Annotated in this window: 98 protein-coding genes, 1 tRNA gene, 1 pseudogene and 1 riboswitch (2 of these 101 cut by a window edge); of the genes and pseudogenes, 54 read left to right on the top strand and 46 right to left on the bottom strand. The window is 73.1% G+C overall.

Features of this window, described 5'->3' with window-relative positions; translation table 11 throughout:
• Nucleotides 1–991, bottom strand: the 5' portion of a protein-coding gene (locus AC6CKD_RS16345) for an esterase/lipase family protein (protein ID WP_498328054.1). Its footprint begins 602 nt before the window's first position; the window shows 991 of its 1593 coding nt (coding positions 1–991); the start codon lies at nt 989–991; its stop codon lies beyond the left edge, outside the window.
• 78 nt (nt 992–1069) lie between these two features.
• Nucleotides 1070–2026 (bottom strand): oxidoreductase, encoded by a 957-nt coding sequence (locus AC6CKD_RS16340; protein WP_498328053.1) that lies wholly within the window; start codon nt 2024–2026, stop codon nt 1070–1072.
• A gap of 345 nt (nt 2027–2371) precedes the next feature.
• Between AC6CKD_RS16340 and cbiE the strand changes: the two genes are divergently transcribed.
• The 4 genes from cbiE (at nt 2372) to AC6CKD_RS16320 (ending at nt 5713) form a co-directional block, all read left to right on the top strand.
• Nucleotides 2372–3679 carry a precorrin-6y C5,15-methyltransferase (decarboxylating) subunit CbiE gene (gene cbiE / locus AC6CKD_RS16335; RefSeq protein WP_498328052.1) on the top strand — a complete coding sequence of 436 codons (1308 nt, stop codon included), beginning with the start codon at nt 2372–2374 and terminating at the stop codon, nt 3677–3679.
• On the top strand, nt 3676–4425 hold the full coding sequence (cobM, locus tag AC6CKD_RS16330) for a precorrin-4 C(11)-methyltransferase (RefSeq protein WP_498328051.1): 750 nt from the start codon (nt 3676–3678) through the stop codon (nt 4423–4425). The genes cbiE and cobM overlap by 4 nt, the downstream gene beginning before the upstream one ends.
• Nucleotides 4415–5191, top strand: a complete 777-nt coding sequence (locus AC6CKD_RS16325; RefSeq protein WP_498328050.1) for a cobalt-precorrin-6A reductase — start codon at nt 4415–4417, stop codon at nt 5189–5191. Before cobM ends, AC6CKD_RS16325 begins: the two co-directional genes overlap by 11 nt.
• Before the next feature lie 165 nt (nt 5192–5356).
• Nucleotides 5357–5713: a hypothetical protein gene (locus tag AC6CKD_RS16320; RefSeq protein ID WP_498328049.1), complete on the top strand. Its 357-nt coding sequence runs from the start codon at nt 5357–5359 to the stop codon at nt 5711–5713.
• Between the two features lie 86 nt (nt 5714–5799).
• Here the strand turns inward: AC6CKD_RS16320 and AC6CKD_RS16315 are convergent, their stop codons facing one another.
• Genes AC6CKD_RS16315 through cobG form a run of 3 tightly spaced genes read right to left on the bottom strand, consistent with a single transcriptional unit; the run spans nt 5800 to nt 9289 of the window.
• Entirely contained in the window at nt 5800–7308 is a 1509-nt protein-coding gene (locus tag AC6CKD_RS16315) for a precorrin-2 C(20)-methyltransferase (protein ID WP_498328048.1), read from the bottom strand.
• Nucleotides 7305–7937, bottom strand: coding sequence for a precorrin-8X methylmutase (locus AC6CKD_RS16310; RefSeq protein WP_498328144.1), 633 nt, complete (start codon nt 7935–7937; stop codon nt 7305–7307). The genes AC6CKD_RS16315 and AC6CKD_RS16310 overlap by 4 nt, the downstream gene beginning before the upstream one ends.
• Nucleotides 7938–7948: 11 nt before the next feature.
• Nucleotides 7949–9289, bottom strand: coding sequence for a precorrin-3B synthase (gene cobG / locus AC6CKD_RS16305; RefSeq protein ID WP_498328047.1), 1341 nt, complete (start codon nt 9287–9289; stop codon nt 7949–7951).
• A 413-nt stretch (nt 9290–9702) separates the two neighbouring features.
• Nucleotides 9703–9805: riboswitch (cobalamin riboswitch) on the top strand.
• Between the two features lie 53 nt (nt 9806–9858).
• Here cobG and cobN point away from each other — a divergent pair.
• Nucleotides 9859–13485 carry a cobaltochelatase subunit CobN gene (gene cobN, locus AC6CKD_RS16300; RefSeq protein ID WP_498328046.1) on the top strand — a complete coding sequence of 1209 codons (3627 nt, stop codon included), beginning with the start codon at nt 9859–9861 and terminating at the stop codon, nt 13483–13485.
• A 30-nt stretch (nt 13486–13515) separates the two neighbouring features.
• Complete coding sequence (locus AC6CKD_RS16295; protein ID WP_498328045.1) at nt 13516–13989, top strand: hemerythrin domain-containing protein; 474 nt, start codon at nt 13516–13518, stop codon at nt 13987–13989.
• A 25-nt stretch (nt 13990–14014) separates the two neighbouring features.
• On the opposite strand, the gene AC6CKD_RS16290 is transcribed toward AC6CKD_RS16295, so the two are convergent.
• Complete coding sequence (locus AC6CKD_RS16290; protein WP_498328043.1) at nt 14015–14233, bottom strand: hypothetical protein; 219 nt, start codon at nt 14231–14233, stop codon at nt 14015–14017.
• 243 nt (nt 14234–14476) lie between these two features.
• Here AC6CKD_RS16290 and aroD point away from each other — a divergent pair, with 243 nt between their 5' ends.
• Together aroD and AC6CKD_RS16280 are read left to right on the top strand one after the other, a co-directional pair.
• Entirely contained in the window at nt 14477–15214 is a 738-nt protein-coding gene (gene aroD, locus AC6CKD_RS16285) for a type I 3-dehydroquinate dehydratase (protein WP_498328042.1), read from the top strand.
• A 252-nt stretch (nt 15215–15466) separates the two neighbouring features.
• A complete protein-coding gene (locus AC6CKD_RS16280) occupies nt 15467–17686 on the top strand; it encodes a terpene synthase family protein (protein WP_498328041.1) in 2220 nt (739 codons plus the stop codon).
• A 111-nt stretch (nt 17687–17797) separates the two neighbouring features.
• Here AC6CKD_RS16280 and AC6CKD_RS16275 read toward each other — a convergent pair whose 3' ends face one another.
• From AC6CKD_RS16275 to AC6CKD_RS16250, 6 genes are all read right to left on the bottom strand, one after another.
• Nucleotides 17798–19087, bottom strand: coding sequence for a YncE family protein (locus AC6CKD_RS16275; protein WP_498328040.1), 1290 nt, complete (start codon nt 19085–19087; stop codon nt 17798–17800).
• A gap of 120 nt (nt 19088–19207) precedes the next feature.
• Nucleotides 19208–20371 (bottom strand): XdhC family protein, encoded by a 1164-nt coding sequence (locus tag AC6CKD_RS16270; RefSeq protein WP_498328039.1) that lies wholly within the window; start codon nt 20369–20371, stop codon nt 19208–19210.
• Nucleotides 20372–20474: 103 nt separating this feature from the next.
• A complete protein-coding gene (locus AC6CKD_RS16265; RefSeq protein ID WP_498328038.1) occupies nt 20475–21938 on the bottom strand; it encodes an NCS2 family permease in 1464 nt (487 codons plus the stop codon).
• 369 nt (nt 21939–22307) lie between these two features.
• Nucleotides 22308–24713 carry a xanthine dehydrogenase family protein molybdopterin-binding subunit gene (locus tag AC6CKD_RS16260; protein ID WP_498328037.1) on the bottom strand — a complete coding sequence of 802 codons (2406 nt, stop codon included), beginning with the start codon at nt 24711–24713 and terminating at the stop codon, nt 22308–22310.
• 2 nt (nt 24714–24715) lie between these two features.
• On the bottom strand, nt 24716–25324 hold the full coding sequence (locus AC6CKD_RS16255) for a (2Fe-2S)-binding protein (RefSeq protein WP_385367681.1): 609 nt from the start codon (nt 25322–25324) through the stop codon (nt 24716–24718).
• Nucleotides 25325–25326: 2 nt separating this feature from the next.
• Nucleotides 25327–26223: an FAD binding domain-containing protein gene (locus AC6CKD_RS16250; protein WP_498328036.1), complete on the bottom strand. Its 897-nt coding sequence runs from the start codon at nt 26221–26223 to the stop codon at nt 25327–25329.
• A gap of 254 nt (nt 26224–26477) precedes the next feature.
• Between AC6CKD_RS16250 and AC6CKD_RS16245 the strand changes: the two genes are divergently transcribed.
• Both AC6CKD_RS16245 and AC6CKD_RS16240 read left to right on the top strand, forming a co-directional pair.
• Nucleotides 26478–28157: a PucR family transcriptional regulator gene (locus AC6CKD_RS16245; protein WP_498328034.1), complete on the top strand. Its 1680-nt coding sequence runs from the start codon at nt 26478–26480 to the stop codon at nt 28155–28157.
• A 166-nt stretch (nt 28158–28323) separates the two neighbouring features.
• A complete protein-coding gene (locus tag AC6CKD_RS16240) occupies nt 28324–29109 on the top strand; it encodes a hypothetical protein (RefSeq protein WP_498328033.1) in 786 nt (261 codons plus the stop codon).
• A gap of 802 nt (nt 29110–29911) precedes the next feature.
• Here the strand turns inward: AC6CKD_RS16240 and AC6CKD_RS16235 are convergent.
• Nucleotides 29912–30574, bottom strand: a complete 663-nt coding sequence (locus AC6CKD_RS16235; RefSeq protein ID WP_498328032.1) for a GntR family transcriptional regulator — start codon at nt 30572–30574, stop codon at nt 29912–29914.
• 117 nt (nt 30575–30691) lie between these two features.
• Here AC6CKD_RS16235 and AC6CKD_RS16230 point away from each other — a divergent pair, with 117 nt between their 5' ends.
• Entirely contained in the window at nt 30692–31594 is a 903-nt protein-coding gene (locus tag AC6CKD_RS16230) for a (2Fe-2S)-binding protein (RefSeq protein WP_498328031.1), read from the top strand.
• 18 nt (nt 31595–31612) lie between these two features.
• Here AC6CKD_RS16230 and AC6CKD_RS16225 read toward each other — a convergent pair whose 3' ends face one another.
• Complete coding sequence (locus tag AC6CKD_RS16225) at nt 31613–32002, bottom strand: VOC family protein (RefSeq protein WP_498328029.1); 390 nt, start codon at nt 32000–32002, stop codon at nt 31613–31615.
• Between the two features lie 333 nt (nt 32003–32335).
• On the opposite strand from AC6CKD_RS16225, the gene AC6CKD_RS16220 reads away from it, so the two are divergent.
• Nucleotides 32336–33403, top strand: coding sequence for a DUF2637 domain-containing protein (locus tag AC6CKD_RS16220; protein ID WP_498328027.1), 1068 nt, complete (start codon nt 32336–32338; stop codon nt 33401–33403).
• 56 nt (nt 33404–33459) lie between these two features.
• Here AC6CKD_RS16220 and AC6CKD_RS16215 read toward each other — a convergent pair whose 3' ends face one another.
• The 4 genes from AC6CKD_RS16215 to AC6CKD_RS16200 all read right to left on the bottom strand — a co-directional run bounded on the left by AC6CKD_RS16215 (nt 33460) and on the right by AC6CKD_RS16200 (nt 42954).
• Nucleotides 33460–33846 (bottom strand): ATP-binding protein, encoded by a 387-nt coding sequence (locus AC6CKD_RS16215; protein ID WP_498328142.1) that lies wholly within the window; start codon nt 33844–33846, stop codon nt 33460–33462.
• A gap of 211 nt (nt 33847–34057) precedes the next feature.
• Entirely contained in the window at nt 34058–35800 is a 1743-nt protein-coding gene (locus AC6CKD_RS16210) for a pyruvate dehydrogenase (protein ID WP_498328025.1), read from the bottom strand.
• Between the two features lie 66 nt (nt 35801–35866).
• A complete protein-coding gene (locus AC6CKD_RS16205; protein ID WP_498328023.1) occupies nt 35867–36739 on the bottom strand; it encodes a protein phosphatase 2C domain-containing protein in 873 nt (290 codons plus the stop codon).
• 2411 nt (nt 36740–39150) lie between these two features.
• Nucleotides 39151–42954 carry a S8 family peptidase gene (locus tag AC6CKD_RS16200; RefSeq protein ID WP_498328022.1) on the bottom strand — a complete coding sequence of 1268 codons (3804 nt, stop codon included), beginning with the start codon at nt 42952–42954 and terminating at the stop codon, nt 39151–39153.
• Nucleotides 42955–43155: 201 nt separating this feature from the next.
• Between AC6CKD_RS16200 and AC6CKD_RS16195 the strand changes: the two genes are divergently transcribed.
• Complete coding sequence (locus AC6CKD_RS16195; protein WP_498328140.1) at nt 43156–44133, top strand: helix-turn-helix domain-containing protein; 978 nt, start codon at nt 43156–43158, stop codon at nt 44131–44133.
• A 24-nt stretch (nt 44134–44157) separates the two neighbouring features.
• Nucleotides 44158–44649 (top strand): DUF456 domain-containing protein, encoded by a 492-nt coding sequence (locus AC6CKD_RS16190; RefSeq protein WP_498328021.1) that lies wholly within the window; start codon nt 44158–44160, stop codon nt 44647–44649.
• A 238-nt stretch (nt 44650–44887) separates the two neighbouring features.
• Here AC6CKD_RS16190 and rsgA read toward each other — a convergent pair whose 3' ends face one another.
• Nucleotides 44888–45979, bottom strand: a complete 1092-nt coding sequence (gene rsgA, locus AC6CKD_RS16185) for a ribosome small subunit-dependent GTPase A (RefSeq protein WP_498328020.1) — start codon at nt 45977–45979, stop codon at nt 44888–44890.
• Between the two features lie 390 nt (nt 45980–46369).
• Here rsgA and AC6CKD_RS16180 point away from each other — a divergent pair, with 390 nt between their 5' ends.
• Nucleotides 46370–47173 (top strand): TetR family transcriptional regulator, encoded by an 804-nt coding sequence (locus AC6CKD_RS16180; RefSeq protein ID WP_498328018.1) that lies wholly within the window; start codon nt 46370–46372, stop codon nt 47171–47173.
• 79 nt (nt 47174–47252) lie between these two features.
• Complete coding sequence (locus AC6CKD_RS16175) at nt 47253–47681, top strand: VOC family protein (RefSeq protein WP_498328017.1); 429 nt, start codon at nt 47253–47255, stop codon at nt 47679–47681.
• On the opposite strand, the gene AC6CKD_RS16170 is transcribed toward AC6CKD_RS16175, so the two are convergent.
• Together AC6CKD_RS16170 and AC6CKD_RS16165 are read right to left on the bottom strand one after the other, a co-directional pair.
• A complete protein-coding gene (locus AC6CKD_RS16170; protein WP_498328015.1) occupies nt 47585–48406 on the bottom strand; it encodes a helix-turn-helix domain-containing protein in 822 nt (273 codons plus the stop codon). The two genes, AC6CKD_RS16175 and AC6CKD_RS16170, sit on opposite strands and share 97 nt — an antisense overlap.
• A gap of 22 nt (nt 48407–48428) precedes the next feature.
• Nucleotides 48429–49553 (bottom strand): YihY/virulence factor BrkB family protein, encoded by a 1125-nt coding sequence (locus AC6CKD_RS16165; protein WP_498328014.1) that lies wholly within the window; start codon nt 49551–49553, stop codon nt 48429–48431.
• Between the two features lie 17 nt (nt 49554–49570).
• Here AC6CKD_RS16165 and AC6CKD_RS16160 point away from each other — a divergent pair, with 17 nt between their 5' ends.
• The 14 genes from AC6CKD_RS16160 (at nt 49571) to AC6CKD_RS16095 (ending at nt 63305) form a co-directional block, all read left to right on the top strand.
• A complete protein-coding gene (locus AC6CKD_RS16160) occupies nt 49571–51226 on the top strand; it encodes an acyl-CoA dehydrogenase family protein (protein ID WP_498328012.1) in 1656 nt (551 codons plus the stop codon).
• Nucleotides 51227–51620: 394 nt separating this feature from the next.
• Nucleotides 51621–52886 (top strand): GAF domain-containing protein, encoded by a 1266-nt coding sequence (locus AC6CKD_RS16155; RefSeq protein ID WP_498328138.1) that lies wholly within the window; start codon nt 51621–51623, stop codon nt 52884–52886.
• 5 nt (nt 52887–52891) lie between these two features.
• A complete protein-coding gene (locus AC6CKD_RS16150; RefSeq protein ID WP_498328010.1) occupies nt 52892–53455 on the top strand; it encodes a GNAT family N-acetyltransferase in 564 nt (187 codons plus the stop codon).
• 246 nt (nt 53456–53701) lie between these two features.
• A complete protein-coding gene (locus AC6CKD_RS16145) occupies nt 53702–53785 on the top strand; it encodes a putative leader peptide (protein WP_312847410.1) in 84 nt (27 codons plus the stop codon).
• Between the two features lie 208 nt (nt 53786–53993).
• Nucleotides 53994–55703 carry a nitrite/sulfite reductase gene (locus tag AC6CKD_RS16140; protein WP_498328009.1) on the top strand — a complete coding sequence of 570 codons (1710 nt, stop codon included), beginning with the start codon at nt 53994–53996 and terminating at the stop codon, nt 55701–55703.
• On the top strand, nt 55700–55879 hold the full coding sequence (locus AC6CKD_RS16135; RefSeq protein WP_214956597.1) for a DpnI domain-containing protein: 180 nt from the start codon (nt 55700–55702) through the stop codon (nt 55877–55879). The genes AC6CKD_RS16140 and AC6CKD_RS16135 overlap by 4 nt, the downstream gene beginning before the upstream one ends.
• Nucleotides 55876–56574, top strand: a complete 699-nt coding sequence (locus AC6CKD_RS16130) for a phosphoadenylyl-sulfate reductase (RefSeq protein ID WP_498328008.1) — start codon at nt 55876–55878, stop codon at nt 56572–56574. Before AC6CKD_RS16135 ends, AC6CKD_RS16130 begins: the two co-directional genes overlap by 4 nt.
• A gap of 65 nt (nt 56575–56639) precedes the next feature.
• The gene (cysC, locus tag AC6CKD_RS16125; protein WP_498328007.1) at nt 56640–57185 is read left to right on the top strand and encodes an adenylyl-sulfate kinase; all 546 of its coding nucleotides are present in this window, start codon (nt 56640–56642) and stop codon (nt 57183–57185) included.
• Nucleotides 57182–58120 carry a sulfate adenylyltransferase subunit CysD gene (gene cysD / locus AC6CKD_RS16120; RefSeq protein ID WP_243338715.1) on the top strand — a complete coding sequence of 313 codons (939 nt, stop codon included), beginning with the start codon at nt 57182–57184 and terminating at the stop codon, nt 58118–58120. The genes cysC and cysD overlap by 4 nt, the downstream gene beginning before the upstream one ends.
• A gap of 2 nt (nt 58121–58122) precedes the next feature.
• Nucleotides 58123–59463, top strand: a complete 1341-nt coding sequence (locus AC6CKD_RS16115) for a sulfate adenylyltransferase subunit 1 (protein WP_498328006.1) — start codon at nt 58123–58125, stop codon at nt 59461–59463.
• A gap of 214 nt (nt 59464–59677) precedes the next feature.
• Nucleotides 59678–60826, top strand: a complete 1149-nt coding sequence (locus AC6CKD_RS16110; RefSeq protein WP_498328005.1) for an aliphatic sulfonate ABC transporter substrate-binding protein — start codon at nt 59678–59680, stop codon at nt 60824–60826.
• Between the two features lie 34 nt (nt 60827–60860).
• On the top strand, nt 60861–61655 hold the full coding sequence (locus AC6CKD_RS16105; RefSeq protein ID WP_478687585.1) for an ABC transporter ATP-binding protein: 795 nt from the start codon (nt 60861–60863) through the stop codon (nt 61653–61655).
• Nucleotides 61642–62526: an ABC transporter permease gene (locus AC6CKD_RS16100; RefSeq protein ID WP_498328004.1), complete on the top strand. Its 885-nt coding sequence runs from the start codon at nt 61642–61644 to the stop codon at nt 62524–62526. Before AC6CKD_RS16105 ends, AC6CKD_RS16100 begins: the two co-directional genes overlap by 14 nt.
• Nucleotides 62527–62531: 5 nt before the next feature.
• Nucleotides 62532–63305, top strand: a complete 774-nt coding sequence (locus AC6CKD_RS16095; RefSeq protein ID WP_498328003.1) for a sirohydrochlorin chelatase — start codon at nt 62532–62534, stop codon at nt 63303–63305.
• A 132-nt stretch (nt 63306–63437) separates the two neighbouring features.
• Here AC6CKD_RS16095 and AC6CKD_RS16090 read toward each other — a convergent pair whose 3' ends face one another.
• Complete coding sequence (locus AC6CKD_RS16090) at nt 63438–64442, bottom strand: ketopantoate reductase family protein (RefSeq protein WP_498328002.1); 1005 nt, start codon at nt 64440–64442, stop codon at nt 63438–63440.
• 44 nt (nt 64443–64486) lie between these two features.
• Here AC6CKD_RS16090 and AC6CKD_RS16085 point away from each other — a divergent pair, with 44 nt between their 5' ends.
• The gene (locus AC6CKD_RS16085) at nt 64487–65344 is read left to right on the top strand and encodes an aldo/keto reductase (protein ID WP_498328001.1); all 858 of its coding nucleotides are present in this window, start codon (nt 64487–64489) and stop codon (nt 65342–65344) included.
• A gap of 82 nt (nt 65345–65426) precedes the next feature.
• On the opposite strand, the gene AC6CKD_RS16080 is transcribed toward AC6CKD_RS16085, so the two are convergent.
• Both AC6CKD_RS16080 and mgt read right to left on the bottom strand, forming a co-directional pair.
• Nucleotides 65427–65990: a DUF1697 domain-containing protein gene (locus AC6CKD_RS16080; protein ID WP_498328000.1), complete on the bottom strand. Its 564-nt coding sequence runs from the start codon at nt 65988–65990 to the stop codon at nt 65427–65429.
• Nucleotides 65991–66025: 35 nt separating this feature from the next.
• Nucleotides 66026–67284 (bottom strand): annotated as a pseudogene (gene mgt / locus AC6CKD_RS16075) (macrolide-inactivating glycosyltransferase).
• Between the two features lie 66 nt (nt 67285–67350).
• Here mgt and AC6CKD_RS16070 point away from each other — a divergent pair.
• A complete protein-coding gene (locus AC6CKD_RS16070) occupies nt 67351–68217 on the top strand; it encodes a phosphotransferase enzyme family protein (RefSeq protein ID WP_498327999.1) in 867 nt (288 codons plus the stop codon).
• A 23-nt stretch (nt 68218–68240) separates the two neighbouring features.
• Nucleotides 68241–68879 (top strand): hypothetical protein, encoded by a 639-nt coding sequence (locus tag AC6CKD_RS16065; protein ID WP_498327998.1) that lies wholly within the window; start codon nt 68241–68243, stop codon nt 68877–68879.
• A gap of 16 nt (nt 68880–68895) precedes the next feature.
• Here AC6CKD_RS16065 and AC6CKD_RS16060 read toward each other — a convergent pair whose 3' ends face one another.
• On the bottom strand, nt 68896–69486 hold the full coding sequence (locus tag AC6CKD_RS16060; RefSeq protein WP_498327996.1) for a DUF2867 domain-containing protein: 591 nt from the start codon (nt 69484–69486) through the stop codon (nt 68896–68898).
• Between the two features lie 95 nt (nt 69487–69581).
• Here AC6CKD_RS16060 and AC6CKD_RS16055 point away from each other — a divergent pair, with 95 nt between their 5' ends.
• The gene (locus tag AC6CKD_RS16055) at nt 69582–70139 is read left to right on the top strand and encodes a TetR/AcrR family transcriptional regulator (protein ID WP_498327994.1); all 558 of its coding nucleotides are present in this window, start codon (nt 69582–69584) and stop codon (nt 70137–70139) included.
• Between the two features lie 18 nt (nt 70140–70157).
• Here the strand turns inward: AC6CKD_RS16055 and AC6CKD_RS16050 are convergent, their stop codons facing one another.
• Entirely contained in the window at nt 70158–70901 is a 744-nt protein-coding gene (locus AC6CKD_RS16050) for an exonuclease domain-containing protein (RefSeq protein ID WP_498327993.1), read from the bottom strand.
• A 92-nt stretch (nt 70902–70993) separates the two neighbouring features.
• Entirely contained in the window at nt 70994–72274 is a 1281-nt protein-coding gene (locus AC6CKD_RS16045; protein WP_498327992.1) for a DUF5919 domain-containing protein, read from the bottom strand.
• Nucleotides 72275–72594: 320 nt separating this feature from the next.
• Between AC6CKD_RS16045 and glgX the strand changes: the two genes are divergently transcribed.
• A complete protein-coding gene (gene glgX, locus AC6CKD_RS16040; protein WP_498327991.1) occupies nt 72595–74709 on the top strand; it encodes a glycogen debranching protein GlgX in 2115 nt (704 codons plus the stop codon).
• Here the strand turns inward: glgX and AC6CKD_RS16035 are convergent.
• Nucleotides 74694–75980, bottom strand: a complete 1287-nt coding sequence (locus tag AC6CKD_RS16035) for an MFS transporter (protein WP_498327990.1) — start codon at nt 75978–75980, stop codon at nt 74694–74696. The two genes, glgX and AC6CKD_RS16035, sit on opposite strands and share 16 nt — an antisense overlap.
• Before the next feature lie 82 nt (nt 75981–76062).
• On the opposite strand from AC6CKD_RS16035, the gene treY reads away from it, so the two are divergent.
• Both treY and AC6CKD_RS16025 read left to right on the top strand, forming a co-directional pair.
• Nucleotides 76063–78426 carry a malto-oligosyltrehalose synthase gene (treY, locus tag AC6CKD_RS16030; RefSeq protein WP_498327988.1) on the top strand — a complete coding sequence of 788 codons (2364 nt, stop codon included), beginning with the start codon at nt 76063–76065 and terminating at the stop codon, nt 78424–78426.
• Nucleotides 78427–78670: 244 nt separating this feature from the next.
• Nucleotides 78671–79945 (top strand): M14 family zinc carboxypeptidase, encoded by a 1275-nt coding sequence (locus AC6CKD_RS16025; RefSeq protein WP_498327987.1) that lies wholly within the window; start codon nt 78671–78673, stop codon nt 79943–79945.
• Nucleotides 79946–79984: 39 nt separating this feature from the next.
• Here AC6CKD_RS16025 and AC6CKD_RS16020 read toward each other — a convergent pair whose 3' ends face one another.
• The gene (locus tag AC6CKD_RS16020) at nt 79985–80455 is read right to left on the bottom strand and encodes a GNAT family N-acetyltransferase (protein WP_498327986.1); all 471 of its coding nucleotides are present in this window, start codon (nt 80453–80455) and stop codon (nt 79985–79987) included.
• Between the two features lie 72 nt (nt 80456–80527).
• A complete protein-coding gene (locus AC6CKD_RS16015; RefSeq protein ID WP_498327985.1) occupies nt 80528–81091 on the bottom strand; it encodes an FHA domain-containing protein in 564 nt (187 codons plus the stop codon).
• 112 nt (nt 81092–81203) lie between these two features.
• Here AC6CKD_RS16015 and treZ point away from each other — a divergent pair, with 112 nt between their 5' ends.
• Nucleotides 81204–83060 carry a malto-oligosyltrehalose trehalohydrolase gene (treZ, locus tag AC6CKD_RS16010; protein WP_498327984.1) on the top strand — a complete coding sequence of 619 codons (1857 nt, stop codon included), beginning with the start codon at nt 81204–81206 and terminating at the stop codon, nt 83058–83060.
• A gap of 43 nt (nt 83061–83103) precedes the next feature.
• Nucleotides 83104–83889 (top strand): class I SAM-dependent methyltransferase, encoded by a 786-nt coding sequence (locus AC6CKD_RS16005; RefSeq protein ID WP_498327983.1) that lies wholly within the window; start codon nt 83104–83106, stop codon nt 83887–83889.
• A 32-nt stretch (nt 83890–83921) separates the two neighbouring features.
• On the opposite strand, the gene AC6CKD_RS16000 is transcribed toward AC6CKD_RS16005, so the two are convergent.
• Nucleotides 83922–85043, bottom strand: coding sequence for a M24 family metallopeptidase (locus AC6CKD_RS16000; RefSeq protein ID WP_498327982.1), 1122 nt, complete (start codon nt 85041–85043; stop codon nt 83922–83924).
• 117 nt (nt 85044–85160) lie between these two features.
• Nucleotides 85161–86312, bottom strand: a complete 1152-nt coding sequence (locus AC6CKD_RS15995) for a heparan-alpha-glucosaminide N-acetyltransferase domain-containing protein (protein ID WP_498327980.1) — start codon at nt 86310–86312, stop codon at nt 85161–85163.
• Nucleotides 86313–86479: 167 nt separating this feature from the next.
• Here AC6CKD_RS15995 and AC6CKD_RS15990 point away from each other — a divergent pair.
• Nucleotides 86480–86552 (top strand) — tRNA-His (locus AC6CKD_RS15990).
• 241 nt (nt 86553–86793) lie between these two features.
• Nucleotides 86794–87801 carry an alpha/beta hydrolase gene (locus tag AC6CKD_RS15985; protein ID WP_498327978.1) on the top strand — a complete coding sequence of 336 codons (1008 nt, stop codon included), beginning with the start codon at nt 86794–86796 and terminating at the stop codon, nt 87799–87801.
• A 176-nt stretch (nt 87802–87977) separates the two neighbouring features.
• Here the strand turns inward: AC6CKD_RS15985 and AC6CKD_RS15980 are convergent, their stop codons facing one another.
• Complete coding sequence (locus AC6CKD_RS15980) at nt 87978–88193, bottom strand: hypothetical protein (RefSeq protein ID WP_498327977.1); 216 nt, start codon at nt 88191–88193, stop codon at nt 87978–87980.
• On the opposite strand from AC6CKD_RS15980, the gene AC6CKD_RS15975 reads away from it, so the two are divergent.
• A complete protein-coding gene (locus tag AC6CKD_RS15975; protein ID WP_498327976.1) occupies nt 88186–89586 on the top strand; it encodes a hypothetical protein in 1401 nt (466 codons plus the stop codon). The genes AC6CKD_RS15980 and AC6CKD_RS15975 overlap by 8 nt on opposite strands.
• Before the next feature lie 25 nt (nt 89587–89611).
• Here AC6CKD_RS15975 and AC6CKD_RS15970 read toward each other — a convergent pair whose 3' ends face one another.
• The 3 genes from AC6CKD_RS15970 to AC6CKD_RS15960 form a co-directional block, all read right to left on the bottom strand.
• The gene (locus tag AC6CKD_RS15970) at nt 89612–90367 is read right to left on the bottom strand and encodes an alpha/beta fold hydrolase (RefSeq protein WP_498327974.1); all 756 of its coding nucleotides are present in this window, start codon (nt 90365–90367) and stop codon (nt 89612–89614) included.
• A gap of 103 nt (nt 90368–90470) precedes the next feature.
• Entirely contained in the window at nt 90471–90809 is a 339-nt protein-coding gene (locus AC6CKD_RS15965; RefSeq protein WP_498327973.1) for an XRE family transcriptional regulator, read from the bottom strand.
• 448 nt (nt 90810–91257) lie between these two features.
• Nucleotides 91258–93321: a phosphocholine-specific phospholipase C gene (locus AC6CKD_RS15960; protein WP_498327972.1), complete on the bottom strand. Its 2064-nt coding sequence runs from the start codon at nt 93319–93321 to the stop codon at nt 91258–91260.
• Nucleotides 93322–93602: 281 nt separating this feature from the next.
• Between AC6CKD_RS15960 and AC6CKD_RS15955 the strand changes: the two genes are divergently transcribed.
• Genes AC6CKD_RS15955 through AC6CKD_RS15925 form a run of 7 tightly spaced genes read left to right on the top strand, consistent with a single transcriptional unit; the run spans nt 93603 to nt 100714 of the window.
• The gene (locus AC6CKD_RS15955; RefSeq protein WP_498327971.1) at nt 93603–94631 is read left to right on the top strand and encodes a 3-oxoacyl-ACP synthase III family protein; all 1029 of its coding nucleotides are present in this window, start codon (nt 93603–93605) and stop codon (nt 94629–94631) included.
• Nucleotides 94628–95380 carry a glycosyltransferase family A protein gene (locus AC6CKD_RS15950; RefSeq protein WP_498327969.1) on the top strand — a complete coding sequence of 251 codons (753 nt, stop codon included), beginning with the start codon at nt 94628–94630 and terminating at the stop codon, nt 95378–95380. Before AC6CKD_RS15955 ends, AC6CKD_RS15950 begins: the two co-directional genes overlap by 4 nt.
• Nucleotides 95380–96945, top strand: coding sequence for an AMP-binding protein (locus AC6CKD_RS15945; RefSeq protein ID WP_498327968.1), 1566 nt, complete (start codon nt 95380–95382; stop codon nt 96943–96945). The genes AC6CKD_RS15950 and AC6CKD_RS15945 overlap by 1 nt, the downstream gene beginning before the upstream one ends.
• A 43-nt stretch (nt 96946–96988) precedes the next feature.
• Nucleotides 96989–97879 carry a YhjD/YihY/BrkB family envelope integrity protein gene (locus AC6CKD_RS15940; protein ID WP_498327967.1) on the top strand — a complete coding sequence of 297 codons (891 nt, stop codon included), beginning with the start codon at nt 96989–96991 and terminating at the stop codon, nt 97877–97879.
• Nucleotides 97876–98643, top strand: coding sequence for a glycosyltransferase family A protein (locus tag AC6CKD_RS15935; protein WP_498327966.1), 768 nt, complete (start codon nt 97876–97878; stop codon nt 98641–98643). Before AC6CKD_RS15940 ends, AC6CKD_RS15935 begins: the two co-directional genes overlap by 4 nt.
• Nucleotides 98640–99782 carry a cytochrome P450 gene (locus AC6CKD_RS15930; protein WP_498327965.1) on the top strand — a complete coding sequence of 381 codons (1143 nt, stop codon included), beginning with the start codon at nt 98640–98642 and terminating at the stop codon, nt 99780–99782. Before AC6CKD_RS15935 ends, AC6CKD_RS15930 begins: the two co-directional genes overlap by 4 nt.
• Nucleotides 99779–100714, top strand: a complete 936-nt coding sequence (locus tag AC6CKD_RS15925) for an NAD-dependent epimerase/dehydratase family protein (protein WP_498327964.1) — start codon at nt 99779–99781, stop codon at nt 100712–100714. Before AC6CKD_RS15930 ends, AC6CKD_RS15925 begins: the two co-directional genes overlap by 4 nt.
• On the opposite strand, the gene AC6CKD_RS15920 is transcribed toward AC6CKD_RS15925, so the two are convergent.
• The 8 genes from AC6CKD_RS15920 to AC6CKD_RS15885 form a co-directional block, all read right to left on the bottom strand.
• Nucleotides 100711–101304, bottom strand: coding sequence for a GTP-binding protein (locus AC6CKD_RS15920; protein WP_498327963.1), 594 nt, complete (start codon nt 101302–101304; stop codon nt 100711–100713). The genes AC6CKD_RS15925 and AC6CKD_RS15920 overlap by 4 nt on opposite strands.
• On the bottom strand, nt 101291–101659 hold the full coding sequence (locus tag AC6CKD_RS15915) for a DUF742 domain-containing protein (RefSeq protein ID WP_498327962.1): 369 nt from the start codon (nt 101657–101659) through the stop codon (nt 101291–101293). Before AC6CKD_RS15915 ends, AC6CKD_RS15920 begins: the two co-directional genes overlap by 14 nt.
• Nucleotides 101659–102075, bottom strand: a complete 417-nt coding sequence (locus tag AC6CKD_RS15910; RefSeq protein ID WP_498327961.1) for a roadblock/LC7 domain-containing protein — start codon at nt 102073–102075, stop codon at nt 101659–101661. The genes AC6CKD_RS15915 and AC6CKD_RS15910 overlap by 1 nt, the downstream gene beginning before the upstream one ends.
• Nucleotides 102072–104375 (bottom strand): sensor histidine kinase, encoded by a 2304-nt coding sequence (locus AC6CKD_RS15905; RefSeq protein WP_498327960.1) that lies wholly within the window; start codon nt 104373–104375, stop codon nt 102072–102074. Before AC6CKD_RS15905 ends, AC6CKD_RS15910 begins: the two co-directional genes overlap by 4 nt.
• 410 nt (nt 104376–104785) lie before the next feature.
• Entirely contained in the window at nt 104786–105202 is a 417-nt protein-coding gene (gene msrB, locus AC6CKD_RS15900) for a peptide-methionine (R)-S-oxide reductase MsrB (protein WP_498327958.1), read from the bottom strand.
• 36 nt (nt 105203–105238) lie between these two features.
• Nucleotides 105239–106633 carry a UDP-N-acetylmuramate--L-alanine ligase gene (gene murC / locus AC6CKD_RS15895; RefSeq protein WP_498327957.1) on the bottom strand — a complete coding sequence of 465 codons (1395 nt, stop codon included), beginning with the start codon at nt 106631–106633 and terminating at the stop codon, nt 105239–105241.
• Nucleotides 106634–106721: 88 nt separating this feature from the next.
• The gene (locus tag AC6CKD_RS15890) at nt 106722–107189 is read right to left on the bottom strand and encodes an indole-3-glycerol phosphate synthase (RefSeq protein ID WP_498327956.1); all 468 of its coding nucleotides are present in this window, start codon (nt 107187–107189) and stop codon (nt 106722–106724) included.
• Nucleotides 107190–107334: 145 nt separating this feature from the next.
• Nucleotides 107335–108108, bottom strand: a complete 774-nt coding sequence (locus AC6CKD_RS15885) for a pyrimidine reductase family protein (protein WP_498327954.1) — start codon at nt 108106–108108, stop codon at nt 107335–107337.
• Between the two features lie 36 nt (nt 108109–108144).
• Here AC6CKD_RS15885 and zapE point away from each other — a divergent pair, with 36 nt between their 5' ends.
• The 5 genes from zapE (at nt 108145) to AC6CKD_RS15860 (ending at nt 113842) form a co-directional block, all read left to right on the top strand.
• Nucleotides 108145–109254: a cell division protein ZapE gene (zapE, locus tag AC6CKD_RS15880; RefSeq protein WP_498327953.1), complete on the top strand. Its 1110-nt coding sequence runs from the start codon at nt 108145–108147 to the stop codon at nt 109252–109254.
• A 61-nt stretch (nt 109255–109315) separates the two neighbouring features.
• A complete protein-coding gene (locus tag AC6CKD_RS15875; protein ID WP_478687538.1) occupies nt 109316–109747 on the top strand; it encodes an OsmC family protein in 432 nt (143 codons plus the stop codon).
• A gap of 266 nt (nt 109748–110013) precedes the next feature.
• Nucleotides 110014–111354: an alkaline phosphatase PhoX gene (locus AC6CKD_RS15870; protein ID WP_498327952.1), complete on the top strand. Its 1341-nt coding sequence runs from the start codon at nt 110014–110016 to the stop codon at nt 111352–111354.
• A gap of 599 nt (nt 111355–111953) precedes the next feature.
• A complete protein-coding gene (locus AC6CKD_RS15865) occupies nt 111954–112886 on the top strand; it encodes a polyphosphate kinase 2 family protein (RefSeq protein WP_498328136.1) in 933 nt (310 codons plus the stop codon).
• Between the two features lie 17 nt (nt 112887–112903).
• A complete protein-coding gene (locus tag AC6CKD_RS15860; protein ID WP_498327951.1) occupies nt 112904–113842 on the top strand; it encodes a polysaccharide deacetylase family protein in 939 nt (312 codons plus the stop codon).
• Nucleotides 113843–113876: 34 nt separating this feature from the next.
• Here AC6CKD_RS15860 and AC6CKD_RS15855 read toward each other — a convergent pair whose 3' ends face one another.
• On the bottom strand, nt 113877–114077 hold the full coding sequence (locus tag AC6CKD_RS15855; protein ID WP_478687535.1) for a hypothetical protein: 201 nt from the start codon (nt 114075–114077) through the stop codon (nt 113877–113879).
• 52 nt (nt 114078–114129) lie between these two features.
• Nucleotides 114130–114507, bottom strand: partial view of an AIM24 family protein gene (locus tag AC6CKD_RS15850; RefSeq protein ID WP_498327949.1) — the 3' portion only. 297 nt of this gene lie beyond the right edge of the window; the window shows 378 of its 675 coding nt (coding positions 298–675); the start codon falls outside the window, past its right edge — the gene reads right to left on this strand; its stop codon occupies nt 114130–114132.

The raw sequence follows: 114507 nt of genomic DNA, 5'->3' as shown, positions 1-114507 counted from the left end.
AGACCTGACTCCTGCTGGAGTCGTCGAGCCCGAACCACGGGTCGTGGTCGGGGAAGGCGGTGGCGCCGGTCCGGTCTCGGTGCCAGAGGGAGCGGGCGGTCCCGTCGGTGGTCAGGACGAGCCCGTCGTAGAGCTCGGGCCCGCTCTCGCCGCTGGAGGTGAACCGCGCCGAGTCGACGGTGATCCGGAACGGCCCTGTCTTCAGCTCCACTTCACTGACGGGATCCTTGGAAAACTCGGCGATGATCTGCCACCGCACCCAGTCGTTTCCGAGCAGCCCGTAGTGCGAGGGGCAGCCGCTGTCGCCCACCGGCAGGACGTGGTTGACGGCGCCGGCCAGCTCGGTGGAGCGCGGGGCCCGGCTGTCGCCGGGCGGGATCTGCTGGTCGCAGGTGGAGCTGAAGGTGGTGTAGCGGGTGGCGCCCGGGGTTTCGTCGCCCGCGTTGAGGGAGTTCAGGAAGGCGCTGCCGGGGGACATGTCGGCGAGCGAGGCCGCGTGGATGTCGCAGAAGGTGGCGAAGGGTCCGCAGGGCGCGGCGTCCCCCGCGCCGTGGTTGGGCCCGCCGAGCGAGACCCAGGCACGCACCCGGGAACTCCCGCCGTCCTTGAGGTACTTGCGGGTCAGCAGCGAGCCCATGCTGTGGGCGATCACATTGACGGGGCGGCTGCCGAACCGTTCGGTGAGGAAGGCGCCGAAGCGGGCGGCGTTGGAGTCGTTGGTGGCGGCCCAGTCGTAGCCGAATTCGGCGAGGTCGCCGGCGAGCCACCCCTGAGCGTGCAGGTGGTCCTCCAGCCCGTCGAGGGAGGCCGCGGTGTCCCCGAACCCGTGAACGAGAACGACGGGCGTACGCCGCTCCGCGCGGTCGGCGCTCCCGGCGGCCCGTGCCGTCGGTGCGGCGAGCAGAGCGGCTACCAGCCCAGCGGCGAGGGCCGCGGCGAGGGCGACGAGCATCGGGAACAGCAGGGGCACGGGCAGGGCGGATCTGCGCATGGCTCTCCCAGGGGGATGCGGCGTGATGCGACGCGACAGCTGAAGTGACTGGCGAGTAGCAAGTTAGCCCTCGGGGATTCAGCGCGATAGAGACGCGTACGAGACTCCGGTGAGCTTTTCGGAGGCGCCCCAGAGCCGTTCGCCGGACTTGTCGTCCAGGGTCCATTTCGCCCGCCGGGAACGGACGGGCGCGCCGCGCCAGCCGAGCCGCGGCCCGATGAAATCGTCGGGCCGGACTCCAGGTGCGGTGGCCGCGTACAGGGTGGGCAGCGCGCCGGAGGCGGCGGACTGCGCGATGACGGTGGTGCCGATCGCATGTCCGACGGCGGTGGCGGCCGCGGTGAACCGCGAGGTGAAGGTGGCCCCCGCCTGCGGGGTCGCCCCCACGTGCAAATTGGTGGCGGCGTAGCCGGGGTGGGCGGCGGCCGCGACGACCCCGGATCCGGCGGCCGCAAGGCGGCGGGCGAGCTCGTGGGTGAAGAGCAGGTTCGCACTCTTGGAGCGGCCGTACGCGATCCAACGGCGGTAATCGCGCAGGCTGTTCAGGTCGTCGTGTACGACGTCCCCGAGGGCGTGGAAGCCACTGGAGAGGTTGACGATCCGGGCCCCGGGCGGGGCGTCGAGGAGCCGGGGCAGCAGGAGTCCGGTGAGGGCGAAGTGGCCGAGGTGGTTGACCCCGAACTGCGTCTCGAAGCCGTCGGCGGTCTGCCCGTACGGCAGCGCCATCACGCCGGCGTTGTTGACGAGGAGGTCGAGGGTGCCGCTCCGCCGCCCGTACGCCGCCGCGAACTCCCGTACGGAGGCCAGATCGGCGAGGTCCAGTGGCATGAACTCCACCTCCGCACCCGGCACTTCACCCCGCAACGCAACCTCGGCGGCTCGCCCCCGGGCTGCGCTCCGGCAGGCGAGCACCACCGAGGCGCCACGGCGCGCGAGCTCCCTGGCGGCGGCGTAGCCGATCCCGCTGTTGCCTCCGGTGACGATGGCCGCACGCCCGCTCTGATCCGGCATCCGGCTAGCCTTCCAGCCCGCCATGGCAGCTCCTCCCGTCCCGGCGGCCCCCACGGCCCACCGGCCCCCGCACCCTACTCCGGTACGGATATGCGCAACCGCTGCGCGAGGCGTGCCTCAAACGCCGACGGGACTGGACGTGGCCAACGTCGGCTCGCAGCTCACCTGGCGGGCCCGCCCGGCCCGGGCCGAACCCGGCCGATCCAGCCCCGCCGGCGTTTGAGGCGCGGGGGACCGGGGGCTGGCCCACGGCAACGGCGCGGGCGGCACAAGGGGCGGGCCCCGGCCCCGGGGCCCGCCCGCCAGGGCCCCGGGCAGGGCCCAGTAGGCTGCGGGTCCACCCGCTTCCCGTACCCCGAGGTCCACCCAGTGAGCTCCGCACCGCCCCCCCTGCCCGTATCGGTCGTCGGCCTCGGCGCCGACGGCTGGGACGGGCTGACCGCCCCCGCCCGGGCCGCGCTGGCCGGGGCCGAGGTGCTGATCGGCGGGCCCCGGCAGCTCGACCTGCTCCCGCTCGGCGAATGCGGCGGCGCCCGGGTCGCGTGGCCCAGCCCGCTGCGCCCCGCCGTGCCGAAGCTGATGGCGGAGCACGCGGGCCGCCGCATCGCGGTGCTGGCCAGCGGCGACCCGATGTTCTACGGGATCGGCCGCGCCCTGTCCGAGGAGCTCGGCCCCGGCGCCCTGCACGTCCTGCCGCACCCCTCCTCCGTCTCCTACGCCTGCGCCCGCCTCGGCTGGCCGGTGGAGGACACCGAGGTGGTCACCGTGGTCGGCCGCCCGGTGGCCCGGCTCGCGGCCGCGCTGTACGAGGGCCGGCGCGTACTGGTGCTGAGCGCCGGAGCACCGACCCCGAACGAGATCGCCGCTCTCCTTCGGGAGCGGGGCTTCGGCCCGAGCCGGATGCGGGTGCTGGAACAGCTCGGCTCCGAGCACGAGGACGCGTACGAGGGCCTCGCCCAGAGCTGGGAACACCCGCCCGGCGACCCCCTCAACGTGATCGCCGTCGACTGCCGCCGCGACCCCCGCGCCGAGGCCCCCCGGCTCGGCGCGACCCCCGGCCTGCCCGACACCGCCTACGAGCACGACGGCCAGCTCACCAAGCGCCACGTCCGCGCCGCCACCCTGTGCGCCCTCGCCCCCGCCCCCGGCGAACTGCTGTGGGACATCGGCGGCGGCTCCGGCTCCATCGGCATCGAGTGGATGCGCGCGCACCCCTCCTGCCGGGCGGTGACCGTGGAGCGGGTGACGGAGCGGGCCGCGCGGATCACCCGTAACGCGGCCGCGCTCGGCGTGCCCGGCCTGCGCGTGGTCACCGGCTCCGCGCCCGACGCGCTCGCCGGGCTGCCCGTCCCCGACGCGGTGTTCATCGGCGGCGGCCTGACCGCTCCGGGCCTGCTCGACGCGGCCTGGGAGGCGCTGGCCCCCGGCGGCCGGCTCGTGGTCAACACCGTCACCCTGGAGTCGGAGGCGGTCCTCACCGACCGCTACCGCCGCCACGGCGGGGAACTGGTCAAACTGGCCGTCGCGCACGCCGTACCGGTCGGCGGTTTCACGGGCTGGCGCCAGGCGATGCCCGTCACCCAGTGGACGGTCACCAAGCCGTACCCGTCCCACCCGCCCTACCAGCCCGACCAGACCGACCAGCCCGATCCCGAAATGGTGGACCAGACGATATGACCGTGTACTTCATCGGTGCGGGCCCCGGCGCCGCCGACCTGATCACGGTGCGCGGCGCCCGGACGCTGGCCGCCGCCCCCGTCTGCCTGTACGCGGGCAGCCTGGTCCCCCGCGAACTGCTCGCCGAATGCCCGGCGGACGCCCGCCTGATCGACACCGCACTGCTGAACCTGGACGAGATCGTCGAGGAGTGCGTACGCGCACACGCGGCGGGCCAGGACGTGGCCCGGCTCCACTCCGGCGACCCCTCCGTCTTCAGCGCCGTCGCGGAGCAGATGCGGCGGCTCGACGCGGCCGGCATCCCCTACGAAGTGGTCCCCGGCGTCCCCGCCTTCGCCGCGGCGGCCGCCGCGCTGAAGCGGGAGCTGACCGTCCCCACCGTCGGCCAGACCGTGATCCTGACCCGGATCTCCCAGCAGGCCACGCCGATGCCGCCCGGCGAGGACCTCGCCACGCTGGGCCGCAGCGGGGCACTGCTGGTGCTGCACCTGGCCACCCGCTACGTCGACCGGGTCGTGGACGAACTCCTGCCGCACTACGGGGCCGAGTGCCCGGCGGCGGTGGTCGCGATGGCCAGCCGCCCCGACGAGCTGATCCTGCGCGGGACGCTGGCCGACATCGCCGCCCAGGTGAAGGAGGCCGGGCTGGTCCGCACGGCCGTCATCCTGGTGGGCCGCACCCTGGGCGCCGAGCAGTTCCGCGACAGCCACCTGTACTCCGCCGAGCGCGACCGGCATGTCTGCTGATCCGGCCGGTCCGGGTCCGCACGTCCTGATCCTCGGCGGCACCACGGAGGCCCGCCGCCTCGCGGAGGCGCTGGCCGCCGCCCCGGGCTCCCCCCGGGTGACCACCTCGCTGGCCGGCCGGGTCGCGTCCCCGGTGCTCCCGCCCGGCGAGACCCGGATCGGCGGCTTCGGCGGTCCCGACGGGCTGGCGGCCTGGATGGCCGCCCACGGGGTCACTCACCTGGTCGACGCCACGCATCCCTTCGCGGAGCGGATGAGCTTCAACGCGGCCGGGGCCGCGGCCCGTTCGGGCGTACCCCTCCTCGCCCTGCGCCGCCCCGGCTGGACGCCGGGCGCCGGGGACGACTGGCACTTCGCGGACTCCCTCACCGAGGCGGCCACGCTGCTCCCCGGGCTCGGCACCCGCGCCTTCCTGACCACCGGCCGGATGGGCCTGCACAGCTTCGCGCACCTCACCGAGGCCTGGTTCCTGGTGCGTTCGGTGGACCCCCCGGCCGCCCCCGCGCCGCCGCGCCTCGAAGTGCTGCTCGCCCGCGGCCCGTTCACCCTCGCCGACGAGCGGGAGCTGCTCGCCCGCCATCGCATCGACGTACTGGTCACCAAGGACAGCGGCGGATCCGCCACCGCCCCCAAGCTCGCGGCCGCCCGCGAGGCCGGCATCCCGGTCCTGGTCGTCCGCCGCCCTCCGGTACCGGAGGGCGTCCCCCGGACCGGCTCGGTCGACGAGGTCCGGACCTGGCTGTCCGGCCGAGGGCTCGGAGCCTAGGGCTGAGGGCCGAGGCCTGAGGACCGAGGATCCCCGATCCCGACCCCGCCGCCGCCGAGCTCGCCACGCCGAGGGATCGCGGAGGATCGATTCGCCGCCCGGAGCCCTCCTAGGGTCGTGCCCGCACTGACCGACCCGCCCCCACGGAAGGGGATCCACTCCCTCATGAAGCTCCGCACCACCGCCGCCGCTGCCACGGCGGCCTTCGCCCTGGTCCTGTCGCTGCCCGGTTCGGCCCTCGCCGCCGAAGGCCACTTCCACTACAAGTACGTCGACGGATACGCGCAGGAGCAGCACGTCACCCTGCACGACCCGCACAGCGGCAAGTGCGTCAACCTCCACGCCGTCAGCGACGACGACGAGCAGCCCGGCTACGGCCCGCACAACGACACGGACTCCGCCGTGGTCGTCTACGCCGGAGCCAACTGCGAGGGCCCGGAGTGGAAGCTGCGCGCGCACGGCAACCCGGCGCGCGACGACCTCCTGGTCCGCTCCGTGCGCTTCGAGGTCAAGCCCGGCTAGCGGGCCGAACCCCCGGAAGCCGGAGAGGCCCGGGGCGGCCAACCGCCCCGGGCCTCACACCGGTTCACCAGAACCACCGGCAGGGGTCACCCGTACCGGCGCGGCGTCCAGGTCACCCGCGACCCGTCGGGGCGCTCGGTCACCTGCGTCTGCGAGGAGCCGATCAGCAGGATCGTCCGCATGTCCACCTCGGACGGCTCCAGTTCGGCCAGCGTGACGATCCGGACCGACTGCTCCGGCCCGCCCACGTCGCGCGCGACGACCACCGGTGTCTGCGGCGCGCGCAGCTCCAGGAGGAGTTCGCGGGCCTGCGCCACCTGCCAGGTCCGGCTGCGCGAGCCCGGGTTGTACAGCGCCAGTACGAGATCGGCCGCGGCGGCCGCGCGCAACCGCTCCGCGATGACCTCCCACGGCTTGAGCCGGTCGGAGAGGGAGATCGTGGCGTAGTCGTGGCCGAGCGGCGCACCGGCCGCGGCTGCCGCCGCGTTGGCGGCCGTCACCCCGGGCAGCACCCGTACGGGCACGTCCTCGTACTCGGGCTGCCCCGCGACCTCCAGGACGGCCGTGGCCATGGCGAAGACCCCGGGGTCGCCGCCGGAGACCACGGCCACCCGCTTGCCGCGCCGTGCGAGGTCGAGGGCGAACTCGGCGCGCTCCGACTCGACCTTGTTGTCCGAGCCGTGCCGGATCTGGCCCGGCTTGACCGGGACCCGGTCCAGGTAGGTCGTGTACCCGACCAGCACCTCGGCGTCGGCCAGCACCCGCCGCGTCTCGGCGGTGAGCCACAGCGGCCCGGCCGGTCCGGTGCCGACGACGGCGACCTCTCCGGGCCCGGACGGCACGCTGCCGGGGTTCCCGATCCGGCTGGGCACCACGGCGACGGCGAAGTAGGGGACGGAGTCGGGGTCGGTGTCGGCGAGGACGCCCGTCCGCTCTCCCGCCATCGTCGCGCGCTCCACGTAGCGCGCCTCGGCGAGCCGACCGCTGTTCTCCATGGCCCGCCGTATGGCGGGGAAGGTGCGGCCGAGCTTCATCACGACCGCCGAGTCGGTGGCGGCGAGGCGGGCCGTGAGCTCCTCCTCGGAGAGGGTGCCGGGCAGGATCGTCAGCACCTCCTCGCCCTCGACGAGCGGGGTGCCGAGCCGTGCGGCCGCGGCGCTCACCGAGGTCACGCCGGGGATCACCTCGGTTTCGTACCGGTCGGAGAGCCGCTTGTGCATGTGCATGTACGAGCTGTAGAAGAGCGGGTCGCCCTCCGCGAGGACGGCGACGGTGCGGCCGGCGTCCAGGTGGACGGCGAGCCGGGCGGCGGAGACCTCGTAGAACTCCTCCATCGCGCCCTGGTAGCCGCCGGGGTGGTCGGTGGTCTCGGTGGTGACCGGATAGACCAGCGGCTCCTCGATGTGGTCGGAGCGCAGGTGCTTCGCGGCGATGGAGCGGGCGATGGAGCGGCCGTGGCGGGCGGAGTGGTACGCGACCACGTCGGCCTCCGCGATCACCTCGACGGCGCGCAGCGTCATCAGCGAGGGGTCGCCGGGCCCGAGCCCCACTCCGTAAAGGCGTCCCGGAGCGGTGCGGTCGGCGGCGGCGCTCATTCGGCCACGCTCGCGATGGCGTTGACGGCGGCCGCGGCCATGGCACTGCCGCCGCGCCGGCCCCGGACGATCAAGTGGTCGAGCCCGGAGGCGTGTTCGGCGAGGGCGTCCTTGGACTCGGCCGCGCCGATGAATCCGACGGGGACCCCGATGACCGCGGCGGGGCGCGGGGCGCCCTCCTCGATCATCTCCAGCAGCCGGAAGAGCGCGGTCGGCGCGTTCCCGACGGCGATCACCGCTCCCTCCAACAGGCCGCGGTCCCGCCAGACTTCGAGGGCGGCGGCGCTGCGCGTCGTACCCATCTTGGCGGCGAGCTCCGGCACGGCAGGGTCGGAGAGGGTGCAGATCACCTGGTTGTCGGCGGGCAGCCGCTTGCGGGTGACCCCGCTGGCGACCATCTGCACGTCGCACAGGATCGGCGCGCCGGCCTCCAGGGCCGCGCGGGCCCGCAGGACGACCTCGGGCGTGTAGCCCAGGTCCCGCGTCAGGTCGGTCATCCCGCAGGCGTGAATCATGCGCACCGCGACCTGGGCGACCGAGGCGGGCAGCCCGGAAAGGTCCGCCTCGGCGCGGATCGTGGCAAAGGACTGGCGGTAGATCTCGGCGCCGTCCTTCTCGTACTCGAACACGGTGTACTCGCTCATTTCTTCACTGCGTCTTCGGACACTCGGGGTTGGCTGCGCGCGTCGGCGACGGCCTGGGCAAGTTCGTTGGGCGGCACGGGGCGTCCGTCGAGCCGGTACCCGTCGGGGGTGGCGACGAGGTCGACCCACGCGGCGCCGCGCGGATGCCCGCACCGGCGCTCGCACCCGGACCAGTGCACGGGCGCACCGGGAGGCCCGGCCGGCGCGTCGGCGGTCCTGTCCACGAGGGGCGCGGCCACGACGGCCCGCGCGTCGGCGCGTACGTCGGACAGCGCCTTGGCGCAACCCGGCCGCCCGGTACAGGCGGTGACGGACTCCCAGGGGCCGTCGGGCGCCACGGACAGGCCGGCGGCCACGAGCTGCGCGTAGCCGTCGACCGGCCGCCGGGTGCTCGCGCGGGGCAGGACGATGCTCCGCCACGGGGTGACGCGCAGTTCACCGTCACCCCCCTCGGCTCCCTCGGCGACGCTCACCAGCACCCGCCACTGGTCCGCGGTGAGCCGGCCGAGCGGGGGAAGCACGCACAGCGCCGTCTGGTCACCGGCGCCGGGGCCCCACGGTTTGGGCGGCGGCGCGTACGGCCAGGCCACCTCGGGAACACGGACCGCCGCGATGCCGGCCGCCCCGAGCCGCACCGCGAACTCCCCGGCGTCCAGGGCGTGTACGGCGGGCAGTTCGGACACCCGCCAGGCGCGGGTGCCGGCGGCGTCCGCGGAGTCGAGGAAGTACTCGGCCGCGAGCAGCGCGGCCCGGGGCGCATCTGGGGCGTCCACCTCCACGGCGTCGCGGGCCGCGCCGAGCCGGACCAGTGCCCGGCCCCGCGGTCCGCCGAACACGGTGACATCGGGGTCGAGCGCGGCGACGTCCCCGCGCCCGTCGTCGACGGCGAACAGGAACCGTCCGGACAGGGCCGCCGCCCGGGCGCTCGCGCACAGCAGCCGGTCCAATTCCCTTACCCAGGGGGTCACATGGGGCCGATCCGCGCCGAAGATCCCGGACAGCGGGGTCGCCACGATGTTCCGTACACGCTCGTGGCCGGGGGCGGGCAGCAGGCCGGCCCCGTCCAGCAGCTCGGCCAGCCCCGCACCGCAGCCTTCGGCGAGCCCGCGCAGCTGCACGTTCCCGCGCGAGGTGAGTTCCAGGTGCCCGTCCCCGAACCGGTCGGCGGCCAGCGCCAGTACCGAGGCCTGCGGGGCGGTCAGCAGGCCCCCCGGGATCCGGACCCGCGCCAGGTACCCGTCATCGGCGGCGTGCAGGCGCAGCGCGCCGGGGCAGGCGTCGCCGCGATCCCGTATGACGGGTTCGTCCCGCGCGGTGGCGGAGGGGGGCGTGGGCATGGCGGCGAGCATACCCACGATTCTGCGCCCACCCCCTGTGTCGATCACCACCCCGAACCAGCCACCCCCGACCGAACCCCACCGCCTCCCGCCCCACCGACACAAGCCGGAATCGCCCTACCGGCGCCCACTCCCCACCCCACCGGCGCGAGCCGAATCGCCCTACCCAGGCCCACCCCCCACCCCACCGGCGCGAGCCGAATCCAGCCCCGCCGGCGTTTGAGGCGCGGGGCCCGGGGCAGAGCCCCGGCAGCGGCGCCGCACCCGACCGCACCCCGGCCCCCGGCCCCCGGCCCCCGGCCCAGCCCACCGGCCCCCGCCCCGACCCCGGAGGGGACCCGCCCCGGACCCGCCCCAAGACCCCCGCACACCAGCCCCCTAAGATGAGTCCAAGGCGGCCAACAGGCCCGCCATCGCCGAGGACGGCGACATGGGAGGAAGCCCGGTGCGAATCCGGCGCGGTCCCGCCACTGTGAATCCGCGCGGCCCCGGCCGCACCGGATGAGTCAGGAACTCCCGCCGTCCTCACTGCCCGGGGCGCGGAAACCCCGAGGAAGGCCTGCCGCCGCATGATCCTGCTGCTGTCGACGTCCGACACCGATCTGCTCAGCGCCCGCGCAGCGAACGCCGGGGACGCTCCCGTCCCGTACCGGTTCGCGAACCCCTCCCGCCTTCCCCTCGACGACCTCCCCGGTCTCCTCGACGGCGTCACCCTGGTCGTCGTACGCCTCCTCGGCGGACTCCGCGCCTGGCAGGACGGCCTCGACCTGCTCCTGGCCCCCGGCCAGACCCGCCCCGTGGTCGTCCTGACCGGCGAACAGGCGCCCGACGCACAGCTGATGGAAGCCTCGACCGTCCCGATCGGCATCGCCGCCGAGGCGCACGGCTACCTCGCCCACGGCGGCCCGGCCAACCTGGACCAGCTCGCCCGCTTCCTCTCCGACACCGTGCTGCTGACCGGCCACGGTTTCGAGCCCCCGGCGGCATCCCCCACCTGGGGCCCGCTGGAGCGCACCCCGCAGCAGGCCCCTCGTCCGGGAGTGCCCCGGATCGCGGTGCTCTACTACCGCGCGCACCAGATGAGCGGCAACACCGCCTTCGTGCACACCCTCTCCGAGGCGATCGAGGCCCACGGCGCCGAGGCGCTCCCCCTCTACGTCTCCTCCCTCCGCTCCCCGGAGCCGGAGCTGATCGAGCGGCTCGCGTCCGCCGACGCGATCGTCACCACCGTCCTGGCGGCCGGCGGCACCAAGCCCGCCACCGCCTCCGCCGGCGGTGACGACGAGTCCTGGGACGCCGGCGCCCTGGCCGCCCTCGGCGTGCCGATCCTGCAGGCGCTGTGCCTGACCGGTTCCCGGTCCGCCTGGGAGGAGAGCGACGAGGGACTGTCCCCCCTCGACGCCGCCACCCAGGTCGCCGTCCCGGAGTTCGACGGCCGCCTGATCACCGTCCCGTTCTCCTTCAAGGAGCTGGACGAGGACGGGCTGCCCGCCTACGTCGCCGACCCCGAGCGGGCCGCCCGCGTGGCCGGAATCGCCGTGCGGCACGCGCGCCTGCGCCACATCGACCGCCGCGACAAGAAGATCGCCCTGGTCCTCTCCGCGTACCCCACCAAGCACTCCCGCATCGGCAACGCGGTCGGCCTCGACACCCCGGCCAGCGCCGTGGAGCTGCTGCGCACGCTCATCGCGGGCGGCTACGACTTCGGCCCCGTCGAGGACGTACCCGGCCTGGTCTCCGGCGACGGCGACGAGCTGATCCGGGCCCTGATCGAGGCCGGCGGCCACGACCAGGACTGGCTCACCGAGGAGCAGCTCGCCCGCAACCCGGTCCGGATCCCGGCGGCCGACTACAAGCGCTGGTTCGCCGAACTCCCGGCCGATCTGCGCGAAAGCGTCGAGCGGCACTGGGGCGAGGCCCCGGGCACCATGTTCGTGGACCGCTCGGCCAACCCCGAGGGCGACATCGTGCTGGCCGCCCTGCGCCGCGCCAACCTCCTCATCCTCATCCAGCCGCCGCGCGGCTTCGGCGAGAACCCGATCGCGATCTACCACGACCCGGACCTGCCGCCCTCGCACCACTACCTGGCCGCGTACCGCTGGATCCAGGCCCGCGCGGAGGACGGCGGTTTCGGCGCCGACGCGATGATCCACCTGGGCAAGCACGGCAACCTGGAGTGGCTGCCGGGCAAGAACGCCGGCCTGTCGGCGTCCTGCGCCCCCGACGCCGCGCTCGGCGACCTGCCCCTCATCTACCCGTTCCTGGTCAACGACCCGGGCGAGGGCACCCAGGCCAAGCGCCGGGTGCACGCCACCCTGGTCGACCACCTGGTGCCGCCGATGGCGCGCGCGGAGTCGTACGGCGACATCGCGCGCCTGGAGCAGCACCTCGACGAGTACGCCCAGATCTCCGCGATGGACCCGGCGAAGCTCCCGGCCATCCGCGCCCAGATCTGGACCCTGATCCAGGCCGCCAAGCTGGACCACGACCTGGGGCTGGAGCAGCGCCCCGACGACGACGGCTTCGACGACTTCCTCCTCCACGTCGACGGCTGGCTGTGCGAGATCAAGGACGCCCAGATCCGCGACGGCCTGCACGTCCTGGGCGGCGCCCCGACCGGCGACGCCCGGGTCAACCTGGTCCTCGCCATCCTGCGCGCCCGCCAGATCTGGGGCGGTACGACGGCCCTGCCCGGCCTGCGCGAGGCGCTCGGCCTCGACGAGTCCGCGGCCACCCGCACCACCGCCGACGAGGCGGAGGAGACGGCCCGCGCGCTGGTCCAGGCGATGGAGGACGCCGACTGGTCACCGGAGGCGGTGGCTTCCGTGGCCGCCGGACACTCGGCGGACGTGGCGGCCGTACTGGACTTCGCGGCCCGCGAGGTCGTCCCGCGGCTGGCCGGCACCACCGACGAGATCACCCACGTGGTCAGCGCCCTGGACGGCGCGTTCGTCCCGGCGGGCCCCTCCGGCTCGCCGCTGCGCGGTCTGGTCAACGTGCTGCCGACCGGCCGCAACTTCTACTCGGTGGACCCCAAGGCCGTCCCCTCCCGGCTCGCGTGGGAGACCGGCCAGGCCCTCGCCGACTCCCTCCTGACCCGCTACCGCACGGACAACGGCGAGTGGCCCGCCTCCGTCGGCCTGTCCCTGTGGGGCACGAGCGCGATGCGCACCTCGGGCGACGACGTGGCCGAGGCCATGGCGCTGCTCGGCGTCCGCCCGGTCTGGGACGAGGCCTCGCGCCGCGTCACCGGCCTGGAGCCGATCCCGCTCGCCGAGCTCGGCCGGCCTCGCATCGACGTGACCCTGCGCATCTCGGGCTTCTTCCGCGACGCGTTCCCGCACGTCATCGGCCTGCTGGACGACGCGGTACGGCTGGCCGCCTCGCTGGAGGAGCCGGCCGAGGACAACTTCGTACGGGCCCACGCGCAGGCCGACCTGGCCGTGCACGGGGACGAGCGGCGGGCCACCACCCGCATCTTCGGCTCGCGCCCGGGCACGTACGGCGCGGGCATCCTGCAGCTGATCGACTCCCGTGACTGGCGCACCGACGCCGACCTCGCGGAGGTCTACACGGTGTGGGGCGGGTACGCGTACGGCCGGGGCCTCGAAGGGCGGGCGGCGCGCGAGGAGATGGAGACCGCCTACAAGCGGATCACGGTCGCGGCGAAGAACACCGACACCCGTGAGCACGACATCGCCGACTCCGACGACTACTTCCAGTACCACGGCGGCATGGTCGCCACCGTCCGCGCCTTGCGCGGCACGGCACCCGAGGCGTACATCGGGGACTCGACCCGGCCCGAAACGGTCAAGACGCGCACGCTGGTCGAGGAGACGTCCCGCGTCTTCCGCGCCCGCGTCGTGAACCCGAAGTGGATCGAGGCGATGCGCCGCCACGGTTACAAGGGGGCCTTCGAGCTGGCGGCGACCGTCGACTACCTCTTCGGTTACGACGCCACGACCGGCGTGGTGGCCGACTGGATGTACGACAAGCTGACCGAGACGTACGTCCTGGACCCGGAGAACCGCGCCTTCCTGGAGGAGGCCAACCCCTGGGCCCTGCACGGGATCGCGGAGCGGCTGCTGGAGGCCGAGTCCCGCGGCATGTGGGAGAAGCCGGACCCGCAGGTCCTGGAGGCACTGCGCCAGGTGTACCTGGACACGGAGGGCAACCTCGAAGGCGAAAGCGACTAACCGGGCACCGGCTGGACCAGACTGAGCCGCATGTGCCATTACTGCGGCTGCCGCGAGATCCCCCTGATCAAGGAGTTCATCGCCGAGCACGAGGCGGTGACCAACGCGGCGGGCGACGCCCTGCGCGCCCTGGACGCGGGGGACCTCCCGAGGGCGCGCGCCCTCGTCGCGGAGATGACGGCCGTCCTGCTCGCCCACTGGAAGGGCGAGGAGGACGGCTTGTTCACCGTCATGCGGCAGGACCCGGAGTACGCCCCGTACATCGCGGACCTGGTCGGGGAACACCGCGAACTGGCGGCGTTCCTCGCCGGCGCCGACCTGGCGGACCCGGCGGACACGGCGGCGCTGCGCGGGGCGGTGGAGGAGCTCCACCGCCACATCGCGAAAGAGGAGGACGGCCTCTTCCCCGCTTCCCTCACCGCCCTGACGGGCGACGACTGGGACCTGTCCATCAAGGCCTGGCGCGCGGCCCATCCCGACGGCGACCTGAGGCCCGCCGGGTAGCGGCCGGGGCGCGCCCGGGGTCCCGCTACTTCGCGGTCTGGTCGAGCGCCACCAGCGCCTGCGCCCAGCGCACGAACTTCAGCCGGCCCAAATCGGCGACCGTCTTCACACCGAAGGCCTCCAGCAGCAGCTCGCCGTCCTTGTCGGTGACCCCCTTGAGCGCGGCCACCGGCGCCGCGAGCACCTCCGCGAGCGGCTTGTCGGCCCACGCCTTGTCCAGCACCTTGTCGAGGTCGATCGCCATGAGTCTCTCTCCCGGAACTCGAAAGTATGAACTGATGACACAAACTTAGAACAATCGGACAAACATCCCGAGGTGCGACACCCGCGCCTTCGCGCCCCGGACACCCACCCGCCCCGGGCCGGACCGGGTGGCGGACCAAGGGACGGGCGGCCCCGCTGACCCCGGGCGATTCCACGTATAATCCGCCCCGTTCACCCTGCACTTCGCGTCGGATATCGGAACCGAAAAGGCTGTGACCAAGAAATGAATTCACTGCGGGCGCTTCTCGACGGCGGGATTCCGCTGGTGGCCGTCAGCTTCGACGACAGCGAGACCGAGCCGCGCGCACACGCCGCGAAGAGCGCCGGCGTCGACGTGGCCGAACTGCGCGTCGACCGGTACGCGGCCACCGACACGGCCCATGTCCTGGCGCAGGTCGACGCGTTCAAGACGCTGCCGGTCCTGGCGACGATCCGGTCCGCCCGCGAAGGCGGCGACTGGAAGGGCACCGAGGCCGAGCGCCTCGAACTGTTCCGCGCGCTCGCCCCCCAGGTCCAGGCCGTGGACATCGAGCTCTCCTCCGGGGAAATCCTCGCCGCCGTGATCGAGGCCGCCCACCGGCACGACACGGTGGCGCTCGTCTCCTATCACAATTTCGAATTCACCCCGGACACCGGGGAACTCCAGACCGTCATCGACGACGCGAAGAGCGCCGGCGCGGATGTGGTCAAGGTGTCCACCATGGTCCGGTCCGAGGAGGACGTACGGCGACTGGCCTCGCTGCTGCTGCGCGCCGGAGCCGACGACACCCGACTGATCGTCATCGCCATGGGCGAGGCCGGAGCGGTCTCGCGCGTCTTCTTCCCCGCCCTCGGGTCGCGGATCACCTACTCCTTCTTCGGCGCCAGCTCCGCCCCGGGCCAGCTCGACTTCCCCGAGACCTTCGGCCTGCTCCGCAAGTTCTACCCGGCGTTCGACGAGCGGAAGTCCGCAGGGGCCTGAGCCACGCGCCGGCCCCGGGACGGGGGAAGCCGTGTGAGGACGGCCTGGCAGGGGGCGCGGGCGGGGGGCGGGGCCGGGAGGAATACACCGCCTCCCCCGCCCCTCTACCGGTCAGCAGTCCCACCCGCCACAGAACGGCTCACACGTCACCTGATGAAGTGAACTCCCCCTTATCCCACCGGCAACACGGGTAGTGCCCTGCTGATCTCGTGATGACCCAACGAGACAGTCAGATGAAAGGCCCACCCTGCCGTGACGCAGCCGTTTCAACTGCCGGATTTCTATGTGCCTTATCCGGCGCGACTGAACCCCCACCTGGAGGACGCCAGGGTCCACACCAAGAAGTGGGCCCGCGACTTCGGGATGCTGGAAGGTTCCGGCGTCTGGGAGGAGAGCGACCTCGACTCGCACGACTACGCCCTGCTCTGCTCGTACACCCACCCCGACTGCGGCAGCGAGGCACTGTCCCTGGTCACCGACTGGTACGTGTGGGTGTTCTTCTTCGACGACCACTTCCTGGAGATGTACAAGCGCTCCCAGGACCGCGCGGGCGCCAAGGCCTACCTCGACCGGCTCGGCGCCTTCATGCCCATGGACCTGGCCGACGGGTTTCCCGAGGCCACCAACCCCGTCGAGGCCGGACTCGCCGACCTGTGGGCCCGTACCGTCCCGGCCATGTCGATGGACTGGCGGGAACGGTTCTCCCTGTCCACCAAGAACCTGCTCGACGAGTCGATGTGGGAACTCGCCAACATCAACATCGGGCGGGTCTCCAACCCCCTCGAATACATCGAGATGCGCCGCAAGGTCGGCGGTGCGCCCTGGTCGGCCGGGCTCATCGAGTACGTCTCCGCGGAGGTCCCGGCCCGCGTCGCGCACTCCCGGCCCCTCGGCGTGCTGCGCGACTCCTTCTCCGACGCCGTGCACATCAGGAACGACATCTTCTCCTACCAGCGCGAGGTCTCCGAGGAGGGCGAACTCTCCAACGCCATCCTCGTGCTGGAGACCTTCCTCGGCTGCACCACCCAGGAGGCCGCCGACGCCTCCAACGACCTCCTCACCTCCCGGCTCCAGCAGTTCGAGCAGACCGCCCTCGCCGAACTCCCCCAGCTCTTCGCCGACCACGCCATGAACCCGGCCGAGATCGCCGCCGTCCTCGCCTACGCCAAGGGGCTCCAGGACTGGCAGTCCGGCGGCCACGAGTGGCACATGGTCTCCAGCCGCTACATGAACAAGGAGGCCCGGGCCACCGCGCCGCTCACCCTGCCGTTCATGCCCTCGGGCCTCGGCACCACCGCCCTCGACCTCCGCTCCATCCTCGCCCCCCGCTCCCTGGAACTGCGCCGGCGCTCCTTCACCCACCTCCCCTTCGAGCGGACCGGCCCGTCCGTCATCCCGGACATCTACATGCCGTTCCCGCTCACCCTCAGCCCGCACCACACCCGCGCGCGCGAGGAATCCGTGGCGTGGGCACGGGAGATGGGACTGCTCCACCCGCAGCCCGGCGACCCCGGCTCCGCGATCTGGAACGAGGAGAAGCTGCGCGGCTACGACTTCGCGCTCTGCTCGGCGGGCATCGACCCCGACGCCGCCCCCGAGTCCCTGACCCTCAACGCCTGCTGGCTGACCTGGGGCACCTACGGGGACGACTACTACCCGGTGGTCTTCGCCCAGTCCAGGAATCCGGCGGCCGCCAAGGCCACGCACGCCCGACTCGTCGCCATGATCCCGGTGGACCATGCCGAACAGGCCGTGCCCGCCACCGCGATGGAGCGCGCCCTCGGCGACCTCTGGGTGCGCACCAGCCTGGGCATGAGCCCCTCGGTGCGCACGGAGTTCCGGGCCACCCTCGTGGACATGCTGGAGAGCTGGCTGTGGGAGGTGGACAACCAGATCCTGAACCGCATCCCGGACCCGGTGGACTACGCCGAGATGCGCCGCCGCACCTTCGGCACCTACCTCACCATGTACCTGTGCCGGCTCGGCCAGGCGGGCCGGGGCATCCCCGAGGAGATCTACTCCTCCGGCACCATCCGCTCCCTGGAGAACGCCGCCGCCGACGCCGCGTGCCTGATGAACGACGTCTTCTCGTACCAGAAGGAGGTGGAGGTCGAGGGCGAGGTGCACAACTACGTGCTCGTCACCCGCAACTTCTTCGACATCGGCTACGAGGAGGCGCTGCACATCTGCCACTCGCTGATGACGCAGCGCACCGAGGAGTTCGAGCACGTCATCGCCACCCAGCTGCCCCTGCTCTACGAGGACTGGAAGCTGGACGCCGGAGCCCGAGCCGGACTCGACGCGTACGTCGGCGAGTTGAAGGACTGGCTGGCCGGAATCCTCAACTGGCACCAGAAGGTGAAGCGTTACCGCGAGGAGGACCTGCACCGGCTGGGCGACGGGATCTCCACCGGCGTTCTGGGCCCCTCCTTCGGCATGTCGGCGGCGCGCATCGGTCTGCCCACCGGCTGAGCACGGACCTCCCGGCCGGCCTGCCGGGGCGGTCCGCCCGCCCCGGACCACCGGAAGCGGACTTCCCGACAAGGGCAAGTAGGGGGCGGGAACCCGCCGGCCGGCCCGGGGTCAGCGCGCCGCGGGACCCGTCCAGTCCGCCGGTACGTGCCCGAGGCGGATCCGCTGCGGGTGGTCCCCGACGGGTACCGACACCCGCCTGGCGCCCGTGGCGAAGTCGATGGCCGTGACCCGGTCGGCGGCGCTCTCGGAGATCACGCAGCCGGAGCCGTCGCCGTCGACGGTGGCCCAGTAGGGCTTGGCGGCGGGCACGAGGGGCCCCTGCTCCAGGGTGGCCCGGTCGACGACGGTCACGTAGTCGTCCATGGTCCCCGCCACGCACAGTTTGGCGCCGTCGGGGCTCATGGACATGCCGTGGTGCCGGGAGTCGTTGACCCAGGTGGTGCGGTCGGTGCTGGTTGCGGGGTTCTCGGGGAGGGTCTTGATCCGGGTGATCCGGTCGGACGCCACGTCGTACTCGACGAAGCCGTTGAAGAACGACACCTGGAAGTACAGCTTCGACTCGTCCGGGGCGAAGGACATGGGCCGTACCGCGTCGGACAGGTCGGAGCGCCCGAAGGCGTCGAGGCGGGCCCGCATGTCGATGACCCGGACCGGGCGGAGGGTCTGCGCGTCGGAGACCGTGATCCTGCGGTCGCCCTTCGTCCAGTCCAGCCAGGGCGCGTCGAGGGCGGAGGTCACGTCACCGATGGAGCTGTTCCACAGGAAGCGCCCGTCCCGGGTGAAGGCGTTCTCGTGCGGCTTGTCGCCGGTGGTGAAGGAGCCGGCCTGGCGGCCGCTGGCCATGTCGAGGACGTGCACGGTGTTGGCGGTGGAGGCCGAGACCGCCACGCGCGTGCCGTCCGGGGAGACCGCCATGTGGTCGGCCCGGTAACCGGCCACGGGGAAGCGCCAGTTGATCCGGCCGGTGCGGACGTCGATGGAGACGACGTCGGCGAAGCTGGGGCGGGAGGCGACGACGGCGGAGCCGTCCGGGGTGGTGTACATGTCGTCCACGAACTGGTCGTGGCCCTCGCCCGCGGTGGCCCGGACGCCCAGGAAGTAGGCGAGTTTCACCGGGTTGAGGTAGATCTCCCGGAGCCGCTCCTCCTTGTCGGGGATCATGTTGATCCTGCCCACCTTGGCCAGGTCCCCGGTGGAGGCAAGGACGTCGGCGGTGCCCTCCCAGTTGTTGCCCACGAACAGGACCTCGCGCGGGCCCGGCCCGGCGGACCCGGCGCCCCCCGGGATTCCGGCGCCCGCCGCGGGCGCGGGACCCGCCCCGAGGGCGGCCAGCGCCAGCGCGGCCACGGCCGCCATGGCCGGCAGGGCGCGACGGTTACTCGATCGGCTGGCAGACATCCGGTCAACTCCGTTACGGGGAGACTCTGTTACCGGCCGGTAAAATAGGCCCCACAGCGAAAGGGCGCAACCCCCACGGGGTTGCGCCCTTTCCACACCGCGCTAAAGCTCGTCACCTCTTCAAGCGACGGAACCGATCCTGCTGATCACCGTGTTCGCGACGTCCGGGTGGATCGGGATGTGCGCGCCGGTCAGGGCCGCGCCGGTGCCGCCGCGCCGGTTGGCGACGATCTCGGCGGCGATGGACAGCGCGGTCTCCTCCGGGGAGCGGGCGCCGAGGTCCAGGCCGATCGGGGAGCGCAGCCGGGCCAGTTCGAGCTCGGTCACGCCGACCTCGCGGAGCCGCTTGTTGCGGTCCTCGTGGGTGCGGCGGGAGCCCATGGCGCCGACGTAGGCGACGGGAAGTTTGAGGGCCAGTTCGAGGAGCGGGACATCGAACTTGGCGTCGTGCGTGAGGACGCACAGGACCGTCCGGCCGTCGACCGCGTCGGCGGAGGACTGCTCCTCCAGGTAGCGGTGCGGCCAGTCGACCACGATCTCGTCCGCCTCGGGGAAACGCTTCTTCGTGGCGAACACGGGCCGGGCGTCGCACAGCGTCACCCGGTAGCCGAGGAACTTGCCGATCCGCACCAGGGCGGAGGCGAAGTCGATGGCCCCGAAGACGATCATCCGGGGCGGCGGAACACTGGACTCGACCAGCACCTTGAGCGGCTCTCCGCAGAGGCGGCCGTCGGCGCCGATCTCCAGTACGCCGGTCTTGCCGGCGTCGAGCATGGCCCGCGCCTCGTCGGCGATGGCCCGGTCCAGCTCGGGGTGGCCGCCGAACCCGCCCTCGTAGGAGCCTTCGCCCCGGACGAGTACGGCACGGCCCATGAGCTCGGCCGGGCCCTCGGCGATCCGGGCGAGCGCCGCCGCCTCCCCACGGGCGGCGGCCGCCAGCGAGGCCGCGAACACCTCCCGCGCGGGAGAGCCCACGGGGACCGGGGTCACGAGGATGTCGATGATTCCGCCGCAGGTCAGACCGACGGCGAAGGCATCGTCATCGCTGTAGCCGAAGCGCTCCTGGACGGTCTCGCCGTCCTCCAGCGCCTGCTGGCACAGCTCGTAGACCGCACCCTCCACACATCCACCGGAGACCGAACCGATGGCCGTGCCGTCACTGTCGACGGCGAGGGCCGCTCCGGGCTGCCTGGGTGCGCTCCCGCCGACCGCCACGACGGTGGCGACGGCGAAATCGCGCCCCTGCTCGACCCACCGGTTCAGTTCTTCGGCGATATCCAGCATGGGGGCCTCCTCGGAGGGGTTCAGATTCCAGTATCGGATACGTGGAGGGTGCGGTCGTGCGCTGTGGATCGGGTCCGTTCAGACCTGGTCAGGTCCGGCCGGATCAGCCGACGCCGAGCCAGCTCTCGATCGGGTGGAGGGCGAAGAAGACCAGGAAGATTCCGGTCAGCGCCCACATGAAGGCGCCGATCTCACGGGCCTTGCCCTGAGCGACCTTGATGGCGACGAAGGAGATGACACCCGCGGCGACACCGGCGGTGATCGAGTACGTGAAGGGCATGATCACGACGGTCAGGAAGACCGGGATCGCGGTCGCGCTGTCGGCCCAGTCCACGTGGCGGGCGTTCTGCATCATCATCGCGCCGATGACGACGAGGGCCGCGGAGGCGACCTCACCCGGGACGATCTGGGTGATCGGGGTGAAGAAGAGGCAGGCGGCGAAGAAGAGACCGGTGACGACGGAGGCGAGACCTGTGCGGGCACCCTCTCCGACGCCGGTCGCGGACTCGACGAACACGGTCTGGCCGGAGCCGCCCGCGACACCACCGATGGCGCCACCGGCACCGTCGATGAACAGGGCCTTTGACAGACCCGGCATGCGGCCCTTGTCGTCGGCGAGCTTGGCCTCGGTGCCGACGCCGATGATGGTGGCCATCGCGTCGAAGAAGCCGGCGAGCACCAGGGTGAAGACGATCATGCCGACCGTCATGTAGCCGACGTCGCCCCAGCCGCCGAAGGAGACGTCACCGAAGAGCGAGAAGTCCGGCATCGAGATCGCGGAGCCGCTGAGCTCCGGCGCACCGTTCTTCCAGGCCTTCGGGTCGATGTCCACGATGGCGTTGAGGATCGCGGCGAGCACGGTGCCGCCGACGATGCCGATCAGGATCGCGCCGGGCACCTTGCGGGCCTGGAGCATGAAGATGGCGATCAGGGTGACCGCGAAGAGCATGACGGGCCAGCCGGAGAGCTCACCGGTCGCGCCGAGCTGGACGGGGGGCATGAACTCCCCGCCGTTGCCGACGAAGCCCGCCTTCACGAAGCCGATCAGGGCGACGAAGAGGCCGATGCCCATGGTGATGGCGTGCTTGAGCGCGAGGGGTATCGCGTTCATGATCATCTCGCGGAGGCCGGTGACGACCAGGAGACAGATCACGACGCCGTAGACCACGCACATGCCCATGGCCTGCGGCCAGGTCATCTGGGGGGCCACCTGAGAGGCCAGCACGCCGGACACGGAGAGGCCGGCGGCGAGCGCGAGCGGGACCTTGCCGACGAATCCCATGAGGAGCGTCGTGACGGCCGCGGCGAACGCCGTGGCGGTGATGATCGCCGAGGCGGCCATCGTGGTGCCCGCGACGTCCTTGCCCGAAAGGAGCAGGGGGTTCAGCAGGAGGATGTAGGCCATGGCCATGAAGGTCGTGATACCGCCACGAACTTCGTTGCCGACCTTGGAACCGCGCTTGCTGATGTGAAAGTACCGGTCGAGCCAAGACTGACCAGCGGGGGTCGGAGAGCCGTCTCCGGCCTCCTCCGCACTGGTCTTGGGCTCCACAGAGGACTGGGTCATGGTGCCTAACTCCCAAGGTTCAAAGGGGCACCCGCATAAAGATTGGAGACACGGGATTTGGGAAAACGCGTTTGGCTGCACGACCCGGGGTGACGGCCCGAGGCGACGCAAAAGGTGCACTGCGTGTACTGCGGGTACTGCGTGGGTTCTGCGGTACGGCTGGTACTGCTGGTGACACCGGGGGTAGGTGGTGTGACCGGGGGTGATATCGGGGTGCTTCCGGTGAAAACCTGACCGCGAGCGGTGCGGTGCTGATGACTCCGGACTTCGTGCTCCGGGCGGTGCGGCTGGAAGTGTGACGTTCCCGTGTCACACCGCCCGGAAATCTGGGGGGGTCCGGGGGCCTCGCGGCCCCCGGACCACGCCGTCCTAGAGGGTGCCGGTGAGCAGTTCCGGACGGATCGGCGTCTTGTTGATCTCCAGACCGGTCGCCGCCCGGATCGCCGCGATGACGGCCGGGGTGGACGAGAGGGTCGGGGCCTCGCCCATGCCGCGCAGGCCGTACGGGGCCTTCGGGTCGGCGAGCTCCAGGACGTCGACCGGGATGGTCGGGGTGTCGAGGATGGTCGGGATCAGGTAGTCCGTGAAGGAGGGGTTGCGCACCTTCGCGGTCTTCGGGTCCACGATGATCTCTTCCATGATCGCGACGCCCAGGCCCTGGGTGGTACCACCCTGGATCTGGCCGACCACGGAAAGCATGTTCAGGGCCTTGCCGACGTCCTGGGCGGTCGCCAGCTCGACGACCTTGACGAGGCCGAGCTCGGTGTCCACCTCGACGACCGCGCGGTGCGCGGCGAAGGTGTACTGGACGTGGCCGTTGCCCTGGCCGGTGACCAGGTCGAAGGGCTCGGTCGCGGCGTGGCGGAACTCGAGCTCGATGTCGATCGCGTCCTCGCCCTCCAGGATGTCGGCGAGGTCCGCGAGGACCTCTCCGCCATCGGTGACGACCTTGCCGCCTTCGAGGAGCAGCTCGGCGGTCGCCCACGCGGGGTGGTACGAGCCGTTCTTGCGCCGGCCGATCTCCAGGACCGCCTCGCGGACGGCCTCACAGGTGTTCTTCACCGCGCCACCGGTCATGTACGTCTGCCGCGAGGCGGACGTGGAACCGGCGGAGCCGACCTGGGTGTCGGCCGGGTGGATGGTCACCTGCGTGACACCCAGCTCGGTACGGGCGATCTGCGCGTGGACGGTGATGCCGCCCTGGCCGACCTCCGCCATGGCCGTGTGGACCATCGCGACGGGCTCGCCGTTGATGACCTCGAGGGTCACGCGGGCGGTGGAGTAGTCGTCGAAGCCCTCGGAGAAGCCGACGTTCTTGATGCCGACGGCGTAGCCGACGCCGCGGACGACGCCTTCACCGTGGGTGGTGTTCGACAGACCACCGGGCAGCGCGCGGACGTCCGCGTTCTCGCCGGCGGACTCCCACTGGCGCTCCGGCGGCAGCGGACGGGCCTTGACCCGGCGCAGCAGCTCGGCGACGGGCGCCGGAGCGTCCACGACCTGGCCGGTGGGCATGATCGTGCCCTGCTCCATGGCGTTGAGCTGGCGGAACTCCACCGGGTCCATGCCCAGCTTCGCCGCGAGCTTGTCCATCTGGGCCTCGTAGGCGAAGCAGGCCTGGACGGCGCCGAATCCGCGCATCGCGCCACAGGGCGGGTTGTTCGTGTAGAGCGCGATCGCCTCGATGTCCACGTCCTCCAGGACGTACGGACCGACCGAGAGGGAGGAGGCGTTGCCCACGACCGCCGGGGAAGCGGACGCGTACGCGCCGCCGTCCAGGACGATCTTGCACTTCATGTGCGTGAGCTTGCCGTCCTTGGTGGCGCCGTGCTCGTAGTACAGCTTCGCCGGGTGACGGTGCACGTGGCCGAAGAAGGACTCGAAGCGGTTGTAGACGATCTTGACCGGCTTGTTCGTGGCCAGGGCCAGGAGGCAGGCGTGGATCTGCATCGAGATGTCTTCGCGGCCACCGAACGCGCCGCCGACGCCCGAGAGCGTCATGCGGACCTTCTCCGGCGGCAGGCCCAGGACCGGGGCGATCTGCTGGAGGTCCGAGTGCAGCCACTGGGTGGCGACGTACAGCTCGACTCCGCCGTCCTCGGACGGTACGGCCAGGCCGGACTCCGGGCCGAGGAAGGCCTGGTCCTGCATGCCGAAGGTGTACTCGCCCTCGACGATGACGTCGGCGCGCTTGCGGGCCTCTTCCACGTTGCCGCGGATGATCGGCTGGCGGTGCACGATGTTCGGGTGCGGGACGTGACCGATGTGGTGGTCGTCACGGCCCTCGTGGATCAGCGGCGCGCCCTCGGCGAGGGCGGAGGCCTCGTCCGTGACGAGCGGCAGCTCACGGTAGTCGATCTTGATCTTGGCGGCCGCGCGGCGGGCGGTTTCCGGGTGGTCGGCGGCCACGAGGGCGACCGGCTCACCGTGGTGACGGACCCGGCCGTTGGCGAGAACCGGGGTGTCCTGGATCTCCAGGCCGTAGTTCTTCATCTCGGCCGGCAGGTCGTCGTACGTCAGCACCGAGTAGACGCCCGGCATCGCCAGGGCCTCGGAGATGTCGATCGAGACGATCTCGGCGTGGGCGACGGTGCTGCGGAGCGTCTGGCCCCACAGCATGTCCTCGTGCCACATGTCCGAGGAGTACGCGAACTCACCGGTCACCTTGAGGGTGCCGTCCGGGCGCAGCGTGGACTCGCCGATGCCGCCCTTGGTGTGCTTCTGCGTGACGTTGGTCGGCGTACCCGCCGGAACCGTGCGCGTGTTCTGGGCCATGGTCAGACCGCCTCAGACTGACGGGCGGCCGCGAGGCGGACCGCGTCGAGGATCTTCTCGTAGCCCGTGCAGCGGCAGAGGTTGCCGGACAGGGACTCACGGATGTCCTGGTCGGACGGGGAGGGGTTCTCCTCCAGCAGCGCGTCGGCCTGGACCAGGAGGCCCGGGGTGCAGAAACCGCACTGGACGGCGCCGGCGTCGATGAACGCCTGCTGGATGGTGGAGAGCTCGACGCCCTCGCCGGTCTGCGAGTCGCCCGGCTTGGCCTGCCACTGCTTGGCCGCGTCCAGGGAGACGCCGCCCTTGCTGCCGCAGCCGCCGCCGGTGCCACAGGCACCGCCGTGGCCGTGCTCGTCGCGCTGCTTGGCGAACTCCGCCAGGCCCTCGACGGTCACGACGTCGCGGCCCTCGACCTGACCGGCCGCGACCAGACAGGAACAGACCGGCACGCCGTCGAGACGGACGGTGCAGGAACCGCACTCGCCCTGCTCACAGGCGTTCTTCGAACCGGGCAGGCCCAGGCGCTCGCGCAGGACGTAGAGAAGGGACTCGCCCTCCCAGACGTCGTCGGCTTCCTGCGGACGGCCGTTGACAGTGAAATTGACGCGCATGATTACGCAGCCCCTTCAAGCGAGCGGCCGTTGTTCGAACCGCGGTACTGCTCCCACGTCCAGACGAGCTGGCGGCGAGCCATGATGCCGACCGCGTGGCGGCGGTACTTCGCCGTGCCGCGGACGTCGTCGATCGGGTTGGCCGCGCCGGAGGCGAGGTCACCGAACTGCTTGGCGATCGACGGGGTGATGACCTTGCCGGACTCCCAGAAGCCGCCCTCTTCGAGCGCGGCGCCCAGGAACTCCTCGGCGGCCTTCGCCCGGATCGGGGTCGGCGCGGCCGAACCGATACCGGTACGGACCGTCCGGGTCTCGGGGTGCAGCGCCAGGCCGAACGCGCAGACGGCGATGACCATCGCGTTGCGGGAGCCGACCTTGGAGTACTGCTGGGGGCCGTCCGCCTTCTTGACGTGGACGGTCTTGATGAGCTCGTCGGCGGCCAGCGCGTTGCGCTTGACGCCGGTGTAGAACTCGTCGATCGGGATCAGGCGGGACCCGCGTACGGACTCCACCTCGACCTCGGCGCCCGCCGCGAGCAGCGCGGGGTGGGAGTCGCCGGCCGGCGAGGCGCAACCGAGGTTGCCGCCGACACCGCCGCGGTTACGGATCTGCGGGGACGCGACCGTGTGCGAGGCGAGCGCGAGTCCCGGAAGCTCCGTGCGGAGGTTCTCCATGATCTGCGCGTACGGGACGGAGGCGCCCAGACGTACCACGTCCTCGCCGACCTCCCACTCCCGCAGGAGACCGATGCGGTTCAGGTCCAGGAGGTACTCCGGCCGACGGTGGTCGAAGTTGATCTCGACCATCACATCGGTGCCACCCGCAATCGGCACAGCTGTGGGGAACTCGGCCTTAGCGGCGAGCGCCTCCTCCCAGCTGGCGGGGCGAAGGAAGTCCATGTGCGGCTCTCTTCTTCTTCATCGTGTCGTTCACTTCAAGCCAGGAGGCCGTTGGGCCCTCGACTGGTCGTTCACGTGCTGTTAACGCGGTGTGGACTCAGTACACCGGCCGTCCGTCCCCCGGGTGCAGTCACCGAAACCATGAAGGAGTTGGCTGGGGACCTCCCTCGTCTTGTAGATTCGTATGAAAGGCAGGATGCGACGACCTGCCCGATTTCCAACGGCAACATTCGAGACAGATCGGCGGCGACATCATGCGGCTGCGCGCACTGCTGGAAACCGAGGCGCTGGGGCTGCGGCTGCTGGGCGGCGAGGAAGAACTCGACCGGACGGTCCGCGGGGTCATGACGACCGACCTGAGGGATCCCAGCCGATACCTATCCGGAGGGGAGCTAGTCCTCACTGGCCTGGCATGGAGACGAAATTCAGCCGACTCCGAGCCGTTCGTACGAATCCTCGCGAGCGCCGGCGTGGCCGGGCTCGCGGCCGGCGAGGCCGAACTGGGTGACATTCCCGACGATCTCGTCTCGGCGTGTCTGCGCAACCGACTGCCGTTGTTCGCCGTAAACGAAGACGTTGCATTCGCCACCATCACCGAGTACGTGGTGCGGCAGGTGTCGGGAGAGCGTGCCGGGGACCTCGCGGCCGTCGTGGACCGCCACCGGCGGCTCATGACCTCCGGTCCGGCCGGTGGCGGACCCGATGTGGTGCTCGATCTGCTCACCACGGACCTCGATCTCCGGGCCTGGGTGCTCGCGCCCACCGGCCGGCAGATCGCCGGGGCGGGCGAGCCGCTGGCGCCGGGCATCTGCTCGGCACTGGCGAGCGAGCACCTCGCGGCGGTCCGGACGGGCCGCAGGGGTCCGCACCGGATCTCCCTCCAGGGTATGACGTACTCGCTCTTCCCGATCAGGGGACACGGGCGCGGCCCCGCAGGTCCGGCGGCCCGGGACGTCCGCGAGAGCGTGCTCTCCGACTGGCTGCTGGCCGTCGAGGCCGACGCCGGCGACTGGCCGGCCGAGCGGCTCGACCTGCTCCAGGGCGTCACCCAGCTCATCGCGGTCGAGCGGGACCGCCGCGACGCGGCCCGTACGGTGCGCCGCCGGCTGGCCCAGGAGGTGCTGGAGCTGGTCCAGACGGGCGCCCCGCCCGCCGAGATCGCCGCCCGCCTGCGGGTGGCCGCGCCGGTGCTCCTGCCCGGGCTGGGCACCGCCCCGCACTGGCAGGTCGTCGTGGCCCGGGTGGACTGGGACGGCGGCGACATCGCCGGCGGCCCCGTCGCCCAGTCGCTGCTGGAGGAGATCCTCGTAGACCCGTCGGTCTCCGGCCCGGAACCCTCCGACCGGATCGCCGTCGCGCACGCCGGGGACGAGGCGATCGCCCTCGTACCGCTGCCCGCCCCCGCGGGCGAGCCCGGCGAGGAGAAGGGCCCCGACACCGCCCTGCACGCGGAAACGCTGCTCGCGGCCGTACGGGACCCCCTGGCGGCCGGACTCGCCGACGACGGCCGGCTCACCCTCGGCGTCAGCGCGGCCGTGTCCTCCGCCGAGGGGCTCCGCGGGGCCCTGGAGGAGGCCCGGCACGCCCGCCGGGTCGCCGCGGCCCGCCCGGGCCGGGTCTGCGCGGCCGGCCACCACGAGCTGGCCTCGCACGTCCTGCTGCTCCCGTTCGTCCCGGACGACGTCCGCCGCGCCTTCACGGCCCGGCTGCTCGACCCGCTGCGGGACTACGACCGCCGCCACCGGGCGGAGCTCATCCCCACGCTCGAAGCCTTCCTGGACTGCGACGGTTCCTGGACCCGCTGTGCGACGCGGCTGCACCTCCACGTCAACACGCTGAGGTACCGGGTCGGGCGAATCGAGCAGTTGACGGGGCGGGATCTTTCCCGACTGGAGGACAAGCTCGACTTCTTCCTGGCACTGCGGATGAGCTGAGAAGATCCACCGTCTGACCGGCGGGGGGCCGGCCGGGGGCGACTGATGATCCGTCCGGACTTTGTGAAAGAGTTCACCCGACCCCTTGGCCGAACCTGTAGATCCGTGCTCTCATTTCGCCCCAGGGCTCGACGACGTGCTGCTTGGTTGCTTTGGGGAGGGCAATGTGGCGGATACCGCCATGTCCAGTGCCGGAACTATCGGGGGAGACGACCCCCTCCAGCGGGCGATATGGCGGCTGCGCTCGCGCGGCTGTTGGACCGACGCGGCGGCCCTGCTGACGCCGCACCTGCACGATGCCGGAGCCGCCGTCCAGCGGACCGGTCTCCTGGTCGAGCGCTGCCTGTTCACCGGGCAGGGCTGGGCCGAAGCGGAGGACGCGCTGCGGGTGGCCGAAGCGGTCTCCCAGGACGACGACGACCGGGGAGCGGCCGCCTGCGAGCGGGGCCACCTGGCGTACGCGGCGACCGTACTGGGCGTACGCGACCGCGCCGACGAGGCCCGCTCGGCGCTCGGCCGGGCGGCGGCGCTGCTGTCCCCGGGGTCGCGCACCCGGCCACTGCTGGACTTCCGGCGGGGCCTGGTCGCGGAGCACCTGGCGGACGCGCCTTCGTCGGCGCTGCCCGCGTACCGGCGGGCCCACGCGGGCGCCCTCGCCCACGGCGACACCCTCCTGCTCTCCTTCACCTGGCGGCACCTGGCGGCGCTGGCCCTGCGGGACGGGGAGGTCGCCGAGGCCCGCAAGGGCTTCGCGGAGTCCCTCCGCATCCGGGAGGACCTGGGCTTCCTGGTCGGCACGGCCCCGGCGCTGGCGGCCCTGGCCGAAGCCGAACCCGAACCGGAGGCCACCCGCCTCCGCGCGGAGGCCCGCCGCCTGTTCCACCTCCTGGGCGGCATCCCCACCTGGCTGGCGGACCAACTCCACCCGGCGGCGACGCCTAACCCTTCTTAACGCGAAGCTCGCACCGCTGCGCGGGGCACCTTTTCGACGCACCCCTCGCGCGGTGCGGCCCTGGCGGGCCTCCCCGGCTTCGCGCCGCTGCGCCGGGCACCTTTTCGACGCGCCCCTCGCACGGCGCGGCCCTGGCGGGCCTCCCCGGCTTCGCGCCGCTGCGCCTGACTCCGTCCGGCGGTGGCCGGGCGGGGTGCTCGCCACCGCCGTCCCGGCGTTTGGCCCGGTGGGCGGGTGCGGGTGGGGCGGCCCTGCGGGGCGAAGTCCCCTACCCACCCTTCCACCGGCTCCGCCCGGACCCGCGCCTCAAACGCCGGCGAGGCTGAAGAGGCCACCGGGCTCTGCCCTGCCTCGGTCCTCAAGCGCCGGCGGGCTGGGGAGGCCACAACGCTGGCCGGGCCGGAAAGGGGCCCCGGGCTGCGCCCGGACCCCCTGGGGCTCCGCCCCAGACCCCGGTCCTCAAACGCCGGACGGCTGAAATGGGGCGCCTTAAATCGGCCGGAAAGGGCAATCCCCGGCCGATTTAAGGCGCCCCATCCGGGGCTGAATGTCCCCGTCGGGAGCTGAATATCCCCGCCCGGGGCTGAATGTCCCCCCGGCCCGGGTCGGGATCTGGCCGCCGGGCCGGGGACGGGGGCGGGGTGGGGTGTTGGCCGGGACGTAAAGCGTGATTTGTGGCGCAGAAGAAGCCCGAGGTATCGAAGCGGAACACAGGGCGCCTACATCATGCAGTCCAGGCCGACACCCCACCCCGCCCCCGGCACCGGCCCCACCCGCAGCCAAGCCCCACCCCGCGCAGGGGTCAGCAGTACGTGAAGTGGGTGTGGATCAGGGACTCCGCCGCCGGGAGGTCGCCCCTCGACAGGGCGGCCAGGACCGCCACGTGCTGCGCCGCGTCCGCGACGAGGTCCGTCCGGCGGATGCGGCGCGGCCCCGGCAGGGGCCACTGGGAGCGCCGGTGGAGGTCCTCCGCCACCAGCAGGAGCTGGCCGTTGCCCGCCAGCGCGAGCACCGCACGGTGAAACGCCCGGTCCGCGTCGGCGTACCGCGCCGGATCACCCGCGGCGGCCGCCTCCACCGTCTCGGCCGCCGCAGGCGCCAGCGCGGCCCAGGCCCCCGCCGGCACCGTACGGGCCAGCCGCAGCATCACCGGGACTTCGAGCAGCGCCCTGACCTCGGCCAGCTCCGCCAGCTCCCCCGGGGTCCGGGTCAGGACCCGGAAGCCCCGGTTCGGGAGGCACTCGACGACCCCCTCCAGCGCCAGCTGCTGCATCGCCTCGCGCACGGGCGTCGCGGAGACCCCGAACCGCTCCCCCAGCACCGGCCCCGAGTAGATCTCCCCCGGCGCCAGCTCGCCCGCGACCAGCGCCGCCCGCAGGGCGTCGAGGATCTGCCCGCGCACGGAGTGGCGTACCACCTTGCGGTCCTGCTGTTCCGGTACCCGGGCTCGGGCCGTATCGCGCACTCGGTCCTCCCACGGGTTTCGACCTGCCCCCGAAGAATAGCCGGGCTTCCCACACCCGACACAGATCAGGTAAGGTAAGGCTTACCTGTTAACGATCGCGTGATTCGGTGGTTCGCCATGACCGTCACGGCCGTCGCGCCCACCGAGGGCAGCGCCCGCTCCGCCCGCTCCGTAAGCCGCGCAAGCACCCCCGCCCCGACCGGCTCTCCGGTGGCGGACGCCTACGCCCGGCTGACCGGGGCCTACGGCGGACTGCGCGTCACCGAGCTCGCCCCGCACGAACCCTCCCCTCGCGGTGTGGGGTGGGTCGGTGCGGACGAGCTCGCGGCGGGCGGCGAGGCCCTGGAGACGTTCCTCGCCTGGGACGAAGCGCAGATACTCCGCGACTACGGGCGCCCGGGTCGACCCGACGTGGTGGCGGGGTTCGGGCTGCACCGGTACGCCTGGGAGGCCTGCCTGCTGTTCACGGCCCCCTGGTTCCTGGACCGGCGCGTGCCGCTCCTGCCCCCGGAGGCCGTGTCCTTCCACCGGACCGACGGCCGGATGGCCGTCCGCGTCCACTCCTTCGCCTGCCTGCCGGACGACCCGGCGGCCGCGCTCCCCGGGGCCCGGGTCGTGCCCGACGAGGACGCGCTGCGCGCAGAGGTACGGGCCGCGGTGGCCCAGCACCTCGAACCGCTCGTGGTGGGCTTCGGCCCCCGGACGCGGCGCGGGCGGCGCGCCCTGTGGGGCATGGTGACCGACGACGTGGTCGAGAGCCTCTGGTACGTGGGCAACCTGCTCGGCGAGGCCGAGGAGCAGCGGGCGATGCGCGAGCTGGACCGGCTCTTCCCCGGCGCGACCGCCCCGTACACCGGCGGCGCGGGCTTCCGCACCCTCGAAGCCCCGGACGGCCGGGAGCTGCCCACCCGCGACCGGGCGAGCTGCTGCTTCTTCTACACGATCCGCCCCGACGACACCTGCGTCACCTGCCCGCGCACCTGCGACGAGGACCGCGTCGCCCGCCTGACGGCCGCCTGACCGTCGGCTGACCGTCGGCTACGGCGCCAGGGTGCGCAGGACGCAGAACTCGTTGCCCTCGGGGTCGGCCATGACCACCCAGCCGCGGTCCGGGCCCTGGCCCACGTCCGCCCTCGTGGCGCCGAGGCCGAGCAGCCTGGTCACCTCGTCCGCGGTGCCGCAGTCGATCGGACTGACATCGAGGTGCAGGCGGTTCTTCACGGCCTTGCCCTCGGGCACCCGGACGAACACCAGGGTGGGCGGCATGTGACGGGCCCGGACGTCCTCGACGGTCGGCACCCAGGAGCCGATCTCGACCATGTCCTCGCGCCGCTCGATCACCTTGAAGTCCAGAACCTCGGACCAGAAGGCCGCGAGCCGCTCCGGATCGTGACAGTCGACGCTCAACTCGGTGAACCTGCTCGTCATGAATCTCCTAGACGGTGCGGACCGCCGGCAGCCACGTCGGCGCCGACGGTCGGCCAGTGTCACCCACCCGGACGTACGGCCGCCACCGAGTTTGCGCGCCGCCGCCTCCGCCGCCTCAACCCACCCGTCCGGCTGACGGAAATCGAACTCAACCCGCCTCGCACGAGCGGGAGTTCGAGCCGCAACACCCTATCCGGCGGGCTCCGCCCCCCGTTGGCGTCCACTTGCCCCGAAACCCGCGTGTACGGCTCACCGCCTGCGCCACTATGGCGCCCGGAAAGCCGCACAGGCCACAACCCGAACAGCCGCATACGCGAGGCAAGGGACAACCGCATGAGACTGACCGACATATCGCTGGACTGGCTGCTGCCCGGCAGCCTGCTGATCCTGGGCGTACTTGCGGCAGTGGCGGTACTGGCCCGGGGCAAGCGCGAAGGCGAGAAGGCCGGGGTGGCCGAGGACAGCTGGGAGCGCAGCGAGGAGCGGCGGCGGCGCAAGGAAGCCATCTACGGGACCGCCTCCTACGTCCTGCTCTTCTGCTGCGCGGCGGTCGCCGCGGCGCTCTCCTTCCACGGGCTGGTCGGCTTCGGCCGGCAGAACCTCAACCTCACCGGGGGATGGGAGTACCTGGTTCCCTTCGGTCTCGACGGCGCCGCCATGTTCTGTTCGGTGCTCGCCGTCCGCGAGGCCAGCCACGGCGACGCGGCCCTCGGGTCGCGCATGCTGGTCTGGCTGTTCGCGGGCGCCGCCGCCTGGTTCAACTGGGTGCACGCCCCGCGCGGACTCGGCCACGACGGGGCTCCGCAGTTCTTCTCCGGCATGTCGCTCTCGGCGGCCGTGCTCTTCGACCGCGCGCTGAAGCAGACCCGCCGGGCCGCACTGCGCGAACAGGGCCTGATTCCGCGGCCGCTGCCGCAGATCCGGATGGTCCGCTGGCTGCGGGCGCCCCGGGAGACCTTCGGCGCGTGGTCGCTGATGCTGCTGGAGGGGGTCCGCACGCTCGACGAGGCCGTGGACGAGGTGCGCGAGGACAAGAAGGAGAAGGAGCAGGACCGGCTCCGCAGGCGGGAGCAACACCGCCTGGACCGGGCCCACATCAAGGCGCTCGGCCGGCAGAACCGGGCGTTCGGGCGGATGGCCCGCGCCCGTCAGGTCGAGGTGCCGGGGCTGGCTCCCGGAGCGGGCTCCGCGCCGGTCGGCGCGGAGCCGGCCATAGTGGAAGCCGGACAGCTGCCCCTACGGCGCCGGCCCTCCCTGCAGGCCGTGAGCGGAACCGAACCCGCCGACCCGGCCCTCGGCCCCCGGACGGTGGACCTCACCGCCGAGGACGACACCCAGACGCTCCCCCGGCTCGACTCTCTGGAACGCAAACTGAAGGACCTGGAGCAGCAGTTCGGCTGATCTGACGACGGGCGCAGGCCCGTCCGGGATCCGCGCCGCGGGGTCCGCCCGATCACTCAGGCGGGCCCCGCCTCCTTCGCTCCGTCGAGTTCGAACCACACCACCTTGCCGCCGCCCAGCGCCAGTCCGAGCGCGTCCACGCCCCAGGCGTCGGCGAGCGACTGCAGCAGCACCAGTCCCCTGCCGTGCGTACCGTCGTCGGCGGACGGTACGTGCGGCCGGGGCCGGCGGGCGGCGTAGTCGCGGACCTCCACCCGCAGCCGGTCGGCGGCGAGCGTCGCGGAGACCTCGGCGCCCTGATCGGTGTGGACGAGGGCGTTGGTGACGAGCTCGGTGATCAGCAGCTCGGCCACCTCGGCGGCCTCCGCCCGGCACCTGTGGCGCATCAACTCCCGTAAGTCCCTGCGGACTTCTCCCACCGCTTTGAGATCGGCCCGCCGCACGCTCCGGGTGATCCCCGGACCGTCCACCGCCGTCCCGTCCCCGGCCGACGGTTCGCGCGGCACCGGCCGCCCTCCCCGCCACGTCTTCCCGGCCTTCGCCCCCACCCGCACGGCGATGTACCTCCCGCATGTCCCCCGCTACCCGACGGCCCGTCGGTCGAACAGGCCTACGGGATGCATGCCCCCCGAGGGAATCCGCACGCATTCGGGCTCAAGGGCGCGGCACGTTCCGGAGGTTGGAACGCGCCATCTGGATCATCCGGCCCACCCCGCCGTCCAGCACGATCTTGCTGGCCGAAAGTGCGAATCCGGTCACCATCTCAGCGCTGATCTTCGGCGGAATGGACAGCGCGTTGGGGTCCGTGACCACGTCCACCAGAGCGGGTCCCTTGTGCTTGAAAGCATCCCTCAAAGCCGCTGTGAGCTGCTTCGGCTTCTCCACCCGGACCCCGTACGCGCCCGCCGCGCGGGCGATCGCCGCGAAGTCGGGGTTCTTGTTCGTCGTTCCGTACGAAGGGAGGCCGGAAACCAGCATCTCCAACTCGACCATTCCGAGCGATGAGTTGTTGAAGAGGACCACTTTGACGGGGAGGTCGTACTGCACCAGGGTGAGGAAATCTCCCATCAGCATGGAGAAGCCGCCGTCGCCCGACATCGACACCACTTGACGTCCGCGATCGGTGAACTGTGCGCCGATGGCCTGCGGAAGGGCGTTGGCCATGGAGCCGTGGCTGAAGGATCCGATGATGCGGCGCTTCCCGTTCGGGGAAAGATAGCGCGCCGCCCATACGTTGCACATGCCCGTGTCCACGGTGAAGACGGCGTCCTCGTCGGCCAGTTCGTCGAGGACCGCGGCCACGTACTCCGGGTGGATGGGCGTGCGCTTCTCCACCTTGCGCGTGTAGGCCTTCACCACCCCTTCCAGGGCGTCCGCGTGCTTCTTCAGCATCCGGTCGAGGAACCGGCGGTCGGTCTTGGCCTTCACCCGGGAGTTCAGCGCGCGCAGGGTCTCGCGCACGTCGCCCCAGACCGCGAGGTCCAGCTTGGAGCGGCGGCCGAGGTGTTCGGGCCGGATGTCCACCTGGACGATCTTGACGTCGTCGGGGAGGAAGGCGTTGTACGGGAAGTCCGTGCCGAGCAGGATCAGCAGATCGCACTCGTGGGTGGCCTCGTAGGCCGCGCCGTAGCCGAGCAGCCCGCTCATGCCGACGTCGTACGGATTGTCGTACTGGATCCGTTCCTTGCCCCGCAGGGCGTGCCCGATGGGTGCCTTGACGCGGCCGGCGAACTCCATGACTTCGGCGTGCGCTCCGGCGGTGCCGCTGCCGCAGAACAAGGTGACCCGGTCGGCCTCGTCGATGAGCCGGACCAGCTTGTCGATCTCCCCGTCGCCGGGCCGTACGGTCGGCCGCGCGGTCACGAGCGCGTGCTCGATGCTCTGCTCCGGTGCGGGCTGGGAGGCGATGTCCCCGGGCAGGGAGACCACGCTGACCCCGCCGCGCCCGATGGCGTGCTGGACGGCGCTCTGGAGCACCCGGGGCATCTGGCGCGGGTTGGAGATCAGCTCGCTGTAGTGGCTGCACTCGGTGAACAGCCGGTCGGGGTGGGTCTCCTGGAAGTAGCCGAGGCCGATCTCGGAGGAGGGGATGTGGGAGGCCAGCGCGAGGACCGGGGCCATCGAGCGGTGGGCGTCGTAGAGCCCGTTGATCAGGTGGAGGTTGCCGGGGCCGCAGGAGCCCGCGCACGCGGCGAGGGTGCCGGTGATCTGGGCCTCGGCGCCGGCCGCGAAGGCGGCGGTCTCCTCGTGGCGCACCTGGATCCACTCGATGCCGCCGGTGCGGCGGATCGCGTCGACGACGGGGTTGAGGCTGTCCCCGACGACTCCGTACATCCGGCGCACTCCGGCGCGCACGAGAATGTCGATGAATTGCTCCGCCACGTTCTGCTTGGCCATGGAGGGGGCGCCCTTTCCGGTTCGGCTCTGCCGTATGCGCCTTCCATCCACGCATGAACCGCCGGGTTACGCCTCCCAGACCGCGGCGGCCGTCCGGTCGTCGGCGTACCCCTTGAGGCGGAGCTGGGTGTCCGCGAGGAAGGCGGCGAGGCCCGGCGGGGGTGCGTCGGCCCAGCGGGCGGCGAGCTCGGCGGAGAGCGGTTCCTCCTCGCGCATCGGGTCCGCGAGCCCGCCGGAGCACAGGAGCAGGGTGTCGCCGGGGCGGGCCACGGAGGCCCTGAAGCGGAAGCGGAATCCGGCGGGGTCGGCGGGTGGGGCGTGCGCCGGGGCAGGTGCCGGGGCGGGCTCCTCCAGGTCCCGCCACTGCCCGTCCCTGAGCCGGAACAGGCCGCCCGCGCCCGCGCCGAAGCAGACCCGGGTGCGGCAGCCGGGGTCGACCGGCAGCAGCAGTCCGCGCAGCCCGGCCGTGTAGCCGTCCTCCGGGAGCCCCCGTTCCGCGGCGCGGGCGCGCAGCTGCCCGTAGCCGCGGTCGGTGAGCCGCTGGAGCCCGGAGCGCAGGGCTTCGCGGCGGCCGTCCCGGATGTCCTGCGACAGCCGCTCCTGGCTCCGCCCGACGGCTCCCGCGACGGAGCGGCACACCTCGGCGGCGGCCTCGGCGGCCCCGGGCGCGGCCCGGTCCCCGCCGGCGAGCACGACCAGGACCAGCGCGTCGGGGCCGGTGCCGAAGCGGGCGGTGAGCAGGAAGTCCCGCCGGGCCTCGCCCCGGAACCGCGCGGAGTCCCCGCGCACGGAGGTGGCGCGCAGGGTGTAGCCGCCGTACTGGGCGCCCTCCAGCACGGTGTCGGGGGTCAGCGCGTCGAGCCCGGCCGGGTCGGCGGCGGGCAGCGCGATGGGCTCCGCGGCGTAGGTGGGCGGCCGGTCCCCCAGGTGGGCGACCACGGGCCGCGGCACCCCCGAGACCCCGGAACCCCGGGCACCGCCCCCGACTCCCCGCCCGGCTTCCGAGCCGGCCTCCCGACCGGCGTCCTCCTTCCCGACCCCGCCGCCCTGCGCGCCGGGCCTCGCCCCGGCATCGGAACCCGCCCCGAGGCCGCCGCCGGAACCCCCCTCGAACGCGGAAGCGTCCCCCCAGCCCGACCCGGACCCGGGATGGGCCCCGAGGGCGAAGCCGGTCCCGGCGTCGAGGCCGTAGCCGGGGACTGGGCCGCCAGGGCCAGGGACGGCAGGCCCAGGGCGTGGGCTGAAGCCAGGGACGGAGCCGGAGCCCGGACCGGCCCCGGAGGGAAGGTCAGTCCCGGGGCCGGCGCCGGACCCAGGAGTGGCGGCAGTGACCGAACCTGGACCTGAGCCGGGGCCAACGCCGGACCCGAAACCAGACCCAACCGTCGAACCGGTACCGAGACCAGACCCGGGCACAGCGCCGGAACCGGAAGCCGGGCCGGATCCGGAGCCGAGGCCGGGGCCGGGTCCAAGGCCGGAGCCTGAGCCGGAGCCGGAGCCGAGGCCGGAGCCAGAGCCGAGGCCGGAGCCAGAGCCAGAGCCGTAGCCAGAGCCAGAGCCGGAGCCAGAGCCGAGGCCGGATCCGGAGCCCGAGCCGAGGCCGGGGCCGGAGCCCGAGCCCGAGCCGAGGCCGGGGCCGGAGCCCGAGCCGGATCCGGAGCCGAGGCCGGATCCGGAGCCCGAGCCCGAGCCGGAGCCGGAGCCCGAGCCCGAGCCCGAGCCCGAGCCGGAGCCCGAGCCCGAGCCCGAGCCGGAGCCCGAGGCCGAGCCGGAGCCGAGGGCGGAGCCAGAGCCGAGGGCGGAGCCAGAGCCGGAGCCCGAGCCAGAGCCCGCGCCCGCGCCCGAGCCGAGGCCTTGGCTAGAGCCGAGGCCGGAGCCGGAGCCAGAGCCGAGGCCTTGGCCAGAGCCGGGGCCGGAGCCGGGGCCGGAGCCGGGGCCGGAGCCGGGAGCGGAGGCAGGGCCGGAGCCGGGACCCACAACGGAGTCGGACCCAAACCCGAAACCGGACTCGGAGCCGGGACCAAGACCAGGGCCGGCACCGGCACCGGCACCGGGAGCAGACCCGGGAGCGGGAGCAGGGCGGAGACCTGAGCCGGCCGCTGGGTCCGGGGGCGAGCCGGTGCCCGGGCCCGTCCACGGGCCGCCATCGGCACCCGCACCCGCACCCGGTGCCTGGCCGGACACGGCCGGGGCGGACGGGCCCGGGTGCCCGGATCCGGTGTACGTGCCGCCATCGGGACCGAACCCGGCCCCTTCCGGGTCCGGGTCCAGGGGCGCAGTCGCTGCGGGGCCCTCGTCCCGTGGGCCCCAGCTCCAGTCGGACGATTCCCCCGACTCGTCGGGGGGCAGCGCGGGCGGGACGGCGACGCTCCCGAGCGCGTACCAGGTCTGGCCGCCCTCGCGCGGATCCCGTGGCGGCGGCAGCACCGAGCCGCCGTACGCGTCCTCCGCCCAGCCCTCCGCCCCCGGCGGGCGTGCCTCCGGCGCGGGCACCCGCCCGTGAGCCGGGACGGGGGCCTGCCCGGGAGCCGGGAAGGGAGGCTGCCCAGGAGCCGGGCCTGCCTCCGGCCCGGAAGCCTGCCCAGGAGCCTGCCCAGGAGCCGGGGCGGGAGCCCGCCCAGGAGCCGGGGCGGGAGCCCGCCCAGGAGCCGGGGCGGGAGCCCGCCCAGGAACCGGGCCTGCCTCCGCCCCGAGCACCGCCCCGAGCACCGGCCCGGAAGCCTGCCCAGGAGCCGGGGCGGGAGCCGGGAAGGGAGCCCGCCCAGGAGCCGGTCCTGCCTCCGCCCCGGGCACCGGCCCGGAAGCCTGCTCAGGAGCCTGCCCGGAAGCCGGAGCAGCAGCCGGGACGAAAGCCCGCCCAGGAGCCGGTGCGGCAGCCAGGACCGCCGGCCCGATGTCCGCCGCTGGCCCGGGAGCAACCGCGGGCGGCCCCGCCACCGGCCCCGGGGCCGGCGCCGCCGGCCCCGACTCCGTGTCGGCGGCCACCGCGGGAGCCGGTCCAGGTGTCCCCGGCGGGACCGGCGGCCCCGGATCCGGGTCGTGTTCCGTCAGCGGGACCGGATCCCTCCGGGGACGGGGTACCGGGGCCGGGGTCGGGACCGGGCCCGGCGTCGGGGCCACCAGTACCGCCGCCGAGCGGAAGCGGTGTTCCAGGGTGTCCCGGGGGTCGGGTTCCGGTCCCGCGTCGGGGTCTTCGTAGAGCTTCTGCCACCAGTCATCCGCGCCCGCGTCCCGCTGACTCATGGCCCTCATTGTCGGGCTCCGGCGCAGTCGAAATCCGGCGAACGCAGGAAAAAGGGGGGCCCATCGGACCGCCGTCCGATGGACCCCCCTGCTCTATGTCGTACGACTTACCGAATGTCGTACGCCCGCGCGACCATCTGGGTGACGGTGGCGCCCTTCGCGTCGGTCAGCTCGACCTTGAGCGTGACCTGCTTGCCCGCCGCCCCGGCGTGGTCCACGGTCGCGGTCCACTGCCCGCCGCGCTCGCTCACCTTCGCCTCGGTCCAGGTGCCGCCCTCGTCGTACGAGTACGACAGCTTGGCCGACGTGAGGGCCCCCGGCGCGTAGCCCGCGTGCCCGCTGACTCCGAGGCCGATCTGCCGGCCGCCGGCCGCCGCCAGCGTCTTCATGCCGTCCAGCGGCGCGGAGATCCGCGGGAAGAGGATCGGCAGCGCCTGCGAGTACTGCGCCGCGTCCAGCTTCGAGCGGAAGGTCCACGTGGTCCGGATCCCGGAGGAGCGCTGCCAGGTGCGGGCCGGCTGGCCGAACTTCTCCAGCTGCTGGGTCATTTCGTACGTGGCCTCGCCGGCCGGGACCTCGAAGACCCCGAACGGGTAGCCGGTGTCGCCCAGCGATTCGCCGTCGCGCTTGAGCGAGACGTTGCCGAGGTCTCCGAAGGAGCCCTGCTGCGCGTAGTGCCCGCTGTCGCCCCACAGGGCCGAGGCGAAGCCGATGAGGTTGCCCTGCCGCTCGGCCGCCAGCTGCTCCTTGCCCGCGGTGTCGCGCGGCGCCACCGGGCCGATGACCCCGTCGTACCAGCTCTCGGCGCGCTTCGAGCCCGCCTCGTACGTGCGCTGCTGGTCGGTCATGAACTCGCCCCACGGGAAGCTGCTGGAGACCATGTGGTCCCAGGCGGTGTCCCCGGCGGAGTAGTACTCGGTGCGCTTGCCCGGTACCGCGACGGTGTCGATGGAGCCGAAGTACACGGCGTTGCCGAGCGGGCGGTAGGCCCCGGTCAGGTCGATGAAGTCGGAGGCGACGCCCATCGACTCGTAGGCCGATTCGACGGTGCCCAGGTCACGGTCGCGCACCCGGTAGGTGCGGTCGCCGTGGATCTGGCCCTTCTCGATCTGGGCCAGGTTGTAGACGTACGGGCTCTTCGCGCTGCCCTTCCAGCTCAGCGTGACCGGACCCTTGCCCAGCTTGGCCAGCAGGGCCTGGCCCTCGGCCGATTCGACGGTCAGCATCGGGAGGGAGCCGCCCGCGTAGCCGGTGAAGGCCTGCCAGCGGCCGGGGGCATCGCGGTAGACGAGGACGGCCTTGGCGCCGGCCTCCTTCGCGTTGCCCGCGATCTCGTACGCCGAGCCCTCGTCCGCCGTCTTGACCAGGACGACGGCGCCCTTGGCGGCGACGGCGGCGAGTTCCCCGGGGGTGCCCGAGCCGGCGCCGACGAGCGGGGCGCTGCCGGTGCCGTCGAGGTTGTCACTGCCGGTGGAGGCGGTGATCGGGTGCAGTACCGGGCCGCCCTCGGCCTTCAGCTCGGAGAGCAGCGGCGCGGCCGCCCGCCAGTAGCTGCCGAACTCGAAGTCGCCTTCCTTGGCGGCGCCGTCGACCGAGGCGTAGTAGCCGCGGATGGTTCGGGCGCCCATGGCGGTGCCGGCGTGCAGCCACCCGTCCTCGCCCCAGGAGCGGGAGAAGGCGAGGGTGGTGGCGCGGGCCTCGGTGGGCTTGTCGGTGGCGATGTTCAGCTTGGCCGCCTTGCGGGCGTCCAGCACGATCACCGTGTCCTTCTTGATCTCGGTCTGCGGCCGGCCGAGGTAGGTGAGCGAGTCGTACATCCCCGGGTCCGCGCCGGCGTCGGGGGTGCCGACGAAGGCGGAGAGGAAGTACGAGCCCGGGCGGACCCGGTAGACCTGGTCGGCGGCGCCCTCGTTGAAGCGGCGCTCACCGGTGGCGTCGTCGGTGCCGATCACGTCCACGGAGGACGGGCCGGCGGCCGGCTTGCCCGCGCGGTCGAGGAGCTTGACGCGCAGGGTGACCGTCTCCGGCTCCACGTAGAGGGAGAAGGGGGTGGAGACGTGCACTCCCCCGGCCGTGGCGACGACGCGGCCGGTGACGTCCCCGTACTGGGATCGCTCCAGCTTCGCGGCGGGGTCCAGGGCGAGCGGCACCGTGACGGTGGCGCCGGCCGGGACGGTCACGGTGCGCTTCTCCAGGCGGGCGACCTGGCCGCGGACGGCGGAGCCGTCGTTGCCGGTGACCTTCTCGACGGAGAGGTCCAGCGTGACGGGCTCGGTCCCCGTGTTGGTGTACGGGACCTCGACGGCGGTGCGGTCGCTGCGGTCCTGCGGCCAGTTGAAGGTACCGCCCTGGAGCGCGGGGGCTCCGGTGACGGTGGTCTCGATGGCGGCCTTGACGTCGAGCCGCCCGCCGCCGGTCTCCCGTACGTCGCCCGGGACCGCGGTGTCGGCGGAGCCGACCAGCGCGGCCTTGATCTGCTGCGGGGTCCAGTCGGGGTGGCGCTGCTTGACGATGGCGGCGGCGCCCGCGACGTGCGGGGTGGCCATCGAGGTGCCGGACATGGCCGTGTACGCGTACACCCCGCGGCCGCCCGCGGCGGCGGCGGAGATCTGGACGCCGGGGGCGGCGATCTCGGGCTTGAGGGTGTGGTTCAGGCCCGCCGGGCCGCGGCTGGAGAACGAGGCCGTCGTGTCGTCGCGGTCCACGGCGCCGACGGTCAGCACGCTGGGCGCGCAACCGGGCGAGGAGACCGTGTTGTTGCCGGGGCCGGAGTTGCCGGCGGCGATGACGAACAGGGCGTTGCTGCTCTGGGCCAGCGCCTCGGTGGCCGCGGCCAACGGATCGTCGCAGGAGAGCTGGGAGGGGTCTCCCAGGCTCATGGAGATCACGTCGGCCTTGCTGTCCACGGCCCACTGCATGCCCGCGATGATCCACGAGTCCAGGCCGTAGCCGTAGTCGTTGAGGACCTTGCCGCTGAGCAGTTGCGCGCCGGGGGCGACGCCCTTCTTCGCCCCGCCGCTCTCGGTGCCGGAGCCGCCGACGGTGGAGATGGTGTGGGTGCCGTGGCCCTGGCGGTCCTCGGCGGTGTCCGAGTCGGTGAAGTTCTCCGCCTCGGCCACCCGGCCCTTGAGGTCGGGGTGTTCCAGGTCGGTGCCGGTGTCCAGGACGGCGACCTTGGTGCCCGTGCCGTCGAATCCGGCGGCCCAGGCGGCGGTGGCGCCGACCTGCTGGGTGGAACGCTCCAGGTTCGCCTGGACCTTGCCGTCCAGCCACAGCTTCTTCAGCGGGGCGGAGGCGGTCGACCGTGCACGCGGATCGACGTGCGCGCCGGTGACGTCGGCCCAGAAGTCGGCGGCCTTCTCCTTGTCGGCGGTGAGCGCGACGCCGCCGATGGAGCCGAGGACCAGCGACCGCTCGGCGCCGCGCGGCACCGGCGGGGCGCTGCGCGCGAGTCCCGCGGAGCCCGCGTACACGGCGATCAGCGGGAGCTTCTTGGCGTGCGCGTCGTCGTAGCCCTGCCGGATCAGGCCGGTGACGTTGAAGAGTTCCTCGTCCGCCTTGCCCGCGGCGAGCGCCTTGATCGCGCTCTCGGGGTACACGTAGAGGTCCTTGCCCGCCTGGCGGGTCTGCACGAGCGGCTGCGAGCCGTCCTCGCGGGGCATCGCGGTGGCGGCGGTGCGGCCCGCCGCGTCGGTGGACACCAGGATCCGGTCACCGGTGACCAGGGTCACCGTGACGGGCCCGGTGGGCTGCCGCGCGGCCGCCTCGCTCCCGGTGAGGGGCCTGTTCGCCGTGCCGGACCCTGCTCCGGACCCTCCGTCGCTCTGCTGTGCCGTGGACGGGCCCACGGCTGTGACGGCCAGGACGGCGGCGATGGCCGCTCCCAGTGCCGTACGCGATATCGGGCGCATCGCTCTCCCCAGGTGAATTCCGGCCAACTACTGCATTGCACGGCGAAACTGCCGCGTAAATGGCTTCTGGCCAGCGGATGTTGGTGCTGCGGTGGCGCCACCTTGGCAGAGGGGCGGGGGGTGCGGCGATGATGTCGGCGGCGGGTTTGCGCCGTGGCCGCTTCCCGCCAGGAACGGCACTGAGAGGGTTGGGTGGACGGGTTGCTGGGTGCGATAGGTCTTGACGAAGGACAGGAGTCCGCTTACCGCGCGCTGGTCGCGCTGGGAGCGGCGGAGATACCGGACCTCGCGCACCGGCTGACGCTGCCGGTGCAGCAGACCGAACGGACCCTGCGCCATCTGGAGCGCCACGGGCTCGCCGCCCAGTCCTCCGCCCGGCCCGGCCGGTGGGTGGCGGCCCCGCCCGGGGTGGCCCTGGGGGCCCTGCTCACCCAGCAGCGGCACGAACTGGAGCAGGCGGAACTGGCGGCGGCGCTGCTGGCGGAGGAGTACCGGGCGGAGGCCGCCGAGCCGGCCGTGTACGACCTGGTGGAGGTGGTGACGGGCGCGAGCGCGGTGGCCCACCGCTTCCACCAGCTCCAGCTCGGCGCCGTGGAGGAGGTGTGCGCGCTGGTCAGCGGCCGGCCGCAGGTGGTGACCGGGACGGACAACGAGGCCGAGGAGCGGGCGGCCGTACGGGGCGTCGCGTACCGGGTGGTCATCGAACGGGAGGTGCTCACCCTGCCGAGCGGCATCCGCGAGGCGTCCACGGCGCTGGCGCGCGGCGAGCACATCCGGGTGACGGCCGAGGTCCCGACCAAACTCGTCATCGCGGACCGGACGCTCGCGATGGTCCCGCTGACGGCGCGCGGCGCGGAGCCGGCGGCGCTGGTCGTGCACGCGTCGGGACTGCTGGAGTCCCTGATGGGCCTCTTCGAGGCGGTCTGGCGGGAGTCGCTCCCCTTGCGGCTGGGCTCCACGGGGGCGCCGGAGGAATCCGATGGCGGACCCGACGCCACGGACCTGGAGATCCTCACCCTCCTCCTGGCCGGGATGACGGACGCGAGCGTCGCGAAGCACCTGGAGCTGGGCCTGCGGACGGTGCAGCGGCGGGTCAAGGGCCTGATGGAGCTGGCGGCGGTCACGACCCGGCTCCAGCTCGGCTGGCACGCGTACGAACGGGGCTGGGTGGCCCGATAGCCCCAGGTCAGGCAGGCTGAGCAGATGGATCTGCCTCAGCTGCCCCAGTTGCTGCTGGTGGGGCTGGTGCTGGTGCTCGGATTGCTCGGTGTACTGGTCCCCGGCGCCCCCGGCACCCTCCTGGTCTGGGCCGGACTCCTGTGGTGGGCGCTGCACGAACGCTCGTCGGAGGCCTGGGGCCTGCTGGCGGGCGCGACGGCGCTGCTGCTGGTGGTGCAGGTGGTGAAGTGGCAGCTGCCCCCGCGACGGCTCCGGGGGGTCGGCGTCACCCACCGGATGGTGGTGTACGCGGGCGCCGGGGCGGTACTGGGCTTCGTGCTGCTCCCGGTGGTGGGCGCGGTCCCCGGCTTCGTCGGCGGCATCTACCTCTGCGAGCGACGCCGCCTGGGCACCCACGGCGAGGCGTGGGCGTCGGTACGGGTGGTGATGCGGGCGGTGGGGACGAGCGTGCTGGTGGAGCTGTTCGCGGGCCTGTTGGTGGTGGGGGCGTGGGTGGGGACGGTGCTGTGGTCCTGACCGAACGGTGAAGCCTGCCCTGCCCCCGGCCCCGCCCCCGGCCCTGCCCCCGATCCCGCGCGCGGCACCGCTGCCGGGGACCAGCCCCCGGACCCCCGCGCCTCAAACGCCGGCGGGGCTGAGATTGCCCGCCGGGCACCCTCGGCCCGTCCGGCGTTTGAGGACCGGGGTCCGGGGCGGAGCCCCGGGGCGGGTCCGGGCAGAGCCCGGGGAGGCCCCGCCCCGGGGCCGGGTGCCCTCAGGCTCGGCCGGTTCGCTTCGCGGAATAGTTCGCGCGGCCCTCCGCCGAGCGGAGCCTCCAGTCGCGCTTGATCTCCTGGCGGAGTCGCGCGTCGGTCTTCGCGACGATCCGCTGGTTCTCGCGCAGCAGCTTGCGGTAGCTGTCCAGCCGCCGCTCCGCCAGCTCCCCGGAGGCCACCGCGGCCCGCACCGCGCACCCCGGCTCCGCCTCGTGCGCGCAGTCGTGGAAGCGGCACCGCTCCGCGTACTCCTCGATCTCCGAGAAGACCTGCCCGACGCCCGCCGCGGCGTCGAAGAGCCCGACGCCCCGCAGCCCGGGGGTGTCGATCAGCACGCCGCCGTCCGGCAGCGCGAGCAGGTTGCGCGTCGTGGTGGTGTGGCGGCCCTTGCCGTCGACGTCGCGCGCCGCCTGGACCTCCATCACGTCCTCCCCCAACAGCGCGTTGGCCAGCGTGGACTTGCCCGCGCCGGAGATCCCGAGGAGCACGCTCGTACCGCTCCCGACCACCGCGGCGAGCACGTCCGTGCCCTCCCCGGTCCTCGAGGACACCGTGAGGACCGGGACTCCGGGGGCCGTCGCCTCCACGTCCTCGACGAGGTGTCCGAGGGTGACCGGGTCCGGGACCAGGTCCGCCTTGGTCAGGACCACGAGCGGCTGCGCCCCCGATTCCCAGGCGAGCGCGAGGAACCGCTCGATGCGGCCGAGGTCCAGTTCGACGGCCAGGGACACCGCGATGATCGCGTGGTCGACGTTCGCGGCGAGGATCTGACCCTCGGACCGCTCGGAGGAGGTGGACCGTACGAAGGCGGTCCGGCGCGGCAGGTACGTCTTCACGTAGCGCGGGTTGCCGTGCGCCTCCAACACCGCCCAGTCGCCGGTGCAGATGACCCGGAGCGGGTCGTGCGGGGTGACGAAGGCGGTGTCGGCGCGGACGATGCCGTCCGCCGTCATGACATCGCACTGGCCGCGGTCGACCCGTACGACCCGGCCGGGCAGGAGGCCCTGATCCGTGTGCGGGGCGAACTCGGCCGCCCACGCCTCGTCCCAGCCGTAGGGGGCCAGGGGGTGCGGAAGCCCGGAGGGGGGCATGGAGGAAGGAGAAGCGGAGAAAGCGGGGAGAGACAAGGGAAACCCTTCACAGGGTGGCCCCGGCGGTGCGCGCCGCTACCGGGCGCGAGAAAAGGTGAGAGGTCAGCCGGAGACCACAGAAGTGACATTGATGGTCTTCTGAGTGCGGGCAACGCCCTGCGCCATGACAGTCATCAATGAACTCACCTCCGGGTCTGCGTACGTACTGACGTACTGACGAGCGGTCCCGCACCGGTCTCGGCGGGAACGTCCCCACCGTAACAAGCACCCTCAGGCCCGCGCCACTTCTTTTACGGACGGCCGCAAGCCGGACCTCGAACTTACCGCCGGTCAGGACGGATCGAAGAAAAATCCCGGTCAAGTCGGCTACGGAGACTAAGCTGTTCCCTCATGGAGACCAGCGGAACCGCAGATTCTGAGACGATTTACGAGACGGCTCCCGATACCCGGCGGCGGATCCTGCGGGTCTCCACGGAGCTGTTCGGCGTCCACGGGTTCCACGAGACCTCGCTGCGGGAGATCGCCGAACGGGTGGGCGTCTCGAAGCCCGCGGTGCTCTACCACTTCCCCGGCAAGGCCGACATCCTCGGCGCCCTCGTGGAGCCGATGCTCCGCGATCTGGGGGCCGCGCTGGCCCGCGCGTCGGCATCCGGCGCGGACCGGGCCCGGTGGGCCGCCATCGAGGGGGTGCTCGACGTCTGGCTGGAACACCGCCACCTGCTGCGCCTGAACCTCCCGGACATGGCCCTGGCCACCCCCGTCCCGGCCCTCTCCCGCCTGCGCGACGCCGTGCTCCGGGCCAATTTCCTGGTCGCGGGGCCGAATCCCGGATTCGCGGAGCGGGTGCGGGCCGCCCAGGCCGTCGCGATGCTCGGCGACCCGGTGGTGCTCTTCGCCGACGCCCCCGTCCCGGCCCTGCGCGAGGCGGTCCTGGACGGCGTACGGCGCCTGCTCGACGGCCCGCACGGACCACAGGGGCCGAACGGACCGAACGGACCGAACGGCCCCGGCGGGCCGGGCCGGCCGGTGCCGGGGGGACGGCGCGGGCGGCCCGCCGCCATGAGCCCGGCCATGATCGAGGCCGCCCGCCGCATGCACGCGGCGGGCAGCGGGGCCACCGCGATCGCCGCCGCCCTCGGCGTCTCCCGGGCCACGGTCTACCGGCACCTGCCCCAGGAGGAGGACTCCGACTGAGCCGGGTGACCGGAAGACCGGCCCGCCGGTGTCCGATTCGTTCAAGACCGGCCGGGCCGGGCCTGCCTACGGTGAGTACATGACTCCCCGACTCGACATGATCGGCATCATCGTCTCCGACATGGCCGCATCGCTCGCCTTCTACCGCCGCCTCGGCATCGACGTGCCCGCCGAGGCCGACTCCCAGCCGCACGTCGAAGCCGTCCTGCCGGGCGGGCAGCGGATCGGCTGGGACACGGAGGAGGTCATCCGCTCCTTCGACCCGTCCTGGACCCGCCCCACGAGCGACGGCCGGGTGGGGCTCGCCTTCCTGTGCGACTCCCCCGCCGAGGTGGACTCGCTGTACGCGGAGCTGACGGAGGCCGGGAACACGGGCCACCTGAAGCCCTGGGACGCCTTCTGGGGACAGCGCTACGCCGTCGTCCTCGACCCGGACGGGTCCGGGATCTCCCTGTTCGCACCAGCAGAACCAGCGGACCCGGCAGCAGCCCCCGGCCCCGCCGCGTAGGCACCCGGCGTGGTCCCCGCCAGGGCGCGCGCCTCGCGGGTGTAGTGCGCCTGGTCGGCGTACCCGGCTGCCGCCGCCACCGCCGCCTGCGGCAGCCCGCGCCGGGTCAGCGCGAGCGCCCGCTGGAGGCGCAGGATCCGCCCCAGGGTCCGGGGCCCGTAGCCGAAGGCGTCGAGGGAGCGCCGGTGCAGCTGCCGCTCCCCCAGGCCCACCGCCCCCGCCACGGCGGCCACGCCCTGCCCGGCCCGCAGCCGGGCCGCCACCTCCTCGACGAGGGGGTCCGGGGTGCCGCCGTCGGCCGAGCGGAGCCGGGCCAGCTCCTCCAGTCCCGCGCGGGGATCCCCGTACGCGGCCACGCGCGCTGTGAGGCGCCGCACCTCGGCGGGGGGCCACAGGTCCGCCAGCTCGACCCGCCGGTCGCGCAGCTCGCGGGCCGGTACGCCGAGCAGCGCGGGCGCCGTGCCGGGGGCCAGCCGGATCCCGGCGAAGCCGGAGCCCGGAACCTCTCCGGCGGGGTGCGCGACGGTGTCGGGTCCGGCGACCAGGAGCCGCCCGTCCACCCACAGCAGGTCCATGCACCCGTCGGGCAGCACCATGCCCGCGCCGGCCCCGCCGGCCCGCCAGAGCACCGCTCCGGCGACCGTCCGGGACGGCCGCTCCTCGTACCGTGCCTCGTGCCGCTCCTCGTTCCCCGGGCCGGGCACGGCGTCCGCGCGATCCGCCACGGACACCACGCTACGGCGGCGGTCAGTGCTTGCGCAGGCGGGAGTGGTAGTCCTCCGGAGGGAGGAACTTCGACCAGCGCTCCGGGAACTCCGAGGGCATGCCGCTGTCCTCGTCGCCCTCGTCGTCCTCCGACTCCCCCTCGGCCAGGGCCCGCCAGGCCGCGGCGCGGGCGACGAGCTGCGCGGCCTCCGCCTCGCGGACCCGTTCGTTCGCCTCGCGCGCCGCCGCGGTGGCCACCGAGGGCCAGACCCGGTCGATCGCGGCGTTGACGGCGGCCCCGACGAGGACCGCGAAGGCCGAGATGCCGATCCACAGCAGGATCGCCACGGGGGCGGCCAGCGATCCGTAGATGGTCGGGCCCTCCACCGTGTTGGTGAGGTAGATCCGCAGCAGGAACGAGCCGAGCACCCACATGGCGAGGGCGACCAGCGCGCCGGGCACGTCCTCGATCCAGGGCGAGCGGACCGGGACGGAGACGTGGTAGAGCGTGGTCAGGAAGGCGATGGAAAGCAGCGTGACGACGGGCCAGTACAGGACCGCGATCACCTCGGTGCTCCAGGGCAGCAGCCGCACCACCGCGTCCGGGCCGACCACCATCAGCGGCAGCACGATGGCGCCGATCAGCAGGGCGGCGATGTAGAGGACGAAGGCGAGCAGCCGGGTCTTGACGATGCCGCGGTGTCCGTCGAGCCCGTACATGACGGTGATGGTGTCGATGAAGACGTTGACGGCGCGCGAGCCCGACCAGAGGGCGAAGGCGAACCCGAGGGAGATGAGGTCGGGCCGGCCGCGGCCGGTGACGTCGTCGAGCATCGGTTTCGCGATGTCGTTGACGCCCCGGTCGGAGAGCACGGTGCCCACCGCCCGCAGGATGTTCTCCTCGATGCTGGCGACGGTCGTACCGCCCGACCAGCCGTCCACGTAGCCGAGGAGGCCCAGCAGACCCAGGAAGAGCGGGGGCAGCGAGAGCAGGGTGAAGAAGGCCGCCTCCGCGGCGAGTCCGAGGATCCGGTACTCGATGCACGAGTTCACGGTGTCTTTGAGCAGCAGCCACGCCATCTTGCGCTTGGAGACGTTGCGGTAGAGGGCGCGGGCCCGGTGGAGGCGTCCCGGAATCCGCTCAGGTGTTTCTTTCGCGTGCTGCACGTCCTTACGGTATCGGCATGGCAGCCACCACCCACACAGTCAGCAATCAGGCCCCGCCCCTCGTGGGCCACGACGTCTACGGCAGCGACCAGGTCCTGAGCGAGGGGGTGGAGCGCCACCTCGCGGGCGCCGCGCCCGAACTCGCCGCGGAGGTAAGGGAAGAGCTCACGGACCTCGGGCGCGCGGCCGGGTCCCGGCAGGCCCAGGACTGGGGGTCGCAGGCGAACGAGAACCCGCCGAAGCTGCGGACGCACGACCGGTACGGCAACCGGATCGACGAGGTGGAGTTCCATCCCTCGTGGCACCGGCTGCTCGGGCAGGCGGTGGGGGCCGGGCTCACCGATGCGTGGGGGCGGCCGGCGGGGCATCTGCGGCGGGCGGCCGGTTTCTTCGTGTGGTCGCAGGCGGAGGCGGGGCACGGGTGCCCGGTCTCGATGACGCACGCGGCGGTACCGGCGCTGCGGACCGATCCGGCGCTGGCCGCCGAATGGGAACCGCGGCTGACCTCGCACGTGTACGAGGAGGGCCTGCGGCCGGCCGGGCAGAAGGCCGGGGTGCTCTTCGGGATGGGCATGACGGAGAAGCAGGGGGGCAGCGACGTCCGGGCGAACACGACGGCGGCGGTGCCGCTGGACGCCTCGGGCGAGTACCTGCTGACGGGGCACAAGTGGTTCTGTTCGGCGCCGATGTGCGACGGGTTCCTCGTACTGGCGCAAGCGCCGGGCGGGCTGACCTGCTTCCTGGTGCCGCGGGTCCTGCCGGACGGGACGCGGAACGTCTTCGCGATCCAGCGGCTGAAGGACAAGCTGGGCAACCGGTCGAACGCGTCGAGCGAGGTGGAGTTCGACGGGACGTGGGCGCGGCGGGTGGGCGAGGAGGGCCGGGGGGTGCGGACCATCATCGAGATGGTCGCGGCGACCCGGCTGGACTGTGTGATCGGTTCGGCCTCGCTGATGCGGCAGGCGCTGACGCAGGCCGCTCACCATGCGGAGCACCGCTCTGCTTTCGGAGCACCGCTCATCGACCAGCCGCTGATGCGCAACGTGCTCGCCGACCTCGCCCTGGAGTCGGAGGCGGCCACCACCCTCACGCTCCGCCTCGCGGCCGCGTACGACGCCGTCCAGAGCACGGGCGACGAGCAGGAGCGGGCCTTCCTGCGCATCGCGGTGCCCGCCGCGAAGTACTGGGTGACCAAGCGCTGTACGCCGATGGTGGCGGAGGCGCTGGAGTGTCTGGGCGGAAACGGCTACGTCGAGGAGTCCGGGATGCCCCGGCTGCTGCGCGAGTCCCCGCTGAACTCCATCTGGGAGGGGTCGGGCAACGTCCAGGCCCTCGACGTGCTGCGCGCCCTGCAGCGCGAGCCGCAGGCGCTGAACGCCTTCCTCCAGGAGGTCGGCCTGGCGCGCGGCGCCGACCACCGGCTGGATTCGGCCATCAAGAACCTGCTGACCGAGCTCGCGGACCTGGAGGGCATCGAGGCGCGCGCCCGGCGGGTCGTGGAGCGCATGGCCTTGGTGCTGCAGGGATCCCTGCTGGTGCGATGGGCTCCGCCGGAGGTGGCCGACGCCTTCTGCGCCTCGCGCCTGGGCGGCGACTGGGGCGCGGCCTTCGGCACGCTGCCGCACACGCTGGATCTGGGATCAGTGGTGGAACGGGCCCGGATCGCGGGCTGACGGAGGGCCCCAACCCTCCGGAAGCCGGGCTGATGCGGAGGGCCCCAACCCTCCGAAAAGCACTGTGGGCGGCATCCGGGCCCGTTGACCTGGATCAGGGATGGCGCCGCGCCGACTCGGCACCACCCCTGATCCGATAAGCCCCGAGGAAGGAGCTGTCACGTCGCTCTGCGACGTCCGTACAGTTTCGATCGGCCGACCGGGACTTGGCGAGAGTTGCAAGACGTTGCAACCTTTGACTCGGAACCGCCCTTCGGGCGTACCGGCCCGCCCCCGCACGGGTGCGCGCACCGGACGGCCGACCGGGCGGGTGCCGTCGTACGTACGTTCCGCACGGGAGGTTCCGGTGGCCCACACCACAGGCAGCGCGGTCGATGCGGCACGCATCTCGGCCATGGACGCGCGGCAGGCCGCGCGTCTGCTCAAAGGGGTACGGGCGGCCGCGCTCGCCGGGGACCGGCCGCCGGCCGCGCCGCGCCCGGAGATCGCCGAGTCCTGGCGCCGGATGATGGCGGGCGGGGTCCACCCGGACCGCGACAGCCGTTCGCGGATGCTGTCGGCCGCCGAAACCGAGGAGCGGCGCCAGACCTCTCCGCTACGTGAGCTGCTGCCCGTCCTGCGCGAGGGGCTGCTGCCGTCGCTGGACGAGGCCCTGCACATCATGGTCGTCGCCGACGCCGACGGGCGGCTGCTGTGGCGGGAGGGCCACTCCTCGATCCTGCGCAACGCGGACCGGCTCGGCTTCGGGGTGGGCGCCCACTGGGACGAGTCGGTGGTCGGCACCAACGGGGTCGGCACCGCCCTGGTGGCCCGCAGACCGGTCCAGGTGTTCTCCGCGGAGCACTTCGTCTCCAGCCACCACGACTGGACCTGCGCCGGAGCCCCCGTACGGGACCCGCGCGACGGGTCGCTGCTCGGGGTCCTCGACGTCAGCGGGCCGCTGGCCACCATGCACCCGGCGACCCTGGCGTGGGTGAGCTCGGTGGCCCGGCTCGCGGAGCGGGAGCTGCGGGTGCGGCACCTGGAGTCGCTGGAACGGCTGCGGTCGGTGGCGGCCCCGCTGCTGGCCCGGATGCCGGGGCGGGCGCTGGCCGTGGACGGCAACGGGTGGACGGCTGCCGTCACGGGACTCGCGCCGACGGAGCGGATCCCGCTGCCGAAGTCCTTCGGGCCCGGCCGGGTGTGGGTGCCGCAGCTCGGCGACTGCACGGTGGAGCCGCTGCCGGGCGGCTGGCTGGTGAACGTCACGGAGGCCCGTACCGGCGCCGGGGCGGCCGCCCGCGTCGTCCTCGACCTCAGCCGGCCGGGGGCGTGGCGGGCCACCGTCTACGGAGCCGCCGGGAGCTGGTCGCAGGAGCTGAGCCCGCGCCACGCGGAGCTGCTGTTCCTGCTGGCGGAGTCCCCCCGCGGGCGCTCGGCGGCGGAGCTCGCGCAGGAGCTGTTCGGGGACCCGACCCGCACGGTGACGGTCCGCGCGGAGATCTCCCGGGTGCGCCGCAACCTCGGCGGCGTGCTGGCCCACCGCCCGTACCGCTTCGCGCACGACGTGGAGGTGGAGCTGATCCGCCCCGCGAACCCGGCCGCGCTGCTGCCGCACTCCACGGCGCCGGCGGTGATCAGCGCCCGGCTGGGCCTGACGGAGACCGGCATGATTCCCTGACGTGCATGAGCACCAGCACACTGACCACCTGGTCCCTGGAAATGACCTCACCGTCCGACCTGGTCGCGGCGGCCGTGCCGGGCCCGGAGATCCGGATCGTCCGCTCGGAGGTCCCGTCCCCCGAGTTCAGCCGGTTCCTCTACGCCTCGGTGGGCGGTGACATCCACTGGACGGACCGGCTGTCGCTGACCCGCGCGCAGTGGATGGAGCAGCTGGGGCGTCCCGGCGTGGAGACGTGGGTGGCCTACGACCGGGGGACCCCTGCGGGGTACGTGGAACTCGACCCGCAGCCCGACGGTGTGGTGGAGATCATGTACTTCGGCCTGATCCCCGACTTCCGGGGGCGGCGCATCGGCGGCCATCTGCTGACCGTGGGCATCGAGCGGGCCTGGTCCCTGGCCGAGCGCTGGCCGGAGCTGGCTCCGACGCGGCGCGTCTGGCTGCACACGTGCAGCGACGACGGCCCGACCGCCATGGCGAACTACCTCCGGCGCGGCTTCAAGGTCTTCAAGGAGGAGACGGAGGAGAAGGTGCCGGCCCCGACCCCCGGCCCCTGGCCCGGCGCGTAACCGCTCCGCAGTGGTGGGGGCGGGCCCTGCGGGGCTGCCCCCTGCCCGCCCTTCCGCCGTTCCCCGGGGCTCCGCCCCGGACCCCGCGCCTCAAACGCCGGCGGGGCTGGATATTGCATGGGGCCACTGCGCTCCACGGGGCTCCTGAGGTGACCCCCATCACGGGGATCTTGCGATGCGAGACGAGTTCGTCCGGATTGTGGACAGTAGTGGACTCCTCCAATCGCCCCATGCCACGCTTCCGCCATGAACGGAGCTGGAATTGCCTTGGTGAGTCGGCGGCACGTCGACCTCGGCCGCATGTCCAGCGCCATCTGTCCGGCGCGCTGACGCACAGCACCGCCGCGACAGCGCCCCGCACCGACGTCGCCGCGGACGCGAACACGCCGCCCGCCGTCAGCCACCACCGCAGTCCCCTGTAGGCCGGTCGTCGCCCCAAAAGGGCGGCCGATCAGCCACATCCGCTCCACGCGCGCCAGGGGTCACGCCGCCGCTCCCCCTGCCCCTGCCTCGAGCCGCCGAAGAAGGACGTACCGCCATGGCCGCCACCCCCGATACGACCGCAGCCGCCGCACCCGCCGCCGCCGCGCGCCGCAAGACCGGCCGTCACCGCGGTGAGGGCCAGTGGGCCGTCGGACACCACACGCCCCTCAACGGCAACGAGCAGTTCAAGAAGGACGACGACGGTCTCAATGTGCGGGCGCGCATCGAGAACATCTACTCCAAGGCGGGCTTCGACTCGATCGACCCCAACGACCTGCGCGGCCGCATGCGCTGGTGGGGCCTCTACACCCAGCGCAAGCCCGGGATCGACGGCGGCAAGACCGCGATCCTGGAGCCGGAGGAGCTGGACGACAAGTACTTCATGCTGCGCGTCCGCATCGACGGCGGCCGGCTGACCACCGACCAGCTGCGCGTCATCGGCGAGATCTCCGAGGAGTTCGCCCGCGGCACCGCCGACCTCACGGACCGGCAGAACGTGCAGTACCACTGGATCCGCATCGAGGACGTCCCGGAGATCTGGCGCCGTCTGGAGGCCGTCGGCCTCTCGACCACCGAGGCCTGCGGTGACACCCCCCGCGTGATCCTGGGCTCGCCCGTCGCCGGCATCGCGCTGGACGAGATCATCGACGGCACCCCCGCCATCGATGAGATCTACGCCCGCATCGTGGGCAACCCCGCCTTCTCGAACCTGCCCCGCAAGTTCAAGTCCGCGATCTCCGGCTCGCCGCTGCTCGACGTGGCGCACGAGATCAACGACATCGCCTTCGTGGGCGTGAACCACCCCGAGCACGGCCCCGGCTTCGACGTCTGGGTCGGCGGCGGCCTCTCCACCAACCCGAAGCTGGGTGTGCGCCTGGGCACCTGGGTCTCGCTCGACGAGGTCCCGGACATCTACGAGGGCGTCATCTCGATCTTCCGCGACTACGGCTACCGCCGGCTGCGCACCCGCGCCCGCCTGAAGTTCCTCGTCGCCGACTGGGGCCCGGCCAAGTTCCGCCAGGTCCTCGAGGACGAGTACCTGAAGCGCAAGCTCACCGACGGTCCCGCGCCCGAGCAGCCCAGCGGCCAGTGGCGCGACCACGTCGGCGTGCACCAGCAGCAGGACGGCAAGTTCTACGTCGGCTTCGCGCCCCGCGTGGGCCGCGTCGACGGCGCCACCCTGACGAAGATCGCCGCCGTCGCCGAGCAGCACGGTTCCGGCCGGCTGCGCACCACCGCCGAGCAGAAGATGATCGTGCTCGACATCGAGGCGGGCCAGGTCGACTCGGTCGTCGCGGCCCTGGAGGCGCTCGACCTGCGGGTCAACCCGTCCCCGTTCCGCCGCGGCACGATGGCCTGCACCGGCATCGAGTTCTGCAAGCTGGCCATCGTCGAGACGAAGGCGCGCGGCGCCTCGCTGATCGACGAACTGGAGCGCCGCCTGCCGGAGTTCGCCGAGCCGCTCACCATCAACATCAACGGCTGCCCGAACGCCTGCGCCCGTATCCAGGTGGCGGACATCGGTCTCAAGGGCCAGCTGGTCCTGGACGACGAGGGCAACCAGGTCGAGGGCTACCAGGTCCACCTGGGCGGCGCACTCGGACTGGAGGCCGGATTCGGCCGCAAGGTCCGCGGCCTCAAGGTCACCTCGGCCGGTCTGCCGGACTACGTCGAGCGGGTCGTCTCGCGCTTCGAGGACCAGCGCGAGGACGGCGAGCGCTTCGCCGCCTGGGTCACCCGTGCGAAGGACGAGGACCTCTCGTGAGCGAGCGCGCCGCACCGTTCTACTGCCCGTACTGCGGCGACGAGGACCTGTTCCCGAACGAAACGGGTCACGGCGCCTGGGAATGCAGGGCCTGCAATCGAGCCTTCCAGCTGAAGTACCTCGGGCTGCTGGCCCGGGGCGTTCAGTCCAATGACGCTGGAGGGGACGAGATATGACCACGATTCAGGACGCCGGTCTCAAAGCTCTGGCCGAGCAGGCGGGACGGGACCTCGAGGACGCCTCCCCGCTGGAGATCCTCACCTGGGCGGCCGAGACCTTCGGCAAGAAGTTCGCCGTGACCTCCTCCATGGAGGACGCGGTCGTCGCCCACCTCGCCGCCCGTGCCTTTTCCGGCGTGGACGTGGTCTTCCTCGACACGGGCTACCACTTCGAGGAGACCATCGGCACCCGTGACGCGGTCGAGGCCGTGATGGACGTCAACGTCATCACGCTCACCCCGCGCCAGAGCGTCGCCGAGCAGGACGCCGAGTACGGCCCGAAGCTGCACGACCGCGACCCCGACCTGTGCTGCGCACTGCGCAAGGTCAAGCCGCTCGAAGAGGGCCTGACCGCGTACGACGCCTGGGCGACGGGCCTGCGCCGCGACGAGTCCCCGACCCGGGCGAACACCCCGGTCGTCGGCTGGGACGAGAAGCGGCAGAAGGTCAAGGTCTCGCCGATCGCCCGCTGGACCCAGGACGACGTGGACGCGTACGTCCTGGAGCACGGGGTGCTCACCAACCCGCTGCTGATGGACGGTTACGCCTCCGTCGGCTGCGCCCCCTGCACCCGCCGGGTGGCGGAGGGCGAGGACGCCCGTGCCGGCCGCTGGGCCGGGCGCGGCAAGACCGAGTGCGGACTGCACGGCTGATGGCGGCCACCGGCACGGCCACCAGCGCGACCGACGAACGTACAGAACCGACGGAGACGAACCAGATGAGCGTGAGCGACCAGGGCGCCACCGTGTGGCTGACCGGGCTGCCGAGCGCGGGCAAGACCACCATCGCCTACGCGCTGGCCGACCGGCTGCGCACCGAGGGCCACCGCGTGGAGGTCCTCGACGGCGACGAGATCCGCGAGTTCCTCTCCGCCGGTCTCGGCTTCAGCCGCGAGGACCGCCACACCAACGTGCAGCGGATCGGCTTCGTCGCCGAACTCCTCGCGTCCAACGGCGTCAAGGCGCTCGTCCCGGTGATCGCGCCGTTCGCGGACAGCCGTGAGGCCGTCCGCAAGCGGCACGCCGCCGAGGGCACCGCGTACCTGGAGGTCCACGTGGCCACCCCGGTCGAGGTCTGCTCCGAGCGTGACGTGAAGGGCCTGTACGCCAAGCAGGCGGCGGGCGAGATCTCCGGTCTGACCGGGGTCGACGACCCGTACGAGGCCCCGGAGTCCCCGGACCTCCGTATCGAGTCGCACACGCAGTCCGTACAGGAGTCGGCTTCGGCCCTGCACGCACTGCTCACCGAGAGGGGTCTGGCATGACCGCCACCGTCGCACACGTCCACGAAGGGACGGACGCGCCCTACGCGCTGTCGCACCTCGACGCCCTCGAATCGGAGGCCGTGCACATCTTCCGCGAGGTGGCGGGCGAGTTCGAGAAGCCGGTGATCCTCTTCTCCGGCGGCAAGGACTCCATCGTCATGCTGCACCTGGCGCTGAAGGCGTTCGCGCCCGCGCCGGTGCCGTTCACCCTGCTCCACGTGGACACCGGCCACAACTTCCCCGAGGTCCTGGACTACCGCGACCGCGCGGTCGCCAAGCACGGCCTGCGCCTGCACGTGGCCTCCGTCCAGGAGTACATCGACGCCGGCAAGCTCCGCGAGCGCCCCGACGGCGTCCGCAACCCGCTGCAGACCGTCCCCCTCACGGAGGCGATCCAGCAGCTGAAGTTCGACGCCGTCTTCGGCGGCGGCCGCCGCGACGAGGAGAAGGCCCGCGCCAAGGAGCGCGTCTTCTCCCTGCGCGACGAGTTCTCCCAGTGGGACCCGCGCCGCCAGCGCCCCGAGCTGTGGCAGCTCTACAACGGCCGGCACGCGCCGGGCGAGCACGTGCGCGTCTTCCCGCTGTCCAACTGGACCGAGCTGGACGTGTGGCAGTACATCGCCCGCGAGAAGATCGAACTGCCGGAGATCTACTTCGCCCACGAGCGCGAGGTCTTCAAGCGCAACGGCATGTGGCTGACGGCCGGCGAGTGGGGCGGCGCGAAGGGCGACGAGACCACCGAGACCCGCCTGATCCGCTACCGCACCGTCGGTGACATGTCCTGCACCGGCGCCGTCGACTCCGACGCCACCACGCTGGACGCCGTGATCACCGAAATCGCCGCCTCCCGGCTCACCGAGCGGGGCGCGACCCGCGCCGACGACAAGATGTCCGAGGCCGCGATGGAAGACCGCAAGCGCGAAGGGTACTTCTAACCATGACCTCCACCACCGAGCAGTTCGCCGATCTGTCGGCGACCACGCTGCTGCGCTTCGCGACCGCCGGTTCCGTCGACGACGGCAAGTCCACGCTCGTGGGGCGCCTCCTGCACGACTCCAAGTCGATCCTCACCGACCAGCTGGAGGCCGTCGAGGCGGTGTCCGCCCAGCGCGGTCAGGACACCCCCGACCTGGCGCTGCTCACCGACGGCCTGCGGGCCGAGCGGGAGCAGGGCATCACCATCGACGTGGCCTACCGCTACTTCGCGACCGCCCGGCGCCGGTTCATCCTGGCCGACACTCCCGGGCACGTGCAGTACACCCGCAACATGGTGACCGGCGCCTCCACCGCCGACCTCGCCGTGGTCCTGGTCGACGCCCGCAACGGCGTCATCGAGCAGACCCGCCGGCACGCCGCCGTGGCGGCACTCCTGCGGGTCCCGCACGTGGTCCTCGCCGTCAACAAGATGGACCTGGTGGGCTACGAGGAGGCCGTCTTCGCGAAGATCGCCGAGGAGTTCACCGCGTACGCCTCCGACCTGGGCGTCCCGGAGATCACCGCGATCCCGATCTCGGCCCTGGCCGGCGACAACGTGGTGGAGCCCTCCGCGCACATGGACTGGTACGGCGGCCCCACGGTGCTGGAGCACCTGGAGACCGTCCCGGTCAGCCACGACCTCACCGCCTGCCCGGCGCGGTTCCCGGTGCAGTACGTGATCCGCCCGCAGACCGCCGAGCACCCGGACTACCGGGGCTACGCGGGCCAGATCGCCTCCGGCGTGCTGCGCGTCGGCGAGGCCGTCACCGTCCTGCCGTCGGGCCGCACCTCGGTCATCGAGGGCATCGACGCGCTCGGCGAGAGCGTCGACATCGCGTGGGCCCCGCAGTCGGTGACCCTGCGCCTCAAGGACGACATCGACATCTCGCGCGGCGACCTGATCGCGCCGTCGTCGAGCTCCCCCGCCACCACGCAGGACGTCGTGGCGACGGTCTGCCACGTGGCGGACCAGCCCCTCGCCGTGGGCGCCCGGGTGCTGATCAAGCACACCACGCGCACGGTGAAGGCGATCGTCAAGGAGATCCCCTCGCGGCTGACCCTGGACGACCTGTCCCAGCACCCGAACCCCGGGCAGCTGGTGGCCAACGACATCGGCCGAGTCGTCGTCCGCAGCGCGGAGCCGCTCGCGCTCGACTCGTACGCCGACTCGCGCCGCACCGGGTCCTTCCTGCTGATCGACCCGGCGGACGGCACGACCCTGGCGGCCGGCATGGTCGGCGAATCGTTCGCCTCGACCGCCGAGACGACCGTTCAGGCTGATGAAGAAGGATGGGACTTCTGATCATGCCTGCCGATATCTACTCCTCCTTCGCGAAGGAGGGCGGCCGCGTAGGCAGCGGCTCCCTCGGCAGCGGCCAGGGAGGCGTGGGGCGATGTGCGTGATGACGTACGCGCACCGCATGCGCGCCCACACCCCCCACGAGCCGTACCTGCCCTTGCTCCACAGACGAAGACCCGCGTCGTGACCTCACGGCGCATCGAGAGGAAGCCCTCCCGTGCCTGCCATCGGTACCACCCGTTCCGCGAATCCCCGTAGTGGTCTTCGCCGCGGCATCGTCGCCGCTGCCGCCCTGCCGCTCCTGATCGGCGCGCTCGCCTCGTGCGGCTACGGCTCCGAGGCAGCGAAGGACGACGCTCCCGCGAAGGAGAACGCCGCCGCCGACGCCGGCAAGAAGCTGTCGGCCTCCGAGGTTCGCATCGGCTACTTCCCGAACCTGACGCACGCCACCGCGCTGGTCGGCCTCCAGGAGGGCCTGATCGCCAAGGAGCTCGGCGCCACCGCGATCAAGCCCCAGGCGTTCAACGCCGGTCCGTCCGAGATCGAGGCCCTCAACGGCGGCTCTCTCGACATCGGCTTCATCGGCCCCTCGCCGTCGATCAACGGCTACGTCAAGTCCAAGGGCTCCAACCTGCGGATCATCTCCGGCTCCGCCTCCGGCGGCGTGAAGCTGGTCGTGAACCCGGCGAAGATCAAGACCCTGGACGACCTCAAGGGCAAGAAGATCGCCACCCCGCAGAAGGGGAACACGCAGGACGTCGCGTTCCTCAACTGGATCTCCGAGAAGGGCTGGACGGTCGACCCGGAGTCCGGCAAGGGCGACGTCTCCGTCGTCCGCACGGACAACAAGGTCACCCCGGACGCCTTCAAGTCGGGCTCCATCGACGGCGCCTGGGTGCCGGAGCCCACGGCCTCCAAGCTCGTCTCCGACGGCGGCGCCGTCCTCCTCGACGAGACCGCCCTGTGGCCCGACAAGAAGTTCGTGATCACGAACATCATCGTGTCGCAGAAGTTCCTCAAGGAGCACCCGGACGTCGTCGAGGCCGTGCTCAAGGGCACGGTGAAGACCAACGAGTGGATCAACGCCAACCCGGACAAGGCGAAGGCCTCCGCGAACGCGAAGCTGGCGGCGGAGGGCGGCAAGCCGCTCGACGCGAAGGTCATCGACCCGGCGTGGCCGAGCATCCTGGTCACCGACGACCCGCTGGCCGAGACGCTGAAGGCGCAGGCCGAAGACGCGGTCGAGGCGAAGCTCATCGAGCAGCCCGAGCTGGCCGGCATCTACGACCTGACGCTCCTGAACAAGGTGCTCAAGGCCGCCGGCAAGCCCGAGGTCTCCGACGCCGGTCTCGGCGTCACCAAGTAACCCCGTAATCCAGCAACCCCAGGAGGTGACGACCATGGCCACCACGCTTGCCAAGGCTGCCGAGGGCACCGTAGCGGAGCAGACGCACGCCGCACGCATCGAGCACGTTTCGAAGTCCTTCTCCGGCCCGGCCGGATCGCAGCTCGTCCTGGACGACATCAGCCTCGATGTCGCTCCCGGAGAGTTCGTCACCATCCTGGGCGCCTCGGGGTGTGGAAAGTCCACCCTGCTCAACCTGGTCGCGGGCCTGGACAAGCCGTCCGCGGGGTCCATCGAGACCCCCGGCGGCCGTCCGTCGCTCATGTTCCAGGAGCACGCGCTCTTCCCGTGGCTCACCGCGGGCAAGAACATCGAACTCGCCCTGCGCCTGCGCGGGGTGGCCAAGGCCGAGCGCCGTCCGGAGGCCGAGCGGCTGCTGGAGCTGGTCCGGCTCTCCGGCTCGTACGGCAAGCGGGTCCACGAGCTGTCCGGCGGCATGCGCCAGCGCGTGGCCCTGGCCCGGGCGCTCGCCCAGGACAGCAGGCTCCTGCTGATGGACGAGCCCTTCGCGGCGCTCGACGCCATCACCCGCGACGTGCTCCACGGCGAGCTCACCCGCATCTGGGCCGAGACCGGCCTGTCCGTCCTCTTCGTCACGCACAACGTCCGCGAGGCCGTACGGCTCGCGCAGCGCGTGGTCCTGCTGTCCTCGCGCCCCGGCCGGGTCGCCAAGGAGTGGACCGTGGGCATTCCGCAGCCGCGCCGCATCGAGGACGCGGACGTCGCGGAACTGTCCCTTGAGATCACTGAACACCTGCGTGGGGAGATCCGCCGCCATGGCCAGCACTGAAACGAAGGCGAAGACGGACGACCTCGCGGGCCTGGAGGCCGGCCTCGACGCGCTCGATGCCGTCCAGACCCACCGCACCCCGGTCCGCGAGGTCCTCGTCAAGAAGGTCCTGCCGCCGATCATCGCCGTCGGCCTGGTCCTCCTCATCTGGCAGATCCTCGTCGCGGCGAAGGTCACCGACGAGACCAAGCTCCCCGCCCTTTCCGCGGTCTGGGACAGCCTGTCCGACATGTGGTTGAAGGGCACCCTGCTGGAGGTCATCTGGACCTCCGTGTCGCGCGGTCTGCTCGGCTTTCTGATGGCCCTGGCCATCGGCACCCCGCTCGGTCTGCTCGTCGCCCGGGTGAAGTTCGTCCGCGCCGCGATCGGCCCGATCCTTCAGGGTCTGCAGTCGCTGCCCTCGGTCGCCTGGGTGCCCCCGGCGGTGCTCTGGTTCGGGCTCAACGACGCGATGATGTTCACCGTCATCCTGCTCGGCGCCGTCCCGTCGATCGCCAACGGCCTCGTCTCCGGCATCGACCAGATCCCGCCGCTGTTCCTGCGGGCCGGCCGCACCCTGGGCGCCACCGGCCTGCGCGGCGCCTGGCACGTGGTCATGCCGGCCGCGCTGCCCGGGTACCTGGCCGGCCTCAAGCAGGGCTGGGCGTTCTCCTGGCGCTCCCTGATGGCCGCCGAGATCATCGCCAGCTCCCCGGACCTGGGTCTGGGCCTGGGCCAGCTCCTCGAAAACGGCCGCAACAACATCGACCTGCCGGGCGTGTTCCTCGCGATCATCCTGATCCTGGTCGTCGGCATCGCGATCGACCTGCTGATCTTCAGCCCCGTCGAGCGGTGGGTGCTGCGCACCCGCGGCCTGCTGGTCAAGAGCTGATCAGCGTGTCGGCGCACTCCACGCACTCCCCCGCCCTGCTGGTCATCGCCCACGGCAGCCGCGACCCGCGGCACGCGGCGACCGTGCACGCCCTCACCCGGCGGGTACGGGCGCTGCGTCCGGGGCTGCGCGTGGAGACCGCCTTCCTGGACTTCGACACCCCGACCGTCGACCAGGCGGTCGCCGCGCTCTACCTGTCGGGCGTACGCGAGATGGTGGCGCTCCCGCTGCTCCTGACGCGGGCGTTCCACGCGAAGTCCGACATCCCGGCGGTGCTCGCCGGAGCCACGTCCCACCTGCCGGGCCTCTCGGTCCGCATCGCGGATGTGCTCGGCCCGTCGCCGCTGCTGCTGGCGACCCTGGAGCGCCGGCTGTGGGAAGCCGGCCTCACCCCGGCGGACCGCGCCACCACCGGTGTGGTGCTCGCGTCCGCCGGTTCCTCGGACCCGGAGGCGATCGCAGTGATCGCTGAAACCGCGCGGGAGTGGCGGCACACCGGTTGGTGCGCCGTGCGGCCTGCGTTCGCCTCCGCTGTTCTCCCCCGGACGGAGGACGCCGTACGGGCGCTGCGCGCGGAGGGCGTCCGCCGGATCGCGGTGGCCCCGTACGTCATCGCCCCCGGGCGGCTCCCCGACCGCATCGCCGCGGGCGCCGAAGCCGCCGGCGCCGACGTGGTCTCCGCCGTCCTGGGCCCCTCCCCGGAACTGGCCCGCCTGCTGCTCCGCAGGTTCGACGCAGCAACCGTCACCCCGGCCCGCATCCCGTCCCTGGCGGCCTGACCCGGTCCTCAAACGCCGGACGGGCTGGATGTGCCGCTACGCGACAAAATTCAGCCTCGCCGGCGTTTGAGGCGCGGGGTCTGGGGCGGAGCCCCAGGGAGCCCCGCAGGGCCGCACCCCCGCAGCCGACGGCTAAGCGCGTGCCGCGGCCTCGTCGGCCAGGGCCGTCAGGTCCTCGACGGACATCGCCCCGGGCGGCAAGCCCTCCCGCGCGAAGATGTTCGCCGCGTGCCGCAGCGTGTCGTTGACCGGCGTAGCGACCCCGTGCAGCCGCCCCAGCAGGACGACCTCCCCGTTGAGGTAGTCCGCCTCCACCGACCCGGTCCCCCGCGCCAGGCTCTGCCAGGACGACCCGCCCCGCACCGCCCCGGCCGGCGCCTCCACCTTGCCGTCGCGCGCCGCGGACTGCTCGGCCTCCGAGGCCCAGGCGATCCCCGCGGCCGCGAAAGCGGCCTTCGCCTCGCGCACGGCCCGCAGCAGCAGCGCCGCCTTGGCGGGCTCCGGCTCGGGACCGGTCGTCGCCTGGATCGCGTTGCCCAGGTTGCCCAGCAGCTTGGCGTACTTCCACCGCATCACGTCCTCGACGACCGGCGCCCCGAACCCGGCCTTCTCCAGGTCTGCCGCGATCCGCCGGGCCCGCCCGTCGGCGCCCCCGGCGGCCTTCCCGAGGTGCAGGATCCCGGTCAGCGGAGCACACACCGCGGAGACCACGCCGGGCTCCAGGAAGGTCGCCGGCAACCACACGCAGACCCCGTACACGCGCGCGAAGCGCCGTAGGGCGAGGCGTTCGCTCTCCACGCCGTTCTGCGCGCACAGCACCGGCAGCCGCTGCGCGGCCGTACCGCCGCCCGCGACCTCCGCGTGGGCCCACGCGTCGAGCGCGGCCAGTGCGTCCTGGGTCTTCACGGTCAGCAACAGCACGTCGTCGGCGCGCAGTTCGCCCAGCTCGGCCGGGGCCGTGACCACGGGCAGCCGGTGCACGCGCTCCCCGTCGGCCGTCGTGAGCCGCAGCCCGTTCGTCCGCAGGGCCTCCGCGTGCGGGCCGCGCGCGACGAGGACGACCTCGTTGCCGGATTCCGCGAGCCGTCCGCCGATGGTCGCGCCGATCGCTCCGGCGCCGATGATGATGTAACGCATGCCACGAGCCTGGCACATCGGCGGGCCTGGGTTACCGTCGGGCCATGTCTGTTGACGTGGATGAGACGTTCGCCCTCGGCGGGGACCTGCCGGTACGCCGCCTCGGACTCGGCACCGGCGGCCTGGTCGGCGCCGGCTACTGGGGTCCGCGCGCCGCCCGCCCCGCATCGGTCGCGCTGCTGCGCACCGCCGTCGCACGCGGGGTCACCCTGATAGACACCGCCGACAACTACGGCCCCCACCTGGCCGAGGAGCTGGTCGCCGAGGCCCTCCACCCGTACGGGGAGCGGCTGGTGGTCTCCACCAAGGGCGGGGTGGTGCGCACCGGCCCCGACGAGTGGCACGCGGCGGGCCGCCCGGAGGACCTGCGTTCCATGTGCGAGGCGAGCCTGCGCAGGCTCCGGCTGGACCGGATCGACCTGTACCAGCTCCACCGCTTCGACCCGGCCGTCCCGCCGGCGGAACAGCTGGGCACGCTGGCCGAGCTCCGGGCGGAGGGCAAGATCCGCCACATCGGGCTGAACACGGTGACGGCGGACCAGCTCCGGCAGGCCCTGGCCCTGGTGCCGGTGGCCTCGGTCCAGAACCCGTACAACCTGCTGGACCGCTCCTCGGCGGAACTCCTCGCCCTGTGCGAGGAGCGCGGCATCGCCTTCCTCCCGTACTACCCGCTGGGCAGCGGCGCCCTGACCCGCGAGAGCGCCGCCGCGCTGACGGCGGTCGCCGCCGAACACGGCGCGTCCACCGGCCAGATCGCCCTGGCCTGGCTCCTCCAGCACTCCCCGGTCCTGTGCCCCACTCCGGGCACGGGCTCCGTGGGCCACCTGTCGGAGAACCTGGACGCGGCCACGGTCCGCCTGACCCCGCACGAGATGACCCTGCTGAACGGGCTGGCGGACTGAGCGGCGCCCACCGGTGGGCGGCCGCGTCCCGGGGCTCGGGGTCCGCGGTGGTGCGGTGGGCGAGGCCGGTGAAGTCCGTGCGTCAGTCCCGCGTGAGTTCCACGAGCTTGGCGACCGTGTTCCAGTTGCGGGTGGTCACGTCCAGGCCCTTGACCACCGCCGGCTTCGCGAGGGCCTCGCCGAGTTTGGAGCGGCCCAGGCCGTTCGGGGCGTAGAGGTAGATGACGCGGTCGCCCACCCGGTACTCCTCGGGGAGGTACGCGGGGGCGTCGATCGAGGCGAAGCGGGACTCGGCGGGCTGCTCGGAGCAGAAGGTGACGTGGAGCTGTTTGCCTTCGAGGTCGGCGGCCGGGAAGGGGCAGGCGTCGGCGACGGCGCGCAGGTAGGCGCCGTCGACCACCAGGCAGGCGACCCGGAAGCCGTAGTGGGCTTCGATGGCGGCCTCCAGGTCGCGGGCGAGGGCGGTCGGGGGCTTGCCCGTCGTACTGGTGAAGACGGCGTTGCCGCTCTGGAGGTACGTCTGCGCGTCCTCGTGGCCGAGGCCGTCCAGGACCTGGCGCAGCTCGGCCATCGGGACCTTCTTGCTTCCGCCGACGTTGATGCCCCGGAGCAGCGCCGCGTACTTCGCCTTGGTCTTCTTGGTCATGTCCGCACGATAGGCCTCGCCCCTGACAGTGCCGGTCATGCGGGCAGTTCGGCCTCGATCAGGTCGGCCGCCCGCCGGGTGCCGCCCTCGGTCGCCATGTCGCGGCGGATCCGGTCCGCGCGGGCGGCCACCTCCGGGTCGGCGACCAGGGCGAGGACGGCTTGGCGCAGGGTCGCGGCGTCCGCCTCGGCCATCGGGACGTGCCGGGCGACACCGAGGGCGGCCAGCATGTCGGCGTTGCCGAACTGGTCGACGGCCTGCGGGACCGCGACCATTGGGGTGCCGGTGGCCAGGCCTTCCTGGCAGCCGCCCGTGCCCGCGTGGGTGATGAAGGCGTCGGCCCGCCTCAGGATGTCCAGTTGGGGAACCCAGCGGTGGACTTCGACGTTGGCGGGGACCGCGCCGAGCTCGGCCTCGTCGGTGAACTTGCCGATCTGGAGCACCACGTGCCAGTCGGGCAGGTCCCCGAAGGCCTCCACGCAGGCCCGGTAGAAGGCGGGCTGCTTGGTGAAGGTGGACCCGAAGGAGACCAGGAGGACCTTCTTCCCCTCGGCTCCCGCGGGGGGCGTCCAGGTGCCCTGGGTGGCGCTGCGGTCGCCCTGGCAGGCGCCGACGAAGGTGTACACGGCCTCGTCGACCCGGTCGGCGTGGGGCTGGAGGGCGCGCGGGATGAGTACGACGCTGCGCCGGGGGCGGCCCACGAAGCGGTCGCTGTCCTCGTCGATGCCGTTCTCGTCGAGCCAGGCGCGGAAGCGGGCGTAGTACGCCTTCCCGCGCTCGGACGCCCGCAGTTCGGCGGTCATCGGCCCGGCGACCTCTTCCTCGTAGCCGGTCCAGGCGACCAGGGTCGGGGAGAGGGAGACCGCGGGGACGCGCCAGCGGTGGGCGAGGACGATCGCGGGATAGGCGGTGATGTCGTGGAGGACGAGGTCCGGCTCGTCGCCGTCGAAGGCGGCCGCGAGCTGCGGGAGGGCCTGGACGGCGTCGGCGAGGAAGGGCTCGATGTTGTCGATGAGTTCGGTGCCCCACGCGTCGGGGTCCTCGTCGGTGGGCAGCGTGGAGTTCCAGATCACCGGGGTGGCACCGGTCTCGGCGATCTTGTCGGCGTACGCGGCGGGGATGGCGTAGCTGACGCGGTGGCCACGGGCGACCAGTTCGCGGATCACTTCGATGCTCGGGTTCACGTGGCCGGCGGCGGCGATGGAGAACATGGCGATGTGGGCGGGCTTCGGGGTCGTGGTCATGAGGAGAAGATAACGAGACGAGACGTCTCGTGCAACCTGTTGGGGGCAATCCGCAAGGACGGGCCGGATGCGAAACTTGTCCGGTCATGAGCACGGACGGACTGCGGAGAGACGGCATGGACGAGGCAAACGCCCGGGAGGCCCTGGCGGCGGCGGGCCTGGCACGGGCGGGGTCGCCCGCCCCCCGACTGCTGGCCCTCGGCGAGAACGCCGTCTTCGCGCTCGACGACGGCCTGGTCGCCAAGGTCGGCCGGGAGGCCGCGCTGCTGCCGCGCGCCCGGTTGGAGCTCGCGGTGGCGGGCTGGCTGGCGGAGTCCGGGATCCCCGCGGTCCGCGCGGCCGAGCCGGAGCCCCGGCTGGTGGACGGACACCCGGTGACGTTGTGGCACCGGCTCCCCGACGCCGTCCGCCCGGCCGGCCCGGCGGACCTCGCGGCGCTGCTGCGGCTGATCCATGCCTTGCCCGCGCCCCCCTTCGCACTGCCCCCGCGCGATCTGCTGGGCGGGGTCGAGCGCTGGCTGCGACTGGCGGGCGGGGCGATCGATCCGGCGGACGCCGCGTACCTGCGGTCCCGCCGCGACGGGTACGCCGCACAGGTCGCCGCCCTCACCCCGCACCTCGCGCGGGGCCCGATCCACGGCGACGCGCTGCCCCGCAACGTCCACGTGGGCCCGGACGGGCCGGTGCTCGTCGACCTGGAGACGGTCTCCGCCGACCTGCGCGAACACGACCTGGTGGTGATGGCCCTCTCCCGCGACCGGTACGGACTGCCCGGCGCCTCGTACGAGGAGTTCACGGCGGCGTACGGCTGGGACGTCCGCGACTGGGAGGGCTGCGCGGTCCTGCGCGGCGCCCGCGAAACGGCGAGCTGCGCCTGGGTCTCCCAGCACGCCCCGGCCAACCCCAGGGCCCTGGCCGAGTTCCGCCGCCGGGTGGCCTCCCTGCGCGAGGGGGACCCGGAAATCCGCTGGCACCCGTTCTAGCGGTGCCGTATCCCTTTACCCCTATGAAACTGCCCCTCACCATCCACCGGGCCCGGCTCGGCCCGCTGGAGTTCAAGGTGATCCGCCCGGCCCGCCCGCCGGCCCGCGCGGTCCTGTCGGACGGCAACTGGCGCCTGCACGTCCAGGTCGACCAGGGGGCCGCGCAGCTCATCGCCGGGCTGTGGTCGCTCGCGGCCACCTCCCCGCGCTCGCTGGTCCACCTGCCCCTGCGGCGCACCGACCCCGACACCGGGGCACCGGGCCGCGACCTGGTCCTCCTTCACCACTCGCTCCAGTTCGCGCCCTCGCGCTGGAAGGAGCTGCGGGCCCGGTTGGGCCCGGGCCGGCCGCGGACCGCGGACCTTCCCGGACCGGCCTCCTCCACCCCGGTGGTCGACCCCTGGCCGGAGCGGCGCCACGCGGAGAACCGGGACCGGTTCCACCAGCACGTCCACGCCGGGACGCTGTTCATGACGGGGAGCGCCAAACTCTTCGCCGACACCGCGCGGTTCTTCGCCGACGTCGCCCACCAGGGCCCCGGGTACGTCTTCGCCCACCCCGACCACCGGCACTACTGCGCGACGCTGGGCGCCTACGACAACACCGTCAGCGCCGGCAGCGGGATCCACATCGTCTACCGCGACCGGTGGCCGGCCCCGTGAGCACGTCTCCCCCGGATCAGCCCGCACCGGAGACCGAACGGTCCTGCCACTCGCGGCCGATGCCGCGGATCATCGCCGGGTACACGCCCAGATAGCGGAAGGGCTTGATGCCCAGCATGTAGACGGCGCCGAGCAGGCCGTTGGGCTTGACCAGGACCGCCATCTGGCCGCGGTAGCCGCCGCTGCCGTCCGGGACCCAGCTGATGTGCATCACGCCGTGCACGGTCCGGTTGGCCGTCTCCGCCGCCCACTCGTCGTGCGTCTGGTAGACGGAGCTGAACGGGACCGAGCCGAGGTCGGGCCCACGGGGACCCTCGCGCAGGTCCGCCGGCAGCCGGTCGCGCAGCGTCGCCACCCGGCCCCCGACGCCGTCGGCGGGCTTGTCCCAGCCGAAGAGGGCCCCGAGCTTCCAGCGGATCGCGAAGAGCGCGCGGCCCACGAAGGAGGGGACGGGGTCTCCGCCGCTCGCGAACTGGCGCACGAGCCGTTCGAGGTCGTCCGGGCCGCCGGGCGTCGGCAGCTCCCACACGTCCTCGAGGTGGAAGTCTCCGGCGATCTCGTGGATCCGCCAGGGACGGTCGGTGTGCGCGGTACTGGGGAGTCTCATGAGCAAGCCCCTATCTATACGATGCCGTATAGAAGAAGGTTAGCCGATCTATACGGCACCGTATAGATCAAACTCGTGCAGGACGGGGAGACATCGTGGGCGCGACCCGCACGCCGCGGCGCGGCTGGATCGAAGAGGGACTGCGGGCGCTCGCCGCCGGGGGCCCCGAGGCGGTCCGGATCGAGTCGCTCGCACAGTCCCTCGGCGTCACGAAGGGCGGCTTCTACGGGCACTTCGGCAACCGTGACGCCCTGCTCGCCGAGATGCTCGAGACCTGGGAGCACGAGGCCGCCCAGGTCGTGATCGAACAGGTCGATGGCGCGGGCGGAGACGCCAGGGCCAGACTGAAGCGGCTGTTCGCGATCGTCTCGGTCGCCGAGGGGCCGACGCAGGGCGTGGCGGCCGAGCTCGCGATCCGCGACTGGGCCCGGCGCGACGAGTCCGTCGCGGCGCGGCTGCGGCGCGTGGACAACCGCCGCATGGACTACCTGCGTTCGCTGTTCGGCGCGTTCTGCGCCGACGAGGACGAGGTCGAGGTCCGCTGCATGATCGTCTACTCCATGCGGATCGGAGACCACCTCATCGCCGCCGACCACGGCGGCCGCAGCCGCGCCGAGGTCATGGAGCTGACCCGCGACTGGCTGCTGCGGTAGGACCCCGCCCCTCGCGCGTCAGACCCGGTACGGCACGACGGGCCAGGCCCGCTCGACTATCGCCTCGGGGTCCGAGGTGCGCCGCAGGTAGCTCTGCAGCGAGGCCGCCTGCTCGGCAGCCGCGCGGATCTGGAGCTCGTGCAGGTCCGCCAGGGCGACCGTCCCTATCGCCGCGTGCACGGCACCCATCCGCCGCGCGGCGCGGGCCGCCGCCAGCGCGTCCGCACCCGCGTCGTGCGCCGCCTCCAGGGTCACGCCGTAGTGCTCGCAGAGGGCCTGGAGCGTCCGCCGCCCCTTGCGGTAGCGGTCCGCGTGCTTGTCCAGGACCAGGGGGTCGATGACGGGCGGGGCGGACCTCGCCGGCCAGCGCTCGCCCAGCGGACGGATCCCGTGGCGGCGGCACTCGCGGTCCAACAGGGTCAGGTCGTACCGCGCGTTCATCACCACCAGCGGTGTTCCCGAGCTCAGCGCCTCCACGAGCGTCCCGGCGATCTCCTCGATCGCCGGAGCCGCCGCCATCCCCCGGGAACGGGCGTGGTCGGTGGAGATGCCGTGGATGGCCGAGGCCTGCTCCGGGATGGGAACGCCCGGATCGACCAGCCACGTCCGCTCCCGCGCCACGTGCCCGTCCGGCCCAACGGCGACGACGGCCGCCGTCACGATCCGGTCGGACTCGATGTCGGTCCCCGTCGTCTCCAGATCGAACGCCACCATCGGCCCGCCGTGCCAGTCCCCCATCCAGTCCCCCGCCCATTCCCCCATCGCGCGCCCCCCGTACCCGTCCCGCTACGTCAACGGCTTTCAGCCTGCCACGGGCCACTGACAGCCCCGGAGCCGGGGGCGGCCGCCACCGCTCACGACACCGGGCGGGAGTCCTGCCAGATCGACTCGAATTCCTCCCGGTAGGTCGGGAACAGCCCGTGCTCGTGGCCGGGCCGCACCTGCGAGGCCCGCCCGCCGCCCCGCAGGACCAGGACCGGCGCCTCCATGCCCCGGGCCCGGCGCAGGTACGACTGGACCACCGCGATGCCCGAGGACTCGCCCTCCACCAGGTACGCGGTGAAGCGAGGGGTCTCGTCGAAGACGTGGATCTCGAAGCCCGACGCGTCGCGCAGGCCCGCCCGGACCCGTCGCACGTGCAGGATGTTCATCTCCACCGACCGGCTCAGCTCGCCCTTGCGCAGGCCGAGCTCCCGCTCGCGCCGCTTGACCGCGCTGCTCGCCGGGTTCAGGAACAGCAGCCGCACCCGGCAGCCCGCCTCGGCGAGGCGTACGAGTCTGCGGCCCGAGAAGTTCTGGACCAGCAGGTTGAGCCCTATGCCGATGGCGTCCAGCCGTCGCGCGCCGCCGAAGAGGTCCTCCGCCGGGAGCTGGCGCTGCAGCCGCACCCGGTCGGGGTGGACGGAGATGACGTCCGCGTACCGGTCGCCGACCAGGTCCTCCACGGCGTCGATGGGCAGCCGGTCCGCCGCCGGCGAGCCCGCGCCGCCGCCCAGTACCTCCAGCAGCCGCGCCGACGCCCGCTCGGCCTGTTCCAGGACGGCCCGCGACAGGGCGCGGTTGCGGGAGACGACGTTGCGCGTGACCTCCAGTTCGTCCAGCGCCTGCTCGATCTCGCGCCGGTCGTCGAAGTACGGCTCGAAGCAGGGCCAGTGCTGGACCATCAGTTCGCGCAGTTGCGGCAGGGTGAGGAAGCTCAGCACGTTGTCGTCGGCGGAGTCCAGCAGGTAGCCCTTGCGGCGGCTGACCTCGCGCACGGCGACCGCGCGCTGCACCCACTCCTGGCCGGCGGGGCCCGCGGCCGCCACCACCCAGTCGTCCCCGCCGTGCACGGGCTCGTAGACCGGCCGGAGCACCGCTCCGACCACGGAACGCAGCCGCTGTTCGATCAGGTTCAGCCAGATGTACGCACGCCCGGCGCGCTGGGCCCGGGTCCGGACCTCGCTCCAGGCGTCCGCGCCCCAGTCCAGCTCGGCACCGGCTCCCGCCTGCGCCTTCCCGGTCCCACCGGTCTCCGGCGGGGCCAGCGACACGGCTCCGGCGGGGATCCCGCCGACCGTCCCGCCCGCGGCGTCCGCCGGGCCGCCCTCGTGACCGCTGTCACCAGGGGGCAGCTCCAGACCTCCCGAGCTCACCCGTGCACCGCCTCCTGCGTCTGGACGCCCGTCTCCAGTGATCACGGAAGGGTACTCCGCGCGCGCGGCACCCTGCAGCCCGATGCGGGCCCCTGCGGCCCGACGCGGGCTCACGGTCCGTACCCGAGCCGTCCGTTGGCCCATTATCCGCTCTGCCGACGATCGGATCTCCCCATGGTCGGCCCACCCTCTTATCAGCTCTCCGGGTCACCCGGTAGGACCCGCCCAAGTCCCCGCGTGGAAGCCCTCTTTCGGGGAAGATCTGGCAGTACGTGGTCCACGCCGGATCAGCCCGACACCGAGGGGAAGAGTCGTTTTCTATGCAGGTCTGGCCGGGACAGGCGTATCCGCTCGGTGCCACGTACGACGGCGCCGGCACCAACTTCGCGGTCTATTCGGAGGCCGCCCGACGCATCGAGCTGTGTCTGCTGCACGACGACGGTTCGGAGACCGCGATCGAACTGCGCGAGACCGACGCGTTCGTCCGGCACGCCTACCTGCCGGGCATCATGCCCGGCCAGCGGTACGGATTCCGGGTGCACGGCCCGTACGAGCCCGAGCGCGGCCGTCGCTGCAACGCGGCGAAGCTGCTCCTGGACCCGTACGCGCGGGCCGTCGCGGGGAGCGTCGACTGGGGCGAGGAGGTGTACGGCTACCACTTCGGCCGGCCCGACTCCCGCAACGATCTGGACTCCGCGCCCAAGAGCATGAGTTCGGTCGTGGTCAACCCGTACTTCGACTGGGCCAACGACCGGCCGCCGCGCCACGAGTACCACCACACCGTGCTCTACGAGGCCCACGTGAAGGGCCTGACCATGCGTCATCCGGACCTCCCCGAGGAGCTGCGCGGCACGTACGGGGCGCTCGCGCACCCGGCGGTCATCGGGCACCTGACCAAGCTGGGGGTGACGGCGCTGGAGCTGATGCCCGTACACCAGTTCGTCAATGACCACCGGCTGGTGGACGACGGGCTCAGCAACTACTGGGGCTACAACACCATCGGCTTCTTCGCGCCCCACAACGGCTACGCCTCGGGCGACCGCGGCCAGCAGGTGCTGGAGTTCAAGTCGGCCGTCCGGGCCCTGCACGAGGCCGGCATCGAGGTGATCCTCGACGTGGTCTACAACCACACCGCCGAGGGGAACCACCTGGGCCCGACGCTGTCCTTCCGGGGACTGGACAACGCCTCGTACTACCGCCTCGCGGACGACCCCCGGCACTACATGGACACCACCGGCACCGGGAACTCGCTGCTGATGCGCTCCCCGCACGTGCTCCAGCTCATCATGGACTCGCTGCGCTACTGGGTCACCGAGATGCACGTGGACGGTTTCCGCTTCGACCTGGCGGCCACGCTGGCCCGCCAGTTCCACGAGGTGGACCGGCTGTCCTCGTTCTTCGACCTGGTGCAGCAGGATCCGGTGGTCAGCCAGGTCAAGCTGATCGCGGAGCCGTGGGACCTGGGCGAGGGCGGCTACCAGGTGGGCAACTTCCCGCCCCTGTGGACCGAGTGGAACGGCAAGTACCGCGACACCGTACGGGACTTGTGGCGCGGGCAGCCGCGCACGCTCGCGGAGTTCGCGGGCCGGCTGACGGGCTCCTCCGACCTCTACCAGGACGACGGCCGGCGGCCGCTGGCCTCGATCAACTTCACCACCTGCCACGACGGTTTCACCCTGAACGACCTGGTCTCGTACAACGAGAAGCACAACGAGGCGAACCGCGAGGGGAATCGGGACGGAGAGACCCACAACCGCTCCTGGAACTGCGGGGTGGAGGGGCCGACGGAGGACCCGGAGATCGGGGAGCTGCGCGAGCGCCAGATGCGCAACTTCATCGCCACGCTGATGCTTTCGCAGGGCGTGCCGATGATCAGCCACGGCGACGAGTTCGCCCGCACCCAGGGCGGCAACAACAACGCCTACTGCCAGGACAACGAGCTGTCGTGGGTGACCTGGCCGGAACCCGGCAAGCCGGCCCCCGCGCTGCTGGAGTTCACCCGGCGGATGGTGTGGCTGCGGCGGGAGCACCCGGTGTTCCGGCGGCGCCGGTTCTTCCACGGACGGCCGGTGGAGGGGACGCACGACGAGCTCTCGGACATCGCCTGGTTCACCCCGCACGGCGAGGAGATGCGGGCCCGCGACTGGCAGGCCCAGCACGCGCGGGCGCTGGCCGTGTTCCTGAACGGGGAGGCCATCTCGGAGCCCGGCACCCGCGGGGAGCGGATCACCGACGACTCGTTCCTGCTGATGTTCAACGCGGGCGCCGAACCGCAGGACTTCACGATCCCGGCCGGACACGGCAGCCAGTGGCGCCTGATCGTCGACACGGCGCGGCCTGAGGTACTGGCACCCGGTACCGGGCCGCAGTACGCGGCCGGGGACCGGGTGCCACTGACAGGACGGTGCCTGGTGGTGCTTCAGCGCCCGGCGTAGGCGGCGCCTTCCAGGACGGCGTCCGGAAGGAAGGCGCCCCCGCCGGAAGTCACCGGAGCGTGCGTACGGGCCGCCGGCACTCGGGTGACCAGGGCCAGGACCAGGCACAGGGCGGCCGCCCCCACGGCCACCGCGAAGGCGGCGGCGGGCCCGTACCACTCGGCGAGCCGCCCGGAGACGGCGAGCGAGGCGGCCTGGCCGGCGACGAGCGAGCTGGCGGCGAAGGCCATCGACTCGGCGAGCCGGTCCGGGCTCACCGCGCGCTCGGTGATGGCGAAGGCGGTGATCAGGTGCGGGGCGTAGGCGGCTCCGAGCACGGTCACGACCACGTACAGCGGCCACAGCGTCTCGGTGAAGAGCAGCGGCACGGAGAACACGAGCGCGGCGGCCGTGGCCCACCGCCAGCGCAGCCGCAGGCCGAAGCGGGCGGGCAGCGCGCCGAGCGAGAGGCCGACGGCGGCGCTGACGACCCCCATGGCCGCGTACACGATGCCGGCCTGGCCGGGGACGCCCAACTGTGCGGTAAGGGCGGCGATTCCGGCCTGGCAGGCACCGAACATGGCGCCCTGGAGGGCGAGGGAGCCCCGTACCGCGAAGACCACGCGCGGCGGGCGGACCCGGGAGCGCTCCTTCTCCCGGCGGGCTCCGGCGGGCACTGCGGCCGTGACGGCGGCGGTCGGGTGCACCGCGTAGAGCGTGCCGAAGACGGCGACGAGGGCGGCCGCGCCGCCGAGGGCGATGGCCGGGTGCAGGGCGAGGGTGGCCAGGCCCACGAGGGCGGGCCCGAAGACGAAGGAGACCTCGTCGAGGGTGCCCTCGAGGGAGTGGATGGCGCCCACGACGCCCTCGTCGGACTTGGCACGGTGGGCCAGGGCCACGGAGCGGGTACGGGCGAGCGGTCCGATCAGCGGGACGGAGGCCCCGGTGACGAAGCCGATCGCGGCGAGCGGGACGGTCGCGAGGTCCGAGAGGGCCCCGGCCACCAGGGCGGCGGTCGCCACCGCGTTGACCGCGGCGGCCGCCAGGACGACGGGGCGCTGCCCGTGCCGGTCGGCGAGCCGGCCCAGGACGGGTCCGAAGACCACCTGTCCGGCGGAAAGGGTGCCGCCGACTATGCCCGCGGTGGCGAGGGAGCCGCTGGTCTCGGCGACCAGCAGGACGCTGCCGAACTGCGCCATCGCGACGGGCAGTCGGGCGAGGAAGGAGATGAGCGGGAGTAGGGGCCCGGTCAGGGCGATGACTTTTCGATAGGTGTTGACGGTTCCAAACACTTGAGCAACGTTAACCCGGTGCAGTCACCCGGATGCATTGGGTAATGGCACGGAATCCCGCATCCTGGGTACGTACGTTCTCATGAGCCTGCCCCCGCGCACCGGTCGCACCCGTCCCGAGTTCAACCGGCCCGAACCCGATGCACCACCGACCGCCACCCCGGCGTCGACCTACCGCCTTCAGCTCCGCCCCGAGTTCACCTTCGGCGACGCGCGGGACGTCGTACCGTACCTCGCGTCGCTCGGAGTGTCCCACCTGCACCTGTCCCCCGTGCTGGAGGCGGTGCCCGGCTCGGCCCACGGGTACGACGTCACCGACCACACGCGGGTCCGGGTGGAGCTGGGCGGCGAGGACGGACTGCGGGCCCTGGCCGCCGAGGCCCGGGCGCACGGGCTCGCACTGGTGCTCGACATCGTGCCGAACCACATGGCACTGCCGGCCCCCCTCCGCCTCAACCGGCCCTTGTGGGAGGTGGCCCGGGAGGGTCCCGGCTCGCCGTACGCGCGCTGGTTCGACATCGACTGGGAGGCGGGCGGAGGACAGCTGCTGCTGCCCGTGCTCGCGGAGCCGCTGGATCCGGGATCCGTCGAGATCGCAGAGGTCTCCGTCGAGGCGGGGGCCGCGGGGCCGGTCGACCGGGCCGTGCTGCGCATCGGGAAGCTGGAGTTCCCGCTCCGGGAGGGCACGGCCGGGCTGGAGCCGGCGGCGCTGCTCGCCGCCCAGTGGTACCGGCCGGCGCACTGGCGGGAGGCCCGGACCGGCCTCAACTACCGCCGCTTCTTCACCATTTCGGAGCTGATCGGGGTCCGCGTCGAGGACCCCGAGGTCTTCGCCGTCACCCACGCGAAGGTGCTGGAACTGGTACGGGACGGGGTCGCCGAGGGGCTGCGGATCGACCACGTGGACGGCCTGGCCGACCCCGGGGGCTACCTGCGGCGACTGCGGGACGCCGTCGGCGGGGACTGCTGGGTGGTGGTCGAGAAGATCCTGGCCCGCGAGGAACGGCTGGCCCCCACCTGGCCGGTGGCCGGCACCACCGGGTACGACGCGCTGTACCGGGTGGACGGGGTGCTGACCGATCCGGCCGGCGCCGCACGGCTCGACGCCCGGTTCCGCGAGGCGACCGGGCAGCCCCGGTGGGAGCGGACGGCCGCGGCGAGCGCCCGGGAGGTCCTGACCGGGGACCTGGCCGCCGAGCTGGCCACCCTGGAACGGCTGTCCGGTACAGAACTCGCCTCGGCTGTACGTGAGTTGCTCGTCGCCTATCCCGTCTACCGGCCCTACCCCGGCGATCCGGAGCTCTCGCCCGAGGCCCTGGAACGGGCCGCCGCCCGGGCGGGTGCGGGCCCGGTGGCCGGCGTACGCGAGCTGCTGCTGCGGGATCCGGCCTTCGCGGCCCGCTTCGCCCAGACCTCGGCGGCCCTGCGCGCCAAGTCCCTCGAGGACAGGGCCTTCTACCGGTACGCCCCGCTGCTGTCGGCCACCGAGGTGGGCGGGGATCCGGGGGCTCCGGCGGTCACGGTGGCGGAGTTCCACGCGTACTGCGCCGAACGGGCGAGGCTGTGGCCCGCCGCCGGGACGGTGCTGACCACGCACGACACGAAGCGCAGCGCGGACGTCCGGGCGCGGATCTCGGTGCTCTCGCAGGACCCGGAGTCCGTACCGGAGCCGGCCGGAGCGGATCCCCAACTCGCCTGGGTGGCCTGGCAGACGGCCTTCGGACTCGGGGGCGGCGGCAACCCCGTGGTGCGCCGCGAGCGCCTCTGGCAGGCCCTGCTGAAGGCCGTCCGCGAAGCGGCCCTGCACACCACGTGGACCGAGCAGGACCCGGCGTACGAGGCCACGGTCCTGGACCACATCCCGGCGGCCGCACTCGAGCCGACCGGGCCCCTGGCGGCGGCGGCCCGCGCCAACCTGCTCGGGGCGGCGCTGCTGCACCTGGCCATGCCCGGGGTCCCGGAGGTCTACCAGGGCGCGGAGACGGAGTACCGGGCCCTGGTCGACCCGGACAACCGGGCGCCCGCCCGCTTCCCCCGGGAGGCCTTGGCCCGACTGGACGCGGGGGCCGCGCCGTCCGGGGCGGCCGAGGAGAAGCTGGCCCTCACCGCCGCCCTGCTGCGGCTGCGCCGGAGCCGGCCCGGGCTGTTCGCCGGCTACGCGCCGCTGCTCGCCCGGGGCCCGGCGGCGGAGCACTGCGTGGCCTTCGCCCGCTCGGCCGGCCTGGTGGTGGCGGCCACCCGCCTGTCGCACGGGCTGGCCCTCGCCGGGGGCTGGCGGAACACGGCCCTGCCCCTGCCGCCGGGACGCTGGCGGCGGCTGCCGCTCCTCGGGGCCGGGGCCGCGGGGGCCGCGGCCTCGTACGCGGGCGAGCTGCCGCTCGCGGAACTCCTGGGCGACACCACCCCGGTAGCCGTCCTTCTCCGGGAGGACCCGGCCCGGGCCTGAGCTGCTCCCCGCCCCGCCCTTTCGCCGTTTCCCGGGGCTCCGCCCCCGGACCCCGGTCCTCAAACGCCGGACGGGCTGGATTTTCCAGCCCGTCCGGCGCGGAACCCAGCCTCGCCGGCGTGTGCGGCGCGGGTCCGGTCCGAACCCGGGGAACGGGCGAAGGGCAGGTAGGGGACGGCCCCGCGCGGTTCCCGGGCCCGGCGAACACGGCTAGGGCAGGCTCACGGCGGGCATGGGATCACCTGTGACCCTCATCCGTGACATGTGCTACCCCACCCCCTACGAACTGGCCCTGGCCGCCCGCGCCATGGCCGATGAACACCCCGCCCTGGCCCGGCTCCGCCAGATCGGCGCGTCCCGGGCCGGGGAACCCCTGTGGCTGCTCTCCGTGGGCTCCACGACGACGGCCGCGACCGCTTCCCCCGCCGCTGCGAACGTGCTCGTCGTCGCCGGCGCCCACGCCAACGAGCCCGTCGGCGGGGCCACCGCCCTCGCGCTCGCCCGGCACCTGATCCGCGTACCCGCCGGCGGAGCCACCTGGCACTTCCTGCTCTGCGCCGACCCCGACGGTGCGGCCCTGCACCGCACTCCCCGCCCGTACTCCCTGCTCGACTACCACCGGAACTTCTTCCGGCCGCCCGGGCCCGAACAGCCGGAGTGGGCGCCGTCTTTACTGCCCCCGGACCGTCTCCCACCCGAGACCGTAGCCCTGACCCGGGTCATCGACGAGCTCCGCCCCGCCCTCCAGGTCTCCCTGCACGGCACCGATCTCGGCGGCTCCTGGGTGCAGCTCACCCGGGACATACCCGGTCTCGCCGAGCCCTTCGGCAAATCGGCCGCCGAGCTGCGCATCCCGGTCGAGACCAGCGCGTCCGACGCCTCGGGCTGGCCCTCGCCGGGGGCGGGGATCTTCGTGATGCCCGAGCCCGGGACCACGGCCGACGGGCCGTTCCACCCCGAGGACACCCGGCTCAGCACCTGGTACCACGCCCACCGCCACGCCGGCACCACCGCGATCGTCGAAGTCCCCATGTGGGCCTCGGACCTGGTCGACGACCCGGCACCGCACCCCGACCCCCGCGGCGCCCTGCGCGTCCTGGACGGCCGGCTCACCGCCGACGCCGCGCGGGTGGCGGCCCTGCGCGAGGGCGCGGCCGGCGGTACGGATCCGACCGCCGCGACCCTGCTCCGCGCGGTGGACTGGACGCTCGCGCTGATCCCCCGGATCAGCGCCGAGTGGACGGGCCCCGGGGCTCCCGCCGAGGCGACGGCGGCGTACATCGGGAGCATCGACGCCTTCGGCCGACGGCTCTCGCTGCGCGCCGCGGCGATGCTGCTGCGGGTGCTGCGCGCCCAGGGGCAGCCGGCGGCGCCTGCCGCGGACCGGCTCGTCACGGGGTGGTGCGAGGAGTTCGCGGACCGCTTCCAGGCGCGCTGGGTCCCGGTGGCCACGCAGGTGGAGCACCAGTCCCGGGTCGTCCTGGCGGCCTACGACCGGCTCGTGGCAGCCGGCCGGTAGGCGGGGGCGGCCCCGCGCCCGGCCACCCTCCGGCGCGGGCTACTCCACCGGCAGGGCGTACCGGAGCTTCGGCTTGCCGGTGGCCCCGAGCCGGTCGTAGAAGCGGATCGCGCCCTCGTTCCAGTCGGGCGTCTGCCACTCGACGCGGCCCAGGCGCCGCTCACGGGCGAGTGCGGCCACCCCGTCCACCAGGGCGGCGCCGAGGCCGTGGCCGCGGGCCTCCTCGGCCAGGTAGAGGCAGTCCAAGTGGAGGTAGTCGCGGGCCTCCCAGAAGGAGAACTCGGCCGAGCAGGCGGCGTACCCGGCGACCTCGCCGCGCGGGGTCTCGGCCAGCAGCACCCACAGCCGGGACCCGTCGGCGAACAGCCGAGCGCCGAGCCGGTCGGCGAGACCGGCCGGGCGGGACGCCGACTTCTCGTACAGCATGTGCTCCCGCATGAGCTCGACCAGGCGGGGCAGGTCCTCGGGGCGCGCGGGCCGTACGACGGGGGCGGCAGACGTGTGTTCCATGAGTGACATCCTCCGCACGGCCCGCACCCGCCCGCCGGCCGGGTCCCGCGCCACCGGCCCGCGCCCGGAGCCTCAGCCGGCCGACAGCCTGAAGGTCATCCGTCCGAAGCCGATCTGGTCGCCGTCCCGCACCACCGCCGAGCCCGTCACCCGGCGTCCGTTCACCGTGGTCCCGTTCGTCGAGCCGAGGTCCCGCACCACCCAGACGCCGTCCCGGATGCCCAGTTCCGCGTGGGCCCGCGAGACCGTCTCGTGGCTCAGGCGCAGCCCGTTGCCCGGGTCGCGGCCGATCCGCAGCGGACCGGCGCTCGGGTGCGGGAGGAGCAGCGTGGGCAGCTTCTCCGCGGCCCAGGCCCGCCGTACGCCCACGGACACGGCGGAGACGCGCCCCACCCAGCCGAACAGCCGGCGGGTCCACGGGCTCTCCCCGGCCTCCCGGCCCTCCAGGTCCGCGGTGAGCACGGCGAGGTCCTCGGAACGGCGGGCGACGAGGGCGAGTTCCATGCGGCGCAGGAAGGTGTCGTGCGACAACTTGCCGACGGCGGCACCCTCCCTGAGCTGGCCCAGGGCGCGGTCGCGCTCGGCATCGGAAAGCCGCGGGGCGGGGAAGGCGGGGAACTCGAAACTCGACGTCACCAGGTGATTGTCGGCCTGTCGGGGGCAGAGTGTCCAGAACTCCCGCGACGGGCCGGGGATGATGGCCCGGACACGCAGGTTGGGGTACCACCGCCAGACGAGGGGACCGTCCGTGCAGTTCGAGGTGTGGGCACCGCTGACAGACCGGGTCGCACTGCGGCTCGACGGGGCCGCGTACGCGATGGAGCGCGATCCGGGGCGCGACGGGTGGTGGGTCGTGGAGGCCGGGGCACGGGACGGATCCCGCTACGGGTTCCAGCTGGGCGGCGGCCCGGAGGCTCCCGTTCCCGGGGACGATCCGCGCGACCCGGTACACCCGGGACACCTCCCGGACCCCGGACACCGCGCGGACCTCGCGGCCGCCGACCACCCCGCGCGCCCCGTACGCCCGGACCCGCGCGGCCGTCGCCTGCCGGAGGGGCCCGACGGGCTCTCGGCGGTGGTCGACTTCGCCTCGCTCACCCCCGCCGAGCCGGCTCCCTCCCCCCGGGTGCCGCTCCAGGACGCCGTCCTGTACGAGCTGCACGTCGGCACCTTCACCCCCGAGGGCACCTTCGACTCCGCCGCCGCGCGCCTCGGCCACCTCGCCGGACTCGGCGTCACCCACGTCGAGCTGATGCCGGTCTGCTCCTTCCCCGGGCGGCACGGCTGGGGGTACGACGGGGTCGCGCCGTGGGCGGTGCACGAGCCCTACGGGGGCCCGGCCGGGCTGGTCCGGTTCGTGGAGGCCGCGCACACCGCCGGGCTCGGCGTGGTGCTCGACGTGGTCCACAACCACCTCGGCCCCTCCGGCAACCACCTGCCCGTCTTCGGCCCGTACTTCACCGAGACCCACCACACCCCCTGGGGCGCGGCGGTGAACCTGGACGCGCCCGGCTCCGACGAGGTGCGCGCGTACCTCCTGGGCAGCGCGCTGGCCTGGCTGCGCGACTACCGGATCGACGGGCTGCGCCTCGACGCGGTGCACGCGCTCGCCGACGACCGGGCGCTGACCTTCCTGGAGGAGCTGGCCGCGGCGGTGGACGAGCTGGCCGCCGAGACCGGCCGGCCGCTGTTCCTGATCGCGGAGTCGGACCGCTGCGACCCGCGCACCACGACCCCGCGTGCCGCCGGGGGCCTGGGCCTGCACGCGCAGTGGAACGACGACTTCCACCACGCCCTGCACTGCGCGCTGACCGGCGAGTCCCAGGCGTACTACGCGGACTTCGCCGAGGCCCCGCTCGGCGCCCTCGCCAAGACCATGACCCGGGCCTTCTTCCACGACGGGACCTGGTCCTCCTTCCGCGGCCGCCACCACGGCCGCGCGGTGGACCGCGGCCGCACTCCGGCGCACCGCTTCCTCGGCTACACCCAGACCCACGACCAGATCGGCAACCGCGCGCTCGGCGACCGGCTCTCGGCCTCCCTGTCCCCCGGGCTGCTGGCGTGCGCGGCGACGGTGGCGCTGACCGGGCCGTTCGTGCCGATGCTGTTCATGGGCGAGGAGTGGGGGGCCGGAACGCCGTGGCAGTACTTCACCGACCACCCCGATCCCGAGCTCGCCGAGGCCGTACGGGCGGGCAGGCGGCGGGAGTTCGCGGAGCACGGCTGGAAGGCGGAGGAGATCCCCGACCCGCAGGACCCGGCCACCCGGGACCGCTCCTGCCTGGACTGGGCCGAGCCCGGCCGGGAGTCGCACGCCCGGCTGCTGGAGTGGTACCGCGCCCTGATCGCGCTCCGCCGTACCCACTCCGACCTGCGCGATCCCGATCTGGCGGCGCTGCGGATCGCCCATGACGAGGAGCGCCGCTGGCTGACGTTCCGCCGGGGCGACGTCCGCGTGGTGGTGAACCTCTCCGCGGAGCCGGTCACCGTCGCACTGGGCCGCAACGGGGTCCGGGTGCTGGCCGCTTGGCTCCCCGTCGAGCATCCGGGCGCCGACGGGCGCGTCCACGTACCGGGCGAGTCGGCGGTGGTGCTGGGCCCGTAAACCCGGTCGCGGAGGCCCGGGGCCGTTTGATGGGATCGGCTCCATGAAGATCGAATCTCCCGCGGGCGGCGACGGACACCCGGCCGAGGGTTACGCGGCAACGTACGACCTGATCGGGGCGGGTTACCGGCAGGTCAGGCGGCCCGACCCCCGGCTGGCGGCGCTGATCGCGGGCGCGCTGGGGGACGCCCGGACGGTCGTCAACGTCGGCGCAGGCGCCGGTTCGTACGAGCCCCGGGATCGCACGGTGACGGCCGTGGAGCCGTCCCGGGTCATGCTCGACCAGCACCCCGGGACCCGCAAGGTCAGGGCAAGCGCCGAGCAACTACCCTTCAGGGACGGGGCGTTCGACGCCGCGATGGCCGTGATGACCGTCCACCACTGGCCCGACGCCGCGCGCGGGCTGGCGGAACTGCGGCGGGTCTCCCGACGCCAGGCCGTCTTCACGTGGGATCCGGCGCACCGGACGAAGCTGTGGTTCTTCGAGGAGTACCTCCCGGAGATCGGGCACCTGGAGGACTCCCGGTTCACCCCGCTCTCCGTGGTGACCGGGGAACTGGACGCGCACACCGTGCTGCCCTTCCCCGTCCCGCACGACTACACCGACGGTTTCCGGGCCGCCTTCTGGCGCCGGCCCGAGTCCTACCTCGACCCGGCCGTACGGGCTGCCAGCTCCACCTTCGCGACGCTGCCGGCCTCCGTCGTGGAGCCGGCGGTCGCCCGGCTCCGCGAGGACCTGCGGTCGGGTGCCTGGCAGCGGCGCCACGCCGCCCTGCTGGAGCGGGAGAGCGTCGACTACGGCTACCGCCTGGTCCTCGCCGGGGCCTGAACCCCGGCGAGGGCGAGGCCCCCCTGCCGCGCCTACTCCACGACGGCCAGCTCCCGGGAGGCGTTGTTGAAGCTGCGGCAGCCCTCCTCGGTGACGGTGATGATGTCCTCGATGCGGACTCCGAACCGCCCGGGGAGGTAGATCCCCGGCTCCACGGAGAAGCACATGCCGGGGACGAGGACCTGCTCCTCCCCTTCCACCATGTACGGCGGCTCGTGCGTGGTGACTCCGATGCCGTGGCCCGTGCGGTGGATGAACTGCTCGCCGTAGCCGAACTCGGTGATCACCGCGCGCGCCGCCCGGTCCACGTCCTGGCAGGCGGCCCCCGGCCGGGCCGCCGCCACACCCGCCAACTGGGCCTCGCGGACGATGTCGTGGACGCGCTGCTCCTCCTCGGTGGGCTCGCCGACGTGGACGGTGCGGGAGATGTCGGAGCCGTAACCGTGCTTGAGGCCGCCGAAGTCGAGGACCACCATGTCCCCGTGCTCGATGACCCGGTCGCCGGCTTCGTGGTGCGGGTTGGCGCCGTTCGGGCCGGAGCCGACGACGGTGAAGTCCACCTGGGAGTGGCCGTGCACGCGCAGCAGCGCGGCCAGGTCGACGGCGACGTCGCTCTCCCGGCGTCCGGCGAAGGGCACATGGAGGATCTGCGCGTACGCGGCGTCCGCCGCCTCGCCGGCCGCCGCGAGCCGGGCGAGCTCACGCTCGTCCTTGACGGCGCGCAGCATCGGCAGCGCGTCGGTCAGCGAGACGTACGAGGTCGTCGGCAACTCCTTCTGCAAGCCCAGCAGATGCAGCGCCCAGGCGTTGTCGCTGACCCCGAAGCGGCCGGTCACGTCCAGCAGCGGGGAGGCCACGGCATACGGGTTCTTCCCGTCGGCCCAGTCCCGCAGGGTCAGCGCGCCCGCGCCGGGGGACTTCGCCGCGTCGGGGGCTTCCAGCGCGGGGACGACGAGGACGGGGTCCTGGCCGGCCGCGAGGACGAGCAGGGTCATCCGCTCGGTGTCGACGGGCCGGTAACCGGTGAGGTGGGCCAGGTCGGGCCCGGGGGCGACCAGCAGGCCGGCCAGTCCCGCGTCGGCGGCGGCCTGCGCGGCGGCGGCCATCCGGGCGGCGTAGTCGGCGGCCGTGAAGGGATCGGAGTCATGGTCCATGACGGGATCCTCCCGCGCCCCGCCCCCGGACGGCAGGGGGCCGCGCCGATCGCCCCCGGGCGCGCACGCCGCACTGCCCGCTTCGCGTGGCTTGTCCCCTAGCCGCCCACCCTGGCGTCAGGCCGCTGCCCGCAGGGCCCACTCCAGGGGCCCCCGGTACAGCTGCGTCCCCCGGAGCAGCCGCCGCCAGACCACACACCCGACCAGCGCGCACACCGAGAACGCGGCCAGCACGCCCCACCCGCTCCAGCCCCGCAGGAACACCGCCAGCGCGAGCGCGTGCGCCACGTACACCGTCAGGGCCATCGCCCCGACGGCGGCGAGCGGCCGCATCAGCCGCGTCGCCATCCGGCCCGCGCCGTGCCCGGCCAGGGCGAGCAGGCCTATGAGGGCGGCCCCGACCCCGGCGTTGCCGAGGGTCTCCAGCGGGGTCTGGCTGTAGGGGCCGGCCAGCAGCAGCCAGTCCCAGGAGGTGCTGGGGACGGCGCCGAACTGCTCTCCCAGCACGGCCGCGACCGGGTCGGGCTCCGCAGCCGCCCAGGGGTGTTCGCGGGCGACGGCCTCGAGCAGCGGCCCGCGCCGGCCCCCGGGTCCCAGCGCGAGCCAGGAGGTGCCGTAGCCGGCGACGGCGGCCGCCGCCCCGAAGCCGGTCAGCAGCCGCAGCGACCGCCCGCTCCGCAGGTCGGCGAGGCGGCCGAGGGCCATGCCCGCCAGGATGTACGGGAAGTAGGTGAGCAGCGGGTACGCACCCGAGAGCAGCAGCTCCCGCAGCATCCCCCCGGCACCCGTCCAGCTCGCCAGGTCGCCGGGGACCGGCGTGGCGCCGCGCCCGCCGGTGCGCAGCCCGAGCACCGGGCCCAGGAGGTACGAGAGGACCGGGCCCAGCACCACCGAGGCGCCGGCGACGGCCGTCAGGGTGCGGGTGCTCAGCCGGGTGAACGGTTCGGCGGCCAGGAAGTAGACGGCGTAGAAGGCCAGGATCACGAGGATGCCGGGCGAGAGCGCGGCCAGGCACAGGCCGAGCGCGGCGAGGATCGCGCAGCGGGTCAGGGTGGCCCGCAGGGGCGGAGGTCCGGCGGCGCGGGAGCGGGCGAGCGCGAGGGAGAACCCGGCGATGAGGGTGAAGACGGCGGGCGCGCGGCCGTCGGCGGCGACGAGCAGCCAGCCGGGGCCCTCGGGCGTGGGCGGCGGGCCGACGTGGACGGCGAACATGCCGAGGACGGCGACGCCGCGGGCGGCGTCCAGTCCGGTCAGTCGGTTTGGTCCCATAGGGGTAGGGATGGTGATCCGGGGCTCGGGGTTGCCTGCGCCCCTCGCCCGGAGCCGGGTCGCCCGGAGCGGGGTCCCCCGGGCGCCGGAAAAGGCGTCGCGGGAGCACCTCGCTGATCAGCTATGCTGTGCTTGCACGTCGAACGGGTGGTCCGCCGCCCTTCGTGGTGGGTGTAGCTCAGTTGGTAGAGCACCTGGTTGTGGTCCAGGTGGCCGCGGGTTCAAGTCCCGTCACTCACCCTGTTGATCCCGTGGGGGTTGCGAGTTCTTCTCGTAACCCCCACGGGTTTTTTCGTTTCCCGGGCGGGATCGGCACGTCGCGACCGGCCGGGCCCGGCCGGCCGAGTCCTGGCAGGATCAATCCCATGGAATGGGACATCGGGGGCTCTCCGGCGCTGCTCGTCGCCGCCCCGGTGGCGGCCGCGGTGTTCGGGGCCGCGGTGGGCTGTGGCCGCGGCTCGCGGGGTCCGGGGTGCGGCCGGTGCTGGGGCGGGCCGGACTCCAGCTCGCGATCACCCTGACGGCCGGGTCGGCGCTGCTGCTCGCGGTGAACTCCTCGTACGGCTTCTACGGCTCCTGGCGCGACCTGCTGTCCCTGCGCCGCGAGGACCCGGCGCCGCCGGGCGCGGACGCCTCGGGGCAGCGGGCGCTGCTGGTGCGGGGCACCCACTCCTGGCGCCAGGCCGGCTCCGACGACCCTGCGGTGATCGGCCGGATCGAGGCGGTGACCGTGCGCGGGGCGCGCAGCGGGCTGTCGGGGCAGGGGTACGTGTACCTGCCGCCGCAGTACGTGCACGCGTCGGCCGGGCGGCGGGCGGAGTTCCCGGTGGTGCTGGCGCTGAGCGGGTTCCCGAGTACGCCGGGGGTGCTGCTCGACCGGCTGCGGTACCCGCAGCTCGCGCTGGAGGCGGTGCGGGCGGGGCGGATGCGGCCCGCGGTGCTGGTCCTGATGACGCCGACGGTGGCGCCGCCCAGGGACACGCAGTGCGTGGACGTGCCGGGCGGGCCGCAGGCGGAGACCTTCTTCGCGCGGGACCTGCCGGCGGCGGTCTCCTCGCACTACGGCCTCACCCGGGACGCCCGGGGGTGGGGCGTGATGGGCAACTCGGTGGGCGGGTACTGCGCGCTCAAGCTGGCCCTGGGCGCGCCGGAGGCCTACCGGGCCGCGGCCGCGCTGTCGGCCCCGTACGCGGCGGCGCGGGACGCGGACACCGGCGACCTTTTCGGCGGCGACCCCGGCCTCCGGCAGCGGAACGACCTGCTGTGGCGGTTGCGGAACCTGCCGCAGCCGCCGGTGTCCCTGCTGGTGGCGAGCAGCCGCAAGGGCGAGCACCAGCATCCGGCGACGCTGGAGTTCATCGACGCGGTACGGGCGCCGGCGCGGGTGTCCTCGATCCTCCTGGCGAGCGGCGGGCACACCTACGAGACCTGGGCGCGCGAGGTGCCGGCGGCGTTGGAGTGGCTCGTGAGGCGGCTGAGCCCGCACTGAGCCATGGAGCGACACTTCGCTAACGGGAACCCCGGCGATTTTCGCACAGGGGCAGAGATAAGCTGATCAAGACTTTTACGCACGCATTGAACACCTGGGGGGCCGGTGCACCGTCGCCGCGTCATGTTTTCCGCTGCCGTCGTCGCGGCAACCGTAGGCTTCGCATCCGCCACGGCTCAGGCGGCGAGTCCGTCGACCGCGGCCGCCACCGCGGCGCCGCCGACCGCGAAGGGCCCGGCGGACGGGGCCGCCGCCGCGAAGGAGGCGGCCGGGAAGGCCGTCGCCCGGGAGATCGCCGCGAAGACCGCCGCCGCGAAGGCCAGGGTCTCGGCCGCGTCCGGCCCGGCGGCGCGCGCCCAGCAGAGCGCGTACTTCGACGTGTCGATGGGCACGTCCACCTCCGACGCGCTCTCCGTCGGGCTGGCCACCGGCGTCAGCACCGACCTGACGTACGGCGTCGTCCGGTACGACATCGACTGGGGCGACGGCACCGTCGACACGGATTTCAGCCTCGTCGACGGGCTCGTGTACGCCGACCACACGTACGCCAGGGCCGGCGCCCACACGATCACCATCAAGGCGACCGGCCCGGGCGAGGAGACGGCCGTCACCACCAAGGAGGTGCTCCCGGAAGGCTCCGAGTTCACCCCGCACGCCCCCACCCGGCTGCTGGACACCCGTGACGGCACCGGCACCGGGACCCCCGGCGGCCGCTCCGTCGCCGCCAACGGCACGACCCGCGTGAAGATCGCCGGCAGCGGTTCCATCCCGGCCGGGGTGACGGCCGTGGCCCTCAACATCACGGTGACCAACGCCGCGACGGCCGGGCACGTCATCGCGTACGCCTCCGGCACGAAGCGGCCGGAGACCTCGAACGTCAACTTCGTGAAGGGCCAGACCGTACCGAACCTGGCGGTCGTGCCGGTCGGCCAGGACGGGTACGTGGAGCTGACCAACCGCAGTCTGGGCTCGGTGGACCTGATCGCCGACGTGACGGGCTACTTCGGCCGGACCGCCGCCGGGGGCTACACCTCCGTGGAGCCGACCCGGTTCGTCGACAGCCGGCAGTGGCTGGGCAGCCCCAAGGGCAAGCTCGCCGGCCAGAGCACCCTCGACGTCCAGATCGCCGGTCAGAACGGGCTCCCCGCCGCCGGAGTCACGGCCGTGGCCCTCAACGTCACGGTGACCGATCCGGAGGACGCCGGCCACCTGATCGTCTTCCCGAGCGGCGGGCAGGCTCCCTCCACGTCGAGCGTGAACTTCACCGCCGGTCAGACGGTAGCCAACGCGGTGATCGTGCCGGTCGGAGCGGACGGCCGGATCAAGGTCCGCAACAACGCCTGGAACCGGGCCCACGTGATCGTGGACGTCACCGGCTACTACGGCGCCGACGGCGAGGCCGCCTACCTGCCGGCGGAGCCCGAGCGCCTGGAGGACACCCGGACCTACGGCTGGCCCCTCGAGGCCCAGAATTACCACAAAGAGATCCAGTGGATGGCGAGCGGGCTCGAGGCCCTCGTCCTGAACACCACGGTGACCAACACGAAGAGCGCCGGTCACCTCACGGTGGCCCCCGACCCGAACACCAAGGACGACTACCTCAACGGCACGGTGGAGCGCCCGACCCCGCCGAACACCTCCGTCCTGAACTGGACGAAGGACACGACCGTCGCGAACCTGGTCCAGGCGGGCACCGGCAACAACGACATCGTCGACTTCTGGAACCGCGGCTGGGAGCCGACCGACCTGATCATCGACCGGTTCGGCGCGTACTACCGGAAGTGACCCTCGGGGGAGCCCGGTCACGGCCCTACTCGCGCAGGAAGGCCTCCACCTGCGCGGCAAGGGCCACCGGGCTCTCGTGCGGCGGGTAGTGGCCGGTGCCGGGGAGCGGCTGGACGCGGCAGTTCGGGTACCAGGCCTGCCAGGTCGACCGCATGAAGTCGACGGTGAGCGCGAGGTCGTACTCGCCGACGAGGACCAGCACCGGGACGGTACTGCCCTTCACGGCGGCGGACAGGTCCAGCGGCTGCCAGCCGGCGAGGTACCCGGCGAAGGCCTCCGGCCGGGACACGGCGAGCGAGTGCGCCACCATCCGGTCCAGCCAGTACGGGCTCGCGCGGCGGCCGGTGACGGTGTCGAGGATGGCGCGGCGGTTGTCCGCGCTGTCGGCGGCCCCGTAGAAGAGGTCGTGGGTGGCGTCGTCCATCTCGTAGGGGGCGGCGGGGACCGGGTTGATGCCGATCAGCTTCTCGACCCGCTCGGGGGCGCGCACGAGGACCTGCTGCATGGCCTTGCCGCCCATGGAGTGGCCGAGGAGGGAGAAGGTGTCCCAGCCGAGCTCGTCGGCCAGCGCGAGGACGTCGTCGGCGATCTCGGGAAGCGTGTAGCGGCCGGGGAGGTCCCTGCGGTCGCCGTAGCCCCGGTAGTCCAGGAAGGCGTACGAGAACTCCCGCTGGTCCAAGTAGTCCAGTACGGAGCCCCAGTTGGCGGACGTGCCGAACCAGTCGTGCAGCACGATGACGCGGACGGGGCCGGTGCCGATCCTGCGGTGGGCGATGGCCATGCGTTCTCCCTCGGTGACGGGGGTTGTGTACCCGGACGCCTCCGTTCTGCCCACCGTCCGTACGATCACACCGCGCTCCCGGCTCCGGATCCCGGATCCCGGATCACGCCACGGTGTATTCCGTGTCCCCGAAGTCGGCCACCACCCGCAACCGCCCTCCGAGCGCCTCGACGTACGAGCGCAGGGTCGCGACCTCAGTGCGGTCGGCCTCGCCATTCTCGATGGCGGAGACTCGCGGGGCAGAGACGCCCATGCTGTCGGCCACGTCCTTCTGGGTCAGGGCCTGCTCCTGCCGGATCTCGGCCAGCCGATGAGCCCGCACCTCGGCCATGAGCCGGTCCATCGCGGCCCGCTTCTCCGCCGGGGACCGCACGGGCAGCCCGGCGGCGGCCCGGCGCTCGCGCGCCGGGTGCTTGGCCTCCTCCCAACCGACAGCGCTCATCGGACGTGGGTGGCCCTCACGGGCCTTCTCCCCAACCTGGTGGTTGGGGGTGACGCGCCCGGCGCGCCAGGTGAAGCGCCGGGCATCTCCCCTCGCACATGTACCGCGCCGGGTGCCTTACGGCCTTCGAGTCCCGTTTCGTCCCCGATCCGGGGGGTGTCTGCTGACTCGAATTCCAGAGCCAACTGCTGAGGAAGCACAGGTGGGTGGGTCTTCTGCCCTACGCGATACGTAGCCAACTTCGTTCACCTCCACACATATGTGTTGTTGGCTGGTGCTGGTAACGGCGGCCCTCAACCAGTACGGCTGAACGCCCTCTCCTACAGGAGAGGGATCCCGTTACTCGTACTCCCTGGTGTCCAGTTCCGCGAAGCGGACCCCGCGAAGCTAACGCAAGCGTCAACTTCGCGGGCGCCGAAAGCGAGCGGATTCACCCGTACGGGAACGGTCAGACGGTCTTGATCGCCGGGTCGGAGACTCCCGCCGCGCCCGTTTCCACGTGGCCGGCGAAGCGGCGCAGGAAGGTGGCGTCCGCGTCGGAGACGACCGTGACGTCGTACCAGCGGGCCGTGCCGGACAGGGCCACGGTGTGCGCGACGGTGCCGCCCGCCGCTACGCGCACGACCTGGGCCGTGCCGCCGTAGGCGTTGGTGACGGTCAGGTTGACCGCCGCCGTGCCGCCGTTGGTCAGGGACAGCACCAGGTTGCCGGTGGAGGCGGAGTGGCGGGCCGTGACCTCGGGGCCGGCCTTCTTCGCCGGGCCCTTCCACGTGCGCAGGAAGCCGTTCGGGCCCCAGACCGTGAGGTTGACCTGGTAGCCGGTGGAGGCGCTCGTGCTCCAGGTGTCCGACAGGGTCTTGCCCGCCTCGACCGTGTAGGGCCAGGGGCCGTCCGTCCGGTTGCCCGAGGTGCTGTGGAAGTGGGCGCCGAGCGCCGGACCCGAGGAGAAGGTCAGGGTGAACTTGCCCGTGGAGACCGTGGCCTTGCCGTCCACGTACGGGGCGTAGCCCAGTGCGCGCGTCGGCTTGGAGCCCGCTTCCTGCTTGGGCAGGGTGCCCGTCGCCGGCACCGTCGGGTAGTAGGAGGGGTGACGGTTCTTGTCCGCCGGGACGTAGGCCGCCGTGGACGGGAGCGCGGCGGGTGCGGCGTCCGCCTGGGTGAAGTCGAAGGCGGAGGTCAGGTCTCCGCAGACGGCGCGGCGCCACGGGGAGATGTTGGGCTCCTGCACGCCGAAGCGCTTCTCCATGAAGCGGATCACCGAGGTGTGGTCGAAGGTCTCGGAGCAGACGTAGCCGCCCTTGCTCCACGGGGAGACCACGATCATCGGGACGCGCGGGCCGAGTCCGTACGGGCCGGCCGCGTAGCCGGAGACTCCCCCGGTGTAGAGGTCCCCGGTGACGCTCGCCGTGGACAGGCCCCATGCCGAGGAGGCCGGCGGGTACGGCGGGACGACGTGGTCGAAGAAGCCGTCGTTCTCGTCGTAGGTGACGAACAGGGCCGTCTTCGCCCAGACCGCCGGGTTCGCGGTCAGCGAGTCCAGGACCTGCGAGATGTACCAGGCGCCGAAGTTCGTCGGCCAGTTCGAGTGCTCGCTGAAGGCCTCGGGGGCGACGATCCAGGAGACCTGCGGGAGGGTGCCGTTCACCACGTCCGCGCGCAGCTTGTCGAAGTAGCCGCCGCCCGCCTTGACGTTGGTGCCGGTGCGGGCCTTCTCGTAGAGGGCGCTGCCGGGCTGGGCGTTGCGGTAGGTGTTGAAGTAGAGCAGCGAGTTGTCGCCGTAGTTGCCGCGGAAGGCGTCGTTGATCCAGCCCCAGGAGCCGGCGGCGTTCAGGCCGTCGCCGACGTCCTGGTAGATCTTCCAGGAGACCCCGGCCGTCTCCAGGCGCTCGGGGTAGGTCTTCCAGCCGTAGCCGGCTTCCTGGTTGCCGAGGACCGGGCCGCCGCCCACCCCGTCGTTGCCCGTGTAACCCGTCCACATGTAGTAGCGGTTGGGGTCCGTGGCGCCGATGAAGGAGCAGTGGTAGGCGTCGCAGACCGTGAAGGCGTCGGCGAGGGCGTAGTGGAACGGGATGTCGTTCCGGTTCATGTACGACATGGTGGTGGCCGTCTTGGCCGGCACCCACTTGTCGTACTTGCCGCTGTTGTAGGCCTTCTGGCCGCCGGCCCAGTCGTGGTTCAGGCCCGTCAGGAACTGCATCCCCAGGTCTTCGACCTCCGGGTGGAAGGGCAGGATGTCCTTCGTCCCGTTGGACTGGTGGAAGACGGACTTGCCGTTGTCCTGGAGGACCGGCCGCGGGTCTCCGAAGCCCCGGACCCCCTTCATCGCGCCGAAGTAGTGGTCGAAGGAACGGTTCTCCTGCATGAGGACGACGATGTGCTCGATGTCCTGGATCGTGCCGGTACTGCCCTGGGCCGAGATGGCGGCGGCCCGCGCGATGCTCTCGTTCAGCATCGTGACGGCGGCGGCGCCACCGGCGATCTGCAGGAACCTGCGCCGATTGAATTCAGTCATGGAGGACGACCTCTGCGGGTGAGACGGGTGCGGGGCGTGTCGAGGGGCGCCCCAAGAACAGCGGTCCCGGGGTACCGGTCGGCGTTGCTTTCATGACAGTGAGCCGTACACCTGGAGAACGGAATACCCCGTCAGACGGTTCGTGCCCCGTGCGCCACTTCCCTTCGCCGCCCGCGTCTCCGTGCGGCCGGCGCCGGCGGTCCGGGGTACTCACCCGCCCGGCGGGCCGGATGAGCATCCGTACTCAGGACCGCGCCCGGCCGGCGCGTCATGGTGAGGACATGCCGAATCACCCATCCGTACCGCGCCCGCGGCTCCGCGCGGGGATCACCGCCGTCGCCGGCATGCTGCCCGGGGACGTCCTCACCTCCGACCGGCTCCAGCGCGAGATCGCCGGCCGGGCCGGGCTCACGCTGCCGCCCCGGCTGCTGACCCAGGCCACCGGGATCCGCACCCGCCGGGTCGCGGGCGACGGCGTGTACGCGTCCACGCTCGCCGTGGGGGCGGCCGGGCGGGTACTGGACGCCGCCGGGCTCGAGCCCGCCGACATCGACCTGCTGCTCTTCGCCTCCGCCTCCCGCGATGTCGCCGAGCCCGCCACCGCGCACATCGTGCAGGCCGAACTCGGCACGAAGGCGCACGCCTTGGACGTCACCAACGCGTGCAACAGCTTCGTCAACGGCATCGACCTCGCCCGCGCCATGATCCTCGCCGGCCGGACCCGGCGGGCCCTGGTGGTCACCGGGGAGACCCCGAGCCGGGCCGTGCGGACCGCGCCCGCCGACTTCGCCGAGTTCCGCGCGGGCTTCGCCGGCTACACCTTCGGCGACGCGGGGGCCGCCGTCATCGTGGAGCCGGTCGAGCGCGGCGGGATCCTCGACGTGGACACCGAGACCCACTCCGAGCACTGGGAGGTCGGGGGCATCCCGGGCGGCGGTTCGCGCCACCCGCGCGGGGACGCGTACACCTACTTCCGCGGTGACGGGCACGAACTGCGCGGCGTCTTCGAGAAGGTGGGTACCGCCGTCATCGACCGGACCCTGCACCGCACGGGCATGGGCTGGGACGACTTCTCGAAGGTGCTGGTGCACCAGGTGACGGTGCCGTATCTGGAGCGGTTCGCCGAGCTGACCGGGGTGCCGGCCGGGAAGCTCGTGGTGACGGTGCCCGAGCTCGGAAACATCGCCAGCGCGACGATCGGCGTCCAGTTGGACCGGATATTCGACGAACTCACCCCGGGTGAGCGGGTGTTGTTCGTCGGCCTCGGCGGCGGGATCAGCATCATGACGATGGTCTGGGAGAAGTCGTGAGCGCGGCCGGACGGCTGTGGGTCGTGGTGCCCGCGCACGAGGAGGAGGCCCGTCTCGCCGGGACCCTCGCCGCGCTCGCCCGCCAACGGGACCTGGATTTCACCCTGTTGGTCGTGGACAACGCCTCGGCCGACCGGACGGGGGCGGTGGCGCGGGAGTTCGCCGCGGGCGCGCCCTTCGCGGTGGAGGTCATCGAGGAGCCGGAGAAGGGGGTCGGCTCCGCCGTGGACACCGGCTTCCGGTACGCGATCGGGCGCGGTGCGACCCTGCTCGCCCGCACCGACGCCGACTGCCTGCCCCGCCCGGGGTGGACGGGCGCGGCGCGGGCGGCGCTGGTCCGCAGCCCCGGGCTGGTGTGCGGGCGGATCGTGGCCCGGCGCGACGAGCACGGTCCGCTGGGCCGGGCCGGGTTCTGGGTCCTCGTACGGCTCGCCGGGCTCTTCGGCCGGCTGCGGCCCGAGCACGCGCGGCGCCGCGGCTACCTGGCCCCGTACCGGATGCACGCCGGGAACAACATGGCCGTCACCGCGGAGCTGTACCTGGCCGTCGGCGGGATGCCCCGGCGGCCCTCCCCCACCGACCGGCTCTTCCTCAACGCGGTCCGCCGCCACACCGAACGGATCACCCGCTGCCGGGCGATGGTCGTGGAGAACTCCACCCGCCGGCTGCGGGCGTACGGGATCGCCGGTACGGCCCGCTGGTACCTCGGCCGCGGCAGCGGCCCGCACGGAACGGACGACCCCCGCTGATGCTGGACCGCCTCGACCACGCGCTGCGCGCCCGCCCCGAGCGGCCCGCCGTCCTGACCGCCACGCGTACGGGGGCCACCCGGACCGCCGCCACGTGCGGGGAACTCGCGGAGCTGGCCGACGCGTTCGCCGCGGCGCTGTACGCGCGCGGGCTGCGCGCCGGGGACACCGTCGGTGTCGCCGTGCGCCCCGGGCCGCGCGCGCTCGCCGTCCTGCTCGCCCTGTGGCGGCTCGGTCTGCGCGGGGCCGTCCTCGACCCGGGAGCCGGACCCGACGTGCTGCGCGCCCGGCTGGCTTCGGCGCGGCCCGCGCTGGTGCTGGCCGACGCCGCCGCGCAGGCGGTGGCCGGGTGGGCGCGGCCGCTGGCCCGGCGGGCGGCCGGGCTGGAACTGCCGGAGCTGGCCGGGCTGGGCGCGCCGGTGGCCACGGTCGGGCGGCGGCTGCCGGGGTGCGCTCCCGCACTGGATCCGCGGGCGGCGCGGGGCGGGGTTCCCTCGCGGTTCACGGGAGACGGGGACGCCGACGCCGTCATCGTGTTCACCTCCGGGACCACCGCGCGGCCCCGGGCGGTGGTGCACACGCGGGCCGGCCTGACCGCCGGGATGGAGACGGTGTCGGCGCTGTTCTCGCCCGGTCCCGGGCCGGCACCGGCTGCCGCTCGCGCCGCGGGCCCCGTGCTCGGCGGCACCTTCTTCGTGCTCGTCCCCTCCCTCGTGCGCGGCGCGCCCGTGGCCCTCCCGGCGCGTTCGCCCCGGGTGCTGGCCCGCCAACTGGCCCGGCTGGCGCCGCGGGACACCTACCTCACTCCTCCGCAGCTGCGGGACGCGCTGCGCGCGGGGGCCCGCTTCCGGGGCCGGGTGTGGACCGGATCGGCTCCGGCGAGCGCGGAACTGCTGGGTCGCGTGCGGGAGTCGGGTGCCGATGAGGCCTGGGGGGTGTACGCGCTCACCGAGTTGTTCCCGGCCGCCGCCGTGGAGTCCCGGGAGAAGGCCGCCTACGAGGGCCCCGGCGACCTGGTCGGCGCCCCGCTTCCCGGGGTGCGCGCCGAGTCCGGCGCGGACGGAGAGCTGCTGCTGACGGGCCCCGGGGCCCGGCACCGCTACCTCGGCGAGGAGCCCGATCCGTGGGTGCGTACGGGCGACCGGGCGCGCCTGGACGGCGCGGGCCGGATCGTGCTGGAGGGCAGGGCCAAGGACATGGTGCTGCGCCGGGCCGAGAACATCTACCCGGGCCTGTACGAGCCGGCCCTGCACGTGCCCGGGGTGGAGCTGGCGCTGCTCGTGGGGATTCCGGCGGTCCCGGGCGGCGACCGCTCCGGCCGTGACTACGGCGACGAGCGGCTCGTGGCGGTCGTCCAGCCCTGCCACGGCGCCACCGAGTCCGCGCTGCGGTCCGCCCTGGCGGGCCCGCTGCGCCGCATGGGCGCGGCTGCGCCCGACGCCCTGCTGTTCGCCCGGATCCCGCTGTCGGGACGCTCCCGCAAACCGGACCGCGCGGCAACGGCGGCCCTGGCGGCCCACCGGCTGGCCTCCGGCTCGGGACGGAACGGCGCGCCCCGGCCATGAACCGCCACCTCGGCCGAGGCCTCCATACGGAACGGCACGCCCCGTGACGGCCGCACCCGCGCGGCAAGCCCGCGCCCGCGCCGTCTGGGCCCGGCTCACGGCCGCCCGGCTCCGCCCGGGCACGGGGCCGCGCACCGCCCTGGCCGCCACCACCCCGTGGCGGGCCCGCGTCGCGGCCGTGCGGGAGCGGGTCATGGCCTCCCATCGCCGCTACGCCCGGGCCAACGGCGACGCGCTCGCGGGCTCGCTCACCTACGCCCTGCTCGTCGGGACGGCCCCGGCGGTGCTGCTGCTCGGCTCGCTGGCCGACCGGGCCGGGGAGGGCGGGGACGGCGTCCGGCGGGCCGTGGGCGGGATGGCCGCGGCCCTGCTGCCCGCCGCCGCGGGTCCGATGGCCGGGCGGCTGCCCACCGCGGCTCCCCACTGGCGGCCGCTGCTCGTCCTCGTGCTCGGCTGGTCGGTGGTGCGGCTGACCCGGGCGCTGCGCACGGGCGTCCGGGCCGTGTGCGGGCAGAACGCCGGCAGCGGCAACCCCGTGCGCGACGCCGCCCTGGACATCGCGGGCGCGGCCGCGCTCTGCCTCGCGGGCACCGCCGTCGCCGCCGTGGTGACGGCGGGCGGTCCGGGCTGCGCGGTCCCCGCGCTGTGGGCGCTGTTCGCGGCCGTCCTGTGGCTCGCCCCGCGCCGGGCCCCCGGCAGGCCCCGGCCGGCCGCCATCGCGGGTCCGGCGCTGGCGGCCGTGCTGGCCTGCCGGCTGCTCGCCCTCGCCGCGGGCCCCTATCTCGCCGCGACCGCCGAACTGCACGGCGACCTCTACCGCGGGACCGGGCCGCTGATCGGACTTCTCGTCTGGGGCAGTCTGTGCGCCCGGGTGCTGCTCCGCGCGGCCTCCTGGGCCGCGACCACCGACCCACCTGAAAGGGCGATGAGTTGACGAAGGAATCGAACCTGTGGGTGGTCGTGCCCGCTTACAACGAGGCGGCGGCCATCGGGGCCGCCCTGGCCGCGCTCGCCGCCCAGCACGACACCGGATTCACGCTCGTGGTCGTGGACAACGCGTCCACCGACCGGACGGCGCTAGCCGTACGGGAGTTCGCGCGCTCGGCGCCCTTTCCCGTCGAGCTGGCCCGGGAGGAGCTGCCCGGCGCCGGGACCGCCGCCGACACGGGCTTCCGGTACGCCATCGCCGCCGGCGCCACCCACCTGCTGCGCACCGACGCCGACTGCCTGCCCGCCGCGGACTGGACGGCCGTCGCGCGGGCGGAGTTCGGGCGGGGTGCCGAGATGCTGTGCGGGCGCAGCGTGCCGCGCCGCGACGAGCGGCCCACGCTCGCCGAAGCCCGGCTGCTGCCGGTGCTGATCCGGCTCACCTCGCTCTACGGCCGCTACCGGCCGGCCCACCGGCACCCGCGCTACCGCACCCCGTACGTCCTGTGCCACGGCCACAACCTCGGTATCACCGCCGACCTCTACCTGCGCTGCGGCGGCGCCCTGCGGGTGCCGCTGCACGAGCGGTCCGAGGACGTGGCCCTGCTGAACCGGGCCCGCGAGCACAGCGACCGGATCGTGCGCGCGGAGCACCTGGTGGTGCAGAACAGCATGCGCAGGCTGCGGAGTTGGGGACCCCGACGCACCCTGCTCTGGTACTGGGACCGGCGCTACCGGCCCGCCGACACCGCGGAGGCACACGTCCGATGACCACAGAGCTCAAGACCACAGAGCCGAGGACGTATGCGAAGACCCAGGCCAAGGCCCGCCGCCGGGACCGGCGGGTCTACCTGGGCGCCCACCCCTTCCTGTTCGCACTGCTCGCCGCCACTCGGGGGCGGCCGGTGCGCCGGCTGGGCCGCACCACCCTGCTCGTCCACGGCACGGAGGCCTACCGGGAGGCACTGACCCGGCTGCCGCTGGACCGCACCGCGCCCGGCACCACGGGCGGCGCGGCCCGGGCCGCCCGGGTGGAGGGCGTGCTCTTCGACCAGGAGGGCTCCGGCCACCGGAGGGCCCGGCGGGAGCTCTCCGAGCTGCTCGGCGCGGCCGGGACCCGCGAACTGCGAGCGGTATGGCACCCGTTGCTCCTACGGCGACTCGCACCGCTGCCGCTAGGGGGCACCGTGGACCTGGTGCCGCTGGCCCGGGAACTGGCCGGCTCCGTGGTGCAAGCCCTGCTGCGCCCCGGCTCCGAAGGAGACACCTGCGCCCTCCCCCTCGCCCTCGCGGAGGCCGCCGCCGAGGTCGCGGCCGCCTCCGTGCGCAGCCACCTCCCCGGCCCGCCCCGCCCCGGCGCCGAGGCGGCCGCGATCCGCGCCGCCGAGCGGCTCCGCGGCCTCCTGGGCCCGGGGGCGGACGCCCGGGCCGCGATGCTGGCGGTCGCCGCCGTCAACACCACCGTCGCGGCGCTGCCCCGGGCCGTGGCCTGGTGCGCCGACGCGGGGCTGTGGGACCAGGCGGCGGACCCGGAGCTGTGCCCGGCGCTCGCCGACGAACTCCTCCGCGTGACGGCAGCCTCCCCGCTCCTCCCCCGGGTCGCCGCGGCCGACGGCTCGGTCGGCGGCTGCCCGGTCCGGGCCGGGGACCGGCTGCTCCTGGTGGCCCGGCACGCGGCCGGCGCCCACCTGCGGGACCCCGACGGGCGCAGCCCCGCCGAGCCGGGCGTCGCCCGCCTGGTCTTCGGCGCCGGGCCGCACGCCTGCCCCGGGGCCCGCCTGGCGAGGGACCAACTGGCCGGCGTACTGGCGGCGCTGGCTCCGCACCGGCCGGTCGTGACCCGGGCCCGGGTGGACCGCCGGGCCGCTCTGCCCGGGTGGCGTTCGCTGGTCGTACGGGCGGCGCCATGACCTCCCGTAGCGCGGCCGGGGTCCGGATCGCCGTCACGGGCGCGAGCGGCTTCTGCGGCGGGCACCTCGCCCGGGCCGCGGCGGCGGCCGGGGCCCGGGTGGTGTGCGTGGGCCGCAGGCCGGGCCCGCTCGGGGAACACCGCTTCTGGGACGCGTCCCTCGGGGCGCCGGACCTGTCGGGCGTGGACCTCGTCGTGCACTGCGCGGCGGCGGTCGGCGATCCGGCGCCGGGCTCCCCCGCCGAGGCCGTGATGCACGCGGTCAACGTGGACGGCACCGAGCGGCTGTTGCGCGCGGCGGGCACCGGCCCGGTGGTCTGGGTCGGCAGCGCCAGCGTCTACGACCCCCGCCTCGACCGCACGCTCGTCCGCGAGGACCACCCGCGCTCGGGACACCTGAACGCCTACGGGCGTACGAAGGCGGCCGGCGAGGCCCTGGCGCTGGCCGCCGGAGCGGTGGTGCTGCGCCCGCGCGCCGTCTACGGCCCCGGCGACACGCAGCTGCTGCCCCGACTGCTCTCCCGGGTCCGCGCCGGAACCTTGTTCCTGCCGGGCCCGGACGTCCGCCTCAGCCTGACGGCGGTGGAGAACCTCGCCGAGGCCTGCCTGGCGGCTCCCACCTGGACCCCGGGCGCGTACAACGTGGCCGACGCCGAGCCGTACGCCCGGGACGAGGCCGTACGGCAGGTCCTGCGCGCCCACGGCGTCGGCGCCCGCATCCGGCACCTGCCCCTGCCGGTGGCCGGTGCGGCCGCCCGCGCATCACAGGCGCTGGCCCGCCGCACGGGCCGCGAACCGGCCCTCAGCCGGTACGCGGTGGACCAGCTGGCGCACGAGGTGGTCCTGGACCTGAGCCGGGCGCGGTCCCAGGGCTGGTTCCCGCGCCGGACTCTGGCGGACTACTCCGCGTCGGTGGCCCGCGGCCGGCACTAGACGGCCGCCGGGGCGCCGTTCCTGACGATGAGCAGGTCGAGCAGCGAGAGCAGGGAGTTGCGCACGTCCTGGCGGGAGCGTGCGTCGAGCATGAGGACCGGAGTGTTCGGGTCGCGCAGGTGCAGGGCCGCCCCGATCTCCTCGGCGGTGTAGGGCTGTTCGCCGTTGAAGCAGTTGGCGCCGACCACGAAGGGCAGTCCCCGGCTCTCGAAGAAGTCGACGGCCGGGAAACTGCGGTCGAGGCGCCGGGTGTCGACCAGCACGATCGCTCCGAGCGCCCCGTACAGCAGGTCGTCCCACATGAACCAGAAGCGTTCCTGGCCGGGCGTGCCGAACAGGTAGAGGACGACTCCGGCGTCGGTGAGGGTGATCCGGCCGAAGTCCATCGCCACGGTGGTGACCGTCTTGGACTCGATGCCGTCGAGGTCGTCGACGCCGACACCCGCCGCGGTCAGCCGCTCCTCCGTACGCAGCGGCTCGATCTCGGAGATCGTCTCCACCAGGGTCGTCTTGCCGACTCCGAATCCCCCGGCGATGAGGATCTTGACGGGAGCCGCTTCCTGGGGTGCAGGGGTGTCATATCCGGGCAAGGTTGTCCCTGATTCTCATGAGCAGGTGGACATTGGTGGTCTCGGCCCCCTCCAGGGGCGGCCGGTGGTGGATCAGCCCGCGGTCCGCGAGTTCGCCGAGCAGCAGGGTCATCGGGGTGAGGCGGATGTGCATCCGCGCCGCGATCTCGGCGACCGCCCTGCCGCCCGGCTCCCCGCACATGGCGAGAATGGCCTGCCACTCGGTGGGCAGACCGCCCCAGCCGTCCTCGGCGACCGCCGCCGTGATCGTGGTGTCCATGGTGAGGACGGTGTGCGGAGCGGATGTACGGCCGTCGGTGAGGGCGTACAGCCGCGTCCGGCGGCGCGCTGCGGGCCGTGGCTCTTCGTCGGCCATTACGACGTCGGCGCCTGAGCCCGCTCAGGTGTGCTGAGCCACTCACCGAGTGCCTGGGCGGTCCGTACGGCCTCGCCGCCCAGCTCGCCGAGGCGCGCCTTGCGGGAGGTCACCACGATGAGCGTGCTTCCCTCCCCGCACCCGACGATGCAGAGGTAGCGGTCGTCCATCTCGACCAGCTGGCGGATGACCCGGCCGCCGTCGACCTCCCGGGATATCGCCTTCATGGTGGCCGCGATGCCGGAGGCCGCGGCCGCCATGCGCTCCGCCTGCGGCTCGTCGAGCAGGTACGCGCTGAGCTTGATGCCGTCGTTGGACAGGAGCACGGCTCCCTGGATGCCGGCGATCCTGCTCAGGTTGTTGTCCAGGACGCTGTAGATCACGCTGGATGCCGCGGTGTTGGATGGTTTCGTCATGGCTGATCCTGTCGGAGCTCTTCTTCCACTGTCTGGGTTCCCTGTTCGTAGTCGGCCCAGGCGTCGGCGACCTCTTCCGGTGTCGCCGTGTCCTGGACGACGAGCGCCTCCGGTGCGCGCGGCGCGCGGAGCTGCTCGGCGATGTGGGTCTGCGGGACACGCTCGGGGAGGGCGGGCCGGCCGCCGGCCGGGGCCGCGGGGCGGGTGGCGGGCGTGGAGTCCACCGGCGGCTCGGGGGTCCGGTCGGCGGTGCGGTCGGCGGTGCGGTCGGGGGTCCGCTCCGGCGTCCGACGGCTCGGCAGCCCGGCGCCCGTGTGCAGGACCAGGTCCGGTTTGCGTTCCTGCGCAAGGCTCGATGCCGGGACGGGTTCGGGCGCCGCCGGTTCGCGCGGCACCGGTTCGGGCGCCGCCGGTTCGGGCGCCGCCTCTGCTCCGGCCGGCGCCAGCAGCTCGGCGGGGAGGACCACCACGGCCGACGTCCCGCCGTACACCGAACGGCGCAGCGTGACCGTGGCCTGGAGCTGGTCGGCGAGGTGACCGACCACGAAGAGGCCCAGCCGGTGCGCGTTCTGCGCGAGGACGGAGAACGGAGGCGCCGAGTGCAGGCGCCCGTTCATCTCCTCGTAGCTCGCGGGGGTCACCCGCGGCCCGCGGTCCTCGATCTCGACCGACAGCCCGTCCGCCACCAGTTCGGCGCGGATGACCACCTTGGACCTGGGCGGGGAGAACCGGGTGGCGTTGTCCAGCAGTTCCGCCAGCAGGTGGCTGATCTGGCTGACGACGCGCGGTTCCACGCTCGCCTCGTCCAGGGCCTGCCGCTCGATGCGCCGGAAGTCCTCGACCTCCGCGGCGGCTTCGCGCAGCAGGTCGGCGACGCGCATGGGCTCGGTGTGCGGGTCGGGGACCTCGCCGCCCGACAGGATGAGCAGGTTCTCGATCTGCCGGCGCATGCCCACGGTCAGCTGGTCGGATCGCATCAACTGGGCGAGCAGTGCTTCGTCGTGACCGAAGGTGTCCTGGAGGTCTTCGGTGAGGCTCAGCTGGCGGCTGACCAGGTTTCCGGTGCGCGAGGCGATGCCGGCGGCGAACATGCCGAAGCCGTGGCGTTCGGCCGCGAGCCGGCGGTGCCCGTCGACGGACACGGCGACGACGCGGGCGAAGGCGTCGTTGATGCGGCCGACCTCGTCCTGGTCCCCGGTCACCATCGGCAGCGCCCGGGCGTCAACGCTCTGCCCGCGCTGGAGCTGCGATACGACGTCCGGCAGCGTGTCCTCGGCGACGGTCACCGTACGGTCGTGCAGAGCGCGCAGGCGGCGCAGGACCGAGCGCGTGGTGAGCACGACGACGAACACGACGGCCAGCAGAGCGCCGCCGCTTCCCGCGATCAGCCAGGCGACCTCGCGCTCCAGCTCCGCGGCCTTGGCGTCGCCGCGAGCGAGGACGCCCCGCCCCCGCTCGCCGTTCAGGATGCCCAGCTGCCCCGCGAACTTCTCGTGCGCGGGGCGCCAGCCGGCCACCTCGGACGGCAGCTTGACGCCGGACTCGATGTCCTTGTGGTCGGAGACGATCGCGTTCTCGATGCTGATCTTGGTCTGCCACTCGGGCGAGGCGACGATCCGCTCGTAGAACGCCCGCTCGTCCGCCGGAAGGTAGGGGACGATCCACGTGTCGTACAGGTACCGGTGGGCTCCGACGGCGCTGATGAACTCGTCGAACCCGGCGGAGGACAGCTCTCTGGACGGCCCGGCCAGCGCGAGGGCCGTGTCCTCGCGCGCCACCATCTCGGACGCCGAGAGCAGGGCGACGGCGGGACGGCTCTCCTGGGCGAGTTCGCCGTCCTCCGCGTGGCTGAACTCCTCCTGGTACACGCGGATCGCCGCGCCGATCACGCCGGTGTAGTAGCCGGTCACGCTCTCGGCGGCGCCGGTACGGGCGTCCGCGCGCTCGCGGTGCTCCGCCAGGCCGTCCAGGAGGTGGCTCACCTCCGCGATGTGACCGTCGTCGTGCGCGGAGTCCGCCTGCCCTGCGGTCAGGCGGCGGAACTCGGCCACGGCCCGGTCCGTCGCGGCGCGCCGGCCGCGCAGCTCGTTGTCCGGTACGGGCGTACCGGCCCACCGGGAGGCGGTGGTCGTCCGCTCGGCCTGCAGCCCGCTCATGAGCGTGTACAGGGGTACGCCGAGCCGCTCGCCGGCCGACACATCGGCCCGCAGGTGCCTGGACTGGTCCAGCAACCGCTCCGCGGTCACCGCCACTTGGGCGCCCATCGCCACGGTGGGGACCACCGCCAGCCAGATGAGCAAGGTACGCAGGCGCACGGTACGCCGCCGACGAGGCGTCGACTGCCCTGGTGCGCCTTCGGGTTCTATGGGAGACATCAGTCCTCGGGAGCGGGGAGGAAAGCGGGACGGACCAACAGCCCTGCCTGGTACGGACCTGGGGAGGGTCCGGGGGACAACCGGTCGGGCTTCGAAAGGGGATGCGAGGTGGCCGATCATAACCAGCCACCCCCATGAAACGGACAGGTGTCTTCCCTGGTCGAAACGTGGTATCGACGGCCGCCCTGAGCGGCCTGGAGACCGGATCGGAACCCAACCGCGACGTCTCCGACACCATGCCCGCCGGAGGGGGGCCGGACATGAAAGTGACCCTGCCCGAAGGCAGGGTCACGATGAAGCGGTGGAACGGTGAAGCGGTGAAGCGGTGGAGCAGCTCAGGCGGACGGCTTCTCGGCCGGGGTCAGGCGCAGGGAGATGCTGTTGATGCAGTACCGCTGGTCCGTGGGGGTCGGGTAGCCCTCGCCCTCGAAGACGTGGCCCAGGTGGGAGCCGCACTTCGCGCACAGGACCTCGGTGCGGACCATGCCGTGGGCGACGTCCGCCTTGAGCTCGACCGCGTCGGAGTCCTTCGGGTCGTAGAAGGACGGCCAGCCGCAGTGCGATTCGAACTTCTCCGTGGAGCGGAACAGCTCGGATCCGCAGCCGCGACAGCTGTAGACGCCCTTGGTCTTGGTGTCCGTGTACTCACCGCGGAAGGCGGGCTCCGTCCCGGCGAGGCGCAGTACCTGGTACTCGGACGGGGTCAGCTCCGCCTGCCACTGCTCGTCCGTCTTCTCTACCTCGTACGACATGACTGATCTCCCGCTTTCCCGCTCTTCCCAGAGCCGTCAGTTCGACAGACGGGCCAGGATGGCCGGCCCCAGGTCCGTGACATCGCCCGCACCCATGGTGAGAACGAGATCGCCGGGCTTGGCCATTCCCGCGATGACGTCGGCGACGGCTTCCTTGGAGTGCTCGGGGGTGACGTCGGCCCCGGCGGCGCGCGCGGCGTCGATGATGATCTCGCTGGTGACCCCGGGGACCGGGTCCTCGCGGGCCGGGTAGATGTCGAGGACGACCGAGGCGTCGGCGAGGGCGAGGGCCCGGCCCATCTCCTTGCCGAGTTCCTGGGTGCGGGAGAAGAGGTGCGGCTGGAAGACGACCAGGATGCGGGAGTCCCCGGCGGCGCCGCGGATGGCCTCCAGGTCGGCGGTCATCTCGGTCGGGTGGTGCGCGTAGGAGTCGATGACCTGGACCCCGGCGGCCTCGCCCTTGAGCTGGAGGCGGCGCTTGACCCCGGTGTACTTGCCGAGGGCGGAGGCCAGGTTGTGCGCCGGGATGCCGAGCGCGACGCCGGCGGCGAGGGCCGCGACGGCGTTGTGCGCGTAGTGGCGGCCGGGCACCGACACGGTGAAGGTGAGCATCCGGCCGTCGATGACGACGGTGACCTCGCTGCTCAGCCCGCGCGGGGTGATCTTGGTGATCCGGACGTCGGCGGCGGGCTCCTCGCCGTACGTGACGACCGTCAGGCCGGGGTTGGCGCCGACCCGCCCCGCGATCTCGGCCGCGCCCGCCTGGCCGTGGGCGATGACCAGGGTGCCACCGGCCGGGATCTTGCCGACGAAGGTCTCGAAGGACTCGTAGATCTCGTCCATCGACGCGTAGTTCGCGTGGTGGTCGAGCTCGGCGTTGAGGATGATCGCGACCTGCGGGGTGTACTTGTGGAAGCTGCGGTCGCTCTCGTCGGCCTCGGCCACGAAGATGTCGCCCTCGCCGTGGTGGGCGTTGGAGCCGGGGGCGTCCAGGTCGCCGCCGATGGCGTACGAGGGGTCCAGGCCCAGCGCCGAGAGGGAGACGGCCAGCATCGAGGTGGTGGTGGTCTTGCCGTGGGTGCCGGCGACGGCGATCGGCCGCAGGCCGTCCATCAGCCCGGCCAGGGCGTCGGAGCGGTGCACGACGGGGATGCCGAGCTCGGCGGCGCGGGCCAGCTCCGGATTGTCGGCGCGGATGGCGCTGGAGACGACCACGCAGGTGGCGTCGTCGGCGAGGTGACCGGCGGCGTGCCCGATGTGGACCGTGGCGCCGTGGGCGCGCAGCGCCTGGGCGGTCTCGGAGTCACGCGAGTCGCTGCCGGCCACCTGGGCGCCGCGCTGGGCCAGGATCTTCGCGATGCCGGACATGCCGGCGCCGCCGATGCCGATGAAGTGGGGCCGTTCCATGGCGGTCGGCAGGCCGGGCTTCATTCAGGTAGCTCCAGGATCGATGCGTACGTACGGCAGCCGGATGTGCGGTTACGGGGTTGCGTGGATGCACCGTCCGGCCGCCTCCACCCTATTCCTTGTGGGCGAAGAGCTTGAGCACCGGAACGCCGACCTTGTGGCGCGCCCGCGAGGCCCAGTCCCGGTGGAAGAACTCCTCGACGTAGTGCGGGGCGGTCAGCACGATCACCTCGTCGGCTCCGGTTTCGTCCACCACCGCCTTCAGCTTGTCGAGCGGATGCTCGTCGACGATCTGCCCGACGGCCTTGGCCCCCTTGGCCCGCAGCGAGGCGAGGGAGTGCTCGATCGCCAGTTCGGCCGGGCCGCGGGCTGCCTCGCCCTCCGGTTCGTCGCCCTCGCGGATGGCCTCGGGAAGCTCACCGAGCGCTACGTCGTCGATGGCGCGCAGCAGCCGGTCCCGGTCGCCGCGGGGCTGCATGAGGACGATGAAGGAGACCTGCTCGTCTCCGTGGAGGGTCGTGACGAAGTCCACGTCGACGGGGGTCAGCGGCTGCTCGATCATCAATACGCTCGTGAACACGGACGCCCTCTCCTTCGTGGGCCGAGACCGGCCGGCCGGCCCCTGCGGAAACCATCCTGCCCCGCTGTGGCACGGGGCCTGCGGTTATACCTGCCCACTAATGTGCCCAGCGGAAGCTAAGCGGAACGACTAATTCCGCCTCTCTTCAGATCCGACGGTAACGCGTGAAGAGAAACCCGGCCTCTTCCAGCAGGCAGGCCGCCGCGAGCCGGTGCGGAACCGTGACGGACGGCCCCCCGGAGATCCGCTGGGCGTCACCCGCCGTGAGCATCGGCGAGATCGTCAGGCACAGCTCGTCCAGCGCGTCCGCGGCCACGAACTGGCCCAGCAGCCGGGGCCCGCCCTCGGTGAGCTGGCGGCGCAGCCCCCGGTCCGCGAGTTCCCGTACGGCCCGGGCCGGATCCACGCCCGCCCCGTCGCCGGCCACCACCACGTGCGCCCCGGCCTTGGCGGCCTCGTCGACCCGGCCGGAGGGGGCCGCGGCGCCCGTGAGCACCAGGGTGGGCACCAGCGGGGAGGAGAACAGCGGCAGCGAGAAGTCCAGGTCCAGGCTGGCGGAGACCACGGCGATGGCCGCGGCGGGCCCCTGACCGGCCGCGCTACGGCGGGCGGCGAACGCCTCCCGGGCCCGCGCCGGGCGGTAGCCCTCCTGGCGAACCGTTTCCGCGCCGACGACCACCACATCGGCCAGGGCCCGCAGGGTGCCGAAGATCCGCATGTCGGTCTCGCCGGAGATGGGCTGCGAACGCCCGTCGTGCTGGGCCGCGCCGTCCAGGGTGGAGACCATGTTGGCCCGCAGCCAGTGGCCGTCCGGACCGAGCTCGGGGTACTCGTACGCCTCGGCGAGTTCGTCCAGCGACCACTCACGGTCGGTCCGGTCCGCTGATGTCTGATCGGTCACAGGGAACAGGCGTCGCATCGGTGCAGTGTGCCACGCCCCGTAGAGTTAAGAGCTGTGTCAACATCACTCTCGCCCTCAGCGTCAGCCCCCGGGCGGCCCCCGATAGCCGACGTGGGACCGCAGTCCCTGTGTGCCCGCGAGCCGCGGGTGCCCGCGGAACGGCTCGTGGCCGAGATGGTGCCGCCGCCGCGCTTCGACGCGGTGCGCTTCGACACCTACGACCCGGACCCGGCCCAGCCCAGCCAGTCCGAGGCCGTCACCGTCCTCGCGGACTTCGCCGCGGGCCTCGGCGGGGCGCACGCGAGCGGCTCCGGCAAGAAGCGGTGGTTCTCGCGGACGCCGAAGAGCACAGCCCCCACCGGCCCGCGCGGTGTCTACCTCGACGGCGGCTACGGCGTCGGCAAGACCCACCTGCTCGCCTCCCTCTGGCACGCCACCCCGGCCGAGCCGGCGCTCAAGGCCTTCGGGACCTTCGTGGAGCTGACCAACCTCGTCGGCGCGCTCGGCTTCCAGCAGACCGTGCAGACCCTCGGCGGGCACCGCCTGCTGTGCATCGACGAGTTCGAGCTCGACGACCCGGGCGACACCGTCCTCGTCTCCTCCCTGCTCAGCCGCCTGGTCGAGCAGGGCGTGGCGCTGGCCGCCACCTCCAACACGCTGCCCGGGAAGCTCGGCGAGGGCCGCTTCGCCGCCGCCGACTTCCTGCGGGAGATCCAGGGGCTCTCCGCGCACTTCCGGCCGCTGCGCATCGACGGCCAGGACTACCGCCACCGCGGCCTGCCGGAGGCTCCCGCGCCGTTCTCGGAGGAGCAGGTCACGAAGGCCGCGTACGCCACCGAGGGCGCGAGCCTCGACGATTTCCCGGGGCTGCTGGAGCACCTGGCCAGGGTCCACCCCAGCCGCTACGGGGCCCTGACCGACGGTCTGACGGCCGTCTGCCTCACCGATGTCGGCCCGATCCCGGACCAGTCGACGGCGCTGCGGCTGGTGGTCCTGGCCGACCGGCTGTACGACCGGGAGGTCCCGGTCCTGGCGGCGGGCGTTCCCTTCGACCGCCTCTTCAGTGACGAGATGCTGAACGGCGGCTACCGCAAGAAGTACTTCCGGGCCATCTCGCGGCTCACCGCGCTGGCACGCGACGCGAAGCCCCTGGTGTCCCAGTAGGTTTGGAGCCGTCGGCCCGTTCCGCGGGCCGGCCGTTTCCACTTCTGCGAAGGGATCCACCATGGCCGGCGCCACCCGCAATGCACACGCCGTTTGGGAAGGCGACCTGTTCGAAGGCAAGGGCGAGGTCACCCTCGACTCGTCCGGCCTCGGCAGCTACCCCGTCTCCTGGCCCGCGCGCACCGACGAGCAGGCCAACGGGCGCACCAGCCCGGAGGAGCTCATCGCCGCCGCACATTCGAGCTGCTTCAACATGGCCTTCTCGAACGGTCTCGCGAAGGCGGGCAACCCGCCGGCCAAGCTGACCACCTCGGCCGCCGTCACCTTCGTGCCGGGCAAGGGCATCACCGGGATCCACCTCACCGTCGAGGGCGAGGTGCCGGGCCTGGACAACGACGCGTTCGTCGCCGCGGCCGAGGACGCGAAGAAGAACTGCCCGGTCAGCCAGGCCCTGACGGGTACGACCATCACCCTCAGCGCCAAGCTGGCCTAGCCCCCGGCTCCGCCCGGGCGGGCCGATTCGGGCCCGCCCGGCCACATCTGCGGCCCCGCCGGCGTTCGAGCCGCGGGTCCGGGGCGGAGCCCAGCCGGGGTCCGGGCAGAGCCCGGTGAACGGTGGAAGCGCGGTGAGGGGCACGGCTCCGCGCGGCGGGCCCCCGCGCCCCGCCCGGGTACGGGTGCGCGCGGCGCGGCACGGACGGCGCGTCGGCGTGGTACCACGGCCCCGTCGAAGATCCGCCCCACCACCCGGAGTTGCCGATGAACCTCAGCCGACGCAGCCTGATGGCGGCCGCGGCCGTCTCCTTCGGCGGAGCCCTCGGCGCGCTGTTCACCGGCGACGCCGCCCCCGCCTCCGCCCGCGGCTACGGCCCGCTGGTGCCCGACCCCGCCGGGCTGCTCGATCTGCCCGCCGGGTTCACGTACCGCGTCCTCTCGCGCGCGGGCGAGCCGCTGCGTTCGGGCGAGGGCGTCATCCCGGGCAACTTCGACGGCATGGCCGCCTTCGACGCCGGTCAGCGCCGCGTCCGGCTGGTGCGCAACCACGAGAACCGGACCACCGCCGCCCTGCGGGTCCCTCCCGTCGACGGGCTCACCTACGACCCGTACGCCCTCGGCGGCTGCACCCTCCTCGACCTCGACCCGGCCGGCCGGGTCACCGCCGAGCGCGTCGCCCTGGCCGGCACCGCCGTCAACTGCGCGGGTGGCCGTACTCCCTGGAACACCTGGCTGTCCTGCGAGGAGACCGAGGACCGGGCGGGCACCTCCGGCTACACCCGCGACCACGGCTACGTCTTCGAGGTCGACCCCGCCGATCCGCGCCGCTCCGGCGCCGTCCCGCTCACCGCGATGGGCCGCTTCGCGCACGAGGCCGTCGCCGTGGACCCGTACCTCGGCGTGGTCTACGAGACCGAGGACGCCTTCGTCGAACCCTTCGGGCTCTTCTACCGGTTCCTGCCCGCCCGCCCCCTCGGCGGCCTCGGCTCCCTGCGCGCGGGCGGCGAGCTGGAGGCCCTGCGGGTCCCCGGACTGCCGAACCTGGCGGTGGTGGACGAGCCCGGAGCCGAGTTCCCCGTGGAGTGGGTCCCCGTCCCGGACCCGTCCGCGTCCGGGACCCCGATCCGGCTCCAGGACTTCGGCCCCGGCGGGGTCACCCACGCCCAGAAGCTGGAGGGCTGCTACTGGGGCGACGGTGGCGTCCACTTCGTCTCCAGCTACTCCCGCACCCGCGAGGGCTCCCCCGCCGACCACCAGGGACAGGTGTGGTTCTACGACCCGCTGCGCGCGCGGCTCCGGCTGGACGTGCTGTTCGGCCCGGCCGCCGGCACCCTGCTGCCCGGCGACTCCCCCGACAACATCTGCCTGGCCCCCGACGGCGGGCTGATGGTGTGCGAGGACGGCGGCGGCGCGCAGTACGTCCTGGGCGTGACCCCCGGCGGCGAGGTCTACCCGATGGCCCGCAACGCCGCCGACACCGGGAAGCCGGGGGCGCCGGAGTGGGGCGAGTTCGCCGGGGTCACCTTCTCCCCGGACGCCCGGACGATGTACGTGAACGCGTACGCGCCCGGGACCACCTTCGCGGTGACCGGTCCATGGCGGTGACCCGCACTGTCTTCCGGCCCCCGCGCACTGCCGTCCGGCCCGCCCGGCCTGGTCTTTCGCCACGTCGCGGTCCACTGCGTTGTGGTGGAACATCGTAGGGAGTCGATGGATCGAGGTAGGTAGCGGTGGCCAAGAAGGACAGCAACAAGCCGACGGGGTCGGCCGAGCCGTCGGAGACGGCGAAGTCCGGGAAGGGCGCCAGCCCCACGGGGACGGCCAAGACCGCCGAGGGCGCGGGGGCTTCGAAGGCCTCGAAGGCCTCCAAGCCCGCCAAGGGCGGCGAGAAGGCGAAGGCCGGGGAACCGGCCAAGGCCGTGAAGTCCGAGGAGCAGCAGAAGGCCGGGTCCAAGACGAAGGCGAAGGCCAAGGCAAGGGCCAAGGCCGCCGGCTCCGAGAAGCCCGCCAAGGTGCCGAAGGCCCGCAAGGCCCGCAAGGCCACCCCCGGGAAGCCCGCGGAGCCGGCCGCGCCCGCCAAGGGCGAGAAGGCCGCCAAGGCGGAGAAGCAGACCCGTCCCGCTGCCGGCACCGATGCCGGCAGCGCCGCCGCCACCGGCGGGAAGCCGAAGTCCAAGCCCCTCTCCCTGCGCGAGCTGCTCCGCATATCCGCCGAGAACTCCACGGGCTCCAAGGGCGGCGCCCGCAAGACCGGAGGCCACGGACGCGGACACGGGTACGAGTACGGGTACGGGTACGACACCCCGCTGAGCCCCGTGCTCCGCGTGCCGCCGGGCGAGCGCGTCGACCTCGGGGCCTTCCACCCCGGAGCCACCCCGGCCGGTCCCACCGACAAGGCGGCCGGAGTGGCGGCCACCGCCTTGATGGGTGAACGGCTCGCCTCGCTCCAGGAACGGCTGTACGCCGCCAGCACCGCGGGCGACCGCCGCCGCGTCCTGCTCGTGCTCCAGGGCATGGACACCAGCGGCAAGGGCGGCACCGTCAAGCACGTGATCGGGCTGTTCAACCCCTCCGGCTGCCGGATCAAGGCCTTCAAGGCGCCCACGTCCGAGGAGCAGAACCACCCCTTCCTCTGGCGCATCATGAAGGCCCTCCCACAGCCGGGCGAGGTCGGCATCTTCGACCGTTCGCACTACGAGGACGTCCTCATCGCCCGCGTCCGCGACCTGGTGCCGCGCAGTCAGCTCGGCCGCCGGTACGCGCAGATCAACCGGTTCGAGAAGTCCCTCGCCGACGACGGCGTCACCGTGGTGAAGGTCTTCCTCCACATCGGCTACGAGGAGCAGCGCAAGCGGCTCCTGGAGCGGCTCGACAACCCGGACAAGCACTGGAAGTTCAACGTCGGAGACATCGAGGAGCGCTCCGCGTGGCCCGCGTACCAGCAGGCCTACGAGCTGGCCCTGGAGCGCTGCTCCACCGATGCCGCGCCCTGGTACGTCGTCCCCTCGGACCGCAAGTGGTACCGCAACTGGGCGATCAGCAAACTGCTGCTGGAGCATCTGGAGGGCATCGCGCCGCAGTACCCGAAGGGTGACTTCGACGTGGAGGAGTGCCGCACCCGCTTGCTTGCCACATAGTCATATATTTTGCGTATGTGACCATCTCAGTGCGCAGGACGGCTGCCGTCGCGGCCGTAGCAGCTCTCAGTGCCGCCCTCGCCGCGTGCGGGGGCGGCACCGGTTCGTCGGACGCCGGCGGCCAGGCCCGGATGGGAGCCTCCGCGGCCCCCTCCGCTCCGGCCTCCGCCTCCCCCGCCACCGCGGGGTCCGCCGCCCCGTCGTCGAGCCCCCAGGGCAGTCAGCCGGCGGCCCCGCAGCCCGGCCCGCCGGGCAAGGCGCCGACCCTGGCTCCCGGTCCGGGCGGCCTGACCCCCGTCTTCGACCGCACGAAGCAGCAGACCGACAAGACGGTGGCGCTGACCTTCGACGCCGACATGACCTCCGATCAGGGGCCGCGCGCGGCGGGCGGCGAGCGCTTCGACAACCCGCAGCTGATCTCCACGCTGCGCACCCTCAAGGTGCCCTCGACGGTCTTCATGACGGGCCGCTGGGCCGAGGAGTACCCGGACCAGGCGAAGTCCATCGGCACCGACCCGAACTTCGAGATCGCGAACCACTCGTACAGCCACCACGCCTTCAAGTCCCCGTGCTACGGGCTCCCCACCCTCGACGAGGCCGCCGCCCGCGCCGACGTGGACCGGGCCTTCGAGGCCTTCCGCAAGGCGGGCGCGGTCAACACCGTCCCGTACTTCCGCTTCCCCGGCGGCTGCTACGACGACCAGGCGCTGCGGGCCATCTCCACGGCCAAGGTCACGGCCGTCCAGTGGGACGTGGTCAGCGGGGACGCCTTCGCGAAGGATCCCGACGCGGTGGCCGAACAGGTCCTGGCCGGGGTGAAGCCCGGCTCGGTCGTGGTCATGCACTGCACGCGCAGCGCCGCCCCGGTCACCGAGGAGGCCATCCGGAAGATCGTCCCGGAGCTGCGCAAGCGCGGCTACCGCTTCGTCAAGGTCTCCGACCTCATCGGAAAGTAGCCCGGGCCCCGACGGGCCTCGAGATCCCGCGGCCTCAGCCGGAGCAGGCCGTGCGCTGCGCGTCCTGCCACTCGCACACCGGGCACAGCACCACGCCCGGTGTCGCGACCCCGTACTCGGTGGGCTTCCCGCACTCCACGCAGTCGGCGTAGGGCGGCCCGGCCACCCGCCCGGCGGGGGCCGCGGGGGCGGGGCAGTACGAGGAGTCGGTCGCGGTCTGCTCCGTCTGGTCCATGCGTACGAGCCTACTCACCCGCGCGGCGTGCCCGCGTGCGCGGCGTGCGCGGTCAATGGGCGGCGGCCGACTCGGCGGCCTCGCTCGGGCGGACGATGACGAAGCCCTCGCCGCTGAGCTTCAGCTGGACCGCCTCGCCGGAACCGCCCCGGATCATCGAGCCGATGGACTGGGACCGGTGCAGCGCCGCCTCCAGGCGCGCGCTCCAGCCGACCACGGCGTCGGTGTCCACGTAGACCGGGGCCTGCGGGGTGACCGGGATGACGATCGGGTTCCCGTCACAGACCACGGCGAGCTTCCCGGTGCCGGTGAAGAGGCTGTTGAAGAGGCCGCCGCCGGCCATGCCGGCGCCCTTGAGCATCGTGATCTCGTAGCCGAGGGACGGGTCGAAGCACAGGACGTTGCGGCCGTTGACGGTGAGCGCGTCACC

Source organism: Streptomyces sp. GQ60 (genome assembly GCF_059758875.1).
This window is presented reverse-complemented; position numbering and strand designations above follow the sequence as displayed.

Coding starts and splice junctions, on each gene's coding strand:
- AC6CKD_RS15855 (WP_478687535.1), bottom strand. CDS start 114,077: ATGGACCAGACGGAGCAGACCGCGACCGACTCCTCGTACTGCCCCGCC.
- AC6CKD_RS16295 (WP_498328045.1), top strand. CDS start 13,516: ATGTGCCATTACTGCGGCTGCCGCGAGATCCCCCTGATCAAGGAGTTC.
- AC6CKD_RS15955 (WP_498327971.1), top strand. CDS start 93,603: ATGCCGAATCACCCATCCGTACCGCGCCCGCGGCTCCGCGCGGGGATC.
- AC6CKD_RS16325 (WP_498328050.1), top strand. CDS start 4,415: ATGTCTGCTGATCCGGCCGGTCCGGGTCCGCACGTCCTGATCCTCGGC.
- AC6CKD_RS16085 (WP_498328001.1), top strand. CDS start 64,487: ATGTCTGTTGACGTGGATGAGACGTTCGCCCTCGGCGGGGACCTGCCG.
- AC6CKD_RS16290 (WP_498328043.1), bottom strand. CDS start 14,233: ATGGCGATCGACCTCGACAAGGTGCTGGACAAGGCGTGGGCCGACAAG.
- AC6CKD_RS16105 (WP_478687585.1), top strand. CDS start 60,861: ATGGCCACCACGCTTGCCAAGGCTGCCGAGGGCACCGTAGCGGAGCAG.
- AC6CKD_RS16260 (WP_498328037.1), bottom strand. CDS start 24,713: ATGGCCCAGAACACGCGCACGGTTCCGGCGGGTACGCCGACCAACGTC.
- AC6CKD_RS16060 (WP_498327996.1), bottom strand. CDS start 69,486: ATGAGACTCCCCAGTACCGCGCACACCGACCGTCCCTGGCGGATCCAC.
- treY (WP_498327988.1), top strand. CDS start 76,063: ATGAGCCTGCCCCCGCGCACCGGTCGCACCCGTCCCGAGTTCAACCGG.
- AC6CKD_RS16210 (WP_498328025.1), bottom strand. CDS start 35,800: ATGGCCAAGCAGAACGTGGCGGAGCAATTCATCGACATTCTCGTGCGC.
- msrB (WP_498327958.1), bottom strand. CDS start 105,202: ATGTCGTACGAGGTAGAGAAGACGGACGAGCAGTGGCAGGCGGAGCTG.
- AC6CKD_RS15910 (WP_498327961.1), bottom strand. CDS start 102,075: ATGACGAAACCATCCAACACCGCGGCATCCAGCGTGATCTACAGCGTC.
- AC6CKD_RS15930 (WP_498327965.1), top strand. CDS start 98,640: ATGACCACAGAGCTCAAGACCACAGAGCCGAGGACGTATGCGAAGACC.
- AC6CKD_RS16270 (WP_498328039.1), bottom strand. CDS start 20,371: ATGCTGGATATCGCCGAAGAACTGAACCGGTGGGTCGAGCAGGGGCGC.
- AC6CKD_RS16065 (WP_498327998.1), top strand. CDS start 68,241: ATGAAACTGCCCCTCACCATCCACCGGGCCCGGCTCGGCCCGCTGGAG.
- AC6CKD_RS16155 (WP_498328138.1), top strand. CDS start 51,621: ATGGACGCGCGGCAGGCCGCGCGTCTGCTCAAAGGGGTACGGGCGGCC.
- AC6CKD_RS16315 (WP_498328048.1), bottom strand. CDS start 7,308: ATGAGCGCCGCCGCCGACCGCACCGCTCCGGGACGCCTTTACGGAGTG.
- AC6CKD_RS16150 (WP_498328010.1), top strand. CDS start 52,892: ATGAGCACCAGCACACTGACCACCTGGTCCCTGGAAATGACCTCACCG.
- AC6CKD_RS15975 (WP_498327976.1), top strand. CDS start 88,186: ATGGGCACGTCCACCTCCGACGCGCTCTCCGTCGGGCTGGCCACCGGC.
- AC6CKD_RS15965 (WP_498327973.1), bottom strand. CDS start 90,809: ATGAGCGCTGTCGGTTGGGAGGAGGCCAAGCACCCGGCGCGCGAGCGC.
- AC6CKD_RS16070 (WP_498327999.1), top strand. CDS start 67,351: ATGGACGAGGCAAACGCCCGGGAGGCCCTGGCGGCGGCGGGCCTGGCA.
- AC6CKD_RS16220 (WP_498328027.1), top strand. CDS start 32,336: ATGAGACTGACCGACATATCGCTGGACTGGCTGCTGCCCGGCAGCCTG.
- AC6CKD_RS15915 (WP_498327962.1), bottom strand. CDS start 101,659: ATGGCCGACGAAGAGCCACGGCCCGCAGCGCGCCGCCGGACGCGGCTG.
- glgX (WP_498327991.1), top strand. CDS start 72,595: ATGCAGGTCTGGCCGGGACAGGCGTATCCGCTCGGTGCCACGTACGAC.
- AC6CKD_RS16320 (WP_498328049.1), top strand. CDS start 5,357: ATGAAGCTCCGCACCACCGCCGCCGCTGCCACGGCGGCCTTCGCCCTG.
- AC6CKD_RS16340 (WP_498328053.1), bottom strand. CDS start 2,026: ATGGCGGGCTGGAAGGCTAGCCGGATGCCGGATCAGAGCGGGCGTGCG.
- rsgA (WP_498328020.1), bottom strand. CDS start 45,979: ATGCCCCCCTCCGGGCTTCCGCACCCCCTGGCCCCCTACGGCTGGGAC.
- AC6CKD_RS15960 (WP_498327972.1), bottom strand. CDS start 93,321: ATGACTGAATTCAATCGGCGCAGGTTCCTGCAGATCGCCGGTGGCGCC.
- AC6CKD_RS16190 (WP_498328021.1), top strand. CDS start 44,158: ATGGATCTGCCTCAGCTGCCCCAGTTGCTGCTGGTGGGGCTGGTGCTG.
- AC6CKD_RS16020 (WP_498327986.1), bottom strand. CDS start 80,455: ATGGAACACACGTCTGCCGCCCCCGTCGTACGGCCCGCGCGCCCCGAG.
- AC6CKD_RS16275 (WP_498328040.1), bottom strand. CDS start 19,087: ATGTCTGCCAGCCGATCGAGTAACCGTCGCGCCCTGCCGGCCATGGCG.
- AC6CKD_RS16200 (WP_498328022.1), bottom strand. CDS start 42,954: ATGCGCCCGATATCGCGTACGGCACTGGGAGCGGCCATCGCCGCCGTC.
- AC6CKD_RS16175 (WP_498328017.1), top strand. CDS start 47,253: ATGACTCCCCGACTCGACATGATCGGCATCATCGTCTCCGACATGGCC.
- AC6CKD_RS16250 (WP_498328036.1), bottom strand. CDS start 26,223: ATGGACTTCCTTCGCCCCGCCAGCTGGGAGGAGGCGCTCGCCGCTAAG.
- AC6CKD_RS16050 (WP_498327993.1), bottom strand. CDS start 70,901: ATGGGGGAATGGGCGGGGGACTGGATGGGGGACTGGCACGGCGGGCCG.
- AC6CKD_RS16160 (WP_498328012.1), top strand. CDS start 49,571: ATGGCAGCCACCACCCACACAGTCAGCAATCAGGCCCCGCCCCTCGTG.
- cobN (WP_498328046.1), top strand. CDS start 9,859: ATGATCCTGCTGCTGTCGACGTCCGACACCGATCTGCTCAGCGCCCGC.
- AC6CKD_RS16255 (WP_385367681.1), bottom strand. CDS start 25,324: ATGCGCGTCAATTTCACTGTCAACGGCCGTCCGCAGGAAGCCGACGAC.
- AC6CKD_RS15945 (WP_498327968.1), top strand. CDS start 95,380: ATGCTGGACCGCCTCGACCACGCGCTGCGCGCCCGCCCCGAGCGGCCC.
- AC6CKD_RS16080 (WP_498328000.1), bottom strand. CDS start 65,990: ATGACCAAGAAGACCAAGGCGAAGTACGCGGCGCTGCTCCGGGGCATC.
- cobM (WP_498328051.1), top strand. CDS start 3,676: ATGACCGTGTACTTCATCGGTGCGGGCCCCGGCGCCGCCGACCTGATC.
- AC6CKD_RS16245 (WP_498328034.1), top strand. CDS start 26,478: ATGCGGCTGCGCGCACTGCTGGAAACCGAGGCGCTGGGGCTGCGGCTG.
- murC (WP_498327957.1), bottom strand. CDS start 106,633: ATGAAGCCCGGCCTGCCGACCGCCATGGAACGGCCCCACTTCATCGGC.
- AC6CKD_RS16000 (WP_498327982.1), bottom strand. CDS start 85,043: ATGGACCATGACTCCGATCCCTTCACGGCCGCCGACTACGCCGCCCGG.
- AC6CKD_RS15995 (WP_498327980.1), bottom strand. CDS start 86,312: ATGGGACCAAACCGACTGACCGGACTGGACGCCGCCCGCGGCGTCGCC.
- AC6CKD_RS16145 (WP_312847410.1), top strand. CDS start 53,702: ATGAACGGAGCTGGAATTGCCTTGGTGAGTCGGCGGCACGTCGACCTC.
- AC6CKD_RS16230 (WP_498328031.1), top strand. CDS start 30,692: ATGACCGTCACGGCCGTCGCGCCCACCGAGGGCAGCGCCCGCTCCGCC.
- AC6CKD_RS16140 (WP_498328009.1), top strand. CDS start 53,994: ATGGCCGCCACCCCCGATACGACCGCAGCCGCCGCACCCGCCGCCGCC.
- AC6CKD_RS15970 (WP_498327974.1), bottom strand. CDS start 90,367: ATGGCCATCGCCCACCGCAGGATCGGCACCGGCCCCGTCCGCGTCATC.
- AC6CKD_RS16005 (WP_498327983.1), top strand. CDS start 83,104: ATGAAGATCGAATCTCCCGCGGGCGGCGACGGACACCCGGCCGAGGGT.
- AC6CKD_RS16100 (WP_498328004.1), top strand. CDS start 61,642: ATGGCCAGCACTGAAACGAAGGCGAAGACGGACGACCTCGCGGGCCTG.
- AC6CKD_RS16225 (WP_498328029.1), bottom strand. CDS start 32,002: ATGACGAGCAGGTTCACCGAGTTGAGCGTCGACTGTCACGATCCGGAG.
- AC6CKD_RS15870 (WP_498327952.1), top strand. CDS start 110,014: ATGAACCTCAGCCGACGCAGCCTGATGGCGGCCGCGGCCGTCTCCTTC.
- AC6CKD_RS16265 (WP_498328038.1), bottom strand. CDS start 21,938: ATGACCCAGTCCTCTGTGGAGCCCAAGACCAGTGCGGAGGAGGCCGGA.
- AC6CKD_RS16180 (WP_498328018.1), top strand. CDS start 46,370: ATGGAGACCAGCGGAACCGCAGATTCTGAGACGATTTACGAGACGGCT.
- cobG (WP_498328047.1), bottom strand. CDS start 9,289: ATGCCCACGCCCCCCTCCGCCACCGCGCGGGACGAACCCGTCATACGG.
- AC6CKD_RS15875 (WP_478687538.1), top strand. CDS start 109,316: ATGGCCGGCGCCACCCGCAATGCACACGCCGTTTGGGAAGGCGACCTG.
- cysC (WP_498328007.1), top strand. CDS start 56,640: ATGAGCGTGAGCGACCAGGGCGCCACCGTGTGGCTGACCGGGCTGCCG.
- cysD (WP_243338715.1), top strand. CDS start 57,182: ATGACCGCCACCGTCGCACACGTCCACGAAGGGACGGACGCGCCCTAC.
- aroD (WP_498328042.1), top strand. CDS start 14,477: ATGAATTCACTGCGGGCGCTTCTCGACGGCGGGATTCCGCTGGTGGCC.
- AC6CKD_RS15925 (WP_498327964.1), top strand. CDS start 99,779: ATGACCTCCCGTAGCGCGGCCGGGGTCCGGATCGCCGTCACGGGCGCG.
- AC6CKD_RS16090 (WP_498328002.1), bottom strand. CDS start 64,442: ATGCGTTACATCATCATCGGCGCCGGAGCGATCGGCGCGACCATCGGC.
- AC6CKD_RS16130 (WP_498328008.1), top strand. CDS start 55,876: ATGACCACGATTCAGGACGCCGGTCTCAAAGCTCTGGCCGAGCAGGCG.
- AC6CKD_RS15885 (WP_498327954.1), bottom strand. CDS start 108,108: ATGCGACGCCTGTTCCCTGTGACCGATCAGACATCAGCGGACCGGACC.
- AC6CKD_RS16115 (WP_498328006.1), top strand. CDS start 58,123: ATGACCTCCACCACCGAGCAGTTCGCCGATCTGTCGGCGACCACGCTG.